Here is a 114,134-nt window from a genome sequence, read left to right as displayed (position 1 = left end):
CGACCTCTTCAGCCATGTGATCGCGCTGTCGGCGGGTTTCATGAACACCTTCGCGCGCCAAGGTTCGCCCCAGGTCTTCATCGCCCATGGTCGCTCCGACACGCAACTGCCCTTCGACACCAGTGCACGTCCGCACGCGCTGAAGTTGCTGGAAGAGGGCGTGGACCTGACCCTGCTGCCCTTCGATGGCGATCACCGCATCGTGCCCGAGGTGGTGGCTCGGGCGATGGCGTTTTTCATGGGGGAGGAGGGAGGCGATGCGCAATCAGCACGCGCGGTGACCCCAGGGGCGCTAGACGCTAATTCCTGACGCAAGGCGCCACGGCATCACGCAACAAAAAACCCGCAGAGCTAGGCGCTATGCGGGTTTTGAGGGGGTTTGCGGTTCCCTGATGCGGCGATTGGAGCGGGTGAAGGGAATCGAACCCTCGTATGAAGCTTGGGAAGCTGCCGTTCTACCATTGAACTACACCCGCGTTGCCGAAGCAGGCGCGCATTCTACCGTGCGCGGCCCGCTGTTTCTCATGCTTCTTATTTGAGGATGTCGCCCAGGCAGAGGTACTTCATCTCCACGTATTCGTCGATGCCGTGGCTGGAGCCTTCGCGGCCCAGGCCGGACTGCTTGACGCCGCCGAAGGGCACGTGTTCCGTGGCGATGATGCCCGCGTTGATGCCCACCATGCCGTATTCCAGCGCCTCGCTGACGCGGAAGATGCGGCCGATGTCGCGGCTGTAGAAGTAGCTGGCCAGTCCGAAGATGGTCGCGTTGGCGGCGGTGATGGCTTCCTGCTCGGTCTTGAAGCGGAACACGGGCGCGAAGGGGCCGAAGGTTTCCTCGGTGGCGCAGAGCATGTCGGCCGTCGCCTCGGACACGACCGTGGGCTCGAAGAACTGACCCTCCAGTTTCTTGCCGCCTGCGAGCAGCTTGCCGCCCTTGGCGACGGCGTCGGCGACGTGGCGGCGGACTTTCTCGACGGCGGCGTCTTCGATCAGCGGGCCTTGCACCACGCCATCCTCGAAGCCGTTGCCGACCTTGAACGTTTTCACCTTGGCCGCGAACTTCTGCACGAATTCGTCGTACACGCCGTCTTGCACGTAGATGCGGTTGGCGCAGACGCAGGTTTGGCCCGCGTTGCGGTACTTGCTCGCGATGGCCCCTTCCACGGCGCTGTCAATGTCGGCGTCGTCGAAGACGATGAAGGGCGCGTTGCCGCCCAGCTCCAGGCTGAGCTTCTTGACCGAGGGCGCGCTTTGTTGCATCAAGATGCGGCCCACCTCGGTCGAACCAGTGAAGCTGATGTGGCGCACGGTTTCGCTCGCGCAGAACACCTTGCCCACGGCGATGGAATTGGCGCCGTCGGCGGTGACCACGTTGAGCACGCCCGCGGGAATGCCCGCGCGCACCGCGAGTTCGGCGGCGGCCAACGCGGTCAGCGGCGTCAGCTCGGCCGGTTTGATCACCACCGGGCAGCCTGCGGCCAGGGCGGGCGCCACCTTGCGCGTGATCATGGCCAGGGGGAAGTTCCACGGCGTGATGGCCGCGCAGACGCCGATGGGCTGGCGCAGCACCAGCAGGCGACGGTTGTTGTCAAACTGCGGCAGGGTCTCGCCGTTGACGCGCTTGGCCTCTTCGGCGAACCATTCGACGAAGCTCGCTCCATAAGCGACTTCGCCCTTGGCCTCGGCGTAGGGCTTGCCCTGCTCCGCGGTCATCAGGCGGCCCAAGTCATCCTGGTTGGCCATCAGCAGGTCGAACCACTTGCGCAGGATGAGGCTGCGCTCCTTGCCCGTCTTGGCGCGCCATGCGGGCCAGGCCTTGTCGGCGGCGGTGATGGCGGCCTCGGCATCCTTGGGGCCGAGGTTCGCCACGTCGGCCAGTTTCTGCCCCGTCGCCGGGTCATGCACGTCGAAGCGCGCGGCCGCGGCGCCCTTGACCCATTGGCCATTGATGAGCGCGTCGGTCTTGAGCAGGGACGGGTCCTTGAGCAGGGAGAGAGGAGAGGCTTTCATGTCCATGGGATGATCTCCGGCTAACGAGTGCGTGGCATTCTCTCACTTCCCCTTTTCCGACTTCGCTGCATGACCTTGTCTTCCCTGTCGCAGGCCTTCCCCCTGATCACCAACCCGGCGTTCTATGCCGTGGCCATTCCCGCCGTGCTCCTGATGGGGGTCAGCAAAAGCGGCTTCGGCGCAGGTTTCGGCTCCCTGGCCGTGCCCCTGATGGCGCTGGCCGTGCCCGTGCCCCAGGCTGCGGCCATCTTCATGCCCATCTTGCTGGTGATGGACCTGCTCGGCCTCTGGGCCTTTCGCCGTTACGTCGATTGGCGCCTGCTGCGCTTCATGCTGCCTTGTGCCCTGGTGGGCGTGGCCGCGGGCACCTTGCTGTTCCGTCTGCTGGACGCGCGTTTGGTGGCCGGTTTGGTTGGGCTGTTCACCCTGCTGTTCCTGGCCCAGCGTCTGTTGTTTCCACCCCGTCCCGACAGCGCGCCGCCGCCGCGTTGGTTGGGTGCGGTGCTGACCGCCACGGGCGGCTTCACGAGCTTCGTGTCGCACGCGGGGGGCCCGCCGATCAACGCCTACGCCATTCCCTTGCGTCTCGCGCCCTTGGTCTTCACCGGCACCATGGCCTACCTGTTCTTCGTGGTGAACCTGAGCAAATGGGCGCCCTACGCCTGGCTGGGCCTGCTCGACATGCGCAACCTTGCCACGTCGCTGGCCTTGCTGCCCTTGGCGCCGCTGGGCGTGTGGGTCGGTGTGCGCATTGCCAAGCGCATCGATCAGAAGCTCTTCTATCGCCTGGTCTACTGGGGCATGGCACTCACCGGCTGCAAGCTGGTGTGGGACGGTTGGCTGGCCTGAGTGGCCGTCGCGCGGACGGTCAAGACCATGTGCCGCGCGCGCGTCGACCTGCCCGAAGGGTCATCCCCGTTGGCCCTGAATGTTGGGGCGTCCGGGCTTCAGAGCTTGACCATCACATGCCGCGGCACGGTGTAGTCCTCCAGTGCGTACATGGACATGTCCTTGCCGTAACCGCTGGACTTCAGTCCGCCGTGGGGCATTTCGTTGACCAGCATGAAGTGGGTGTTGATCCAAGTGCAGCCGTACTGCAGCTTGCGCGCCACTTTCATCGCTCGACCAATGTCCTGCGTCCAGACCGAGGAAGCCAGGCCATAGTCTGAATCGTTGGCCCAGGTGATGGCGTCGTCCGGATCGCTGAAGCGCGTCACCGAGACGACGGGGCCAAAGACTTCGCGTCGCACGATTTCGTCGTCTTGGCGCGCGCCCGCGATCACCGTGGGTTCGTAGAAGAAGCCTCCGCCACTGCCGACCTGGCCCACCTTGCCGCCCGTGGTGATCTCCATGTGGCCGACCATCTGGGCGCGTTCGACGAAGCTGGCCACGCGTTCGCGTTGCCGCTCGGAGATCACGGGCCCCAGTTCCACGCCGTCTTCGTCTTGCGTACCCATCTTGAGCGTCTTCACGGCGGCGCTGAGGTCTGCCACCAGTCGGTCGTACACCTTGGCTCCTGCATAGAGGCGGCAGGCGGCCGTGCAGTCCTGCCCGGCGTTGTAGTAGCCAAACGTGCGGATGCCTTCGACCACGGCGTCGATGTCGGCATCGTCGAAGACGATCACGGGCGCCTTGCCGCCGAGTTCCAGATGCGTGCGTTTGAGTGTTCCCGTGGCGGCCTGCAGGATCTTGCGGCCGGTGGCCACGTCCCCGGTCAGCGAGACCATGCGCACCAGCGGGTGCTCCACCAGGGGTTGGCCCACGCTCGCGCCACGCCCGCACACCACGTTGAACACGCCGGGCGGAAAGATCTCGGCCGCGACGCGCGCCAGCAGCAAGGTGGTCAGCGGCGTCTGCTCGCTGGGCTTGATGACCACGGTGTTGCCCGCGGCCAGCGCTGGGGCCGTCTTCCAGGCCGCCATCATGAGCGGGTAGTTCCAGGGCGCGATGGAGCCGATCACGCCGATGGGATCGCGCCGGATCATGCTGGTGTGCCCGGCCAGGTACTCGCCTGCCAGCGGGCCGTGCAGATTGCGCGCGGCCCCCGCGAAGTACCGGAAGCAGTCGGCGACGGCGGGAATCTCGTCCTCGAGCGCGCGCACATAAGGCTTGCCGGTGTTCAGGGACTCGAGCCGCGCGAATTGCTCGGCGCGTTGCTCGATGGCGTCCGCCAGTTTGAGCAGCAGGCGCGACCGTTCCTGCGGGGTGCTGTCGCTCCAGTGTTCGAAAGCACGCTGCGCGCCTTGCACCGCGCGGTTGACTTGTTCGTGCGAGGCCTCGGGCACCGTGACGATGAGCTCGCCCGTGGCGGGGTTGAGCACCTGTTCACTCTCGCCTTCGCCTGTGACGAACTGGCCGTCGATCAGCAGTTCGGTATGGATCAGGTTCTGGATGCCGGGGGTCTTGCTCATGGTTGCTCCTTAGCGGCCGGGTTGCTCATCAGACCGCGTGAGCCAGTACGCGGCCAGGATGGGGATGAAAGTCAGCGCGATGATCACCACTGCGACCACATTGGTCACCGGACGCTGGCGGGGTCGGATCAGCTCTTGCAGCATCCAGATGGGCAGGGTGGCTTGCTGCCCAGCGGTGAAGGTGGTGACGATCACTTCGTCGAAACTCAGCGCGAAGGCCAGCAGGCCGCCCGCGAGCAGGGCCGAGCCCAGTTGCGGCAGGATGACATAGCGCACGGTTTGCAGGCCATTGGCGCCCAGGTCCATGGACGCCTCGATCAGCGAGGGGCTGGTTCGGCGCAGGCGCGCCACCGCGTTGTTGTAGACCACGACCACGCAGAAGGTCGCATGGCCGATCACGATGGTCCAGAAGCTGTACGGAATCTCCAGCGTGCTGTAGGCCGAGCGCAGGGCGATTCCGGTGATGATGCCGGGGAGGGCCAGCGGCAGGATGAGCAGCAAGGAGATGGCGTCACGCCCGAAGAAGCGGCTGCGCGCGAGCGCGGCGGCGGCCAGGGTGCCCAGCACCAGCGCGATGGCCGTGGACAGGCTCGCTACCTTGAGCGAGAGGCCGATGGCGCGCCACACGTCCTCGCGTTCCCAGGCCACCGCGAACCAGTGGGTGGTCAGCGCAGGCGGTGGGAAGACGTAGCTTTTGTCCTCGGCGCTGAAGGCGTAGAGGATGATCAGTGCCAGCGGAATGTGCAGGAAGAACACAGCGCCCCAGGTCGCCGCGCGCAACCCCCATCCCGCGCGTGGTGTTCGGGTCTTCATGCTCTTGTTCCTGGTCGTTGGACGAGGTTTGGGTATGCCCGGGTGCGAACCGAGGGACGCCGTGGAACCGGCTTGGCCGGGCCGCTGGCGTCGCCCCCTTGCAGGGGGGAAGCGGCGGGAGCCGCTACGGGGGTGAGCCTATATGGCATCGAAGGCTCCCAAGCGTTTGGCGAACCACAAATAGACGCCGATCACCGCGATGGGCACCAGCGAGAACGCGGCCGCGAAGGGAATGTTGCCGGCCACGCCTTGCTGGCGGTACACCACTTGGCCGATGAAGAGCGTGGAGTCGCCAATCACCTGCGGAATGATGTAGTCGCCCAGCGTGAGCGAGAAAGTGAAGATCGAGCCCGCCGCGATGCCCGGCATGGCCAGCGGGAAGATCACTTTCCAGAACGTGGTGCGCGGCCGCGCGCCCAGGTCGTCCGAGGCTTCGAGCAGCGAGCCGGGGATGCGTTCGATCGCCGCCTGGATGGGCAAGACCATGAAGGGCAACCACATGTAGACGAAGACGATGAAAGTGCCCAAGCGCGAGAAGGACAGCGAATTGCCGCCGATGCCCGGCGTGGCCAGCAGAAGGTCGAGCAGCCAGCCCAGGTGCAGTTGGGCCAGCGTCCAGGAGATGGCGCCTTCCTTGGCCAGCAACAGTTTCCACGCATACAGCCGCACCAGGTAACTGGACCACAGCGGCAGCATCACCGCGACGTAGAGCAAGGCCTTGCGCGGACCCCGCGCGTAGCGCGCCATGTAGTAGGCCAGGGGGAAGGCCAGGACGATGCAGGCCAGCGTCACGGTCAGCGCCATGCCGATGGTGCGCACGGCGACGTCCACGTTGGTGGGGTTGAGCAGTTCACGGAAGTTGGCCAGCGTGAGCGCCGACCGATCGACCAATCCCGAAAACTCGTCCAGCGTGAAAAAGCTGTTGGCCAGCAGCGCGAACAACGCGCCCAGGTAAATCACTCCAAACCAAATCAAGGGCGGCCCCAGCAGGGCGAGCAGCAGCAGGCCGCGCCGTGTGTACAGCAGGTCCGACAGCCAGCGACCAAAGCCGCCGCGCGACACGGCAGCGCTGGCCGCGTGCATGGGCGCCGACGAAGCCGACGTGCTGTTCACGCAAGCTCTCCGAGCCGATGCACCGCATCGGCGTCCCAGTGCAGGTGGGCGGTGACGCCCGCGGCGGGTGGCGTGCACCCAGGCCCCAGGTCCACGGTCACGGGCGTGCCTCGCCAGTCGATGCGCAGGCGCGAAAACGCGCCGAAATACTGCGAGTCCATCACCGTGCCGCTCAGGCGTGCGGCCTCGGCCCCGCCGAGTCGGATGCGCTCGGGCCGCAGCATCACGCTGCCGGCCCCAGCCAGTTCCTGGGCGAGCGGGCCATCGAAGACATTGGCCGCGCCCACAAAGTCGGCGACGAAGCGCGTGCGGGGCTGGTCATAGATGGCGCGCGGCGTGCCCACCTGTTCCAGCCGGCCCTGGTTGAACACGCCGATGCGGTCGCTCATGGACAGCGCTTCATGCTGGTCGTGGGTGATGAAGAGGAAGGTGATGCCCAACTGGCGCTGCAGGGCCTTGAGCTCGGTCTGCATCTGCTCGCGCAGCTTCAGGTCCAGCGCGCCCAACGGTTCATCCAACAGCAGCACCTGGGGTTGCTTGATCAAGGCACGCGCCAGAGCAACCCGCTGGCGTTGCCCGCCCGAGAGTTGCGCGGGGCGGCGCGCGCCGACCTGGCCCAGTTGCACCAGCTCCAGCATCTCGTCGGCGCGCCGATGGCGCGTGGGCTTGTCCACCCCTTGGACCATCAGACCGTAGGCCACGTTGTCACGGATGCTCATGTGCGGGAACAGCGCGTAGTCCTGGAACACGGTGTTCACGGGCCGGGCGTAGGGCGGCAACTGGCTCACATCCTGCCCACCGATCAGGATGCGGCCCGAGGTGGGCAGCGTGAAGCCGCCGATCATGCGCAAGCAGGTGGTCTTGCCCGAGCCCGAAGGTCCGAGCAGGGTGAAAAATTCGCCGCCTTCGATGGTCAGATCGACCCGGTCCACCGCCCGCACGGCCTGCGCGCCATGGCCGAAGACACAGGAGACGGTTTCAAGCGTGACAGCGACGGTCATAGAAGACGATGGAGAGCAGAAAGCCAAAATGCGGGGGCACTCGCGGAACTGGCTTCGCCAGGCCGCTGAGTGCGTCCCCCCTGCCACCGAAGGTTGGCGTTCAGGGGGGAAGGCGCGCCGGGCGAGGTGCGACTCAGGGGGGATTTATTTACCTTCCGCCCAACACCGCGATGTAGTCCGATGCCCACTTGTGGTAGGGCACGCATTGGTTGTTTTGCGTCGCGCACTTGGTGGTCGGCGTCTTCCAGAAGGAGATGCGCTCGAAGTCGTTGTAGCCGTTGGTGGCGCAGCCCTTGTCGCCCAGCAGTGCGTTGCCCTTGCAGGCAGCGGGCACGGCGGGTACGGAGCCAAACCAGGCAGCAAGGTCGCCCTGCAACTTCGGGTTGATCGAGTGCTCAAGCCAGAGGTAGGCGCAGTTGGGGTGCGCCGCATCGGCGTGCAGCATGGTGGAGTCGGCCCAGCCGGTCGCGCCTTCCACCGGCACGACCGTGGCGATCGGTGCCTTCTTGGATGCGAGGATGTTGGCCATGAACTGCCAACTGGACGAGGCGGCCACACCTTCGTTGGTGAAGTCGTCGATCTGCACGAAGGCGTCATGCCAGTACTTGCCCACCAGCTTGCGCTGGCCGCGCAGCAGGTCGAGCGCGGCCTTGTACTGGGTCTCGTTGAGTTCGTAAGGGTCCTTGATGCCGAGCTCGGGCTTTTTCTTCATCAGGTAGAGCGCGGCGTCGGCGATGTAGATCGGGCCGTCGAAGGCCTGCACGCGGCCCTTGTTGCTCTTGCCGTCGGGCAGGGTCTGTTCCTCGAACACCACGCTCCAGCTCGTGGGTTTCTTGTTGCCAAACACCTTGGTGTTGTACATCAGCACGTTCCAGCCCCACTGATAGGGCACGCCGTAGTGGGTGTTGTTGACGTAGTGCCAAGGTGCCTTTTGAAGGCGTGGGTCGATGTTCTTGTAGCTGGGGATCAGGTTGACGTTGATGGGTTGCACGCGCTTGCCCGCGATCAGGCGCATGGAGGCGTCGCCCGAGGCAGTGACGAGGTCGAAGCCGCCTTCGTTCATGAGCGCCACCATTTCGTCCGAGGTGCCCGCGGTCTTCACGTTCACCTTGCAACCGGTGGCTTTTTCAAAGCCGGTGACCCAGTCGAAGGCCTTGTCGGTTTCGCCGCGTTCGATGTAGCCGGCCCAGGCCACGATGTCGACCTGGCCCTCGGGCTTGCCGATCTTGCTGAGCGCGCCCTGGGCAGAGGCACCCAGGGTGAAGGTGGTGGCGACCGCGCCAGCCAGGGCGCGGATCAGGATGCTGCGTGCGGAGGTCATCGGAATCACCTTTCCTGAAAAACAGATGAAGGGGAGGGAACGCCGAGCATCCTAGGCAGCCGACTTCTGCTTTCAAAGTTCAATATTCCTGCGTTAAGCTATCTCGAAAATAGAGATCAAGGGTTAACCCCTGCCGTTTTCTGCACCCCAACAGTGAAAACCCGGGGGCTTTGCACCAGGATGAATCGCCATCTCACGCTCAAGCAGTTCCGCTACTTTCTGACGGTGGCCGAGTCGGACTCGGTGGCCGCGGCGTCGCGCATGCTCAACATCGCGCAATCGGCCATCACCAAGAGCATCCTCGAACTGGAAGACGAACTGGGCTTGGTGTTGTTCGAGCGCAGTCCCAAGGGCATGCGCCTGACACCTGAAGGGCACCGTTTCCTGGTCAAGGCGCGGCGGGTGATCGGCGCGGTGGCCGACGCCACCCGCGGTGTGCGGCAGGACGTCGCACCCCAAGGCGGGAGCCTGACCGTGGGCGTGACCAGCTTGGTGGCTGGCTATTACCTCTCGGAGGTGTTCGCGCGCTTCGCGCGCACGAGCCCGGGCGTGGAACTGCGCATCGTCGAGGAGGCGCCGCCGTTCCTGGAGCACTTGCTGATCAATGGCGAGCTGGACATCGCCATCATGGTCAGCAACGCCCTGGAGGAGCCGCAGGCCCTGGTGGCCGAGACCTTGACGCGCTCGCCCAACCGGGTCTGGATGGCCGCCGACCACGCCCTCGCGGCCCAGGAAGAGGTCTCATTGGCCGAATGCGCGGACTACGACCAGGTGGTGCTGCTGGCCGACCGGGTGGAGCTGCTGATGCGCGGTCCTTGGGAGCAGGTGCATGCGCAGCACGGCCTCAAGCCTCGCGCCTTGCTGCGCACCACCTCGTTGGAGGCCGTGCGTTCCCTGGTGGGCGTGGGCGCGGGTGTGGCCGTGTTGCCGGATTTTCTTTACCGTCCCTGGACGCTCGATGCCGAGCATGTGGCCGTGCGCAAGCTGCGCGACGCCGTGCCCACGGTGGACGTGGGGCTGGTTTGGCGGCGCGGTTCGCCCTTGCGCGGCGAGGTGCAGGAATTCATCGAGGTCGCGCGCGACCAATCCCGCGGCCACCGGGGGTGGTGAGCCGGGGCCACCGAGTGTCGTGAACCCGGTACGCTAGGGTTGATGAGGTTCACCCTCGCGGGGCGAAACCTATAATCGCAGACCCTCGGCGTTCAGTAGAAGAATCAAGCCAGAACCGCCCCGTCTTGGGGTCGCGCCGGGTTTCCCATTCAGTCCTGCCCACCATGAGCCAACCCATTTCCGTCGCGGACATCCGCAAGTCTTTCCTCGACTTCTTCGCTTCCAAGGGCCACACCGTCGTGGCCTCCAGTCCGCTGGTGCCGGGCAACGACCCGACGCTGATGTTCACCAACTCGGGCATGGTGCAGTTCAAGGACGTGTTCCTCGGCACCGACAAGCGCAGCTATGTGCGCGCGGCCTCGGTTCAGGCCTGCCTGCGCGCCGGCGGCAAGCACAATGACCTGGAGAACGTGGGCTACACCGCGCGCCACCACACCTTCTTCGAGATGCTGGGCAACTGGTCCTTCGGCGACTACTTCAAGAAGGAAAGTCTGAACTGGGCTTGGGAGCTGCTGACCACGGTGTACAAGCTGCCCGCCGAGAAGCTGTACGCGACCGTGTACCTCGAAGACGACGAAGCCTATGCGATCTGGGAGGACATCTTCGTCAAGGCCGGGTGGACACCGGAGCGCATCCGACGAGAGAACCGCATCATCCGCATCGGTGACAACAAGGGCGGCCGCTACAAGTCCGACAACTTCTGGATGATGGCCGATACGGGGCCTTGCGGTCCCTGCAGCGAGATCTTTTACGACCACGGACCGCACATCGCCGGCGGCCCCCCGGGCAGTCCCGAGGAAGATGGTGACCGCTTCATCGAGATCTGGAACAACGTGTTCATGCAGTTCGAGATGCACGAGGACGGATCGGTCACGCCGCTGCCAGCGCCCTGCGTGGACACCGGCATGGGCCTGGAGCGCCTCGCCGCCATCCTGCAGCATGTGCACAGCAACTACGAGATCGACCTGTTCGACGCGTTGATCAAGGCCGCCGCGCGCGAGGTGGGCACGCAGGACCTGAAGAATCCCTCGCTGCGCGTGATCGCCGACCACATCCGCGCCACGGCCTTCCTGGTCAGCGATGGCGTGATTCCTTCCAACGAAGGCCGGGGTTATGTGCAGCGTCGCATCGTGCGCCGCGCGATTCGCCATGGCTACAAGCTGGGCCGCAAGACGCCCTTCTTCCACAAGCTGGTCGGCGAGTTGGTGCGCCTGATGGGCGACGCCTACCCGCGCCTGAAGGAACAGCAGCAACGCATCACCGAGGTGCTCAAGGCCGAGGAGGAGCGTTTTTACGAGACGCTGGCCAATGGCATGGAGATTCTGGACGCCGCCCTGGGCGGTGGCGCCAAGGTGCTGCCGGGCGACGTGGCCTTCAAGCTGCACGACACCTATGGCTTCCCGCTGGACCTGACCAATGACGTCTGCCGCGAGCGTGGCGTCACGGTGGACGAGGCGGGCTTCAAGTCCGCCATGGACAAGCAGAAGAACCAGGCCCGCGCCGCAGGGAAGTTCAAGATGGACAAGGCGCTGGACTACACCGGCGCTGGCAATCAGTTCGTGGGCTACGAGAAGCTGCAAGCCCAGGGCAAGATCGTCGCGCTCTACGTGGACGGCACGCCCACGACCCAGCTCAAGGCGGGCCAAGACGGCGTCGTGGTGCTGGACACCACGCCCTTCTATGCCGAGAGTGGCGGACAGGTCGGTGACGAGGGCGTGATCACTGTCGGTTCGGCCCGCTTCGAGGTCGCCGACACGCAAAAGATCAAGGCTGACGTGCACGGGCATCACGGCGCCCTGACCACCGGCACGCTGAACGTGGGCGACACGGTCACGGCTCAGGTCAATCTGAGCCGTCGCGCCGCGACCATGCGCAACCACAGCGTGACCCACCTGATGCACAAGGCCTTGCGCGAGGTGCTGGGCACGCACGTGCAGCAAAAGGGCTCGCTGGTGGACGCCGACAAGACGCGTTTTGACTTCACGCACAACGCGCCGGTGACTGGCGCCCAGATCGCCGAGATCGAGCGCCGTGTGAATGACGAAATCCTGGTCAACAGCGCCACCCAGGCGCGCGTGCTGGACATCGAGGCCGCCAAGGCCACGGGCGCCGTCATGCTCTTCGGCGAGAAGTACGGCGACACGGTGCGCGTGCTGGACATCGGCAGCAGCCGCGAGTTCTGTGGTGGCACCCACGTGGCGCGCACGGGCGACATCGGCCTGTTCAAGATCGTCAGCGAGTCGGGTGTGGCGGCAGGCATCCGCCGCGTCGAGGCCGTGACCGGTGCCAACGCGCTTGGCTATCTGCAAGAACTCGAAAGCACCGTGCATCAGGCAGCGGGCGCGCTCAAGGCGCCCGCAGCTGAACTGCAGGGCCGCATCACGCAAGTGTTGGATCAGGTCAAAGCGCTGGAAAAGGAAATCGCCGCCCTCAAAGGCAAGCTGGCTTCCAGCCAGGGCGATGAGCTGATGGCCCAGGCCGTGGACGTCAAGGGCATCAAGGTGCTCGCCGCCACCCTGCAGGGCGCGGATGCCAAGGTGCTGCGGGACACCCTGGACAAGCTCAAGGACAAGCTCAAGACCGCCGCCATCGTGCTGGCCACCGTGGAGGGCGGCAAGGTACAACTCGCTGCTGGCGTGACCGCCGACAGCGTGGGCAAGGTCAAGGCGGGCGAGTTGGTCAACTTCGTGGCCCAGCAGGTGGGGGGCAAGGGTGGCGGCAAGCCGGACATGGCCATGGCCGGCGGCACCGACCCCAGCGGCCTGCCGAAGGCGCTGCAGGCTGTGCAAGGCTGGGTGGCCGAGCGCCTTTGAGAGCGCAGCGCGCCGAGCATCCCGCTGGCGCGCGTGGTCAGGGTTCATCGGGACACACGGTCGGTGCCCAAGGCCTTGATGAGCGACGGTCACTGGGAGCAGCCTGGGCCCGCCGCTAGACTAGCCGGTACGAGAGAGACGCGGCGAGCGTCCGGAGATGGAGAACAGGGCGGACATACAGACGTCGAGGTCGTTGGGGCATGAGTCCAGGCACAGGCTTGTCAAGAGGAGCTTTTCGCGCCGCCGTGCTAGCGCTGCGTGCTTGCGCCTTGTTGGGTTTGGTCTGGGTCGGCGTTGACGCCCTCGCGCAGCGCGTGGCCTTCATCAATCCTGGCAAGGCCGATGAGTTCTACTGGGCAGGAGTCGCACGTTGCATGCAGTCCGCCGCGCAGGACCTGGGGCAGACGCTGGATGTCCATTACGCCGAGCGTGAACACCTGCAGGTCTTCCAGATCGCGCGCACCATCGTGGCGCTGCCACCGCCTCAGCGGCCGGATTACGTCGTGGTCACCAACGACTATGGCACTGGCCCCGAGTTGCTGAACATCTTCGAGGGCAGCGGCATCCGCGTCTTCATGGCTTATAGCAAGCCGACCACCGAGGAAATGGCGCACACGGGTTTGCCGCGCCGCAAGCACAAGCTGTGGATCGGCTCGCTCGAACCACGGGCCCAGGACGCCGGTTATCTGACGGCGCGCGCCTTGATCAACCAGGCCCGCACCGCTGGCCTGCAAGCACAGGACGGCAAGTTGCATATGCTGGTGATCGCCGGGGACCGCAGCACGCCATCGTCCATCGCGCGCAACGACGGAATGCGCCAGGCCGTGCGCGAGGCCGGTGACGTCGTCATCGACCAGGAGGTTTATGCCGCTTGGTCGCGCGAGAAGGCCACCGAACAGGCCTCGGTGCTGTATCAGCGTCACCCGCAGGCCCGCCTGCTCTGGGCCGGCAACGACCTGATGGCCCTGGGTGCGATGAGCGCCCTGGAGCAGCGCGGCGGCGAGCCGGGGCGCACGGTCCTCTTCAGCGGCATCAACACCTCCGCCGAGGCGCTGCGCGCGAAGGAAAGCGGGCGCCTCGCGGCCCTGGCGGGGGGGCACTTCATCACGGGGGCTTGGAGCCTGGTGATGATCCACGACCACTACAACGGCCACGATTTCGCCGACGAAGGCTTGATGCAGGAACGGCGCATGTTCGCCTTGTTCGACGGCAAACTGGCCCAGGCCTTGCGTGCGCGTCTGGGCCCGGGCTGTGACGACGTGGACTTCAAGCGCTTCAGCAAAACCCGCAATGCCAGCCTGCGCAGCTACGACTTCAGCATGGAGCGCTTGTTGAAGGACACGCCCAAGTCCAACGAAAGGTTCACCAATGAGCGTGCACTTCCTTGATCAACATACCTCCCGGCAGGCGGGTTCCGCGCCCTCAGACGTCGCCGACCCGAGCGCGACCGAACGGCATTGGGCTTGGCAGGTGCCGCGCGACTTCCGTCCCTTGGCAGGCTCGCTGATCCGCCGCATCGTCCTGCTCGCGGTGCTGTGCATGGCGCTCGTCTTGGCAGGGCAGACTTGGTATTTGCTGCGTCAGCACGAGGAGCGTTTCGCAACGCAGGTGGATGGCATCGTTCGCACCAGCGTGCCGCAGTTGGCCACGGCCTTGTGGGACATCGAACTGGAGTCCGTCCAACGGCAAGTGCAGGCGATTTCCACCTTGCCTGAGGTCGGGCATGTGCGCCTGCGCTCTGCCACTGGCCCGGTGTTCATGGCGGGTGACCCCGCCGCCCGTGAGGCCGCGACCGTGGTGCGGCGCGTGGACATCTTGCCCTTGCCAGGTCAGGGCAGCGCCAGTCTGCCGCTCGGACAACTGGAGATCGTTGGCAACCCCCGCTACGTGATGCGCGAGGTGCGTGCGACGGCCTGGCAGGTATTGCTGGGTTATGGGGTGTACACCGCTCTGGTATGCCTGCTTGTCACCTGGCTGCTGCGCCGCCGCCTACAGCGGCCCCTGGAGGCAATGGCGCGCTTCGCCGCTGAATTGACGCCCGACCATCTGATGACGCCGCCGCCGCGTCAACGTGCCACCCTGCGGCGTGGCAGGGATGAGATCGACCTGTTGGCCGATGGCTTCGTCAAGCTTCAAACCGGCTTGCGTGAGCACATCGATGGCCTGGATGAAAAAGTGGCGCAGCGCACCGATGAATTGCAGCGCCTGGTTGACGAGGTGTACCGCCTGTCGCGCACCGACGCGGTCACGGGCTGCTGGAACCGTCGCGCCGTAGAAGAACGGCTGCCCCAGGAAGTGGAGCGCGTGCAGCGGTATGGCCGCCCCTTGTCCGTGTTGGTGGCGAGCATTGACCATTTCCGAGAGCGTCGGCAGGAGCTGGGTCCGGCCCTCACCGATGACTTGCTGCGGGAGGTCGCGCGCATAGGACGGGCGGTGCTGCGCAACGACGTCGATTGGCTGGCGCGCGAGGACGGAGGGCAATTCCTCATTGTCCTGCCTGAGACGGACCTGAGCGCAGCCATGCGCCTGGCCGAGCGTCTTCGGCTCGAGGTCGCGGCGATCGAGATGGGGCGTGGGCAGTCAGGGGGGATCGCGGGGGCGGAGTCCTCCACGCGCCTGAGCGCCAGCGTGGGCGTGGCCCAGTACCGTTCGGGCGAGCCGGCACACCAGCTGCTGGGACGGGCCGCGGAGGGCGCCAGACACGCCCAGGCCGCTGGTGGTGACCGGCTGGCCAGCGTCTGAGTCCCTGAGTCCGACGCGTGACGCATACACTCAAGCCATGATGCAACGACGACATTGCTTGAGCGCTGTCATGGGCGCGGGCGTGGCTCCGCTCGCGCCCGCCGCTTTGCTGTCCTTGCTGCGCGTGGCGCCGCTGCATGCGGCGCCCGCAGATGGGAAGTCCGAGCTGGCCAACATCGAGAACGATGCCGTCGGTCACGCCTTGTCCCCATGGCCCGCCGGGCAGAAGACCCCACCCTTGCGGGCCTTGGACATGCAGGGCCGGACCTGGACCTTGGAAGCCTTGCGCGGGCGCGTGGTGCTGTTGAATTTTTGGGCTTCTTGGTGCGCGCCTTGCCGGGTCGAAATGCCGACCTTGCAGACTTTGGCCGGGTTCTATGGCGACGCGGTACGCGTGTTGGCCCTCAACGTCGGTGAAGGGCCGCGCGCCATTGCGCGTTTCTTGCAAAGCAGTGCCCTGGACACAAGCGCGCTGACCGTGCTACTCGACACCGAAAAAGAAGCGGCGCGAGCCTGGGGCGCGGCCACCGTGCTGCCCACGACGGTCTTGATCGATCCCAGCGGCCGGCCCCGCCACCGGGTTCAGGGCGAACTGGACTGGAGTGGCGACCGTGCACAGGCGCTCGTGGATGCCCTGCTGACCTGAGCGCTCCGAGCTGGTGATAATCCAGCCCAGCCGTTTCGGCGCACCTTCACCTGCGCCGTCGGCCCGTTCCTCATCTACCGGAGATCGCTTTATGACCACCGAACAACGCGCGTCCGAAGGACGTGCATCGCCGCGCCGTGCCTTCCTCAAACATGCGGCTGCGGCCGCTTCGTGTGCTGCAACGGTGTCCGCGCTCGGCACTTGGCCGATCCGCGCGGCCGCGCAAAGCGCCACGCCCGAGCGCCAGTTCAATCCCCAGCCGGGCGCTTGGCGCAGCTTCGACGTCAAGACCCGAGTGGACGTGCAACTCGCCGACGGTCAGACCCGTGTCTGGCTGCCCGTGCCTTCCATAGAAAGCGATTGGCAGCGCTCCTTGGACAACCGCTGGGACAGCAATGGCCGCGTCACCTTGAGCAAGGACATCGCGCAAGGCGGTGTGGCAGCCACCCAATGGCTGACCGTTGAATTCGCGCCCGGCGAAAAAACACCTTGGGTCGAGTTGACCAGCCGTGTGCAGACGCGCAGCCGCGCGGTGGACTGGTCGGCCAAGTCCAACCCGAAGCAAGACAAGGACCTTGAGTTCTGGACCCGTCCTACCGCGCTGCTGCCCACCGACGGCATCGTGCGTGAGACGGCGCTCAAAGCCACGCAAGGGGCGAAGACGGACTACGACAAGGTGCGCGCGGTCTACGACTGGGTGGTCACCAACGCCTACCGCGAGCCCAAGGTGCGCGGCTGCGGCGAAGGCGACATCAAGACCATGCTGGAGACCGGCAACCTGGGCGGCAAATGCGCGGACATCAACGCGCTCTTCGTGGGGTTGTGCCGCGCCGTGGGCCTGCCCGCCCGCGATGTGTACGGTCTGCGCCTTGCGCCCTCGGCCTTTGGCTACAAAGAGCTGGGCGGCAACAACATGGGCAACTTGTCGGGCGCCCAGCATTGCCGCGCCGAGGTCTTTCTGAAGGACCACGGTTGGGTGGCCATGGACCCGGCGGACGTGGCCAAGGTGATGCGTCAGGAAACTCCGGAATGGATCAAGACCACCCAGAACCCGCTGGTCGCGCCGGTGAACAAGGCGCTCTTCGGGCAATGGGAAGGCAACTGGGTGGGCTGGAACATGGCGCACGACCTGAAGCTGCCTGGCGCTCAGAAGGGTCCGCTGGGCTTCCTGATGTACCCTGTGTGCGAGACCGGGCCTGCGGGGCAAGTGGAACGTCTGGACTCCTACACCCCGGACGCCTTCAAGTACCGCATCACCGCGCAGGAGGTTTGAACGCCATCCGTCGGGTGCCATCGTCCTGACCCAACGGGGCAGGGACCTTGGAAATGAACAAGGGCGCTCGTGAGAGCGCCCTTGTCACATGCCCGCGCGCAGGCTCACCAACGCAAGCCCAGCTTGATGCCCCAGCTGGTGGTGTCGCCGGTGATGTCGGTTTCAAAGGCCAGATTCATCAGTCCCAAGCCCATGTTGATGCCAGCGTAGTACTTGTTGAGCTCAGGCGAGCTTTCTAGATGCTTGGCGGCCCTGCGGCCATCGCTGTCCACCCAGACATAACCCACGCCCGCATAGGGCGTCAGCATGGCGAATTCCTTCGAGATCGACACATCCAAGCTGCGCGTGTTGATGTAGAGGTCGTCGGAGTTGGTCGCGTAGGTGTAGCCACCGCGCAGGCTGATGCCCGGCTTGGCGAAGTCGCCATTCAGCAACGCGTAACGTGCCTCCAAGCCGCGCACATCGATGCCCAAACCCGGGACGTTGGCGAAATAAGCGCCGACGTCCAGGTCAAAGGGCAAGCCTTTGTGGATGTCCAAGCGGTAGCTCTGGATCGCGTCGTCGAGGTAAAGGTTCGCGTTGGCTTTTTCAAGCGCCGCCGCCCCCTTGTAGGAGGGCGAACTGCTGGTCACGGAAACGCCAACGTCAAAGCCCATCAAGCCCTGCGGTTGGGGCGGTGAGAGGGGTTTGTAGCTGATCGCCGCGCCGATGGCCTCGGAAGCGTATTTAAATTCTCTGTCGGTCAAGGCATCGAGATTGCCCAGACGGTCCGCCCAGGCCGGCAGCGCGGCCAAGCTCAGAACAAGGCCCAGCGTGGCGCAAGCCGTGGATGAGAAAGTTTTTTTCATGGTCATCTTGGTGTGGGTGCCGTGCAGGCGGATGAATTATCACCGAGCATGCAGGCCCTGCGCTTGCACGCCGCGGTCACAGCCCGAGCACTTACCAGCGCAGCGCGGCCTTCAGGCCGTAGGTGGTGACCTCGCCGGTCTTGTCCACTTCGATGTCCACCGCGAACAAGCCCAAGCCGATGTTCAGCCCTGCGTAGGTCTTGTTCAGGGTGGCGTCATCCACCGTGCTGTCCACCCAAACCCGACCGATACCGGCGTAGGGCGTGAGGAAGGCAAAGCCCTTAGAAATACCGAGGTCCAGGCTCTTGGTGCTGAGATCCAGGGCGTCGTTGTCCAGCTTGGTGTAAGCCCCGCGCAGGCCGATGGCCGGCATCACGGTGCTGCCTTCCAGCAAGGCGTAACGCAGCTCGTAGCCGCGCAGCGAGTGGCTCTCGCCGTCCCGATGGGCGTTGCCAAAGAAGCCGCCGATGTCAAAGCCGAAAGGCAGGCCCTTGTGCAGGTTCACCCGCGTCACGGAAACATCCTCGCCATCCTTGATGTCACTGAAACTGGTGCCCACGCCGACGTCGAACCCACTGATGCCTTGGGCCTCGACGGGCTGCTGGGGTTTGTAGCTGACCGCAGCTCCGAGATCGGCGATGGTGTCGGCGTGGGTCGGCGTGGACATCCCCGCCAGGGCGAGGGTCAGCGTTGCCAGCACGGCAGCCAGATGACGCGGGTGGGAGCGTGTCGCGAGGTAAGAGGTCATGGCGTTTCCAATGTCCAAATCTTGAATGCAAGGGTGTCTTGAGAAGGGGGACTCGACGATGATAGCGCCCTGGGGTAAAGCTTCCGAGGCACGTCCGTCAGTCGCTCGCTTCAAGGGGCCGTGCCCGGCCAGTCCAGCGTTCGCTGGCTTGTGAACGCGCGAGTTTGGCCTGTGATGGGGTCCATGAAGGTCAGTCCGCGTGCCAACAAGCGCAGGGGCTGAGTCCAGTCGTCCTGGCCCGCCTCGGGGCCGTGCACGACCTTCGGGTAGAAGAGATCACCCACGATCGGCCGACCCAAGGCGTTCATGTGCACCCGCAACTGATGGGTCTTGCCGCTGCGCGGATGAAGGCGATACAGCGCGTGCGGAGGCCGGGCCTCGGCCAATTCAAGCGCCGTCTCGCTGTTGGGCTCGCCCGCGGCTTCGTGCTGGCGAAAAAAATGCTCGGGGTCGACCTCGATGCGGCTGCGGTGGATGGCGGGCAGGGGCTGGTCCGAACCCCGGGCCTGCAGCGGCGCGATGGCTTCGTAAACCTTGCCCACGGCCTGCGTGCGAAACAGCGCCTGGTACGCGCCCCGGTCTTGCGGGCGCACGCTGAAAAGCACCAGACCCGCCGTCTCGCGGTCGATGCGGTGCACGGGGCTGAGCGTCTCAATCCCGGTTTCGGACTTCAGGCGCACCAGCAGGCTGTTGCGCACATAGCGGCCCGTGGGCGTGACGGGCATGAAGTGCGGCTTGTCGGCCACGAGCAGGTGCTCGTCTTGGAAGACGATCTGGGCATCGAAGGGCAGCTCGGGCTCCGCGTCCAGCTCGCGGTAGTAATAGACCCGCGCGCCGGGTGCGAACGAGGCGGTGGGGGTGTCGGGCGGCAGACTTTGTCCATGCTCGTTCAGCACACGTCCGGCTGCCATGCGCTGCCGCCATTGCGCGGCGCCCACCGCAGGCAGGCGTTCGGCCAGGAAATCGACCAGCAGCGGCCAAGGACCGCCACCGGGCAGGGCCACGCAACTGGCACTCACGCCCGCGATCATTGGCGGACGGTGGCGGTGCGCGGGGCGGGTCATGTCCCGAGTGGGCAGGGAAGGGGCTGGGGTCAGACCCGCTCGAACACCAGGTCCCAGACCCCGTGGCCCAGGCGCAGACCCCGGCGTTCGAACTTGGTCTCGGGGCGGTAGGCAGGGCGTGGGGCGTAGTCCGACGCGGTGTTGCGCAACGAGGGTTCGGCGGACAGCACGGCGAGCATTTGCTCGGCATAGGGCTGCCAGTCGGTCGCGCAGTGGAGGTAGCCGCCGCCCTCGCCGTTGGCGCCCGCTGGACGGAGGTAGGTGCTGAGCTTGCGCACGAAGTCAGCTTGAATCAGGCGTCGTTTGTGGTGGCGCTTCTTGTGCCAAGGGTCCGGAAAAAAGATGTGCACGCCCGCGAGCGAGCCGGGCCTCAGCATCTGGTTCAGCACCTCCACGGCGTCATGCTGGACGATGCGCAGATTGGTCAAGCCGCGTTCGCCGATGTGCTTGAGCAATGCACCGACGCCCGGCTCGTGCACTTCACAGCCGATGAAGTTCTTGTCCGGCATCAGCGCGGCGATGTGCGCGGTGGCGTCGCCCATGCCGAAGCCGATTTCCAGGATGGTCGGTGCGCCAAGCTGGGGATCGCGTTGGAACGTCGCGTCCAGGTCCAAAGGCGTGGCCTGGAAGGGCAACACGTAGCGAGGACCCCACTCCGACAAGGCCTTGGCCTGTCCCGTGGTCGTGCGGCCGGCACGTGTCACGTAGCTTTTGATGGCTTTGGGGTAGGCAACGCCCTGTGGCGGCGCGGCGGAGGGGTTCGATGGGGGCATGGCGGGCTGAACGTTCACGGGCCCGGATTGTAAGAAGGCAGGAAGACCATTTTGAATGGCCGTGCTGGAACCCTGGAACTCATCGTGGGCACCAATGAGCCTTCCACTCAGACACCCACGCCGCGAGTGCGTGGGCAGGGCGGTCCGCCCGGAGCGTGTCGATGGTCGATAGCCCCAGCACCTGAGCGGCCGCGTTGAGCGCGGCCATCACGGCGGTGGGCGTATCCAGATCCAGAGCCTCGGCGCCGTTTTGCTTGCTCAACTTTTCTCCGTTCGGGCCCAGCACCAGTGGGGTGTGCAAATAGTTTGGCGTGGGGTAGCCCAAGGCATGCAGCAGCACGATCTGTCGGGGGGTGTTTTCGGCCAGGTCCTCGCCGCGCACGATGTGGGTGACGCCCTGGGCCACGTCGTCCACCGTCACCGCCAATTGATAGGCCCAGTAGCCGTCGGCCCGTTTGAGCACGAAGTCTCCCACCTCCGTCGCCACGTCTTGGGCCTGCGCGCCCAGTCGCCGGTCTTCCCAGAGCAGCACGCCTGCGGGCACGCGCAGGCGCCAGGCGCAGGCGCGGGTGCCAAGCGCAGGATCGGTAGCGCGCGGGCTTGCGGGGGAGATCAGGGGGGCTGCATTGCGTTCAAGCGGAACGTCTGGATGGCATCCACTGACCGCGGGCTTGCCCGGGCCAGGCCTGCAGGTGCCTGGGTAGACCAGCTCCCCGTGCCGGCCACGCGAGCGGCCGAGTTGGTCCAGGGTCTGTTCGATCTTGCGTCGTGAGCAGGTGCAGGGGTAGGCGCGACCCCGTTGGGCGAGCGCGTCCAGGACACGCTCGTAGACGCGCTCTCGTCTTGATTGGTACAGGGGCTCGTCGTCCGAGCGCAGGCCGCACAGGGCCAGCTGCTGCAGGATCAACTCGTCGACGCCGGGCAGGCAGCGGGCCTGGTCCACGTCCTCGATGCGGACCAGCCAGCGGCCGCCGTGCGCGCGCGCGTCCAGCCAACTGGCCAGAGCGGCCACCAGCGAACCGGCATGCAGCAGTCCGGTGGGCGAGGGCGCGAAACGACCGATGTAGTCAGCGGACATGACAACGTTGAAGCTGTGTGCGGGTGGAACAGTCCGTGGATTCAACGCTGCAGTGGACCGAGCAAGGCGGCGCGGGTCGTCGGGCTCTCCAATTGCTGCAGCCACCATTGCAGCGCACGGCCCGTGCCCTGGCCCGGTGGCTGGCCGGGCGCGCTGTTGCCACGCCAGACGTAACTGGTTCGGACCAGCCGTTGCGAGCGCTCGGTTTGCTTGACCACGAGCCGGCCCGCTTCGATGTAGGGGCGGGCATTGCACTCGGGCAAGTATCCGCCGCCCAGGCCGCGCAGTTGTGCGTCCAGCTTGGCCTGCATGGTGCCGACGGTGAGCACGTCCTGCCCGGCCAACAGGCCCACGGTCAGGGCCTGGCCACGGCTCGACGAATCCGCAACCGCCACGGCGCGGTGCTGCAGCAACAGGGCATCGGTCAGAGGTTCGGGGGCGGTCGCCAGGGGATGGTGGGGGGCCACGGCGTAGATGAATTCCACCTGCCCGAGGGGTTTACTCTGCAGGCCCACATTGCCGCTGCTGATGTCACCCGCCTCCAGCACCACGCCGATGGCCAGATCGGCCTGACCGCTGGTCAGAGCCTCCAGCGTGCCCATCAGCGTTTCATCGCGCAGTTTCAGGCGAGTGGGCGCGCCGAGTGTGAAGAAGCTCTCGCACAGCTCCATGATGGTCGACCGATGAATGATGTTGTCGACCGCGATCGTGAATTGCGATTCCCAGCCCGTGGCCACCCGCTGAACTCGGCGCGCCACAGCGTCGATTTCGCCCAGCAGGCGTTGGCCCTCGCGCAACAGCTCCGCGCCCGCCGCCGTCAGCCGGGCCTGGCGTGAGCTGCGGTCGTAGAGCAGCACGTCCAGGGCGTCCTCGATCTGGCGCACGCGGTAGGTCAGGGCGCTGGGCACCAACCCGAGTGCACGCGCCGCCGCCGCGAAGCTGCCTGCGGCTTCGATGGCCTGAAGCATGGCCAGCGCGTCCGGCGTCAGGACGTCACGGGCGGAATGGGGCGTGGGAGGCGGGGTTTGCATGGGCCGGAATCGCCGAGAGATTTGCACGAAGAGTTGATCTTATTTCATTTATTTTGAATTCAATCCTCAAAGCGACTCGATCTCAAGCCGTCCGACCTTTTCTACAGTCACTCCATCGGCTTGCACCTTCGGCAGGCCTCACAGAAAGGAGCATTCCATGCTGACCATTCGCAAATCCGGGGACCGCGGTTACGCCGACCACGGCTGGCTCAAGTCCTTCCACAGCTTTTCCTTCGCGGGCTACTACGACCCGGAGTTCATGGGCTGGGGCAATCTGCGCGTCATCAATGAGGACCGCATCGCCCCGGGCACCGGCTTTGGCACCCACGGCCACCGCGACATGGAGATCATCAGCTACGTGCTGGAGGGCAACCTCGCGCACAAGGACAGCATGGGCAACGTCAAGGGCATTCCCCCTGGTGACGTGCAGCGCATGAGCGCAGGCACCGGCGTGCTGCACAGCGAGTTCAACCACGCGGCGGGCCAGCAGACGCACTTCCTGCAGATCTGGATCGAGCCCAATGTGCGGGGCATCGCGCCGAGCTACGAGCAGAAAACCTTCGAGTCTGGCGACAAGCGCGGCCGACTCCGCCTGGTGGCCTCGCCCACGGGCGAAGACGGATCGGTCACTGTCCATGCAGACGCGCGGCTTTATGCGGGCCTGTTCGACGGTGCCGAGCAGGCGAAGCTCAAGCTCGACGCGAATCGCAAGGCCTACGTGCACTTGGTCAAGGGCGAGCTGGAGGTCAACGGCCAGAAGCTCGCGGGTGGTGACGCGGCGATGATCACGGCCGAGTCGGAACTGAGTTTCGCGAACGGCAAGGACGCGGAGGTGCTGGTTTTCACCGACTTGGTCCACTGAAACGCACCACGCGGTCTGCCTGCGCGGACCGCGCCCAAAATGCCGCTACCATGCGTGCGAGTGTCCGGGCAGACCAGCGGACACCCAGGCACGGACAAAAACGCACTGGCCTGAACCCCAACAAACCAAAGAGGTAAAACCATGTTCAATCAACTCCAGGCACCGATCACCCTCATCGGCCGCATCCTGCTCGCGCTGTTGTTCGTGCCGGCTGGCATCAACAAGATCAGCGGCTTCTCGGGCGTGGCGGGTTATGTGTCTTCCACCATGCACCTGCCCCAGTTCATGGGCTACGCGGGCGCGGCCGTGGCCATCTTCGTCGAGGTGGTGCTGGGCCTGGCCCTGCTGGTGGGGTACAAGACGCGCTGGAGCGCCTTCATCCTGGCGATCTTCACCATCGTCGCGGGCTTCTTCTTCCACAACTTCTGGAACATGCTGGTGGATCCGGGCAATATGCAGCAGATTCACTTCTTCAAGAATCTGGCCATCGCGGGCGGCCTCCTGGCCTTCTCGGCCTTCGGCCCTGGCCGCTTGAGCTTCGACGGCAGCCGAGGCTGAGCCCTGGCACCTTGCTCGCGGAAAACGGCCGGTACATCCGGCCGTTTTTTTCCCTGGCGGTGGGTGTGAGCCAAGCTGGTTTCCCGCGCATCGCCGCGCCATTCAGGAGTGAAGACCATGAATTCATCCGTGCTGGTTCTGTCGGGCCATGAAAAAGACCTGGGCGGTGGTTTCACCGTGTCGCGCGTGTTGCCGGCCGCGCAACGCCAATCCGTCGGCCCCTTCTTGTTCTTCGATCACATGGGGCCGGTCATCGAAACGCCGGGGCGCGAGCACGACGTGCGTCCGCATCCGCACATCGGCCTGGCGACGGTGACCTATCTCTTCGAGGGTGCGCAGATGCACCGCGACAGCGTGGGGTCGCTGCAGCGCATCGAGCCGGGCGCCATCAACTGGATGACGGCGGGACGCGGCATCGTGCATTCCGAGCGCAAGCCCGACGACTTGCTGGAGGCGACCTATGGCGTGCATGGCCTGCAACTCTGGGCCGCCTTGCCGCGTGATTCTGAAGAGGTGGCCCCGAGCTTCGCGCACACGCACGCCAGCGCGATTCCCGAACTCAAGGCGGACGGACATTCCGTGCGCGTTTTGATTGGCGCGGCCTTTGGCCTGAAGTCGCCCGTGCAGGTCTACATGCCCACGCTGTACCTGGACGTGAAGCTGCCCGAGGGGGGCATCTTCGAGTTGCCAGCCCTTTACGAAGAGCGCGCCGTCTACGCCGTGGACCAGCCCCTGCTGCTGGACTGCCCCGACGGTGCCCAAGTCGAGGTGGGCCGTCGGCAGATGGCCGTGCTGCCCAACCAAGAGGTGAGCGCGGCGAGTGGCACCGTGCGCATCAAGGCGGGCGAGCGGCCCTCACGGTTCGTCGTGATCGGCGGCGCGCCCCTGGATGGCCGACGCTTCATGTACTGGAACTTCGTGTCCACGCGCAAGGAGCGCATCGTGCAGGCCTGCGAGGACTGGGAGGCTCAGCGCATGGGTCAGGTGCCGGGTGAGACGGAACACATTCCCTTGCCCCTGCGCAAATTCAATCCCGCCTGATCGGGCCTGGAGGCACCGGGCCGCGCGAGGCGCGGCCCCTGCGCTGTCTGCGCGTTTTTGGCGCGCAGAGAATTTCAGTCCACGCTGACGTCGCGATCAATCGACGGGTGGGGCGTGCCGGGCGGCAAGGGCGTCAAGTCCGGACTGAGGGAAATGCGTTCGTCGAAAACGAAGCAGTTGCCCTGGTAGTGCGCGCCGCCCGCTTCCTCGAAGTACTTGAGGATGCCGCCCTCGATCTGGTAGACGTGGCTCAGGCCGGCCTCCTGCATGTAGATGGCGGCTTTCTCGCAGCGGATGCCACCGGTGCAGTAGCTGATGACCGTCTTGCCCTCCAACTCGGCCTTGTGCGCTTGCACGGCGGCAGGGAACTCCGAGAATTTGCGGATGCGCCAATCGATGGCGCCCTCGAAGGCGCCGTGCTGGACCTCAAAGGCGTTGCGCGTGTCCAGCGTGACCACGGGGCGACCTTCGTCGTCGTGGCCCTGATCCAGCCACCGTTTCACCGTCAGCGGCGCGACAGCTGGAGCGCGGCCCTCGGCGGGACGGATGGTGGGGTGGTTCATGCGGATGATCTCGCGCTTGTGCTTGACCACCAGCTTGCGAAAAGGCTGGTGGTCCGACCAGCTTTCCTTGGGCGCCAGATCGGCCAGGCGCGCGTCCGCGTGCAGGGTCGCGACGAAGTCGCGCACGGCCGCTTCGGTGCCCGCGACGAAGAGGTTGATGCCTTCCTCGGCCAGCAGCACCGTGCCCTTGAGGCCCAAGGCCTCGGCCCGGGCCTTGAACCGTTCCCGCAGCTCGGCGGCGTCGGGCAGGGGCACGAACTTGTAGGTGGAGATGTTCAGGATGTTGGGCATGGGCGTTGAGTGCGTCGCCTGATTCGTCATCGTCACTCCATCGAGGCCGCATCGATGTTGCGGATGCCCTCGACTGGCTCGGGACAAAGGAAAAAGCCGGACAGATGATGCATCTGCCCGGCTTTTCGTTTTTTGGTGGGCCCTGAGTGACTCGAACACTCGACCTACGGATTAAGAGTCCGCTGCTCTACCAACTGAGCTAAGAGCCCGAAAGACCAAGATTATGCCATGAATTTTTTGCCTTGCTTGGCCTCGCGCTCAAGAAATTGTTTCGAGCGCGTTGCCCAACTCCAGCCAGCGCGCCTCCACCTGGTCCAGTTCGCCTTGCAGCGCGGCCATGCGCGCGCTCAGCGTTTGGATTTCTTCCAGCGGTGGGTTCGCGCCGAGGCGCGTTTCGATGACCTGCTTCTCCTCGCCCAGCGCAGCCATGCGCGCCTCGCATTGCTCCAGCTCCTTGCGCATCTGACGGGTGCGGTTGTTCTCGCGCGCGGCGGGCTTGGCGGCGACCGTGGCCATTACGGCCTGCGGCGCGGCGGCCGCGTTGGATGGCGCCGGGGCCGTCGCGGTGGCGCCAGGCGGATTCAAGGCGCCCGCCTTGATCGCCTCGCGTTGTCGCTTGGCTTCCTCCAGCAGGTAGCGCTGGTAGTCGTCCAGGTCGCCATCGAAAGGCAGCACACCGCCGCGCGTCACCAGCCAAAACTCGTCGCAGACCGCGCGCAGCAGGGCGCGGTCATGGCTCACGAGCATCAGCGCCCCCTCGAATTCGTTGAGCGCGACCGACAGGGCCTCGCGCGTGGCCAGGTCCAGGTGGTTGGTCGGCTCGTCCAGCAGCAGCAAATTGGGCCGTTGCCAGACCAACAGGGCCAGCACCAGGCGCGCCTTTTCGCCACCGCTCATGCTGCCCACGGCCTGCTTGACCTGATCGCCGGTGAAATTGAAGCCGCCCAGGTAACTGCGCAAGTCCTGCTCGCGCGTGCTCTGGCCGCTCAGGCGCCCGGCCTGCGTGGTGTCGCGGGCGAGGCGAATCATGTGGTCCAGCGGGGTGTCGTCCAGCTGCAGGACGTCCAGTTCTTGCTGAGCGAAATAGCCGATGGACAGGCCCTTGCCCTGGACGATCTCGCCGGCGATCGGCTGCAGATCGCCCGCGATGGTCTTGACCAGGGTGGACTTGCCCTGGCCGTTGGCGCCCAGGATGCCGATGCGCTGGCCCGCCAGCACGGACTTGCCGACGTTGCGCACGATGGTGATGGGCGCATCGGCCGCCTCCGCGCCCGGGTAGCCGCAACTCACGCCCTGCAGCGTCAGCATGGGGTTGGGCAGGTTGGCGGGTTCCTTGAACTCGAAGGTGAAGTCGGCTTCGGCCAGCACCGGGCCGATCTTCTCCATGCGCTCTAGCGCCTTGACGCGACTCTGCGCCTGCTTGGCCTTGCTGGCCTTGGCCTTGAAGCGGTCGATGAATTTCTGCAGGTGCGCGATCTTCTCTTGCTGCTTGGCGTAGCTGGCCTGTTGCAGCGCCAGTTGCTCGGCGCGCATGTCCTCGAAGCGGCTGTAGTTGCCGCCGTAGCGCTTGAGCTGCGCGCCCTCGATGTGCAGGGTCACGGTCGTCACGGCATCCAGGAACTCGCGGTCGTGGCTGATGACCAACAAAGTGCCCGCGTAGCGTTGTAGCCAAGCTTCGAGCCAAACCAGGGCGTCCAGGTCCAAGTGGTTGGTGGGTTCGTCGAGCAACAGCAGGTCGCTGGGTGCCATCAGCGCGCGGGCGAGCTGCAGGCGCATGCGCCAGCCGCCGGAGAAGCTGTTCACGGGCCGGTCCAGCTCGGTGGTCTGGAAACCCAGGCCGAGGATGAGGGCTTGCGCGCGCGCGGGCGCATCGTGCGCGCCCACGTCCTGCAGCGCCATGTAGGCATGCGCCATGCGCTCGCCGTCTTCGCTGGCCTCGGCGGCGGCGGCTTCCGCGTGGGCGGCGGCCAGGGCCGTGTCGCCCGCGAGCACAAAGTCCGTGGCGCTCTCGGCGGTTTCGGGCATGTCCTGCGCGACCTGAGCCATGCGCCATTGGGTGGGGATGCTGAAGTCCCCGCTGTCTTCGTGCAAGCCGCCGTTGAGCAGCGCGAACAGGGTGGACTTGCCCGCGCCATTGCGGCCTACCAGTCCCACTTTTTCGCCGGGGTTGATGGTGGCCGAGGCGCCGTCGAGGATGACTTTGGCGCCGCGGCGCAGGGTGATGTTCTTGAGGGTGATCATGGAGTCAGGCGTTGGGGGCGAGCAGCTCCTTGCCCATCAACGCGGTTCGGGGCACCGGGAGAAGAGTTCGGGATCATCGCGGCGGGTTCGTCTCTGGCGCAGCCGCATCGAGCGCCTCGCGCGTCAACAGCAACACCTGGTCCGCGCCCGCGCTGGTATCGAGCCAGAAGGTCTGCGCGGCCAATTCGGGGAAGGCCGCTTCGTAGTTGTCGCGCTCGTTGCCGATTTCAAGCACCAGCACGGCGTGCGCGCTCATGCGCGCGGGAGCATCGCGCAGCAGGCGGCGGATGAAGTCCATGCCGTCCGCGCCCCCGGCGAGGGCCAGCTCCGGTTCGGCGCGGTACTCGGCGGGCAGGGCGGTCATGCTCTGCTGGTTGACGTAGGGTGGGTTGCAGAGAATGAGGTCGTAGGTCCCCGGCACCTGGGCCAGGCCGTCGGACTGCCACAGCCGCACACGCTCGTGCAAGCCATGGCGCTCGACGTTGATGCGCGCCACAGCCAGGGCGTCGGCCGAGATGTCCGCGCCATCCACCTGCACCTCGGGCCAAGCCAGCGCGGCCAGCACGGCCAGGCTGCCGTTGCCAGTGCAGAGGTCGAGCACATGGCGCGTGTTCTCACCCAGCCAAGCGTCCAAGGTGCCTTGTCCGTCGGCATCGGCGATCAGCTCGGCAATGAAGCTGCGCGGCACGATGCTGCGCTCGTCCACGTAGAACGAAACGCCCTGCAACCAGGCCTCGTGCGTGAGGTAGGCGGCAGGCTTGCGGGTGGCGATGCGCTCGTCGATCAGCGCCAGAGCATCGCCGGTTTCGGTCGCCGAGACTTCGCGCGCGCCTTCGGCGTCGAAGTCACAGTCCAGCGGCAAGCCCAGCTTCCAGAGCACCAACCAAGCGGCCTCGTCCTGCGCGTTGGTGGTGCCGTGACCAAAAGCCAGGCGGCCAGCCTGCTCTGCGGCGGTGAGCCGAGTCGCGGCTTGCGCGATGAGTTCGGCCAGCGTCATCGCGCGGCCAGCGGTTCGTGCGCCAGTTTTTCCATCGTGCGCCGGTAGATGTTCTTCAATGGCTCGATGTCGGCCACGGGGATGTGTTCGTCGATCTTGTGGATGGTCGCGTTGGTGGGGCCCAGCTCGATCACTTGGGGGCAGACCTTGGCGATGAAGCGCCCGTCGCTGGTGCCGCCGGTGGTGGAGAGCTCGGTGGTGAGGCCGGTTTCTTCGCGGATCGCCGCCTGCACCGCGCCCACCAGCGTGCCCACGGGCGTGAGGAAGGGCAGGCCACCGATGGTCCAGAGCAGCTCGTATTCGAGGCCGTGCTTGTTGAGCACGCCCGTCAAGCGCTGCTGCAGGTTCTCGGGCGTGGATTCGGTGCTGAAGCGGAAGTTGAAATCCACCACCAGCGCGCCGGGGATCACATTGGTGGCGCCGGTGCCCCCGTGGATGTTGCTCACCTGCCAGCTCGTGGGCTGGAAGTAGTCATTGCCCCGGTCCCATTCCATCGCGGCCAACTCGGCCAGCGCGGGCGCGAAGAGGTGGATGGGGTTGCGCGCCAGTTGCGGGTAGGCGATGTGGCCCTGCACGCCCTTGATGGTCAGCTTGCCGCTCATGGTGCCGCGCCGACCGTTCTTGATCATGTCGCCCGTCTGCTTGACGGAGGTGGGCTCGCCGACGATGCAGTAATCGAGCCGCGTGCCACGCGCCTGCAGCGTTTCACACACCCTGACCGTGCCATCTACCGAGGGGCCTTCCTCGTCGCTGGTCAACAGCAGCGCGAGGTTCAGCGGGGCCTTCGGATGCGCCGCGACGAACTCTTCCGCCGCCACCACGAAGGCCGCGATGGAAGTCTTCATGTCGGCCGCGCCGCGTCCGTACAACTTGCCATCGCGGTGCGTGGGGGTGAAAGGATCCTGGCTCCACATCGCCACCGGGCCGGTGGGCACCACGTCGGTGTGGCCTGCGAAGACCAGGGTGGGCAGCGAGGTGAGCGCGTCGGACCTGGCGGGTGAAGCGCGCACCGACCAAAGATTGGTGACGCGGAATTCCTCCGGCCCGAAGGTCAGCGTCTCGCTCTGGAAGCCCAGCGGAGCCAGGCGCTCGGCGATCAAGGCCTGGCAGCCGCCGTCCTCCGGGGTGACGGAGGGGCGGGCGATCAGTTGCTCGGCGAGCTGCAGCGTCGTGGTCATCGGCGAAGGGTGGGCTCAGTCACGCAGCAAGTCGTTCAGGCTGGTCGTGGATCGGGTCTTGGCGTCCACCTTCTTGACGATGATGGCTGCGTACAGGCTGTACTTGCCGTCGGCGCTGGGCAGATTGCCCGCCACCACGACGGAACCGGCGGGCACGCGGCCCTGGTGGATTTGGCCCGTGGCACGGTCGTAGATCTTGGTGCTCTGGCCGATGTACACGCCCATGCTGATGACGGAGTTCTCTTCGACGATCACGCCCTCGACGATTTCGCTGCGCGCGCCGATGAAGCAGTTGTCCTCGATGATGGTCGGGTTCGCCTGGAGCGGCTCCAGCACGCCGCCCAGGCCCACGCCGCCCGACAAGTGCACGTTCTTGCCGACCTGGGCGCAGCTGCCCACGGTGGCCCAGGTGTCCACCATCGTGCCCTCGTCGACGTAGGCGCCGATGTTCACGTAGCTGGGCATCAGGATGGCGCCCTTGGCGATGTAGCTGCCACGTCGCGCCACGGCCGGGGGCACGACCCGCACGCCGGTGGCAGCCATTTCCTGGGCCGACAGGTCGGAGAACTTGGTGGGCACCTTGTCGTAGAAGCCCAGGTCACCGGCGCGCACGAGTTCATTGTCCTTGAGACGGAAGGACAGCAGCACCGCCTTCTTGACCCACTGGTGCACCGTCCATTGGCCGACCGATTCCCGCGTGGCCACGCGCAACGTGCCGTTGTTGAGTTGGGCGATGACGGAATCCACCGCGTCGGTGATGTCCTGGGGGGCGGACTTGGGCGAGAACTTGGCGCGGTCTTCCCAGGCGGCTTCGATGATTTGTTGGAGTTGTTGGCTCATGGTGTCGGTGCTGTGCGGGTTACTGATGGGATTGGACGAACTGGACGATGCGCCGCGCGGCTTCCTCGCACTCCGCCGTTTCGGCGACCAGGGCCATGCGGATGCGGCCGCGACCCGGGTTGTGCCCCGGGTCTTGTGCCATCGCGGGTGTGAGGCCCGGCGTGCTCGGGGCGCCGCGCGAATTCGATTCGCGGGCCAAGTAGCTGCCAGGCAAAACCGTCACATTGTATTGAGCCAGCAGTTCCCGGGCGAAGGCCGCGTCATCTCCGCCACAGACGCCGCGCACGCCAGCCCAGAGGTAGAAGCCTGCGTCGGGCAGGGCCACGTCCAGCACCTCGGCCAGGATGGGCGTGACCCGCGCGAACTTGGCGCGGTACTGCTCGCGGTTGGCGATGACATGGGCTTCATCGTTCCAGGCCGCGATGCTGGCCGCCTGCGTGGGCGGCGCCATCGCGCTGCCGTGGTAGGTGCGGTAAAGCAAGAAGGCTTTCAGCAGCGCCGCGTCGCCCATGACGAAGCCACTGCGCAGGCCCGGCACATTGCTGCGCTTGGACAGGCTGGTGAAGGCCACCAGGCGCTCGAAGCCTCGGCCCAGCTTGGCGGCGGCTTCCAGCCCACCCAGCGGGGGTTCATCACGGAAATAGATCTCGCTGTAGCACTCGTCCGAGGCGATCACGAAGCCGTGCCGGTCGCTCAGTTCAAACAGTTTTTTCCACTCGTCCAGCGGCATCACCGCGCCCGTGGGGTTGCCCGGCGAGCAAACGAACAGCAGCTGCGTGCGTTGCCACACGGCCTCGGGCACGCTGTCCCAATCCACCGCGAAGTTGCGCTTGGGGTCACTGGGTGCGAAGTAGGGCGTGGCGCCCGCGAGCAGGGCCGCGCCTTCATAGATTTGGTAGAAGGGGTTGGGGCACACGACGGTTGCACCCGGCTGGCCCGGGTCCACCACGGTTTGTGCGAAGGCAAACAGTGCCTCGCGCGAGCCATTGACCGGCAGCACCTGCGTGGCCGGGTCCAGCTCCAGCCCATAGCGCTTCTTCAGCCAGTCCGTGAAGGCGGCGCGCAGCTTGGGCGTGCCCGCCGTGGGCGGGTAGGCCGCCAGGTCATTGGACGGGTCGTACAGCGCGCTGTTCAGCGTCTGCTTGATGAAGTCCGGCGTGGGGTGCTTAGGTTCGCCAATGCCCAGGCTGATGGGCCGGTAGGCGGGGTTGGGCGTGACGCCTTCAAAGAGCTTGCGCAGCCGTTCGAAAGGGTAGGGCTGCAGCTTCTGGAGCAGGGGGTTCATGGGGCCGAATTATCCCGCAGCCCCTTCTGCGCTTTTCTACAGCAGGGCCTCCTCGCGCCCGCAACTGCATCCGTATGCTGGTTCGCGGGGAAGATCCGACGGACTTGCAGGCTTATTCATGCTGACGCTTGCCGCGATGTGTGCAGGTGTAGGGCCAGATCAGCCGAGTGTTGGCCGGTTGGGTCGTGCCGTCGGTGTACATCACGGGGATGAGCACGAACTTCTCTGTCTCAGGCAGGGCTTTGAGCGAGGCTGAGTCGAATGGCGGGCCACCACGGTAGAGGCCGTTCGGGTCGAGCCAAACGCCGCGTTCGGGCACGATCGCAGCGCCTGTGTCAGCGTAACGCCGCGAGTGGCTGAACCACGCTGCGTAGTGGATGGCTGGGCGCCGCCCCGTGGTGGGCCGATCCCCCTGGGCCGACAAGCCCGAGTTGCCAGTCAGCCCGACGACATCTCCCATGCGAACTCTCTGACCGAGTTTGAGCGTGGGGGGCTGGTTCAGGTGAGCGTACTGGGTGTAAATCCAAACCGGAAGTCCGGTGTCTTCGGGCGCGTGGCGCAGCACGATCTCGCGCCCTCGCTGAGAGTTGTCCGCGCCATAAATGCCAACGACCGTGCCGTCGGCCGCAGCCAGGATCGGGGTATCCCATGCGGCGGGCATGTCCATCCCGCCATGCCGTGCGCCACTGCTGGAGCGTTTGTAGTTGTAGGGAAGGGCAAAGTAATCGTCGATTCCGAGGCAATTGGCATCCTGCGGAAACCGCGGTCCCAGGCCTGTCTCGAAGAGCCCGACTCGCTGGAACTGGGCTTCGCTGTCCTGCATCTTGCAACTTTCCCGGCTAATGCCGCACAAAGTCACATGATCGAGCGCGCTGCTTGCGATCTTGTCGGTTTCGTAGCTTGCATCCATCGGTGGTGGGTCCACCAGCGTGGGGACAAGCTCCAAAGTGCCGCGGTGGCCAGGTCGGTAAAGAGCCGCCATCTCCTCCTTGCTGAGAAATCCGTCGCCGTCTTGATCCAGCGCTTCGAAATTGCCCCGGCGTTTCCACTCTTGCGGGCTGATCAGGTCGTTGTCATCGGTGTCGATGCGTGAAAAGTCTTCATCCACCCGCTTCTTCAGCTTGCCTTGAGCGTTTAGCGTTGTCGGCGCGAGAGCCAGTATCACGATCAAAAACGCGCTGGCGCACAAGGCTGAAATGCGCAGAATGGGTGAGCTGTGATCCATGTTGCGGTGTTGGTGGAAACCTGGTTACAAGGTCCCTAATCTAGCGGTTTGTGGTGCACCGGTCCGACTCTGGCCAGACGGTATGATTTCGCGTTCAGGCAGGCGTCTCCTTGTCTGTTTTTGCCTTCCACAGAACACTCAAAGCATCCCGCCCGTGCGCCTCAACTCCATCAAGCTTTCCGGTTTCAAGTCCTTCGCCGAGCCGACCAATTTCATGCTGCCGGGGCAGTTGGTGGGCGTGGTGGGCCCCAACGGCTGTGGCAAATCCAACATCATGGACGCCGTGCGCTGGGTGCTGGGTGAGAGCCGCGCTTCGGAACTGCGCGGCGAGTCCATGCAGGACGTGATCTTCAACGGCACCACCAGCCGCAAGGCGGCCAGCCGTGCCAGCGTGGAGCTGGTGTTCGACAACGCGGACCACCGCGCCGGCGGGCAATGGGGCCAGTACGCCGAGGTCGCCGTCAAGCGCGTGCTGACGCGCGACGGCACCAGCAGTTACTACATCAACAACCAGCCGGTGCGCCGCCGCGACGTGCAGGACGTGTTCCTGGGCACGGGCCTGGGGCCGCGCGCCTACGCCATCATCGGCCAGGGCACGATCAGCCGCATCATCGAGTCCAAGCCGGAGGAACTGCGCCTGTTCCTCGAAGAGGCCGCGGGCGTGTCCAAGTACAAGGAGCGCCGCCGCGAGACCGAGAACCGCCTGTCCGACACGCGCGAGAACCTGACCCGGGTGGAAGACATCCTGCGCGAGCTGAACGCCAACCTCGACAAGCTGGAGCACCAAGCCGAGGTGGCGCAGAAGTACAAAACCTTGCAGGCCGAGGCCAGCCTCAAGCAGCACCAGCTCTGGTTCCTGCGCCGCGCCGAGGCCGAGGCCGAGCAAAAGCGCATTCACGCCGAGGGCGAGCGTGCCGTGATCGACCTGGAGGCGCGGGTGGCCGATCTGCGTCACATCGAGGCCGAGCTGGAAACCATCCGCCAGGCGCATTACGCGGCGGGTGATCAGGTCAACCAGGCGCAGGGCAAGGTGTACGAGGCGGGCGCCGAGGTGGGGCGCTTGGAGGCCGAGATCCGTTTCGTGGTGGAAGGCCGTCAGCGCGCGCAAGAGCGGCTGAAGGCCTTGAAGGAACAGAACAGCCAGTGGGGCGAGCGCAAGGGCGAGGCCTTGGCCGAGATCGAGCGCCTGGCCGAGTTGGCTTCGACCGGCGAGGAAAAGAACGTCGAGCTGGCCGCGCAGCTGGAAGAACAATCCGCCGCGCTGCCGGAGTTGGAAGACGCGCTGCGCCAGGCGCAGCAGCGCGCCAACGAACAAAAGAGCAGCGTGCACGAGGTGCAGCAGCAGATCCAGGTGCTGGCCGCCGAGCAGCGCGGCATCGAAGAGCAGACGCGTCAGTTGCAGCAGCGCCGCGAACGCCTGGATACCGACAAGAAAGCCCTGGCCGCGCCCGACGAGGCCAAGCTGCAGGCTCTGCAAACCCAGAACGCCCAGACCCGCGAAGCCGCCGAAGAAGCCCAGGCCCGCCTGCAGGAACTGCAGGAGCGCGCGCCTCAGCTGGACAGCGAGCGCCAGGACAAGCAGCGCGCCGCCAACACCGAAAGCGCCCGTCAGGCGGATTTGTCGGCGCGGCTGGAAGCACTCAAGGCCTTGCAGGACAAGGTCAAGACCGACGGCAAGCTGCAGCCTTGGCTGGCCAAGCATGGCCTGGACGGCTTGCAGGCTCTGTGGACGCAACTGCACATCGAGCAGGGCTGGGAGCACGCCCTGGAAGCTGCCTTGCGCGAGCGCATGGCGGCGCTGCCCATCAGCCGCTTGGAGATGCTCAAGTCCTTCGCGGCCGACGCCCCGCCCACCAAGCTGGCTTTCTACAGCGCGCCTGCGGCCGCTGCCGAGGCGCCCAGTCAGGGCAAGGTGAACCTGTCGCCCCTGGCCAGCCTGCTGCGGGTGGGCGACGCAGGCCTCAAGGCCGTGCTGAGCGACTGGCTGCAAGGCTGCTACGTGGCGCAGAGCTGGGAAGAAGCCCAGGGCCAGCGTGAACAGCTCGCGGCGGGCGAGGCCATCTACGTCAAGAGCGGCCATGCCCTGGGCCGCCACAGCGTCAGCTTTTACGCGCAAGACAACGAACAGGCCGGCCTGCTGGCCCGCGCCCAAGAAATCGAGAGCCTGGACAAGCAGGTGCGTGCTCAGGCGCTGATCAGCGAGGAGGCCAAGAGTGCGCTGGTGCGCGCCGAGGCCGCCTATGCCGATGCCGCGCAGCGCCTGGTCGCTGTGCGCCGAGAAGCCGACGAGGCCCAGGCCCGCGCCCACGAGGTGCAAGTCGAAACCTTGCGCCTGACCCAGCTGGCCGAGCAGACCCGTGCCCGCAGCGAGCAGCTGCAAGGCGACATGGCCGAGGTGGACGCCTTGCTGGAAGATCTGCAGGAGCGGCGCATGGCCGCCGAGGCGCGCTTCGAGGAGCTGGACATGCGCCTGGCCGACAGCCAGGAACGCCAGGCCCAGCTGGACGAACGCGCGCTGGAAGCCGAGCGCAAACTGGCTGCGAGCCGCGAGCAGTTGCGCGCGCTGGAGCGCCAGGCCCAGGAAGCCACCTTCGCCCTGCGCTCGCTGGACGCACGCAAGGCCGAGCTGGCCCGCGCCATTGAGACCGCCGAGCAGCAGTCCGCCGCCATCGCCAGCGAGGAGCAGCGCCTCAACGAAGAGCTGACCCGCGCCACCGACGCCGCCGCCCAGGCGGGCCTGCAAGGCGCGCTGGCGCTCAAGACCGAGCGCGAGCAGCAACTGGCCGCCAAGCGCAGCGAGTACGACGACCTCACGCTCAAGCTGCGCGCCAGCGACGAACGCCGCATCAAGCTCGAGCGTGAGCTGGAGCCGCTGCGCGCGCGCATCACCGATTTGCAGCTCAAGGAACAGGCCGCGCGTCTGGGCCTGGAGCAGTACACCCAGCAACTGGCCGAGGCCCAGGCCGACCTGGACGCCGTGGCGCGCTCCATCGAGGAAGGCAAAGTGCGGCTGCGTGGCGGCGAAGGCGGCTTGCAGGGTGAGATCGAGCGCCTGAACCGCGAGATCGCGGCGCTGGGCGCCGTCAACCTCGCCGCGCTGGAGGAACTGGCCACGGCGCGCGAACGCAAGCAGTTCCTGGATGCCCAGTCGGCCGACCTGAACGACGCCATGAACACGTTGGAATCCGCCATCCGCAAGATCGACGCCGAGACGCGCGACCTGCTGGGCGACACCTTCAAGACCGTCAACGAGCACTTCGGCAAGATGTTCCCCGAGCTGTTTGGCGGCGGCCAGGCCAAGCTGATCATGACGGGCGAGGAAATCCTCGACTCGGGCGTCCAGGTCATGGCCCAGCCGCCAGGCAAGAAGAACCAGACCATCCACCTGCTCTCGGGCGGTGAGAAGGCGCTGACGGCCATCGCGCTCGTCTTCGCCATCTTCCAGCTCAACCCCGCGCCTTTCTGCCTGCTGGACGAGGTGGACGCGCCGCTGGACGACGCCAACACCGAGCGTTATGCGCGCCTGGTGGGCAGCATGAGCAAAGGCACCCAGTTCCTGTTCATCAGCCACAACAAGATCGCGATGGAAATGGCCGAGCAACTCATCGGCGTGACCATGCAAGAGCAGGGCGTGTCGCGCATCGTCGCCGTGGACATGGAAGCGGCCGTGTCGATGGCCGAGGCATGAGCGCGTTGCAGCTGGGTCTGTTGATCGCCGGTCTGTTGGTGCTGGCGGGGGTGCTCGCGCATGGCTGGTGGGTCGCAAGGCGTGGTCGTCCGCGTTTGGCCGAGCCTGAGCCCCGAGTCTGGCCTTATGTCGAACCGTCTCCTGGGCATCCGACATCCGCGCCGTCCTTGACGCCGCACGCCCCTCGGGTGCACGTGCCGCACCCTGGCATCGATGCTGAGCCCTCCTGGCCTGCTCCCGCGCAAGACGCCGCCGCCGTGACGGAGCGACGCTTGCAGCCCAACCACCTGGACCCGTTGGTCGACGTGCTCGCGACCATTGAATTGGAGTTGCCCATCTCAGGCGACGCCGTGCTGCACAACCTGCCCGCGACACGCCGCGTGGGCAGCAAACCCTTCGCCGTCGAGGCCCAGGCCGATGACGGTACGTGGGAGCAACCCCAGCCGGGTCAGCAATACAGCCTGTTGCAGACCGGTGTGCAGCTCGCCAACCGCGCGGGGGCCTTGAACGAATTGGAGTATTCCGAGTTCGTGCTCAAGACCCAGGCCTTGGCCGATACCTTGGGGGGCGCGGTCGACCTGCCCGACATGCTGGATGCCATGGCCCGCGCGCGCGAGCTGGACGGATTTGCCCAGGCGCATGACGCGCAACTCAACATCACGTTGCGCGCCAGCCGTACCGCCTGGAGCGCCGGGTATGTGCAGCAGCTGGCCAGCCGTCTGGGCTTCGTCGATGGCGTTCTGCCTGGGCGCATGGTCCTGCCCCGCGTGGCCGTGCACTCCCCCGTGCTGGCGGGCCTCCCCCAGCAAGCGGTGCTGACCTTGCACCACGATCCGCAGGCCGCGACCTCGGCCGACCCCGCCATGACCGCGATCCGCGAAGTCATGCTCAGTCTGGACGTGCCCCAGGTCCCGCGCACCGAGCGTCCCTACGAACGCCTGCGCGCCGTGGCCACCCAGCTGGCCCAGCAGATGGACGGTCGCCTGGGTGACGACGCGGGCCGGCTGCTGGTGGTGGAAGACCTCGACCGCATCGGCGTCGAGTTGGAATCCTTGTACGACGCGTTGGAGGCACATGGCTTGCCTGCGGGCTCGTCCGCCGCCCGCCGTTTGTTCAGCTGAGAGACAGGGGAGCCCACGATGACGCCGGACCTTTTCAGCGGGGCCTCTGACAACCGTGGGGCGTCAGACCTCACACCCGCCGCCACGCGCGCCGCCGAGTTGCGCGCGCAGTTGCATCATCACGCGCACCGTTACTACGTGCTGGACGCGCCCGAGATTCCCGATGCGGAGTACGACCGCCTGTTCCAGGAGTTGCAGGCCATCGAGGCCACGCATCCTGAGTTGCGCACCCCCGATTCGCCCACGCAGCGTGTGATCGGCCAAGTGCTGGACGGCTTGCTGCCCGTGCGGCATGCCGTGCCCATGCTCAGCATCGACACCGAGACCGACACCACGCCCGAGGGCGCGCGCGCCTTCGACGTTCGCGTGCGCAAGGCCTTGGCCTTGCCCGAGGGCGCGGCGCCGGTGGAGTACGCGGCCGAGCTGAAGTTCGATGGTCTGGCCATCAACCTGCGCTACGAGCGTGGTGTGCTCGTGCAAGCCGCCACGCGCGGCGATGGTGAGACGGGCGAGGACGTGACGCAGAACATCCGCACCATCAACCAGATTCCTCTGCGCTTGTTGGCCCCCACACTTCCCGCTGCACACGGCGAAGCAAGCCCGTGGCCTCCAGAAGTGCTGGAAGTGCGCGGCGAGGTTTACATGCGACGCGACGATTTCGAGGCGTTGAACGAACGCCAGCGCGAGAAGATCGCCGCGGGCGCCAAGGGCGAAAAGACCTTCATCAACCCCCGCAACACAGCCGCAGGCGCCGTGCGCCAGCTGGACCCGGCCATGGCGGCCCAGCGCCCGCTGAGTTTTTACGCCTATGGCCTGGGCGAGGTGCGTGGCTGGACACTGCCCCCCACGCATGGCCAGGTGATGGACGCGTTCGTGGCCATGGGCCTTCCGGTGTGCGAGCACCGCGCCCTCGGCCTGGGCGCCGAGGCCCTGGTGGATTTCCATGCGCGCATGGGCGCGCTGCGCGACAGCCTGCCCTTCGACATTGATGGTGTGGTCTACAAGGTCAACAACCTGGCCTTGCAGCAGCAGCTCGGCTTCAAGAGCCGTGAACCGCGCTGGGCCGTGGCCCACAAGTACCCGGCGCAGGAGATGCTGACCACGGTGCAGGCCATCGAGGTGCAGGTGGGCCGCACCGGCAAGCTCACGCCGGTGGCCAAGCTGGCGCCGGTGTTCGTGGGGGGCGTGACCGTGACCAACGCCACCTTGCACAACGAGCTGGAGGCTCGGCGCAAGGACGTGCGCGTGGGCGACACGGTCATCGTGCGGCGCGCGGGGGACGTGATTCCGGAAGTGGTGGCTGTGCTGCCTGAGAAGCGCCCCGCGGGCGCGGAAGTGTTCACCATGCTCACGCACTGCCCCGTCTGTGGCAGCGCCGCCGTGCGCGAGGAGGGCGAAGCCGACCACCGCTGCACTGGTGGGCTGTTCTGCAGCGCCCAGCGCAAGCAGGCCCTGCTGCATTTCGCGCAGCGCCGCGCCCTGGACATCGAGGGCCTGGGCGACAAGCTGGTCGATCAATTGGTGGACGGCGAGGTGGTCAAGACCTTGCCCGACTTGTACCGCCTGGGTCTGACCTCGCTCGCCGCGCTGGAGCGCATGGCCGAGAAGTCGGCGCAAAACATCGTGGATGCGCTACAGAAATCGAAGCAAACCACCTTGCCGCGTTTTCTTTACGGCTTGGGCATACGGCATGTGGGCGAATCCACGGCCAAGGACTTGGCACGCCATTTCGGCCAGCTGGACGCCATCATGGACGCCAGCGTGGAGCAGTTGATGGAAGCCCCGGACGTGGGCCCCGTGGTCGCGCAAAGCATTCGCACCTTCTTCGACCAGGCCCACAACCGCGAGGTGGTGGAGCAACTGCGTGCCTGTGGCCTGCAGTGGGCCGAAGGCGCGCCCGCGCCGCGTGCCCTGCTGCCGTTGGCAGGGCAGACCTTTGTGTTGACCGGAACCCTGCCCACCTTGAGTCGTGACGAGGCCAAGGAGATGCTGGAGGCCGCAGGTGCCAAGGTGGCCGGCTCCGTCAGCAAGAAGACCAGCTACGTGGTCGCGGGCGAGGAAGCCGGCAGCAAACTGGACAAGGCGCGGGAACTGGGCGTGCCCGTGATCGATGAAGCCCACATGCTGACCTTGCTCAAGGGCGAGGCGGCCTGATCCAGACCCCTAGACAGGAAATTCCATGAATCCCCCCCTGACTCGTTGGCAGTCGCTATCGTGGTTGAGCCGCTTCACGCTGCTCAACGCCCTGATTGCCGTGGTGATCGTGCTGAGCAACGCGCCGCTGCGCGACAACCCTGGTGGTACCTTGGGGGTGACGTACCTGGCCTTGGCGTCCCTGGGACATTTCCCCTTCTTCGCTGCCCTGGTGTCCTTGCTGCCTCTGTTGCTTGTGCTGCTGATGCGGCAAAAGCAGCGGCCCCAGGTGTTGGCGGTCGTGGCCGTGGTATTGCACGGCGCGTTCATCGTGCTGCTGTTGCTGGATGCACGGCTGTTCGCCTTGTACCGCTTCCACATCAACAGCCTGCTGGTTCAGTTGGTGCTCAGTGGCGCTTTGTACGACCAAGTGCAACTGTCCTGGCTCGACTGGGCTCTGGCCGCAACGGTGGTGGTGGTGGTGTTCACCGCTCAGGCGGCCTTGGCCTGGGCTTGCTGGCGGCGGCTGCCCGCGCGGCCTCGGCGTGCCGTGCTCTCGCACTGGGCCATCGCCGCTGTGTTCATGGTGACGGGGCAGGCCGCCACCGTGTATTTCGATGCCAGGGCCTTGCGCGCGGCCGTGAGTCAGTGGTCCTACTTGCCTTGGGCCTTGCCCATCACCGCCAAGCGCATGATGTTGAGTCAGTTCGGCGTGGGCTTGGACGAATCAACGCCCGGAGAGATGGGGGCCATGCGTCCGGGGGCGAAGCAGGGGGTCTTGCGCTACCCACTGCAGCCCATGCAATGCACAAAGAACCAAGCCGCGCCCAACGTCTTGATGATCGTGCTGGACTCCCTGCGGCGTGATGCCCTGGACGCGACCATCATGCCCAACACCTGGAAGTTGGCCCAGCAGTCCATGGTGTTTCCGCGGCACTACAGCAGCGGCAATTCAACGCGGCCGGGCTTTTTTGGCCTGCTCTACGGTGTGCCGCCCAGTTATTTCGATGACATGCTCAGGGAGCAGCATGGGTCTGTTTTATTCCAGGTCTTGCAGCAGCAAGGGTATGGATTGCATCTGTACATGAGTGCGCCATTGGACGGCACGGAGTTCGATCGCACCATCTTCGCGAATGTGCGTCAGCATCTGGAAGTGGCACCCATCAAGCTGCCGATCTACGAGCGCGATCGGCACATCATGAACGCCTTGAAACAGGACATCGCGCAAGAGCTGCAAACCAAGCCACGCCGTCCCTGGTTTGGTCTGGCCTTCCTGGACTCATCGCATGCCCCCTACCACTTCCCCAAGGGCTACCCACCGCTGGCCCAGCCGATGGCGGAGTCGATCAGTTATTCGCAGCTGGACGGCAAGCAGGAAGCCCTGCCTTACATCAACCGCTACCACACGGGCGTGCACTACGCCGACAGCATGGTCGGCGAGATCTTGTCTCAACTGCGTGCCTCGGGCGCGGATAAGAACACGATCGTTGTCATCACGGGTGACCACGGCGAGGAGTTCAACGACTTGAAGCAAGGCTACTGGGGCCACAACGGCAATTTCGCTGATCACCAGGTGGTCGTGCCCTTCGTGTTGCATTGGCCCGGACGGGGCACCGCCGTGCCCACCGGCATCAGCGCGCACCAGGACTTCGTGCCGACCCTGATGCACCATGCCCTGGGCTGCGGCAATCCCATGGGTGACTACAGCACGGGACGGGATTTGTTTGTTCAGCATCCACCAGAGCCTCCTGTGCTCTTGGTGGACAGCTGGGTGGTGCGTGGCATACGCCACGGGGACGACATCTATGCGATGGACCACTACGGCAACCTCAACTTGATGGATGCACAAAACCGCCCCAAGACGGATGCGAAACCTGACCCCGTGGTGATGCGCAGCGCGTTTGAGATGATGACGCGGTTCAGGAGGTAGAGTCCTCCGGGGGGAGGCATGCAGTGTCAGCCTGAAAGTATGTCAGCCTGAACGCCCTGGCTGCCACCCCTGGTGCAGCGCCCCTCGGCCCCTCGGCCCATCGCCTGTTCAGGGTGGGGGCGTTTCACTCGCGGGGTTGTGGGCCGCGCCCCTCGCACCTGGGTTTCGATCCCCGCCGAGCTGGCTTTCCAGCCAAGCCACCCATCGATCCCTGACCTGCGGCTGTTCCAAAGCTTGGATGTGGGCAGCGCCCTCGATGACCCACAGGGTCTTGGGTTCGCGCGCGGCTTCGTACAGTTGCCGGGCATGGTGCAGGGGGATCACGTCATCGCGATCTCCGTGCACGAGCAGCAGGGGCACGGGGCTGATCCGCGGTGCCGCATCGAGGGGGTTGTAGTCTCCCGTGACCAGCCAGGGTAGGAACCCGCTGAAAGGCCAGGTGACCCAAGTGCTGCGCAGCTTTTCCCGGGCGATGTCCCGATAACCGGTGAAGGCGCTGTCGATCACCGCGGCCCGCAAGTGCTGGCGGTGGCTGCCATGCGCGGCATAGTGCATGCCGAGCGCGCCCCCCAGGCTTTGGCCAAGCAAGACAATGCGTCGGCGATCTACATCGGGACGGGCCAGCAAATGGCGCAGGGCGGTGTCAATGTCCAGTTGCGCACCTTCGACCGAGGGCGCGCCTTGTGATGCGCCGTAGCCTCGGTAGTCCAGCAAGAGAACGTTGTAGCCACGCTCTGGCAGCCAGTACACGCTGGCCAGATGCGTGCTGATGTTCTGCGCATTGCCGTGCAGAAACAGGATCGTGCCCCGCGCCGAGTTGGGCGCCGTGCTTGACGTGGAATCGCGGGCGGGCAAGAACCATGCGTTCACGGTCGTGCCGTCGGCGCTCTGCAGATTCAGGTTTTCATAGTCCAACCCCACCGTGGCGGGCGTGCGGACCCAGGGTCGCATGGGTTGGAAGAAGACGCTGGTGCATCCCGATAGCACCAGACACAGCAACAGCGCCATCGTCCAGAGCAGCAGGCGGCGTCGCATCCCCTGGGCCTTCAGAAATGGACATCGAGGTAGAGCCCGACCGCGCCAGCGTCTTGCCTTGGATCAGCGCCGCCTGACCGGTTCCCGTCATACCGGTTCTCGTGCCAAGAGGTTTCGAGGCGCAACGCCAAGTCCCGGCTCAGGGTGTAACGCTGGTTCAGGCTGATTTCAACGCGGTCGTGGCGCTCGCCGCTGAAGTAACGCAGTCCGCGGCTTTGCACTTGGATGCGCCAACGCGGTGTCAGGTCCGCCAACAGGCCCGCGCTGGCCCCGGCGCCCAGGGCGTGGTCGTCCTCCAGCGTCCCCGACGCCAGCAGCGAGCCCTCTCCCATCACGTAGCCCCGTACTGCTGCGTGCGGTTGGACGGTTAAGCCCGCGCCGAGATCCAGATGGGCGAGCAATGGTCGCGTCCCATCGCGGATGTCCATCCGCCGGGCGCCGGCGTCCAACCTCCAGGACATTGGTTTCAGCAGATCGTCGCGTGGCGCCAGGGAGACAATGCTCGCGAAGGTCAGCTGTTCCAGCCTTACGTCTTGGCTGGCATCGTCTCGCCGCAATTCGAGCTTCATGAACTCGATTTGCGCGCCAGGCAGATAACCTGCTTCGGGGTCCAGCAGGTCGTGGTAAGCCGCGCGCAGCCGCACCGATTGGTAGCCCTGACCATCGTCCTGTCCGGCGCCGACGCTGATCCGGCTGGAACCATGGCCATGTTCGGGGCGCAAGGTGGGCACGGGCGCGGCGGGTAGGTCAGGCGCGTCGACCTTGCTGCGCGCGACCAAGAGGCGGTGCAACTGCGGGCTGGCCTCGGCGTTGCTCAGGTCTGCGCGCAGGCGTCGGTATTCAAGGTACTCGAACGCGAGATCCAGCACTTGGGCTTGATCGGTCGCGACCAGCGAGACCAGGCGAGGTTCATCCAGCGACGTGCCCGGCGTGGCCAGGTCTTTCGCCAACTGGACTTGTGCGGGCGTGAGCAGCGAAGCACGATGCTGGATTTGCGTGCTGCGCGCGGGCCGGTAAGACACTTGTCGCACCAAGCCGGGTTGGGCCACGATGGCCTGCACCGTGTCGCCCGGGATGACCCAGAGCGGGAAACGGTCGGTCAGGCGCAGACCGGGTCGGGCCGTGTCCAGCAGAGCGAGCAGGTGGTAAGAACAGTTTTCGTCAAGGAAGTAGTAGTCGAATCGCACACTCCCGAGTTCCCAGGCATGCATCAGGAGCCGGTCAGTCTCTTCCTCATTGAGGTTCAGCTCGTATTCCCAGATGTCGCGGTTTTCCAGGTCGTTGTATTCGCCCACCTTGGCGTAATACGGCGAGACACTGAAGTTGCCCGCGTAACCTCCCGTCAGGCCCCGTATGGCGAACACCAGACCACTGGTTTCGTTCGTGTCCGCGGCGTAGTTGATCGCGTGCCCCAGCAATTGCGAGTTGCCACCGCGCTGGTCGACCCGCAGCAAGGTGTGGCCGTACATCGAAGCCGGGTTGTTCAGGTAAGCCGCGGGAAAGACCAGCGTCACGCCGCGTGGGTCCAGCGCGCGGTGCCAGGCCTCAAAGCGGGGGCAAGGTTGTGGCGGCAGGCGCGCAGGGTCGAAGTTCAGCGCCTTCTTCAGCCAGTGGTAACGCGCGATGAAGCGGCATTGGGGATGCTGGCGCTGGTCGGTCTCCACGATGGCGCTAGAAAAAAACGCCGTCAACGTCGCCGCGAGTTCGGCACGACTGTCGGTTGCGCCTTGCTGGGAAAAAAAGAAATCAGGACTGTCGGCGAGACTGCGTGGCGCGAGCAGTCTCAGGCGCGGCTGGTAGTGCAACAGGGTTCGCCATTCTTCGCGCGTGTGCAAGCCCTGTTGATCGGCCTTCGCGATCAATTCGGCCAAGTAGGCCCGGTCGACGTGGGTTGCATCGACTGCATCGGCTGTATCGGCTGCATTGGCTGTCGCAGGAAGCAGGGCCAGGATCAGGAGGGGAGTCAGCCACAGAAGCAGCGGCAGGCGTGCAATCAGGGAGAGCGCTGGCGGCAATGTGCGTCGGGCCGGCGTCAATGGCAAATACGGCATCGGGACTCAGGCAAAAAAACACCCAGTGGGCATGCCACTGGGTGTCGCGGTGACGGGCTGGGCCGGCGCTCAGATGACGGCGCTGCTGTAGCCAGCCAGCGTGGCGTCAGACGCCAGTGCGGCGCGCAAGCCAGCCATCACGTCTTGCACGGTGGCTTTGTCGCTGGCGTAGATCTGGCCGAAGTTGACCTTGGCGACTTGGAAGAAGCGAGCCTTGTCTTCTTGCTTCACGTTGATCAACTGAGCCAGCGAGTCCATCGACTCACCGCTGCCGCGCGACATGTCGCGCGCGAGGCGTTCCATGTTGCCGTCGATGAACATGGAGAGCTTGACGGAAGAGCGGACCGTGCCGTCTTGCGTGCAGCCCAGCGTGCCGGAAGTGATGCCGAAGGTCTGATTGCCGGAGGTGCCGTTGGTGGTGGCCGCCAGCACTTGGGGCACGACGCCGCTCTGGCCATTGAAGATGCTGGAGCCCAGGCCGCAGCCGACGTTGTTTTCACCGGCGGCGAAAGACGCGACGGGCAGGGCGGCAATGGCCAAAGCCAGCACGGAAGTCTTGAAGTTCATGTTCAGTGTTCCTTTCATTTCAGAGCAAGGCCGTTGAATTCGACCTTGCGGCTTTATACAGGGAAGTTCTGGCCGTTCGCAAGTCGGCATCGAAACGAGTGGCAGTTTGTGTGACAGATTGCTGCCACGCCGTTGCCCTGGCTGATTTGCGCCAGCCCTCAAAGTCCCGGCAACCAACGCTGCCACCATGCGGGGCGCGTGGCATGCTGCGGCTGGGCTCCGTGTTGCCGCAACACCGACTCCAAGGCCGCATGCCCACTTTGACGGGCGGCTTGCAGGGGTGTCGTGGGACCCAATTCGGCGGGCAGATTGGGGTCGGCGCCATGCTCCAGCAGCAAGCGCACCACGGGCTCGTGCCCGTTCATGCAGGCAACCACCAAGGCCGACACCATGGCTTCGGGATGCTGGTAGTCCACGTCCACGCCCGAGGCCAGGTGATAGCGCACGCAATCCACGTCACCACGCTCCGCCGCGTAGTACATGTCTTTCCAGTCGCCTCCGCCGCCCGCCATTCACTGCTCCTTGCAAAAGTTTGCGTTCGTTTGCGTTCATCACTTTCTCGGGCGCGTCTCCCAAACCAGCGCTCCGAGGAAAAGTGTCGCCAGCATCGCCAGCGCGTGCATCAGCCCGTCAGGACTGAAATAGTCGATGGTCAGGCCGCCGATGCTGGGCCCCAAGAGGCTGCCGACGCCCCAGAGGAGACCCACCGAGGCGTTGGCCATCACCAGGTCTGGCCCTTGGAAGCGGTCGCCGATGCGGATGATGCCCAAGGTGTAGATGCCGCCTGCCGAAGCACCGAACAGCACCAGCCAGGGCCACAACGCGTGACCGGTCTGCATCATGAAGGGCATGCCCAAGGCGGTGACCAGCAGCACCAGTCCGCACCCGACCTGCACGGGAATCCGGCCCACGCGGTCAGAGAGCGCGCCCAGCGGGACCTGCAGGCAGGCGTCACCCACCAGCACCACAGTGACCATCAGCAGGGCGACGCGCTCCGTGTGGCCGTAGTGCATGCCGTAGAGCGACATCAAGGACAGCAGGCCCACGTCGAAAAAGGCAAACAGACCCACCGCCACGGCCACGGCGGGCGCGCGTTTCAGAAAACCGATCAGACCAAAGTTTTTCTCGCCGGAGAACTTCACGCCGGCCGGAAAGCCCGCGTACAACACGCCGCCTGCAAGCAGGTGGCTGGCCACGGCCAGCGCGATGGGCAGCAGGCTGGCCGAGCCGACCCAGGACAGCACGGCCGGCCCTGACACCTGGCACACGGTGAAGGCCGTGGCGTAGGCCGCCACCAGCCGCCCTCGTGAACCGGAGCCCGCCATCTGGTTGATCCAGGCCTCGCCGAGGATGAAGAGCACGCTACAGGCCGCGCCCATCAGCAGCCGCAGGCACAGCAGGGCGGGGAAGAGGGTCAGTGGCACCACGGCCAGGAGCGCCATGCTCAGGGCCGCCATCAAGGCGGAACCCGCCATGAGGGCGCGGGTGGTGTATCGCTCGGACCAAGGCGTGATGAAGGGCACGACCAGCAGGGTGCCGATGGCCGGCGCCGCGGCGGCCAGGCCGATGCGCGTGGGGTTGACGCCCTCGGCGTGCAGGGCCAGAGACACCCAGGGCACGGTGATGCCGGTGGCGAAGCCCACGATGCAGACGCTGGCGATCACGGCCATCAGCTGCACGGCGTGCCTGGATTCGGATGCAGGGCGGTCGTGTGACGAAGGCAGGGCGGCGGTTTCGTTAGGCATTCCCGTCCGATTGTGCCGCAGGGCGTCTTGCACCAGCGCCTTCGGGGGGGCGGACGTCCGGTTGGCTTTTTTTCGCTGCTCACACAATATTGCTCGCACTGGATCGTCTAACTCCCCTATATGGATGTGCCAACGCAAGACCTGAGCCGCGAATCCGAGCAGGACAGCCACATCGCGGCGACGGTCCAGCGCGAGCGTGGGCGGCTGCGCAGCTTCATTCGTCGCCGGGTGTCGGATGCCGCCGAGGCGGAGGACATCCTGCAGGAGGTGCTGTACGAACTGGTCTCCGCCTATCGCCTAATGCATCCGATCGAGCAGGTGGGGGCCTGGCTGATGCGCGTGGCACGCAACCGCGTGGTTGACCACTTCCGCAGGAAGAAGTCCCGTCCGACCGAGGCTTGGGCGGGAGAGTTGACGGACGACGAGCAGGGGCCATCGTTGGAGGAGTTGTTGCCGTCGCTGGCGCCCGGACCGGAGGGCGAGGTGGTGCGGCAAATGTTGTTGGCGCAAATCGAAGAGGCTCTGGATGAACTGCCGCGCGAGCAGCGCGAGGTGTTCGTGGCCCACGAGCTGGAGGGTCTGAGTTTCAAGGAGATGTCTGAGCGGTGGGGGGTCGGGGTCAACACCCTGCTGTCGCGCAAACGTTATGCCGTGCTGGCGCTTCGAGAGCGCCTGCAAATGGCCTATGAGGATTGGCTCGCCGCCGCGTGAGCATGTTTTTCAGGAGTGAGTGTCATGAAACCGCAATTTTTGAAGATGAAGTTCGCTTTCCTTGTGCTGGGGGTTGCCTTTGTCGCGGCCTTCGGGGCGTTGGTGATGTGGTTGTGGAACGCCCTGGTGCCGGACTTGTTCGGAGGACCGGTCATCGGCTTCTGGCAGGCCGCTGGGCTTTTGGTGCTGTGTCGCATCCTGTTGGGTGGCTTCGGAGGGCATGGCGGTCACCGCGGGCGCTGGCACCAGATGACGCCCGAGGAGCGCGAGCGATTTCGCGATGGCATGCGCCAATGGAGGGCGATGAGCCGCGACGAGCGGCGTGAGTTCCGCCGCGGGTTCCGAGGTGGCTGCACACAGGGGGCCGAAACTGTCCGCGAAGCGAATGACTCCCCGGCGAAGTGACATTGTTTTCGGGTCTAATAGTGCGTCCTTCCTTGGCGTGGACCCGGTGACATCAACGGGTCGCCCAAGCCAGGTTCCCCCCAACGTTTCCCCGGGTTTGAGAGACAGGGCCTGCGCTCACGCCCTGTGCCTCTTGGCCCCGGCGCCGCGCGCAAGCCCGGCACCTGACGATTTCCTAGCAAAAATCAAAACGCTTCATGAAAGACGTTTCCTCTTCCGCTCTCCTGTCCCAACACCGAGGTGTCGGCCTCGCCGCGCTCGGCCCCTTGGCACTGTCCCTGCTCCTGCTGTCTGGCTGTGGAGGGCCTTCGGACGAGGCCGCCAAGCCTGAAGCAGCGGCCAACGCCCAAGCCGCCGCTGCGACCGACTTGCGGCCCGCACTGACGGTGACCGTGGCCCGACCCCAAAGCACCCAACTGGCCGGAGCCTTGCTGGCCAATGGCAATGTCATGGCGTGGCAAGAGGCCGTCATTGGTGCCGAGGTCAATGGCTTGCGTCTGGCCGCCGTGCACGTCAACGTGGGCGACAAAGTGAGCCGCGGCGATGAATTGGCCCGTTTCGCGAGTGAAATTCCCTACGCTGCGGCGCTGCAGGCCCAAGCGAACTACGAGAACGCCAAGTCCGAGGCCGATCGCGTGCGTGCCCTGGGCGAGGAGGGCATCTATTCGCGCTCACAGCTGACGCAGATCTACACCACGGAGAAGGTGGCCAAGGCCCAGTGGGAGGCCGCCCAGGTGACCCTTGCGGCGACGCGGGTGCTGGCCCCGGACGATGGCGTCATCTCGGCGCGCAGCGCGACGGTGGGTGCGGTGGTCGGTTCGGGCAACGAGCTCTTCCGCATGGTGCGCCAGAGTCGCATGGAATGGCGCGCCGAAGTCACCCCCGCCGAGATTGGCCGCGTCAAGATCGGCCAGCAGGTCGAGGTCACCACCGTCAGCGGCCTGGAAGTGCAAGGCACCGTGCGCGCCATCGCGCCGACGGCCGATCCTCAGACGCGCAACATCCTGGTGTACGTGGACCTGCCACGCAATGAAGCGCTCAAGGCCAACACCTTCGCGCGCGGCAATTTCGTGCTGCCAGGCAGCGCGGCCTTGACGGTGCCCGCCCAGGCCGTGGTGCCACGCGATGGCCACAGCTACGTTTTCGTGGTGGATGGGCAGGCCCGCGTGAGCCAGCGCAAGGTCGAGGTGGGCCGGCGCGTCGGCGAGCGCGTGGAAGTGCTGCAAGGCCTGGCTGCTCAGGATGCGGTGGCCGTGCAAGGCGCGGGCTTCCTCAATGAAGGCGACCTGGTGAAGGTCGTTCAGTGATTCGACATCGGACAGTAGACAGAGAAAGGCACACCGCGCCATGAATGTTTCCGCGTGGTCCATCCGCAATCCCATTCCCGCCGCCATGCTCTTCGTCATGCTGACGTTGATGGGCTTGTTTTCCTTCAGCGCCATGAAGGTCCAGAATTTTCCGGACCTGGATTTGCCGACCATCACCGTGGTCGCGACTTTGCCCGGCGCCTCGCCCAACCAGCTCGAGAACGACGTCGCACGCAAGATCGAGAACAGCTTGGCCACCTTGCAGGGGCTCAAGCACATCTACACCAAGGTCCAGGACGGCGTGGTGTCGATGACTGTTGAGTTCCGACTTGAAAAAGGCACGCAGGAGGCGCTTGACGACGTGCGCTCCGCCGTCAGCAAGGTGCGGGGTGATTTGCCGACCGACCTCCAAGAGCCCATCGTCAACAAGGTCGAACTCGCCGGGGGCGCCGTGCTGGCTTACACCGTCTCGTCCGACCGCATGGACGAGGAAGCCTTGTCCTGGTTCGTGGACAACGATGTCTCCAAGCTGCTCCTCTCGGTGCGGGGCGTGGGCGCCATCAACCGCGTGGGCGGGGTCAACCGTGAGGTGCAGGTCCTGCTGGACCCGCTACGTCTGCAGTCGCTGGGCGCCACCGCGGCTGATGTGTCGCGACAGCTCGCCCGCGTCCAGATCGAAAGCGCGGGTGGAAAGGCGGAGATCGGCGGCAGCCAGCAGCCGGTTCGCACCATCTCCGCGCTGGGCAGCGCTCAAGAGATCGCGGGCATGCAGATCGCCTTGTCCGACGGCCGCAGCGTGCGCCTGGACCAATTGGCCACCGTGCGCGACACCATCGCTGACCGCACGGCCGCCGCCTTCCTGGACGGCAAGCCCGTGGTCGGCTTCGAGGTGGCGCGCAGCCGTGGCGCGAGCGAAGTCGAGGTGGGACAGGGCGTGCGAGAGCGTCTGACCGAGCTGCGCGCCGCGAGGCCTGACTTGCAGATCACCGAGTCCTTCGATTTCGTGACGCCGGTGGAGGAGGAGTTTGATGCCTCCATGAAGCTGCTCTACGAAGGCGCGGTGCTCGCCGTGCTGGTGGTCTGGCTCTTCCTGCGGGACTTCCGCGCCACCGTGGTGTCGGCCGTGGCCTTGCCGCTGTCGGCCATCCCCGCCTTCATCGGCATGCATTACCTCGGCTTCACCATCAACGTGGTGACCTTGCTGGCGCTGTCGCTGGTCATCGGCATCTTGGTTGACGATGCCATCGTGGAGGTGGAAAACATCGTGCGCCACATGCGCATGGGCAAGTCGCCGTACCAAGCCGCCATGGAGGCGGCCGACGAAATTGGCATGGCCGTGATCGCGACCACCTTCACGCTGATCGCCGTGTTCCTGCCGACGGCGTTCATGGCGGGCGTGCCCGGCAAGTTCTTCAAGCAGTTCGGCTGGACGGCTTCGCTGGCGGTCTTTGCCTCGCTGGTGGTGGCGCGCGTGCTCACGCCCATGATGGCGGCCTACCTGCTCAAGCCCGTGGTCATGGCCCAGGACCGTCCTCGCTGGGCGCGTGACAACGCCCTGCTGGGCAAGGTCTGGACCTGGATGAACCAACACGAAGACCCGGCTTGGCTCACGATTTACCAGCGCTGGGCGGCCTGGTGCATCCGCCATCGCTGGATCACCATGGTCGGCGCGGGGGTGTTCTTCGTCGCGTCCGTGATGCTGATTCCCTTGCTGCCGCAGGGCTTCATTCCGCCCGACGACAACTCACAGACCCAGGTCTACCTGGAACTGCCGCCAGGCGCGACCCTGGAGCAAACCGTGTCGACGGCCGAACGCGCGCGCCAGCTGGTCGCGGCTGTCGCGCATGTCAAGTCCATCTACACCACCATAGGCTCGGGCTCGGCGGGCTCCGACCCCTTCGCGCCGCAGGGTGCGGCCGAGTCGCGCAAGGCCGCCTTGACCATCCAGCTGGACCCGCGTGGCACGCGCCCACGCAAGCAGGTGATCGAGAACCAGATCCGCGACGCCATGTCCAATCTGCCGGGCGTGCGCAGCAAGGTGGGGCTGGGCGGCTCGGGTGAGAAATACGTGTTGACCTTGACCGGCAACGACCCGAACGCCCTCGCCACGGCGGCGCGGCAGATCGAGCGGGATCTGCGCACCATCCCCGGCACGGGCAGTGTCCAGTCCACCGCGGCCCTGGTGCGCACTGAAATCCTCGTGACGCCGGACCTCGCCCGCGCGGCCGACCTGGGCGTGACCAGCAGCGCGATCGCCGAGACCTTACGCATCGCCACCGTCGGAGATTACGACAGCGCCTTGCCCAAGCTCAACCTAGCGCAACGGCAAGTGCCCATCGTCGTCAAGCTGGACGGCTCGGCGCGCCATGACCTCTCCGTGTTGGGGCGCTTGGCCGTGCCCGGTGCCAAGGGCCCGGTCATGCTGGAGCAGGTGGCCGACCTGAGTTTCGGCGGTGGTCCCGCGGTGATCGATCGGTATGACCGCGAGCGCAACATCAACTTCGAGGTTGAACTGGCGGGCATTGCCCTGGGCGACATGCAAACCGCCGTGGACAAGTTGCCCATCATGAGCAACTTGCCCCCTGGCGTGCGCGTGGTGCCCATCGGTGACGCCGAGATGCAGGGTGAACTGTTCGCCAGCTTCGGCCTGGCCATGCTCACCGGGGTGCTGTGCATCTACATCGTGCTGGTGCTGCTGTTCAAGGCCTTCCTGCATCCCTTCACCATCCTGGCGGCCTTGCCGCTGTCCCTGGGTGGTGCCTTCGTGGCCCTGCTGATCACGAACAAGAGCTTCTCCATGCCTTCGCTGATTGGCCTGATCATGCTGATGGGGGTCGCGACCAAGAACTCGATCCTGCTGGTCGAGTACGCCATCGAGGCGCGTCGCGGGCACGACGGAAGCGACGGCCGGCCAGCCGTCGCCGGCATGAGCCGCCTGGACGCCATCCTGGACGCCTGCCACAAGCGCGCGCGGCCCATCGTGATGACCACCATCGCGATGAGCATGGGCATGTTGCCCATCGCGGTAGGTTGGGGCGCTGCGGACGCCAGCTTTCGCTCGCCCATGGCGGTCGCGGTGATCGGCGGCCTCATCACTTCCACCTTCCTGAGCTTGCTGGTGATCCCGGCCTTGTACACGCTGATCGACGACATTTCGATCTGGCTGCGGCGCGTGCTCTGGCGTGGGGAGACGTCGTCCGGTGCCCCAGGGGTAAGCCATGCGGCCCCAGTCATCGCGCAAATCAAGCATTGATGGAGAGACAGCATGGCGGTGCGAGACATCCTGAAGATGGGGGACCCGCGCCTGCTGCGCGTCGCGCAGCCGGTGCAGGCCTTCGACACCGACGAACTGCACTTGCTGGTGAGTGACTTGCTCGACACCATGCACGCCGCCCACGGCGCGGGCCTGGCGGCGCCGCAGATCGGGGTGGACTTGCGCGTGGTGATCTTCGGCAGCGGCCAGCCCAACCCGCGCTACCCGGATGCGCCGGTGGTGCCGCGCACCGTGCTGTGCAACCCGGTGATCACGCCCCTGTCGGACGAGGAGCAGCACGACTGGGAAGGTTGTCTTTCCGTGCCCGGCCTGCGGGGTGTCGTGCCGCGCTGGCAGCGCATCCGCTACCAAGGCTTCGATCAATACGGCGACCCGGTCGACCGCACCGTGGACGGTTTCCATGCCCGCGTGGTGCAGCACGAGTGTGACCACCTGGATGGCAAGCTCTACCCCATGCGGGTGCGGGACTTCACGCGCTTCGGATTCACAGAGGTGTTGTTCCCGGGGCTCGACCCGAAGGCCGACGACTGAGGCTGAAATTGCGTCGGAAGATTCACAGGGTGCGGGACTGGCATCCCGCCTGAACCCAAGCCCCGGCCCTCAAGGCCAGCGACTCAGGCCCTGCGCAGCCTGGGCAAGTCTTTGGCCTGGCGCACCACGTGCACGTTGAGACCGCCATCGCGCCCGCGGATGGTGATGTTCTGTTTCTCGAAGGCGGAAAGGTCCAGCCGGCCGCGTTGAGCGACTTCGGCGGAGATCAGCAGTTCGCAGCCCACCTCCTTGGTGGCCGATTCCAGGCGGCTGGCCACGTTGACCGAATCCCCGATGGCCGTGAGCGAGGTGGCGCGCCCATAGCCCATCTCGCCCACGATCACAGGGCCGGCGTGGATGCCCAGGCCCAGGCGCAGCGGCGTTGCAAGATCTTGCGACAGGCGCGCATTCAGCACCACCAGCCGTTCGCCCATCGCGCGGGCTGCGGCCACCGCTTGCCGAGCGCCAGCCTCCACCCCCGATCCTTTGCCGCCTTGCAAGCCGAACAGAGCCATGATGCCGTCGCCGATGAACTTGTCCAGATAACCTCCCGCGGACTCGATGGCTTCGCCCATCTCGGTGAAGTACTGGTTCAGGATGTGCACCACGTCAAAGGGCAGCTTGGTCTCCGACATCTGCGTGAAGCCGCGCAGGTCAGCGAACAGGATGACGATTTCCTGTTCCGCGCCGAATTTCATGGGGTCGTAGGGCAGGGCGTCTTGAGGTTGCGCGTCGGCGGGCAGCAAGGGCGTCACGGCCACGTCGTGGCGCGGGCAGAGTTGGCAGGCCAAGCGCACGCGCGAGGGCGCGTGGATGCGTTGCAGCACTTTCTGCTCGCCTTCCAGCGGTGGGGGCAGTGCCTCCCAACCCGCATCTACGTGCACGCGGCACGTGGAGCAGCGTCCGCGTCCGCCGCAGACCGAGGCATGGGGCACACCGCCCATGCGACTGATGTCCAGCACCGAGGCCCCGCGCACCGCCTTCACCTCGCGACCGCTCGCATAGCGCACGGTCACTCGCCCTCGGCGGTGCTTCCAGGTCTGCACGCCGATTCGCAGGGCGATGAGGAGCAACAGCAAGCCGAGCACGCCATAGGCGGCGATCACCGACTGCGCCGCATGGAGGTCAGCGGGTAGGAGCTTGCTCAGCCACGGCGCTCGGCCTGCGCCCAGGAGGGGCGCAGACACACCTTGCGCGTTGGCGCCATAGGGAAGGGCATCTGGAAGGACATGTGGAAGGGTATTTGCCCCGTAGCCTGATCTCTCACTGCCGTAGTTGCCGCCGCCACCATCGCTGCTTGCGTACCCACTTCCGTAGCCCACCCCATCACCGCTGCTGCCGTAAACACCCGGGCTGTTGCCATCAACGCGTCTATCTGCGTTTCCATAGTCGTCGCCATACGCGTTGCCATACGCGTCATCGGCGCCGCCATAGCCCGGCGCACTGGGCGACGCGTATCCACCATCGCCTTGCGGCAGCGCGCGTGCCGCCGCCAGCACGCCCAGCAGGGCGAGCAGGGGCAGCAGCACCGCGATGATCGCCAGCACGATCTGACGCTGTCGGTACCAACCCCGCAGACGCAACCACAGGTGCACGCCGATGCAGCCGTGCGTCCAGGCCGCGATCACCAGGATCAATTGGTTCCACAACATGGGGTCGCCGCTGGCCAACAAGCCGATGAAGTCGGGGTAAGACACCGGATGACCGGAGCCCGTCCAACGCAGCCTCTCCAACACCATCGGCGTCGCGTGCAAGGCCAGACCCAGCAGCGTCACGATGCCCAGCAGGATGCGCACGCCCTCGATCCAAGGCATGCGCAAGGTGGGGCGAACCACCTGTTTGTAGAGCACCAGGCTCAGGTGCGTGAGTGCCGCCAAGGTCAGCAAGAGCGATCCGGGCAAGCTGTGCCACACCGCGAAGAACATGGCCTGCCCGGACCGCATCACGTCCAGTGAGATCAGCCCCAGCGCATGGTTGCTCAAGTGGGTGACGACGAAGGTGAACAGGGTCAGGCCGGAGACCAGCCGCAAGCGGGTCAGCACAAAACCCATGTTGCTGGGCCCGTGCGAGGGAACGGTGTCGCTGGGCCCCTGGTCCTTGGGCGCGAGGGAGGTCGGATGCATGCGGCGCATTCTCTTCCACGAGCAAGCCTGGCCACAAGGGTTCTTTGCGAAATAAATCCGGAAACGATGACAGAGTGTTCATGGAGCGCGGCGTGGGTCGCTGAAATTTTTTTGACATCGCGTGCATCCAAACGCGGGTTTCATCCGTTCTATGAGGGAGGCGCAATGTCGCGACTCCACGTTCAACCTGAAAGGCTGTCTACATCATGAAAAAAATCGTCTTTGCCGCCGCGTGCACCCTCTTCGCCGTTTTCACGAGCGTGGCTCACGCACAGCCGGTCGCGCGTGATGGCGTGCTGACCGGCGCCGGCGGGCGCACCGTTTACACCTTCGACAAGGATCAACCTGGCAAGAGCAATTGCAGCGGTGGCTGTCTCGCCGCCTGGCCAGCATTCATTGCCAAGCCCGAAGCGGTTGCCAAGGGTGAGTTCGGTCTGATCGACGCGGGTGGGGGCAACCGCCAGTGGACCGTGAACGGCAAGCCGCTGTATTACTACGTGGGCGACACCCAGTCTGGCGATCGCAAGGGCGACGGCCAAGGTGGCGTTTGGCATGTGGTCAAGCCTTGAAGCACGTTTGAACCGATACGGCCCATCTCCGATGTCGCGGCCGGCCTGGCGCGGATGTCACCGGCCGTGCCTTATGCTCGGCCTCACTTGTACCTTTGGGGTCCCGCCGTATGGATGACCGTGACGAAGTAAGCCGCTTGTTGGCGCGGGTGGCGCTGCGCGATGCCCCGTCGTTTGAGGCCCTGTATCGCTTGGCCGCGCCTCGGCTGTTGGCGGTTGCCCTGCGCGTGACGCAGGACCGCGCCATGGCCGAGGACGTCTTGCAAGACGTCTTCGTCACGCTGTGGAACCAATCGCTCGTGGCCGCGCCGGGGCAGCACCGGACGCTGGCTTGGCTGTGCGTGGTGACGCGCCACCGGGCTATTGATCTGCTGCGCAAGCGCGAACCTGAAGAGCCGCTACAAGCGCGTGGTGAGTTTGGCGAAGAGTCGACCCACGATGTTCCCGCCGAGGGCGCGTCGCCCATGGATCAATTGCTGGCGAACGAGGACGACGCCCAGTTGGGGCGCTGCATGGGCCGTCTGGAGGACGAGCCCAAGCGTGCCCTCTTGCTCGCCTTTTACGATGGCCTGACCCATATGGAAATCGCCGCACGCATGCAGAAGCCTTTGGGCACCATCAAAGCCTGGACTCGGCGCAGCTTGATGCGACTCAAGGGCTGCATGGAGGCCATGGCATGAACTGGTACCACAACCCCTCCGTGATCGACTCGCTGGCCGCCGCGTACGTGGCGGGCACCTTGCAGGGTCGCGCGCGCAGGCGCTTCGACAACGTCATGCAAGGTCAACCCGCATTGGCGGCGGCGGTGAACGTTTGGACGGAGCGCCTGTCGCCCCTGCATGAACGTTTGCCACCTCAATCGCCCAGCGCTCGTCTTTGGCGCCGCATCGCCTCCGTGACGCTGGCACCTCAGAGGGCCGCGCTGTCATGGTGGCATCGCCTGCTCGCGCCCGTGCCGGCGGGCGCTCTGGCTTTGGGGCTGATGATGGGCGTGCTCGCGCCCAGGGTGTGGCAGGCGCAGGTCCTGGGAGACGGCGACTTGCAAGACAGTGGCACGCAGTTGCCTGCGAGTTACGTGGGCGTGCTGGGAACGCCCCAGGGGCAACCCGGCTTGGTCATTTCCAGTCTGCGGCACAGCCGGGTGGTGGATGTGAAACAGCTCAGTCCGGTGGCTGTGCCTGATGGACGGACCTTGTACTTGTGGCGCATCGACAAGGCAGGCACCGTCACGGCGATCGGACCCTTGCCCAACTCAGCGTGGACGCACGTGTCACTGGCCGAGTCTGCGGAGCAGGTGTTCTTCCCCGCGGTGGAACTCGCCGTCTCGCTGGAGTCCTTGGGCACCCGACCTGAGGCCCCGACGCAAGCCTTTGTGTACCGAGGGCTGTGCGGAAAGCTGTGGCGATAGTGCCGTGTAGTAGGGGTGTGCAGTGGGCCGGTGCGGCCAGTTCCGGCTCAGGAAGCCAACACGTCCAGCAACTCGGTCTCGATCTCGATCTGAGCGCGGTTGTTCTGCAGCTCCGGGCCGTCGATCAGGAAGGTGTCGTCCACCCGTTCACCCAGGGTGTTGACCTTGGCCAGTTGCAGGTTGATTCGGTGTTGAGCGAGCACGCGGGCGATCTTGTAGAGCAAACCGGTCTGGTCACTCGCCGTGATGCTCAGCAGCCAGCGCTGCGCCTTTTCGTCGGGCTTGAGGCTCACGCGCGGCATCACGGGGAAATGTTTGACGCGCCGTGACAGGCGGCCTTTGCTAGGCGCGGGCAAGGGGCCTGCCTCGGTGATGGTGCGGCGCAACTGGTTTTCCACCTGGGAAAGAATCGCTGGTGAAGGCTCGGCATCCCGCGCCTGCTGCGCGCCGGGTGCGACCACTTGGAAGGTGTCCAGCGCATAGCCGTTGCGGGCGGTGTGGATGCGCGCATCGAGGATGCTGAACTCGCTCTGGTCGAAGTAGCCGCAGATGCGGGCGAACAGGTCGGGCGCGTCCGGTGTGTAGACCAGCACTTGAAATCCTTCGCCCGCGGGCGAGGGGCGTGTGCGCACCAGGGTCTCGCCCGACCCCACATGCCGCCAGAGCTGTTGCGTGTGCCAGGCGATGTCGTCGGCATCGTGGCGCATGAAGTAGCTGACGTCCAGCGTTTTCCACAGGGCGTCGTGGGCCTCGGCCGGCGCCTGCGTTTCATCGGCGCGGAACTGCGCGAGCGCCGCGTGGCGGTGGGCCTCGATTTCCGCGTGGGGTGCCGGGGCGGGGCCGTCCTGGCCGCTGCGCAGCACGCGCAGGGTGTAGCGGTACAGGTCCTCCAGCAGCTTGCCTTTCCAGGCGTTCCAGACCTTGGGCGACGTACCGCGGATGTCGGCCACCGTCAGCAGGTAGAGCGCGGTCAGGTGGCGCTCGTCACCCACGTGGCGCGCGAAATCGGCGATCACCTGCGGGTCGCTGAGGTCACTTTTCTGCGCGATGCGGCTCATCGACAGGTGTTCGCGCACCAGGAATTCGATCAGCGCCGCGTCCTCGCGTGAGATGCCGTGGTCTCGCGCGAAGTGACGCACCTCCTCGGCCCCCAAATCCGAGTGGTCGCCGCCTCGGCCTTTGGCGATGTCGTGAAAGAGCGCGGCGGTGTAGAGGATCCAGGGTTGGTCCCAGGCGGCGGCCAACTGCGAGCAAAAGGGGTACTCGTGCGCATGCTCGGCCATGAAGAAGCGGCGCATGTTGCGCAGCACCATCAGGATGTGCTGGTCCACCGTGTAGACATGGAACAGGTCATGCTGCATTTGCCCGACGGTGCGGCGGAAGGGCCACAGGTAGCGACCCAGCACCGAGGTCTGGTTCATCAGCCGCATCGCATGCGTGATGCCTTGCGGTTGTTGAAGGATTTGCAGGAAGGTCGCGCGGTTCACCGGGTCCTTGCGGAACTTCGCGGTCATCAGGTTGCGCGCGTTGTAAAGCGCGCGCAGCGTGCGCGCCGACAAGCCCTTGAGGCCGGGCGTGGTCTGGTAGACCAGGAAGGTTTCGAGGATGGCGTGCGGGTGATTCAGGTAGAGCCGGTCGTCGGCCACCTCGATCAGTCCGCCCCGGTCCAGGAAGCGCTCGTTGATGGGCACGGGCGCCTGGGTCTTGGGATTGAGCTGCGCCTCGATGTTGAGCAGCAGGATTTGCCGCAGCTGGGTCACGGCCTTCGCGGCCCAGTAGTAGTGGCGCATCAAGGCCTCGCTGGCGCGTACCTTGGTCTTGACTTCCGATGAGTCTGACCCGTAGCCAAAGCGTGCGGCGACGGCCGTTTGCAGGTCGAAGACCAGCCGGTCTTCGCGTCGGCCTGCCGTCAGATGCAGGCGCAGGCGGATGAGCGCCAGCATGGACTCGTTGCGCTTGATTTGGCGGACCTCGAAAGGCGTGGCCAAGCCCTTGCGCGCGAGTTCATCCCAGCTCTTGCCATAACCGGCCGCGCGTGCGACCCAGAGGATGGTTTGCAGATCACGCAGGCCGCCGGGGCTTTCCTTGCAGTTCGGCTCCAGGGCGTAGGGCGTGTCCTCGAACTTGTTGTGTCGCTGCTCCAATTCGAGTGTCTTGGCGACGAAGAAGGCTTGCGGGTCCAGCGCGGCCTTGAAGCGGCGCTGGAAGTTGCGGTAGAGCGTGGCGTTGCCGCAGATGGCGCGCGACTCCAGCAGCGCGGTCTGAACGGTCACGTCCTTCTCGGCTTCGGCCAGGCATTCGTCGATGGTGCGCACCGAGGAGCCGATTTCCAGTCCCGCATCCCAGCAGCCGCTGATGAAGGTCTCGATGCGCTGGCGCAGCGCCTCGTCAGCGCCCGGGCCATCCACCACCCAGCCCGTGGGCAGCAGCAGCAGCACGTCGATGTCCGAGGCCGGGTACAGCTCCCCACGGCCGAAGCCACCCACGGCGACCAAGGTGGGGCGAGGACCGAAACCGGCTTGCTCCCACAGGGTCTGCAGTGTGTCGTCAGCCAGTCGTGCCAGGTGGCGCAACACCCCATGCACGCCTCGCGTGGAGGTGCCACCCTCGCCAATCGCGGCGAGGGCCTCGGCCTTGCGGGCCTGAAACTGCTGGCGCAATGCCTGGGGCGTGGCCGCTTTCATGGCGACGGTTCCTGCGAGGACGGGACGGGAGGGGAGGAGTGAGACGCGGGTTGCACGCGCAGCCCGGGTCAGGCAGGCACCTTGTCCTGCTGGGCAGGGGTGAGGTTCTTCACGAAGGCGGGCGGGGGCGGGCTGCCTGCCGACAGCGTGAGCACTTCATAGCCCGTGGGCGTGACCAACACCGTGTGTTCCCACTGCGCGGAGAGGGAATGGTCCTTGGTGACGATGGTCCAGCCATCGTTGAGTTCCTTCACCTCGCGGCGGCCCGCGTTGATCATGGGTTCGATGGTAAAGGTCATGCCGGGCTTGAGTTCCTCGCCCGTGCCCGGACGGCCGTAATGCAGCACTTGCGGGTCCTCGTGGAAGACCTTGCCGATGCCATGGCCGCAGTACTCGCGCACGATGGAAAAGCCGTGACCCTCGGCGAACTTCTGGATGGCGTGTCCGATGTCGCCCAGCCGCGCCCCGGGGCGGACCTGCTCGATGCCCATCCACATGGCCTCGTAGGTCAGCGCGCACAAGCGCTTGGCGGCGATGGACACTTCGCCGATCAGGTACATGCGGCTGTTGTCACCGTACCAGCCGTCCTTGGTGATCACCGTCACGTCCACGTTCATGATGTCGCCCTTCTTGAGCGGCTTGTCATTCGGGATGCCATGGCACACCACATGGTTGACCGAGGTGCACAGGTGCGCGGGATAGGGCGGGTAGCCCGGCGGTTGGTAGCCGATGGTGGCCGACACCGTGCCTTGCGCCTTCATGCATTCCAGCGCCAGACGATCGACTTCCTTGGTGGTGATGCCGGGCTGGATGTGCGGGGTGATGTAGTCCAGCACTTCAGAGGCCAGGCGGCAGGCCTCGCGCATTCCGGCGATGCCGGCCTCGTCTTTGTAGGTGATGCTCATGGGGCGAATTATCCTCCTTCGCCATCGGGGGCGCGTATCCCGCCCTGGGTGGCGCGCCGGGCCGGCCGCGGAGGGGGCGGGAGGGTAAAATCGCAGGCTTTCCTCCCTGCTTGAGTGCCGCCAGAACCTGGCGGCGGCGGCTCGCACACTCTCCTCTCCACAGGCCACGACGGTGACCCTCCACATCACTTCCTTCGAAGGCGGCAGCGCCCTCAGCCCCTACCGTGCCCAGCAGCTGTTGCCCCGTCTGCAGGCCATTCACGACAAGATCAGCGGCGTCGCCGCGCGGTACGTGCACCTGGTGGCGACCGAATCCCCGCTGGCCGCGGCCGACCGGCAGCGCTGGGCCGCTCTGCTCGACTATGGCGAGCCTTACGGAGGCACGCAGGAAGGTGCCCTGGTGGTCGTGGCCCCGCGCCTGGGGACCGTGTCGCCGTGGGCCTCCAAGGCCACCGACATTGCGCGCAACTGTGGCTTGGGCGGCAGCGGATTGCACCGTGTGGAGCGCATCGTGGAGTTCCGCTTCACGCTCAAGTCGGGCCTGCTGGGCCAGGCCCCCGCGCCGAGCGCCGAGCAACTGGGGCGCCTCGCGGCCCTCTTGCATGACCGCATGACCGAAAGCGCCCTGGCCAGTCGCGAGCAGGCCCAGGCTTTGTTCACGGCCTTGCAAGCCGCGCCCATGGACCACGTGGATGTGCTGGGCGGCGGCAAGGCCGCGCTGCAGCGCGCCAACACCGACTGGGGACTGGCCCTGGCGGAAGACGAAATCGATTACCTCGAAGCCGCCTTCAAGGGTTTGAAGCGCAATCCCACCGACGTGGAGTTGATGATGTTCGCGCAGGCCAACAGCGAGCACTGCCGCCACAAGATCTTCAACGCCGAGTTCACCGTCGACGGCGAGAAGCAGGCCAAGAGCCTGTTCGGCATGATTCGCCACACCCACCAGACCAGCCCGCAGCACACGGTGGTGGCGTATTCGGACAACGCCTCCATCATGGAAGGCACGGCCATCGAGCGCTTCGTGGCGCGCTTCGACGCGGGCAAGGGCGAGGATGGAAAAGGCCCACTGCGCGTGCCGGCCTATCAGAAGTCGGCTGCCCACAGCCACGTGCTGATGAAGGTGGAGACCCATAACCACCCGACGGCGATTTCACCCTTCCCTGGAGCCTCCACCGGCGCGGGCGGTGAAATCCGCGATGAGGGCGCGACCGGGCGCGGCTCGCGTCCCAAGGCGGGTCTGACGGGCTTCACGGTCTCCAAGCTCTGGGGTGGCTGGTCGGATCAACCGGGCGGCAAGCCCGAGCACATCGCCAGCCCCCTTCAGATCATGATCGAGGGTCCGCTGGGCGGTGCCGCCTTCAACAACGAGTTCGGCCGCCCCAACCTCGCAGGCTATTTCCGCGAGTACGAGCAGACGGTCACGAGCGATGTCGACGCGGTGCAACGCGGTTACCACAAGCCCATCATGATCGCGGGCGGCGTGGGTGCCATCGACGCGACGCAGACGAAGAAAATTCTGTTTCCCGCTGGCACGCTGCTGATTCAACTGGGCGGCCCCGGCATGAAGATTGGCATGGGCGGCGGTGCGGCCAGTTCCATGGCCACGGGCGCGAACGCGGCCGAGCTGGATTTCGACTCCGTGCAGCGCGGCAACCCCGAGATCGAGCGCCGCGCGCAAGAGGTCATCAACCACTGCTGGGCGCAAGGGGATCGGAACCCCATCCTCGCCATCCACGACGTGGGCGCGGGAGGACTGTCCAACGCCTTCCCCGAGATCACCAACGACGCGGGCCGTGGCGCGCGCTTTGATCTGCGTGCCGTACCTCTGGAAGAGTCCGGCCTGGCCCCCAAGGAAATCTGGTGCAACGAAAGCCAGGAGCGTTATGTGCTGGCCATTGCGCCGGAATCGCTCGAACAGTTCAAGTCTTTCTGCGAGCGTGAGCGCTGCCCGTACGCGGTGGTGGGCGTGGCGACCGAGGAGCGGCAATTGGTCTTGTCGGATGAAGTTGGCGTGAGCGGCGCCGGGCCGTCCCAAGGCCTGCGCGGCCCCACCCCAAGCGAAGCGCAGGGCAAGCCTGCGGTTGGGGGCAGCGAACCACACGCAGTGGGGAGCGTGGGGGCTGCGGTCAACATGCCCATGGACGTGCTGCTAGGCAAGCCGCCCAAGATGCACCGTGACGTCAAAAGCATCGCGCGCCAGTTCAAGCCGCTCGACCTGAGCGGCGTCACCCTGCAGCGTGCCGTGATCGACGTGCTGGCGCACCCGACCGTCGCCTCCAAGCGCTTCCTCATCACCATCGGCGACCGCACCGTGGGCGGTTTGACCCACCGTGACCAAATGGTCGGTCCTTGGCAGATCCCGGTGGCGGATTGCGCGGTCACGCTGGCCGACTACGCGGGCTTCGCGGGCGAGGCCATGAGCATGGGCGAGCGCACGCCGCTGGCCGCGCTGGACGCGCCCGCCTCGGGTCGCATGGCCGTGGCCGAGGCCATCACCAACCTGTTGGCCGCGCCCATTGAGCTGCCCCGCGTCAAGCTGTCCGCCAACTGGATGGCCGCCTGCGGCGAACCGGGCGAGGATGCCGACCTCTACGCCACGGTGCGCGCCGTCGGCATGGAGCTGTGCCCCGCGTTGGGCATCAGCATTCCCGTGGGCAAGGACAGCCTGTCCATGCGCACGCAGTGGAAGGATGAAACTGGCGCTGCGAAGAAAGTCACGTCGCCGGTCTCCCTCATCGTCTCGGCTTTCGCCACCCTGCCCGACGTGCGGGGTACCCTCACGCCGCAGCTGGCGCGCGAGGGCGACACGACTCTGCTGCTCATCGACCTCGGCCGGGGCCGCAAGCGCATGGGCGGCAGCATCTTGGCTCAGACCCTGGATCAGACCGGCGACGACGTGCCCGACCTGGATGATGCGCAGGACCTGGTCCGACTCGTGCAGGCCGTCAACGCCCTGCGCGCGCAGGGCCGCATCCTGGCCTACCACGACCGCAGCGATGGCGGTCTGTTGGCTGCCGTGGCCGAGATGGCTTTCGCCGGTCAGGTTGGCGTCGCGCTGAACGTGGACCTGCTGGTCACCGAGGGCGATGGCATCAGCGACAGCCGCATGGATTCGGGCGACGCCAAGAACTGGGCGCAGCAGGTCAGCGCGCGGCGCGATGAGTTGACGCTGCAGGCTCTGTTCAACGAGGAGCTGGGCGTGGTGCTGCAGGTGCGCAGCGCAGACCGCGATGCCGTGCTGTCCGTGCTGCGCGAGCATGGGTTGTCCCGTCACAGCCACGTGATCGGCAAGACCCGTCCCAGCGGCGGCGAAATCCAGGCCGGTGTCGGCGAGCTGCAAGTCTGGCGCGATGCCAAGGCCGTGTTCACGGCCAAACTCGCCGATCTGCAGCAGGTCTGGGACAGCGTGAGTTGGAAGATCAGCCAGTTGCGCGACAACCCGGCCGGTGCCGATGCCGAGCATGCCATCGCGGGTGCGGGCGTCGCCGAGGGCGACCCGGGCCTGCACGTGCACCTGAGCTTCGATCCGGCCGAGGGCCTGGCGCCCGCCTTGCTCCAGGCCCGGCCCAAGGTCGCCATCCTGCGCGAGCAGGGCGTGAACTCGCATGTCGAGATGGCCTACTGCTTCAACGAGGCGGGCTTCGAGGCCTACGATGTGCACATGACCGACCTCCAGTCGGGCCGTGCGCGGCTGGCGGACTTCAAGGGCTTCGTGGCCTGCGGCGGCTTCAGCTACGGCGACACTCTGGGCGCGGGCATCGGCTGGGCGCGCAGCATCCTGTTCAACGAGCGTCTGGTGCAGGAATTCCAGGCATTCTTTGGGCGCGCTGACACCTTCGCCCTGGGTGTGTGCAACGGCTGCCAGATGCTGGCCGAGCTGGCCGACATCATTCCGGGCGCCGAGGCCTGGCCCCGCTTCACCCACAACCCCAGCGGATTCCAGGCGAGGCTGTCCCAGGTGGAGGTGCTGGATTCGCCCAGCATCTTCTTCGCCGGCATGGCTGGCAGCCGTTTGCCGATCGCGGTGGCGCATGGTGAGGGGCACGCCAATTTTTCTCGGCGCGGTGACGCGGCGAAGGCCATCCCCGCGATGCGCTTCGTGGACCACCAGGGTCGCGCGACCGAGGCGTTTCCCGCCAACCCGAACGGCAGCCCCGGCGGCCTCACGGCGGTGACCACGGCCGATGGGCGCTTCACGGCCATGATGCCCCACCCCGAGCGGGTGTTCCGCAACATCCAGTTCAGCTGGACGCCCCTGGATCCCAGCCTGGCCAGCCCCTGGGCGCGGCTGTGGCGCAACGCGCGGCGCTGGGTCGGCTGAACTGAACCGAAAGCGGGAACCCGATCATGCCCATGCGCCAGCTCCGTGTTCCCCTCTTTTGGCTGGTCTCGGGGTATGCCGGGCTGGTGCTGATCTTGGCTTGGCAGCTGGTGCGAGGCCATGACTTGGCCTTGGAGCGTGCCAGCGACCATGCCGACCATTTGGTGCAGACGCTGGATGCCCAGCTTTCCGGCGGACTGCGCCGGGTGGAAAGCAGCCTGCACCAGATCGCGCAACGCCTGCCGCGCGCAGCCTTGAACCAGGATGCCCGCGGCGCACACGCCAGCGATGTCTTGAACCTGCTGCGCTCCTATCAGGAGAGCTTTCCCGAGTTGGGGCAATTCTTCGTTTGGGACCGCGCGGGCCGGCTGCTCTACGGGACATCTTCGCAGCCCGGCAGCGCGACCTTGTCCGAGATGGGGGCTCAGACGGCATTGCGGGTCCTGCGCACGCAAACCAAGGCCAACATCCTGTACGCGGACGCGCTGGACATGGCCAGCATGTCTGCGGACCGTCTCGCGGTCGATGTCTACGCGCCGGTTCGCGATGGCTCGGGCCGCCTGGTCGGCTTGGTCAACGCCACTTTGAATCTGGCGCATTTCCGGCGTTGGTTCATGGAGATGGACTTGCCGCCCGACAGTCTGCTGGGCGTCTTTGGCAGCCGGACCCACAAGCCCTTGATGCAGCACCCCTTGGACCCCGGCTTCAGTTTTGGCCTGTCGGCGGGCGAGGCGGTGCAGCGTCGCGTCAACGCGGGTGAAGTGGCTGGGCGGGCGCACCATACCCCGGCGTTCGACGGTCTGCCCCGCCTTTACGCCTTCCGCAAGCTGGAGGAGCACCCCTTCTACGCCGTGGTCGGGATGTCCGAGCGGGATGCCTTGAAAGGCTGGCACGGGGAACTGCTGTTCATCACAGCCGCAGTGGTGCTGCTGGCGGCGTTGTTCAGTTTCGTGCTGGTGCGCATGCGCGCCATTCAGGTGCAGCGCATGGCGGCGCGCCGGCAAGCCGACGAGGCCTCGGCCCTGCTGCGCGATGCGCTGGAAAGCATCTCGGTGGGCATCGTGATCTACGACGCGCAGGACCGTCTGGTCATGAGCAACCAGGCGATGAAGGATCTTTACCAAGAGATTCGCCACCTGCTGGACCAGCCCGGCATTCAGTTCGAGGACCTGATGCGGGCGGCGCTGGCCAGCGGCCTGTTTCCGCAAGCGCAGGGCCACGAGGAAGCATGGCTGGCCGATCGCATGCTCGCGCGTCGCTCCGCAAGCGGTCTGCCTTATGAGCAGGCCCTGAGGGACGGGCGCTGGGTGCAGTACAGCGAACACCGCACCAGTCGCGGCTATCTGGTGGGCAGCCGCATCGACATCACCGAGCGCAAGCAGCTCGAAGCCGAGCTGCGCGAGCAAGCCAGCACCGATGCCCTGACTGGACTGGCCAACCGTCGGCATTTCATGCAGAGCCTGGAAAGCGAGCTGGAACGCGTGCGCCGCCGCAACACCCTGCGCGCTTGCGTGTTGATGCTGGACCTGGACCACTTCAAGCGCGTCAACGACCAGTATGGCCATGCGGCGGGCGACAGCCTGCTGCGCCACTTCGCCGATCTGCTGCGCGACGAGCTGCGAGGCACCGACACGGCAGGCCGCCTGGGGGGCGAAGAATTCGCCGTCATCCTGCCGGGCAGCGGCATGGACGATGCGCGCGTCTGGGCACAGCGTCTGTGCGACGCCGTGTCCGCTCGTCCCCTGGCTTGGGGGGCGCGGCACATCCGCGCGACGGTCAGTGTCGGGGTCGCCATTCTGAGTCCGGACGACGGGGCCGCGGATGCCGCCCTGTCGCGCGCCGACGCGGCGCTCTACCGCGCCAAGCAAGCCGGACGCAACCGGGTGGAGCTGTCGTCCCCCTTGAGCGGCTAACGCTGCGTCTCCCCTGACTGCCAAGTTGCGGTCGCTGGAGGGCGCACTCGGCGTCTAAGGCATTGTCAGCTTCGCGAGTGCCCTGACCTTTGAAGTTCGGGGGGCGTCTTTGTTATGCGTCCCAGGCTGCCATCAATTGGGCCGCCGCCTCTTCCGGGTTCGCCTCGGCCGTGATGGCGCGCACCACGGCCAGGGAGCCGACGCCGGTGGCACGGATCACTGGCAACTCTGCGGCCGAGATGCCGCCGATCGCCACGCCGGGGTAGCCCGCCTTGTGCAGCAGTCGCGCGTAGACGGCCAGCCGGCCTGGGCCTTGCGGCGCCGTGGCCATTTGCTTGAGCGTGGTCGGGTAGACCGCGCCCATGGCGATGTAGCTGGGACGCAGCGCGGCGGCGCGCTTCATTTCGGCGTAGCCGTGGGTGGACAGGCCCAGGCGCAGGCCCGAGGCCCGCAGGGTATCGAAGGCCGATGCCATGGCTGCGGCGTCCATGTCTTCCTGGCCCAGGTGCACGCCCAGGAATTCGAGGTGGCTGGCGTCGCCCGACAGTACCTCCAAGGTTTCACGCCAATGGTCATTGATGAAGAGCAGGCTGCGTGCGCCGCGCTGCCGGTTGGCCGCGCTCACCGCCTCGATGGCCACGCGCACTTCACGCCGCACGGCCTGCGGGTCCTTGGATTTGAATCGCAATTGCAACGTGGGCACGCCGGCTTGGGCCATGCGGCCGACCCACTGCGCATCGGGCAGCACAGCGTAGACGCCCAGCCGCGCAGGGCATGCCGCGAAGGCCTGCGCACCGTCACCACGCGTTTGCAGGCCGAAGTCCACCGCTTCGACGGGCCAGACATCCGGGTCGAAACGACCGGTGCGCCGTGACTGCGCGAGCCACGCCAGGGCCAGGCATTGGGCGTCGATCTCGATGAAGCCCAGCGCCAGCGCCGCTTGCAGTGCGGCACGGTAGATGGGGTCATCGCTGCTGTAGCGCGGCTGCGGCTGACCCACGACGGGTATGGCCTTGTCCGGGTGCGCCGCGACGATGGCGCGTGCGTTGGTGGTCAGAGTTGTCACGTCGATGGCGCTTTCACGTTGAGCAAAGCTTGTACCGCAAGAAGCGATTGAAACGGGGAACGCCGTGGAACCGGCAAAGCCTTAGCCACTGGCGTTGCCCCCTGCAAGGGGCTGAGGGCTGCGGCTCCAAGCCTGCCTGTGCAGGCTTGGACAGTCCGAAGAGCCTGTGCCTCTGGCGCTGGCGCGTGGGGCGTAGCGCCCAACGAGGCGCGTAGCCTGGGGGTGTTCGTCATGCATGCCAAAAGGGCGTGCCCAACACCGGCGTGGAGGGTTGGGCGGCTTCTTGTTCGTCCATCGCGCCGCCCAAGTAAGCGGCGCGCCCTGCCTGCACGGCGTTGGCGAAGGCGCCCGCCATCGCCACCGGGTCACGCGCCAGGGCCACGGCGGTGTTGAGCAGCACGGCGTCGTAGCCCCACTCCATGACCGTGCAGGCGTGCGAGGGACGGCCCAGGCCCGCGTCCACGATCAGGGGGACTTCCAGACGTTCGCGCAACTGGCGCATGGCGTAAGGGTTCACCGGTCCCTTGCCGGTGCCGATGGGCGCGGCCCAGGGCATCACGGCTTGGCAGCCCACGTCCACGAGGCGTTGGCACAGCACCAGGTCTTCCGTGCAGTAGGGCAGCACCTTGAAGCCGTCCTTCAGCAGTTGATCTGCCGTGTCGACCAGCTTGAGCGTGTCGGGTTGCAAGGTGTAGTCGTCACCGATCAGCTCCAACTTGATCCAGTCGGTCTCGAAGACTTCGCGCGCCATCTGCGCCGTGGCGATGACTTCTCGCGGGCTGTGGCAGCCCGCCGTGTTGGGCAGCACGGGCACCCCCAGCTTGCGCAGCATTTGCCAGAAAGCCTGGCCGCTTTCCGGCGACACCGAGCCCGCGCCCTGGCGGCGCAAGGACGCGGTCAGCATGGCGGGTTGTGCGGTTTGAACGGCCGTTTCCAGCACGGCGGGCGAGGGATAGCGCGAGGTTCCCAGCAGGAGACGGCTAGGGAAGGCCTCGCCGTAGAGGACCAGTGGGTCGTCATGGATCATGTCGTTCTTCATACGGCCTCCGTTCATCCGCCGGTGACGGGAGAAATGATTTCAACCTGGTCGCCGTCGCGCAGCGCGTGGTGCGTGTACTGCGTCTTGGGCACGAACTGCGTGTTGACCGCGGCCGCGAAAGGCGGCTTGGCCTCGATGGCCGCGACGGCGTCGGCCAGCGTGGCGTCGCCGTCCAGTTCATGGGTTTGTTGGTTGATGAGCACTTTCATGCCGCGATCCTGAGTTCAAGTTGCTCGGCGAGCGTGTGGTGGTCCTGCTCGACGATCTCCAGCGCCGCGTCCAGCAGAGCGGGTGAGATCATGAAGCCATGGCGGTAGAGGCCATTGATGCGCATGACCGGCGCGCCGGGGCCACGCGTCACACGGATTTCGGGCAGATTGTCCGGCAGGGCCGGTCGGCAGTGCGCTGCGATCTCGATGATGCGTCCCTCGGCGAAACCCGGGTGCACGGCATAGGCCGCGCTCAGCAGCTCCAACGTCGACCGCACGCTCGGCGGCGACATGTCATCGCTCTCGATCTCGGTCGCGCCGATCACGTAGAGGTGATCCTGCTTGGGCGCGATGTAGATCGGATAGCGCGGGTGGATCAGCCGCGTGGGCCGCGTCAGCTGCACCTCGGGCGCGTAGACCCGCGCGACCTCGCCCCGCACGCCGCGTAAAGCGGCGTGCGCTCCAACTCCGTCGCCGCGTAAAGCGGCGCGCGTGACATGTCCACCGCCACCGGAAGCAGGTGGCGTCGGCGCACGGGCGCCCAAACCTCGGCAGTCGAAGACCCAGTCCACCGGGCCGTCTTCTGGGCGAGGCCCTTCATCCGGCGCGCGCCGGCTGTTCCAGTGCAGCGTCACGCCCAGGGCCTGCAGCTCGTGCAGCAAGGCGGCCAACAGTTGCCGGTTGTCGAGCTGGCCCTCGCCCGGCAGGTACAGCCCCTGCGTGAAGCGCCGCTCCAGACCCGGTTCGAGCGCGTGCACGCCGTCCGCGTCCAAGGTCTGCAAGGTTGGTAGCCGCGGGTTCTGCTCGTTCGTGGTCCGCAGCAGTTGCGCGAAGCGCCGGGCTTCAGCCGCGTCCTGCCGGTGCCACAGGATGAGCGTGCCCTCCTGCTGGAAGAAAACGGGCCGACTCAGTTGGGCCAGCAACTCGGGCCAGCGGGTCAGCGCATAGCGTCCCATCTCGACGACATTGCGTTCGGTGATGGCCGACTCCGCGAGTGGCGCCAGCATGGCCGCCGCCACACGGGCGGCCGCGCCTGAGGCCACGCCTGCGGGGTCGGTGGCCGCGTCGGCGGGCGCGGCCTCGTGCACCGTCACGCGCCAGCCGCGGCGCGCGAGCTGCCAGGCCAGCAATCGGCCCATGAGGCCGGCGCCGAGCACCAGGGCCGAGGAAGAAGCGCGCGCTGTTGGCATGGTCTCTTTGCGTTTCTGTGTTGCTGGTTTTCTGCGTTTGTGGGTTGGTGCGGTGAAGCGAGAAGGCGTTGATCGGTCGGCGTTCGTCGCCCGTTCAGCCCAGCACCTGCATGACCACCGGCGCGTAACCGTGGTTCAGAGGACCATGGCCCGCGCCGCCGTTCAGACCGCCGGTGCGCACGTCCTTGCCCGCCTGGATGGCGCCCAGTATCCAGGTGCGGGCGTGCCGCACGGCATCTTGCAGCCCATGGCCGTGCGCGAGGTAGGACGCGATGGCCGACGACAGCGTGCAACCCGTGCCATGCACGTTGGTGCTAGCAATGCGCGCGGCCTTGAGGTGCAGCGGTGCGCCGTCGCACGTCAGCAGCAGGTCCACCACCTCGTCGCCGGGCAGATGGCCGCCCTTGAGCAGCACATTGTTGGCGCCCAAGGCCAGCAGTTCGCGCGCCGCGCCTTCCAGCGCCGGTACGCCATCGATCTTGTGGCCCAGCAGCAGTTCCGCCTCGTCCAGATTCGGGGTGATCACGGTGGCGAGCGGGAAGAGTTGCTCAACCAGCACGCTCACTGTCGCCTCAGCGATCAGCCGGTCGCCGCTGGTGGCCACCATCACCGGGTCCAGCACCACGCGTTCGATCCCGTAGTGGCGGATGGCCCAGGCCACGACTTCGACGATCTCGGGCGCGTGCAGCATGCCGATCTTGAGCGCGTCCACGCCGATGTCTTCGACCACCGCCTGAATCTGGGCCTTGAGGAACTCCGGTGGCACCGCGTGAATGCCGGTGACGCCCTGCGTGTTCTGCGCGGTCAGCGCGGTGATGGCCGTCATGCCATAGGCGCCCAGCGCCGAGATGGTCTTGAGGTCTGCCTGAATGCCTGCGCCGCCGCCGCTGTCCGAGCCAGCGATCGACAGCACGCGCGCATAGCGTTTCATGGTCGTCATGCCTTGCCGCGGCTGAGGTAGGCGAGCGCGAAGCTGAACGCCAGCGCGGGCAGGGCCGAGCCGGTCTGGAAGCCGACCACAGGCGTCAGCATCGGCGCGCCATGGTAGACCGCGATGCCAGAGAGCCAGATCAGCAGGGGCCCCACGTGCACGGCCCGCGCGCCTGCGAGCAACTGGACGGTGTTCGCGCCGAAGGCCAGGCGCCCCAGGATCACGCCGAACAGCGGGACGAAGACCGAGCTCAGCATCAACAGGAACGGCTCCAGCGCGTGCATGGGCAGCACCAGGGCGCAGGCCGTGCAGGCGGCGGTGATGATGAAACCCCAGAAACGGATGCTCTTGTTCGGCCGCAGGCTGTGGCTGGACACCGCGCCCGAATAGGCGTCGCCATAGGCGTTGTCCACCTCGTCGATCAGGATGAGCGAGAGCGCGATCAAGCCGCCTTGGGCCAGCAGCAGCGCGTTGACGAGGTTGGCGCTGGGCAGCGTCAGCACCACCAGCACGCCCAGGCCGTAGCACCACATGTTCGCCAACGCATACCCCAGCCAAGTGCCGCGCAGCGCCGATTTGCCGTCGCGCCCATGGCGCGCGTAGTCGGCCACCAGGGGCAGCCAGGAGATGGGCATGGCGATCACCAGGTCCAGCGCCGACAGCACACCCATGCCGCCTTCGCCCGGACGATTCCACAGGGCCGCCAAACCTTGCGCATTCGCCATCGACAGGAACTGCCAACTCAGCCACAGCAGCGAGAGCACCACCAGCGGCAGCGCGAAACGTGCGATCAGTTTGCGCACCAGGGTCACCATGGAGCCGCTGATCAGCAGGGCGACGATCGCGCCCCAGAACAGCGTAGCGATCCAGGGCGCCCAGCTGGCCGAGGCCCCGGTGATCGCCACGCTGGCGTCTCGCATCACCACCAGCTCAAAGCTGCCCCAACCGATCAGTTGAACGATGTTGAGCACGATGGGCAGCATGGCGAAGCGTCGGCCGTAGACCGCGTGCATCAGGCCCGCGCTGGCCAGACCGCTGTCCGCGCCCAGCTTGGCCACCGAGCCCAGCAGGAAGGCACCCAGGAGGGAACCCGCGACGATGGCGATCAGTGCCTCGCGCGTGCCCAGCGCGGGCATCAGGTAGGCGCCGACCTGCATGACCAGCAGGCCCACGCCCAGGCTGAACCAGAGCGAGGCGTGGTCTTGGAAGCCGAAGGCGCGGCGGTCGGCTGAAATGGGGGTGATGGCGTCGTTGACGCTCTTGTTCGATGCGAATGCCATGCGTTAATTCCGAAATAACGTAGGCAGGTGGGCTGGGCTCCAGCGTGCGGTGTCTTGAGAGGACAACTGGAGCGGCTTCCCTGCGCGAGGATTACCTCAATCAGGTTCAAAGGGACTTTCTCAGTCACCGCGTGTCTTGCGACGCGCGGCAACACCCCTAGCGGTTGCGCCCCACCACGATGAGCGGAGCGCGAGCGGGATTTTACGGCGCCTTGGTAACCCCCCGCCGGCTTGTTTTTTCGATTCTTGACGGCGGTCAGTCCCGCGCCGTCGGATTCCCGCCATTCATGCCTTGCGCCATGCCTTGCGGGCCCGCGGGGCATGGCCCACACTGCCCGCCACAACCGGACTCCAGGAGAGGGCGATGAAATTGAGCTTGAAGCTGGCCTTGTCGGCCCTGAGCGCGCTGGCCTGCGCGGGCTCGCTGGTGGTGGGCGCCGTTGGCTGGATCGCCGCCGAGCAAATGACCGACCAGCTCAACACCGCGACGTCCATGGGCGATGCGATGCAGAACGCGGCGCTGGCGGACATGATGCATGACGCCATCCGTTCCAGCGTTTTGCAGGGTCTCCTGGCGGCCCAGGCCCAGGACGCGGCTGGTTTGGCCGAGGCGGTCAAGGAACTGGACGAGAGCGCGGCCACCTTCAACCAGCACCTGACGGCCCTGCAAGCGATCGATCTGCCCCCGGAGATCCGCGCCAAGGTCACGGCCGTTCTCCCCCAGGCACGTGCCTATGCGGAGATGGGTGCCCGACTGCTGCGCCAGATGGGGACCGATCTCCCGGGAGCGCAGGCTGGCATGGAGAAATTCCACGACTCCTTTGAACTTCTGGAAAAGACACTGGCTGAACCCAGCGACATGCTGGAAGCCCATAACAAGGTCGTGCGCAGCGAAGGAGAGCAAGTGGCACGCCAGGCCCACCTCTGGGTGTTGGTGACCATGGTGTGCGCCGCCGTCGCGGTGTTGTTGCTCTGCGCTCGCATCATTCGCCGCGTGCTCGGCGGACTGGCCGTGGCGGGCCGACTGGCTGAAGCCGTGGCGCAAGGGGACCTGAGCCGCGAGGTGGACCCCGATCGCGGCTACACCGAAGTGCGCGTGTTGCTCACGCACCTGACGAACATGAACGAAAGCCTGCGCCGCTTGGTGCGCAGCGTGCAGCAGGCTGCCGAATCGGTCGCCTCGGCGGGGATTCAGATCGCTTCGGGCAACAACGACTTGTCCTCTCGCACCGAAACCCAGGCCAGTGCCTTGCAGCAGACTGCCTCGGCCATCCAAGAGATGACGGTCTCGGTGCGCGAAAACACGGCGCAGGTGATGCGGGCCAACGAGCAATCCACCCGCGCGCGCCAGGTGGCGGGGCAAGGTGGCGAAGCGGTGGGGGCTTCGGTGGAGACCATGCGGCGCATCGAGGACTCATCGCGCAAGATCGTGGACATCATCGCCGTCATCGACGGCATCGCCTTCCAGACCAACATCCTGGCGTTGAACGCGGCGGTGGAGGCCGCGCGCGCGGGCGAGCAGGGGCGGGGCTTCGCGGTCGTGGCCGGTGAAGTGCGCAGGCTGGCCCAGCGTTCCGCCACGGCGGCCAAGGAAATCAAGGAGCTGATTCTGGGCAGCGTGCAGGAGATCAGCGCTGGCGCGAGCCAGGTCGGTGGCGCGGGCGAGACCGTCAGCGAGGCGGCCGTGGCCATCGGGGACGTGGCCTCCCACATGCAGCAGATCGCCCATGCCATGGAGGAACAATCCCGTGGGGTGGCCCAAATCAGCGAGGCTGTTGCCCAGATCGACCAGGCCACGCAGAAGAACGCGGCGTTGGTGGAGGAATGTGCCGCCGCCGCGCAAAGCCTGCGCGATCAGGCGCAGAGCTTGGTGAGCAGCGTGGCGTCCTTCCGCTTGGCTTAGACCGGACGTTGCACGGCGTTGGTGGGCAGAGGCAGCGCCGTCTTGTAGCGCACCTGCTTGAGCGCGAAGCTGGAGCGGATCTTGTCGATGCCGCTGATGGGGCTGAGCTGTTCCAGGATGAATCTCTCCAGCGCGCCGATGTCGGGCAAGGCCACGCGGATGAGGTAGTCGGAATCCCCCGTCATCAGGTAACACTCCATCACCTCGTCGTGCTCGGCGATGCGGCGCTCGAAATCAGCCAGGTCCTCCTTGCTTTGCGATTTGAGGCTGATGGAGATGAAGACGTTCAAGCCCAAGCCCAACTTGTTGGCGCTGGCAATCGCCACGTAGCGCTCGATCACGCCGGAGGCTTCCAAGGCCTTGACCCGCGCAAGGCAGGGCGAGGGGCTCAGATGCACGCGCCGGGCCAGTTCCACGTTGGACAGTGCGCCGTCGCGTTGCAACTCGTCCAGAATCCGAAGATCGGTGGTATCGAGGTTCATTGGGCCGTTAATGATGATTATTGAAGCATTTTATGCTGCTGATGTAGATTGGGTAAGCACATTTCGGCAGCCAATTTTGCTCGTCTCTCCCTACATTCAAGGGCATGAACATGTCCGACACCGACCCGCAAGAAACCGCCGAATGGCATGACGCGTTTGCCGCGTTGATCGCTAGCCAGGGCGCCGAGCGCGCCCGTCATATCCTGAACAGCTTGGCCGAGCAGGCCCGCGCGCAGCGCATCGGCTGGCAGCCCGAGCTGGCCACGCCGTATGTGAACACCATTGCCGTGGACGTGCAGCCCCCGTTCCCGGGTGATCTGGCGATGGAGGAGCGCTTGGCCTCGCTGATCCGTTGGAACGCGCTGGCCATGGTGGTGCGTGCCAACCAAGCGTATGGCGAACTGGGTGGCCACATCGCGAGCTATGCGAGCGCGGCCGATTTGTTCGAGACGGGCTACAACCATTTCTTCCGGGCCCGTGGCGAGGCCTCGGCGCAGGCCTGCGACCCGGCGAGCCTGGGTGACCTCGTGTTTTTCCAGCCCCATAGCGCGCCGGGTGTGTACGCACGGGCCTACCTGGAAGGTCGTTTGACCGAAGACGATCTCGCCCACTATCGGCAAGAGCTGACCTCGCCGCTGGCGCGCACTGGCCAGGGCGCGCGCGGCCTCTGCAGTTACCCGCATCCGACATTGATGCCGGACTTCTGGCAGTTTCCCACCGGTTCCATGGGCATCGGCCCCATCAGCTCCATCTACCACGCACGCTTCATGCGCTACCTCACGCACCGCCGTCTGCTGGACTGCACGGGCCGCAAAGTCTGGGGCGTGTTTGGTGATGGCGAGATGGACGAACCCGAGAGCATGAGCGCGCTAACCCTCGCGGCTCGGGAAGGCCTGGACAACCTGGTGTGGGTCGTGAACTGCAATCTGCAGCGGCTGGACGGACCCGTGCGTGGCAATGGACGCATCATCGACGAGCTGGAAAAGCTGTTCGCGGGCGCGGGCTGGAACGTCATCAAGCTGCTGTGGGGCAGTGACTGGGATGGCTTGTTTGCGCGCGACACCACGGGCGCCCTGGCGCGTGCCTTCGCGAACACCGTGGACGGTCAGATGCAGACCTTCGCCGCCAAGGACGGCCGCTACAACCGCGACACCTTCTTCGGTCAGAGCCCAGAGCTGGCCCGCTTGGCCCAAGGCATGACGGACGAGCAGATCGACCGCCTCAAGCGCGGCGGGCACGACATCGTGAAGATCCACGCCGCCTACGCAGCCGCGGCGGCGCACCGGGGCCAGCCCACGGTCATCCTGGCGCACACCAAGAAAGGCTACGGCATGGGCAGCGCCGGCCAGGGCAAGATGACCACGCACAGCCACAAGAAGTTCGACGAGACCGATCTCATCGCTTTTCGCAACCGCTTCAGCCTGCCGCTGAGCGATGAGCAGGTCACCTCCCTTTGCTTCTACAAGCCCGCCGACGACAGCCCCGAGCTGCGGTACCTGCACGCGCAGCGCCAGCGACTGGGCGGCTACCTGCCTCGGCGCTTCAGCGACTGCGCCCCGGTGAACGTGCCATCGCTGGACAGCTACGCGCCCTGGGCGCTGCAGGCGGATGGCAAGGAGATGAGCACCACCATGGCTTTCGTGCGCATGCTGGGCAATCTGCTCAAGGACGGAGAACTGGGGCCGCGCGTGGTGCCCATTGTGGCGGACGAGGCCCGCACCTTTGGCATGGCCAATCTGTTCAAGCAGGTCGGCATCTACTCCAGCGTGGGGCAACGCTATGCGCCGGAGGACATCGGCTCGGTGCTCAGCTACCGCGAGGCGCAGGATGGCCAGATCCTGGAAGAAGGCATCAGCGAAGCCGGCGCCATCGCCAGCTGGACGGCTGCCGCCACCAGCTACAGCGTGCACGGCCTGGCCATGCTGCCCTTCTACATCTACTACAGCATGTTTGGCTTTCAGCGTGTCGGGGACGCGATCTGGGCCGCGGCGGACCAGCGGGCACGCGGCTTCCTGCTCGGGGCCACCTCGGGCCGCACCACGCTGGGCGGCGAAGGCCTGCAGCACCAGGACGGCAGCAGCCACCTGGTGGCGGCCACCATCCCCAACTGCAAGGCCTACGACCCGGCGTTCTCGGGTGAACTGGCCGTCATCCTCGACCACGGCATGCACGAGATGCTCGTGGACCAGAAAGACGTTTTCTATTACGTCACCCTGATGAACGAGAACTACGCGCAGCCGGATTTTCCAATGGGGTCGGCATCGGATGCCGTGCGTGGATGCTACAAATTCAGGAGCTACTCATGCGACGGCGACGGCGATGGCAACGATGCTGGCGATGCCGGAGACAAAACGCGTGCACGCGACCGGCCCAGGGCGACGTCAGCGGCCACGGCAAAACCGCAGGTCACGCTGATGGGTTCAGGCGCGATCCTGACCGAGGTCATCCAAGCCTCGCAACAGCTGGCGGAGCAAGGGTTCCACGTGGACGTGTACAGCGTCACGAGCTGGAGTGAATTGGCCCGCGACGGTCTGGCCTCTGTGTCCGAAGGCGCCACGCCTTTCGTGGCTGACCAACTGCGAGCGAGCCACGGCCCCATCATCGCCGCCACCGACTATGTGCGTGCCGTGCCGGAGAGCGTGCGGGCCTATCTGCCGATGGGTCGCAGCTACACCACCTTGGGCACTGACGGCTTTGGCCGCAGCGACACGCGAGCCGCCTTGCGTGAACACTTTGGTGTGGATGCGGCGAGCATCGTGCAAGCGGCCCGAAAGGCCTGCGCGATCGACCCACTGGGCGCCTGAAGCTGCTCGTTCCAGGGCAGCGTGCTTTCGGTCTGCGTGCCGATGCGAGAGCTGTGTGTCGACGGCTCAGCCGCCGTTCTGGTGCTGCTCCAGCGCGAGCAGCAGGCTAGTTCGGTGCTCTCGAGCCACGGTTTGCCACGGCAAGGACGACAACGCGCCTTCCAGCGCCCACAATAGGTTGAGCGTGGCCTGGGGCGTGTGCTGCTTCACCCTGGCATAGGCCGCGACAGAGCCCAGGCTGCGCAGATCGGCGAGGGACGTGATGCCCGCCGCGATCAGCGCTTGCGCTGATTTCGGGCCCAAGTTGAGTTGCGCTGCAAGCTCTGTCGCGACCGAGTCGGCAACCGAGTCGGCAACCGAATCGGCAAGCGAGGGCGCAGACTTGCGCGCGGGAGTCGAGCGGCGCTTGCCCACCCGCTGTCGCGGCGAGCCTCGGGAGGAGGGCGTTGCTGGTGTGCTCAAGCGAGGCTTTCTTTGGGATTGGATGGGGGAGTTGTGAACACTCCCTGTGTCGGGCGTGATGCAAATTTTCAAACCGGAACACCCTTCCCAGTGTTTTAACCCAATCCGAGAATGAATCGGCACAGGATTTCCGCCAGCGGGCAGGAGTCTGTTCTGTCGATTCAACAAGGAGGCACCATGAAAAGCTGGACGATGAAACGGCGCTTGGTTTGGGGTTTTGGTTTCATCTTGACCATCAGCGTCGTGATCGGCATCAACACCATCGTTACCCTCGCAAACCTCAACAGAACTTTGGATGAACTGACTCGAGACCGCATGGTCACGGTCAAACTTCTGAATTCGATCAAGGTCAACATGCTGGATACATCGCGGCATTTGCGTGACTACGTGATTGCCGACGATGCCGCTCAAAAAGAAAATTTCAAGAAAAAGCTAGACGACAACGGCAAGGAAACCAACAGTTTTCTTGATCAGTTGGATAAATCCATATCAGATCCTGCGGGGCGTGAATCACTCGATCGCGTGAAGAAAGCGCGTGAGATTTATCGCAGCAACCGGGTCGCTGCATTGAAGGCGGCCGATGAGGGTAACAAAGAAAAGGCCTTCTCCTTGCTGCTCAACGAGCTAACGGCCCAACAAGGAGAGATGCTCAAGGCCCTGGGGGAAATGACATCGGGTCAGGAAAAATTGATGCAAGATGCCGCTGACAAGGCGGGCTCTTCGGCTTCCATCGCCACCACCTTGATGTCCGGTGGGGTGCTGATTTTGGTCGTCCTGGGTCTATGGACCGCGCACAGCGTCATTCGTGCATTGGTTGGACCGATGGAACACGCACTGCACATCGCGAGCAAGATTTCCGAAGGCGATTTAACGCAGCGCGTGCAGGTTCAGCGCGAAGACGAGGTTGGCAAGGTGCTCAATGCCATGTCTCGCATGCAAGAGTCTCTCATTCGTGTCGTGGGCAAGGTCCGCAACAGCTCCGATTCCGTGTCAAACGCCAGCGCCGAAATCGCCAGCGGCAATCAAGACCTGTCGAGCCGAACCGAGAGCCAAGCCAGTTCGCTGCAACAAACAGCTGCGAGCATGGAAGAACTGGGATCGACGGTGCGCCAAACCGCCGAAAGCTGCGCCGAGGCAAACCAGCTCGCCAAGAGCGCCAGTGGTGTCGCCACGCAAGGCGGTGAAATGGTGGGCAAGGTGGTGGAGACCATGAAGGATATCCACCACAGTAGCCAGCGCATCGCCGACATCATCGGCGTCATCGACGCGATTGCCTTCCAGACCAATATCTTGGCCCTCAATGCGGCGGTGGAAGCCGCGCGCGCCGGTGAACAAGGTCGAGGTTTCGCGGTGGTGGCTAGCGAAGTGCGTGCGCTGGCGGGGCGTAGTGCCGCAGCCGCCAAGGAAATCAAGGAACTCATCACCACCAGCGTGGCGAAAGTGGAGCAAGGCAGCACCCAAGTTGACCAAGCCGGACAGATCATGCAGGAAGTGGTGAACAGCATACGCCGCGTCACCGACATCGTGGCAGAGGTCAGCGCAGCCAGCGCGGAGCAAAGCGCGGGGGTCAACCAAGTCGGTGAAGCGATCGGCAACCTGGATCAGACCACGCAGCAAAACGCGGCGCTGGTTGAAGAAATGGCGGCAGCCGCAGCCAGCCTCGAAGTTCAAGCGAAGGATTTGGTTGAAACCGTCGGGGTCTTCAAAATCTCCGCGCAAGACACCGGCGGGGTGAGCCATCGTGCCTCTGTTCAAGAGTCGGCGATGGTGAACGCTCCTCCACAGACGCATTGGAAGCCGTCAACCTTGAAGAGGAGTCCCACGGCAAAGATCGAGCCCGCGCGGACGGCGTTGCCGAGCCAGCGCGTCGCGGTCGCCAAGGCTGAAGCCACCGCAGAAGCCGATGCGGATTGGGCGTCCTATTAGTGCCCGGGGGCAGGAGCGCGCCGGCGGTGCGCTCGGTGAAGCGGAAATTGTGCGCGGGCAGTCCGCATGCACGAAAGCTCCCAAGTCGTCCAGGAGCAATCGCCGCGCGTATCGCAGATCAGCGAAGCCATCGAAAGGGGCCTCGATGCCCGTGCGAATCGCGCCCTCGCTAGACTCACGGGCATGAACCTGAAAATCACTGTCTATTCAAAATCCGCCTGCCAGCAATGCGACACAGCCAAGATGCTGCTCAAGAGCCGCTCGCTGCCTTTCGAAGAAATCCGCATCGATGACGAGGCCGAGCGCCTCGCGTTCTACGAGAAGTGCGGCCCGTCCGTGCGCCAGATGCCGCAAATCTTCATCAACGACCAGCGCGTGGGTGGGGTGGCGGGTCTGCAGGCGGCGTTGGCGCAGTTGAAGTGAGGTAGGTAGCTCACTTTGATATAGCGCCTCCTTCTTTCAGAGAGCTTGAAGGTCATACTGATCGTCTTTGACCTGGCGGGGTAACCAAGTGGCTCAAGAAAAATCCGCCCGGGGGGCGCTTGATTCGAAAATGTCGAAAGAGAAATCGGAAAACTTGTCGCAGGGTCGCAGTCTTCAGACCAGAGTCGAGATTGTTATGGTGCTTGTTGGCCTCTTAATCATGTTTTGGGTTTCTTTTCTTGGAAATCGAAAATACGATCAGGCCGTGGAGCGCGCCCAAAGTTGCTTGCAACGCAATGGAGAACAAAAGACAGTTCAAGGAGTTGTCAAGAAGGCAGGACAGGATTTTTTTGCTCATGGCAGCCATTGGCACTATCTAGAGCATGTCAAATCGCGGAGCCTTGGAAAGGCCGTTTTGAGCGAGAACATTGGACAGCCAGTTTCGGTTGAGCTGTGCAAAAACGACGTAATTGCTTATACGGTTGACCGTAAGCGATTTGTGAAAATTTTCGTCGACGATAACGGCAAATAACTCCGGCGGCGCAGGTAGAGAAGTGGCTGCTGCCCGTCTGAAGCGCGAAGCCGAAGGCCATCCCCGTATGAGCGCGCTGGGGGCAGGCACGGTGCGGCTCTCGCACGAAGCCACAAAAAAGCCCGCACGAAGCGGGCTTGGTTCTTCTGGTTCAGCCCTTCGACCCTTCGACGAGCTCAGGGCGAACGGGCTTGAGGATCAGTCAAACACCGGCGACTCCACCCCCAGCACCTTGTGCAGCTTCGGGCTGGTCGTCGTGTACTGCAGGTGCACCTTCTTGTCCGGGTTGATGAAGGGCATGGCACCGAAAGCCGCCAAGGCGCATTCGTGGAAGCCGCTGAGAATCAGCTTCTTCTTCCCCGGATAGGTGTTGATGTCACCCACTGCGAAGATGCCTGGCACGCTGGTGCTGAACTTTTCGGTGTCGACCACCAGCTGCTTGCGCTCGATGTCCAGCCCCCAGTCGGCGATGGGCCCGAGCTTCGGCGACAAGCCGAAGAAGACCAGCAGCACGTCCAGCGGCACCACGCGCGTCACGCCATCGCCGCCCGTCACTTTCACGGCCGCCAGCTTGCCGTCCTTCTCTTCGAAGTCCGTCACTTGGCCCACCACGAACTGCATTTCGTAGGCGTCGCACAGCTCCTTCATCTTGGCCACGCTCGCGGGAGCGGCCTTGAAACCGTCTCGGCGGTGCACAAGGATGACGCTCTCGGCCTTGTTCGGGCCTTCCGCCGTGAAGTTCAGCGTCCAGTCCAACGCGGAGTCACCGCCACCGACGATCAGCAGGTTCTTGCCCGCGAAATCAGCCGGGTTCTTGACGCGGTAGTGGAGTTGCGTGCCGGTGAACTTGTCCAGCCCATCCACCTTCAGCGTGCGCGGCTCGAAGGCACCCACGCCCGCGGCGATGAAGATGGTCTTGGTGATGAAACGCGTGCCCTTGTCGGTCTCGACGTCAAAGCGGCCGTCCTCGCGCTTGTGCACCACGGTCACGGTTTGACCCAGGTGGAAGGTGGCGCCAAAGGGTTCAATCTGCTTGAGCAGCGATTCCGTCAGTTCCAGGCCCGTGCAGACCGGCACGGCCGGGATGTCATAGATGGGCTTGTCGGGATACAGCTCGATGGGCTGGCCACCGGGGTAGGCGAGCGAGTCGATCACATGGGCCTTGACTTCGAGCAGGCCGAGTTCGAAGACCTGGAACAGGCCCACGGGGCCCGCGCCGATGATGACGGCGTCGGTCTCGATCACGGGGGCGTCGGGGCCGCCCGCATGGGTTTGGAACGGGGTTTGAAACTGCACGGTAGCGTTGAGGACGAGCCGGGTCGGCTCAGTGTTGAAAAATCAGCGTCAAAGCGTCAGGCTGGCGCCGAGGGTCAGCGTTGCAGCTCGGACAGCTTGCCAGTCTTGTCCTTCCACTCGTCGGCGTCGGGGAGGGCGGCCTTGCGCTTGGTGATGCTCTTCCAGCCCGGCGCGCGCGCCAGCTCGGCATTGAGCTTGATCATGTGCATCTGGCCGGACGGCACGTCTTCCTCGGCGTAGATGGCATTGACCGGGCATTCGGGGATGCAGACCGCGCAGTCGATGCACTCGTCCGGGTCGATGGTCAGGAAGTTCGGACCTTCGCGGAAGCAGTCGACGGGGCAGACATCGACGCAATCGGTGTATTTGCAGCGGATGCAGGCTTCAGTGACGACGTGAGTCATTTGTAGTTCTGGCTGGGTGGAAACCCGCGATTTTAAAGGATGGGGCTCGGGAGGGACTCAGGCTGCGGCTGGCCTCACCAGAACCGCCCCGGCGGTCTTGTGGCTGGCGGTGTCGACCAGGATCAGCGAGCCCAGCACACGTGCCTGGGCAAAGGGCAGGACGGTCAGCGGGGCTTGCAGCGCCAGTTCCACATGGCCGATGCTGTTGGCTTCGAGTTGCTGGGCTTCTTCCTCGGCCAAGGTCTGGATGTTCAGGCGGTGCGCGATGCGCGCCACCTTGGCCTTGACCCAGCGGTGACCGTGCAGGGCCCAGTAGACCCGGCCCGGCACCAGCGGTTCATCGTCCAGCCAGGCGACGGTGGCCTGCAGCGTCTGGGTGGCGGGAGCATGGGCAGTCGAGAGCAGCCAGTCGCCCCGCGACACATCGACTTCGCGGTCGAGCACGATGCCAGCGCTGTGGCCCGCGCCCACGGCCCCAGGTTGGCGGACATGGTCCAGCACCTGGGCCACCTTCGCGGCTTGGCCACTCGGAAAGACCTTGATCTCGTCGCCTGCTTGCACCGCGCCTGCGGCCACGCGGCCCCAAAACACGCGGCGCCCTTGCGAGGTGTCGGCGGAGGAAGAGAACTTTTCAACCCACTGCACGGGGAAGGCAAAAGGCAGGGCATGGTCAGCGGCGGTCGTGGGCAGCGCCTCGAGGATCTGCAGCAGGGTGGGGCCGTCATAACCGCACCAGGCGGCCTGTTCGGCCGCGTCCACCACGTTCCAGCCCTTGAGCGCGGAGACGGGCACGGTCGCGTGCACATTCAACCCTGCGTTGCGCGCGAAGGCGGTCAGTTGGGCGCTGATGTGCTGGAACGCCAGTGCCGCGTCTTCCACCGCGTCCAGCTTGTTCACCGCGAACACGATGCCCGGCACGCGCAGCAGTTGCAGCAGCAGGCTGTGGCGGCGGGTCTGGGGCAGCAGGGCAAGGGACGGGTTCTTCCAGTCCAGCTTGGTCGCGTCAATCAGCACCACGGCCGCGTCGGCGCTGGAGGCGGCGGTGACCATGTTGCGCGTGTACTGCTCATGGCCCGGCGCGTCGCCGATGATGAATTTGCGGGTTTCGGTGCTGAAGTAGCGGTAAGCCACGTCGATCGTGATGCCCTGTTCGCGCTCGGCCGTCAGGCCATCGGTCAGCAGGGCCAGGTCGGTCTGGCCCTGGCGCTGCACGCCTGCCAGGTGGTCTTGCAGCACGGCCCGGGTGTCGACCAGCAGGCGTCCGATCAGGGTGCTTTTGCCGTCATCCACCGAGCCGCAGGTGATGAAGCGCAGGGCCGATGCGGTGCTGAGATTTGAGAGGGTCGTTGCGGTCATAAGTTTCCTTTTCGAGGCCTCCCGTGGAACCGGCTTCGCCGGGCCACCGGGAGCGCCCCCTGCAAGGGGGGTGGCGGAGCGCACACCGTGCGCGCAGCCTGGGGGTGTTTCAAAAATACCCGTCCTTCTTGCGCTTCTCCATCGAAGCCTCACTGGTTTGATCGTCCATGCGGGTCGCGCCGCGTTCGCTGACTTCGGCGGCCAGGGTCTCGATCACGATGTCGTTGGCATTCGCGGCGGTGCTGGCCACGGGGCAGGTGCAGGTGATGTCGCCCACGGTGCGGAAGCGCACGTCGCGCGTGACCACGGTTTCGCCGGCCTTGGGGGGGGTGAGTTCGGTCACGGGCACCAACAGGCCCTTGCGTTCCACCACCTGACGCTGGTGCGTGTAGTACAGGCTGGGCAGGGCCACGTTTTCGCGGGCGATGTATTGCCACACGTCCAACTCGGTCCAGTTGCTGATGGGGAAGACGCGGAAATGCTCTCCCGGCGCCAGGCGGGTGTTGAACAGGGTCCAGAGTTCGGGACGTTGGGCCTTGGGTTGCCATTGGCCGAAGCTGTCGCGGTGCGAGAAGATGCGCTCCTTGGCGCGGGCCTTTTCCTCGTCGCGCCGGGCACCGCCGATCAGCGCGTCAAAGCGGAATTCCTCGATGGCTTCCAGCAGGGTGACCGACTGGTGCACGTTGCGGCTTTCGCCAGGGTGGGCCAGGCGCACGGTGCCGCGCTTCATGGAGTCTTCCACGCTGCGCACGATCAGCTCGGCGCCGAGCTCCTGGGCGCGCTGGTCACGAAAGTCGGTCACCTCGGGAAAGTTATGACCCGTGTCGATCATCAACAGCGGGTAGGGCAGGCCGCCACCAGAGGGGCCTTCGCCTTTCTTGCCAAAGGCCTTCTCCGCGCACTTGAGCATCACCAACGAATCCTTGCCGCCCGAGAACAGCAGAGCCGGACGTTCGAAGGTGGCGGCCACCTCGCGCAGGATGAAGATGGTTTCCTCCTCAAGCGCGTCGAGGTGGGAATTGCTGAGCTGGTGCCCCGCAGGGGCCAGGAGTTCCGGCCGAATGTCGAGGGGTGGGCGTGCGTTCATGACCTTGGTCGTCTCCATTCAATGCGCGATGTGCAGGCCGCATTCGCGCTGCGCTTCACCCTTGGTCGGGTCCACGTAGTCGAAGTTGTTCGGTAGGCCATGGGTTTGGCAGTACTGGTGCAAGTCCTTGGACGACCAGTGCAACAGCGGCGCGACCTTGATCAGGCCATCGGGGTTGATGCTCACCGGCTCCATCTGCGCGCGCACGGCGGAATCGGTCGCGCGCAGCGCGGTGAACCAGACCTGGGGTGCAGTCTCGCGCAGGGCGCGGGCGAAGGGCTCCAGCTTCACTTCTTCCGTGAAGGCGGCGTGACGCGGATCGTCGAGCGCGGGCACGGGGCCTTCCACGGCCTCGCGGTGGGCACGCGTGCGACGCGGCAGGTAGATGCGCAGGTTCAGCCCGAGCAGGCGTGTGACTTCGTCGGCGTAGCGGTAGGTGGCTTCGGTGTTGTAGCCGTTGTCCATCCAGACCACGGGCACGTCCGGTTGCACGCGGGTGACCAGATGCAGGATCACCGCCTCGAAGGGGCGGAAATTCGTGGTGACGATCGCGGTCTTGTTCAGGCCCAGCGCCCAGGCCACCAGGGCGGGCGCATCGTGGCCGTGTTGGGCGTTGACTCGCGCGAGATCGGCAGCGCTGATGCCACTGTCCGCCTTGACCACGCTGGCGGGGTTCAGGCGGCTGTTCATGCGGTCTCCCGCGCGAAACGTGGTTGTGGCAACACGGCGTCGCCCTGGTAGTAGGACGGGAAGCGTGCGAGTTGGCGTTGGGCGGTGACCAAGTCCTGGCCTTCCTTCAGCACGGCCTGCGTGAAACCGTTGCGCGCTATCAGCGGCAACTGGTCGGCCAGCACGTCGCCGGTGGCGCGGATGTCGCCCTGGAAGCCCAGGCGGCGGCGCAGCAGGAAGGCCTGGCTGTGCGCGCGGCCATCGGTGAAGGCGGGAAAGTGCAGGTCGACCCGTTTCACGCCGTCGAGTTGCGCGGTGCGCGGGTCGGCGTCGTTGGGCAGCACCAGCACCTCGGGGGAGCTGGCGTCGCTGGCCTGAGCCTCGTGGGCGGTGATCAGTTGCAAGGGCATGGTGGTCTTGGGTCTCAGGCGGTGGCGGTTTCTTCGGTGTCCGCGTTCGGGTGGCGGGCCTGTTGGCCCGCTTGCTTGAAGGGATCAATGCCGACGCGCCGCAAGGTGTCGATGAACAGCTCTTGGCGGCCGTCGGCGCCGGTGGCGCGCAGCTCGCGGTAGGTGTCGAGCAGGGCTTCGATCACGTCCGGCACTTCGTGCGAGGAGAAGGATGGGCCAATCACCTTGCCCGGCACGGCCGCGCCGGACAGGTCTTTCCCATCCGATCCACCGACCGTCACCTGGTACCACTCCTTGCCGTCCTTGTCGACGCCGAGAATGCCGATATGGCCGCTGTGGTGGTGGCCGCAGGAGTTGATGCAACCACTGATGTGCAGGTCGATCTCACCCAGGTCTTCCAGTTCGTCCAGGTCTTGATAGCGCACCGTGACGGCTTCGGCCAACGGCAGCGAGCGAGCGTTGGCCAGGTCGCAGAAGTCGCCGCCGGGGCAGGCGATCATGTCGGACAGCAGGCCAATGTTGGCCTTGGCCAGGCCCAGGCGCTTGGCCTCGCGCCACAGCGCGGGTAATTGCGTGGCCTGCACCCAGGGCAGCAGCAGGTTCTGCTGGTGCGTCACCCGGGCTTCGCCAGCGCTGTAGCGCTCGGCCAACTCTGCCACGGCGTCGAGTTGCGCGGCGGTGGCATCACCGGGGGACTGACCAGGACGCTTGAAGGAAAGCGTGACGGCGCGCAGGGCCGGGTTCTGGTGCGCGTGCACGTTGCGCTGCAACCAACGCTGGTATTCGGCCTGTTCGGCGGCGGTCACGGGGGCCGCAGCTGCGCCGTCCACCTTCAGTGCCGGCGGCACGAAACCGGCGCTCACGCGCTTCAGCTCCGCGGCACTCACCGTGTGCGGGGCGCCATCGTGGCTGAGGATCTGTTGGTACTCGGCCTCGACTTCGTCCACGTAGCGCTGGCCTTCGGCCTTCACCAGGATCTTGATGCGCGCCTTGTACTTGTTGTCGCGGCGGCCCCAGCGGTTGTAGACGCGCACCACGGCTTCGAGGTAGTTGAGGATCTGATCCGCGGGCAGGAACTCGCGGATGACCGTGGCGATGGTCGGTGTGCGGCCCATGCCGCCGCCCACCAGCACCTTGAAGCCCAGCTCACCCGCGGCGTTCTTGACCAAGTGCAGGCCCACGTCATGCCAGGGCGTGGCGGCGCGGTCTTCGCGCGCGCCCGTGATGGCGATCTTGAACTTGCGCGGCAGGAAGGCGAATTCGGGGTGCAACGTGCTCCACTGGCGCATGATCTCGGCCCAGGGGCGCGGATCGGCGATTTCATCCACGGCCACGCCCGCGAGGGCGTCGGTGGTGATGTTGCGGATGCAATTGCCACTGGTCTGGATGCCGTGCATGTCCACGGTGGCCAGCAGGTCCATCACGTCCGCGCTTTGGTCCAGCGGAATCCAGTTGAACTGCACGTTCTGGCGGGTGGTGAAGTGGCCGTAGCCCGTCACCAGCTTGCTGCCGATGGCCTGGCCGTCGCGCAATTGCACGTCGCCCAGCTTGTTCTGCGCGGCCACGGCGCCTTGGAAGACTTCGTGACTGGGTTGGTCGTACTCCCGGGCGATGCGGGCCAGTACACGCAGCTGCGGCGCGGAAATCTCGCCATAGGGCACGGCCACGCGCAGCATGGGCGCGTGCCGCTGCACGTACCAGCCGTTTTGCAGGCGCAAGGGCCGGAATTCGTCTTCGCTGAGCTGGCCACCGAGGCGGCGTTGCAACTGGTCGCGGTACTGCTGGGCGCGCAGCCGGATGAACTGACGGTCGAAATCGGTGTACTGGTACATGGGCGCGAACTGTAAAAGCCGCGCTTCCAATTCCAAACTACATTTTGCTTAGGAGTCCATGACTCCCGGTAATAAGCAAATGCGCCCGGAGACCCGCTGGCCAGGAGGTCAGCCCAGCCGCGCCAGCGTTTGCTGGATGGAGTCCATGCAGGCCGCTGCATCCAAATGCACGATCGCTTGCACGGGAACTTGCTTGGCACTCCAGCCTGGGTGCGGGTAGGGGGGCAGGCCCAGGTCGGCATGCCGGTCCAACATCAATTGGCCCTCGGCCAAGCCGTCAGGCACCACGCGGGCGGGGCCGCGGACGCCGTGGAAACTGTCAGGAGACAACAGCCATACCAAGGCCAGAGCACCAGGCACAGCGATGGCTGGGGAGGTGTCTTGATGAGCTGGACGGCCAGATTCTTGAGCCTGCACCTCCGATTGACGGCGCGCGGCGTGCCACAGAAGCTGCCGCAGCGTGCTCGCAGGGCCCTGCGCCGCCCAATGCTCGACCCAGGCCAGCGGCAGGGGCGCGACGCGACTGGCGTTCAGCCCCAGCAGCGTCAGATTGAAACCTGCCCCGAGCACCACGTCCGCCGCGTGCGGGTCGGACCACAGGTTGATCTCGGCGCAGGGGGACACATCACCGGGCGCGTCCAGGCTGCCACCCGCCACCACCACCTGCTTCAGGAATTGAGGTAGCCGAGGTTCCAAGCGCAGCGCCTGGGCCAGGTTGCTCAGGGGGCCGCTGCACAGCAAGGAGATTTCACCCGGATGGGCCATGGCCATCTGGACGATGCAGCGCGCGGCGGAACGGTCGTCCACGCCTCGGCTGAGCGGCGCTTCGGCCAAGGGGGTGCCGTCAGGAGCCTGCGCACCCGTCCAATCGCCCAGGCCATCCTGGCCGTGCAGGCCGGGATCAGGCAGCCATTCGCCCTTGCGCGTGGGCGTGACGACACCTTCACAGACGGGCAGATCCTCCCGACCCAACAGCACGCTCAAGCGCAGGGCATTGCGGGTGGCTTGGGGCAGCGCCACCCGCCCGAAACTGGTCGTGATGGCTTGCAACTCCAAGCTCGGGTGGGCGTGTGCGAACGACAGGGCCAGCGCGTCGTCCAAACCGGGGTCGATGTCGAGGATGAGCTTGTGGGACATCGGCGTATTTTGCGCCAAGCCGCCCGCCAAGAGGACTGGGCCTGAAGGTCTCAGTCTGCGAGAAATTGACGAATTCGCCCGGTGATTTCCGCGCTGGACATTTGCTGCGCAGCGTCCATGCGCAGCCAGCCCAGCGCCCCCAAGTTCAGGGCGGCGGGCATCCGCGTCTCTGCGGTGGCCGGCGTCGCCAAGGCCAGAACCTTGCAGCTTGCGAGACGTCGACGCGCGTGCCGTATGAGGATGGGGCCGCCCTCTTCGGGCAGGTCCAAGTCGGCCAACAGCAGGTCCACCATGCCGCCGTCGATCGCCACCAGACCGGGCTCCAGCGTGTGGGCGCCGCGTACCGCGCCCACTTCCGTCATGGCAGCCAGGACCTGGACCAGTCGCTGCTTCAAGGCGGGGTCGTGCACGACCACAAGGGCGCTCAAGGGCTTGCGCTCGTCGGACAGGCGGGGAGGTGCCTTGGCGGGTTCAGACACCGGAGTGGAGGTGATCGGAGCGGTCGAAGCCATGGCGTGTGGGGCGGGTGATGGGGGTTGGGCGGTGGGCCATTGTGGAGGCCCCGGCTTTGTGTCGGTGGCGCTACCTTGCAACGCGATGTAAGGAGTGCAATCGACCCCAAGGCGCGCGCAAGCTCTCAACCGTCATGGAAGCGGGCAAGCATGCCGACACCTGTCGCTCAAAGTCGCTTGCCAGGGTCTGTTCAGCCACCGTCTGTTCTGGGCAAGACCCGCCGTGCGTCCAGCGCCTGAGCCAGTCGGCGAGGCAGCGGCAAGGGTTCGGCATGCAGTTGCGCGGCCAGCAACTCGGCGCACAGCGCGGCAAAGCTCAGGCCGCGCGAGCCCAATGCCGTCAGCACGGCCAGACGGCAGGGCCGCTGCGAGATGGGCGCGGAGGAAGAGCGATCGGTGTGCTTTGCGTCCCGATCCAGGAAACCGACCAAGGGGCGCCGGTCCCGCGAGGTGCAGCGGATTTGGCTCCAAGCCCGCACCGAGCCCGCTTCGAAGTCGGGCGCGAGTCGCTGCGCCATGTCGGGCAGCAGCACCCTGAGTTTCTCGAGGTTGGCGGCATGCCCCGCCGCCACGGCGGCCTCGCTGGGCTGCGGGTCCGTTTCGCCGCGTTCGTAGGTCGAGCCGCACAGCCAGGCCAGGCCCGAGTCCATGGGCGCGCTGGGAATGAAGTGCCCGTTGCCATTGACGGGCGTGGGAGGCCAGTTTGCGTCGAACGCCTCGGGTGAGGTGCTGGGGTGCAGGCCCCAACTGATTTGTCCGCGCACTGGGTTCAGAGGCAGGGCCGTGCCTGACAGCAAAGGGTCGTTCAACAGGGTCGCGCTGGCGTGGGCTGCCGCAACCACCACCAACTCTGCCCGCGCCATTTCCTGGCCTTGCGCGTCCAGCAGCTGCCAGAACGCGCCCGCATCTGCTCTCGCGTCGGCACGCCGCAGGGCCGCGACGCGGGCTTGTCCTCGCACTTGCACCCCCGGTTCGCTGAGCCAGGCCGCGACCAGTCGCGCCGGTTTGAACCACCCTGCCAGTGCATGGTCGACCGGTGCTGCATGGCCCTGATCGCGCACCCCGCTGAGTGCCCAGTCCTGCCCCTCACACAGCCGACCTCGCCCGCTCAAGTCCTCGGCAGCCTGCAAGGTGTGCCGTATGCCCGCGCGCGTCAAACGCGACAGCAGATTGTCGTCTGGAGAGACATGGGGGGCGAACAGGCCCACGGGCAGATCCGACGCCCGTGCGGCGGAGCTGCCCTCGAACGAATCCCGCAGATCCGACGCCCGTGCGGCGTTGACCCCGATGTCAATCGGAAGCGAAGGCTGGCCCGCATCCAGCACCGTCACCTGCCAGCCCCGGCGCGCGAGGCTCGCGGCGGCGGCCGCGCCGGCCAGGCCTGCGCCGATGACGACGCAGCGTGCAGGCTCGTGGTCCACCGGGGGCCGAGCGCGGGTCGGCTCCCAGTGTGGCGCGAACACGGCGCGGATGCTCTCGCGCTTGGGGGGCAAGCCCGGAACTTTCTCTACCTGCCAACCGTTTTGCGCCAAGGCGCGCCGCACCGCGCCGTTGGCCGTCCAACTGGCCAGTGTGGCGCCACGCCGGGCCAAGGTGCTGAGTTCGCGCAAGGTGTCCGGCGACCACATGTCCGGGTTGGCGTGCGGAGAGAATCCATCGAGGAACACGCTGTCCACGCGGTGCGGCAGGGTGGGGCGCAACTCACGCAGCATCTCACGCACATCGCCCAGGCACAGGGTGAGCAGCACGCGGCCCTGCTCGAAGCTCAGCCGCTGCACGGCACAGGAGTTGCCGGGCTCCAGCTGCCTCCATTGCGCGGCAAGTTCCTGGGCTTGTGCCGACAGTTCCGGCCAGGCCTGAGCGCCGCGCACCAGATCCTCGGCCCCGACCGGGAACGCCTCGATGGAGACGAAATGCAGCAGACCGGGGCGTCGCGCATCGTTGCGCCAGGCTTGCCATGCGGCCAGAAAGTTCAGCCCCAGCCCGAAGCCGGTTTCCAGAATGCGCCACTGGCGCTGATCTGCCCAGGCACTGGCCTGTGTTTGGGGGCACTGCGTCTGTGCGTGGGGAGGTTCCGCCACTTCATTGCCGGGACTTACCAGACCACAGCCCGCGAGAAAAATGCGCCGCGCCTGGGCCAGGCCATCCGCCGTAGTGCGGTAGAGATCGTCGAAACGCGTGCTGTACGGCGTGCCCTCGCGCCAGGTGACAGGTTCGCTCATCGGGGTGCGGGGACGTCTTGTTCGGCCCGTGCCTTGGCCGATGCCGTGGTGTCAGGCGTTGAAGTGACGCCGTGAGGTGGGACCGCGCTCAGGCACTGGGAGGAACGTAACCCTGGGCCTGCTCGGCGCCGGCGCCGAAGAAATGGTTCTCCATCTGCCGGGCCAGGTATTGGCGCGCGCGCGCGTCGGCCAGGTTGAGGCGGTTCTCGTTGACCAGCATGGTCTGGTGCTTGAGCCAGGCGGCCCAGGCTTCCTTGCTCACGCTTTCCCAGATGCGCTTGCCCAGTTCACCCGGGTAGGGCGGGAAGTCCAGGCCTTCGGCTTCCTTGCCGAGCTTGATGCAGTTGACGGTGCGTGCCATGGCGTGAATCTCTTGGGGGGTTATCGATGTTTAAGTAATAAGCAACTGAAATCTTATTCGTTCCAGTTTGAGTCATGTCTCTCCAGAATGCCTTGCATCGCTTTTTTTCGATTGCAGCGATTCCAACTTCGAACCAAGGAACCCGACATGACGCAACGCCGCGACTTTATCAAGTTTCCCCTGCTGGCCGGTCTGCTGACCGCCTTCAGCCTTGCTGGTACCCCGGCCTTGGCGCAGGACGTGACCCTGCTCAACGTGAGCTACGACCCGACGCGCGAGCTTTATGTGGAATTCAACGCCGCCTTCACCAAGTACTGGAAGGAAAAGACCGGTCAGAACGTCACCATCAAGCAAAGCCACGGCGGTTCGGGCAAGCAGGCCCGCTCCATCATCGATGGGTTGGATGCCGACGTCGCCACCCTGGCGCTGGCCGGTGACACCGATGCGCTGGTCAAGAACGGCAACTGGCTGGCTGCGGACTGGCAGAAGAAGCTGCCGCACAACTCTTCACCCTACACCTCGACCATTGTGTTGGTGACGCGCCAAGGCAACCCCAAGGGCATCAAGGACTGGGACGACCTGATCAAGCCGGGCGTGAGCGTGATCACCCCGAACCCCAAGACCTCGGGTGGCGCGCGCTGGAACTACCTCGCCGCTTGGGAATTCGCCAAGCGCAAGTACGGCAGCGATGCGAAAGCCAAGGAATTCGTGCAGAAGCTGTACACCAACGTGCCCGTGCTCGACACCGGCGCGCGCGGCTCCACCATCACCTTCGCTCAGCGCAACCAGGGTGACGTGCTGATCGCCTGGGAGAACGAAGCCTACCTGCTGGAGAAGGAGTTCGGCACCAAGTTCGACGTGGTGCCACCGTCGATCTCCATCTTGGCTGAACCGGCCGTCGCGGTGGTGGACAAGAACGTGGACAAGAAGGGCACGCGCAAGGTGGCGCAGGCCTACCTGGAGTACCTGTACACCGAGGAAGGTCAGGACATTGCTGGCAAGCATTTCTACCGTCCCGCGGTGTCGAAGAAGGCCATCGACAAGTACGCCAAGCAGTTTCCCAAGTTGAACCTGTTCACCATCGACCAAGCCTTTGGCGGTTGGGCCAAGGCGGACAAGGACCACTTCGCCGACGGCGCCAGCTTCGACCAAATCTACGCCAAGAAGTGAGCTTGAGCCCGCCTAGGGCGAGCCAAAATATCGATATCCGCGCCAGACTTTTCGATACTCTAAGCAGCCGGTTCTGGAGACTCGCACATGAAACACAAACAGTTTTTCGGCTTGACTTTGCTGCTGACCGCCGGCCTGAGCCCCATCTCTCATGCGCAAGGCGTGGACATGCAGGCCCGCGTCTGGGCTGCCAGTTGCGCCGCCTGTCATGGCACCAACGGTGCGGGCGGGGCCACGCCGGGAGCGATTCCGGTCATTGCGGGCCAAGACCGTGCGGTGTTGCTGCAAAAGCTGTTGGCGTACAAGAAGGGTGAGTTGCAGGCCACGGTCATGCACCAGCACGCCAAGGGCTACAGCGACGCCGAACTTGAACGCCTGGCGGCCTTCTTCGCCGCCCAGAAGCCTTGACCTGACCCGGAACCCGGAGACACACACCATGAATCCCATCCAACGCAGAACTTTCTTGCGCACCGTCGCGGCCGGCGCGGGTGCGGGCGCCTTGACCACCCTGGCCGGTTGTGCGACGCCCATCGGCACGGCGCGCCAGCGCGTGGTGGTGATCGGCGGGGGCTACGGCGGCGCGACCGCGGCGAAGTACCTCCGTCTCTGGGCGCCAGACATCGAGGTGGTGCTGGTCGAGCGCGAGGCCGCGTTCATCTCCTGCCCGCTGTCCAACCTCGTGCTGGGCGGCTACGAGACCATCGAGAACTTGACCACGAGCTACGACACCCTGCAACGCAAGCACGGCGTGCGGGTGGTGCGCGACGAGGCCTCGGCCATCGACGTGGCCAAGAAGGAAGTGCGGCTGGCGCGTGGCGACACGCTCAAGTACGACCGCCTCATCGTCTCGCCGGGCATCGACTTCCTCTACAACCAGACCCCTGGGCTGGAAAGCGCCGAGGCGCAGGCCAAGGTGTTGCACGCCTGGAAGGCAGGGGCTCAGACGGTCGCCTTGCGCAAGCAGCTTGAGGCGCTGGACAACGGCGGTACCTACGTGCTGCACATCCCCAAGGCGCCTTACCGCTGCCCCCCCGGGCCTTATGAACGTGTTTCTCAGGTTGCGTCTTACTTCAAGGCGCACAAGCCGCGCTCCAAGGTCATCGTGCTGGACGCCAACCCCGACATCGTCTCCAAGAAGGGCCTGTTCCTCAAGGCCTGGAACGAGCTGTATCCGGGCCTGGTCGAATATCGCGCGAGCAATGAATTGGTGCGCGTGGATGCCAATAAGCTGTCCATCGAAACCAGCTTTGACACCGTGCGCGCAGGCGTCCTCAACGTGGTGCCGCCCCAGCAAGCGGGTCGCATCGCGCAGCAAGCCCAGCTGCTCAACGTGAGCAACCGCTGGGCGGGGGTGGACTTCCGCAGCTTCGAGTCCGCCGTCGCGCCGGGTGTCCATGTGCTGGGCGATGCCACGGCCTCGGCCCCCGGAATGCCCAAGTCCGGCTTCATGGCCAACAACCACGGCAAGGTCGCCGCAGACGCGGTGATCGCGCTGCTGCAGGGCCGCGAGGTCAATCCCGAGCCCATCCTGGCCAACACCTGCTACAGCTTTGTCTCCGCCACCGAGGTGGTGCACGTGGCCTCTGTCCACAAATGGAGCGCCGAGCAGAAGACCGTGGTGGCGGTGCAGGGCGCCGGTGGGCTGTCGCCGGCCGCCAACGCGCTGGAGGGTCAGTACGCCAAGTCCTGGGCGCGCAACATCTGGGCCGACGCGCTGCTCTGAGCCGCGGGCGTCTGCTGCCCGCTGCGTGCCACCGGCTGATTGGTCTTATGCCGATTCAGTCATATGCATCTGATGATCTTTTCTTTCCGTTTCCGGGCACTTGATTCCACAATTCGAGCACCACACCAAGGATGCACATGGCTCAAGGCGCGCTACAGCAGCAGGACGACCCCACGGCCTTCGATGTGCCGGCATCGACCTGGTTACGCGCTTTGCTGGGTCTGGCGCTGGCCGCACTGCTGCTGGCGGCGCATGCCTTGCCGCGCCTCACCTGAGCTGAACGGCTGAGCGGAACTGGCCCGGGGTGATCGCGTAGGCATCGCGGAACACGCGCGACAGGTGGCTGGCGTTGCCGAAACCTGACGCCTGTGCGACCTCGGCCAGATCCGCCCGGCCGGTGGCCAGCAGGCCGCGCGCGTGGGCCAGGCGTCGCATCCGCACCCAGGCGTGCGGTGATTCACCGAACGAGGCGTGGAACATGCACGCGAAATGGTAGGTGGACAGCGCGGCCACGCCGGCCAACTCGTCCAGGCTCAGCGGATCGGCGAGGTGGGCGTCGATGTAGTCCCGGACCCGCCGTCGCACCGCGGGGGCAAGGCCGCCACGCGCCGGTGGGGCGGCCTTGCGCCTCACCTCCGCGTGCAGCAGGTGGTGCAGCACGGTCTCCGCGGCACTGCTGGCCGCTAGGCGGTCGGCGGGAGCGCCCCAGTCGGTGTTCATCAAACCGCCGCATAAGGCGGTCAGTGTGTCGTCGTGGATGTAGGTGCGGTCGCGCAACTCAAGCGCGCGTGGTTCGCAGTCGAGTCGCAGCACGGCTTCGCGTGCCAGCCGCTCGGGCGCGATGTACAGATGCAAAAAATGCACGGTGTCGTTCATGCACCAGAGCGAGTGGTGTTCGGCAGGCAGCACGCAGAATTTGCCCGCGCCGCCATGCAGGGCGCTGCCGACGCGGAACGAAGTTTCACCCCCTTGTAGGTAGAGCGACACTGTGTGGTGCCCGGGCAGGTCGTAGCCCAGCGTTTCGTGGCCGCTGCGCTGCCATTGCGAGATGGCGATGCCCTCGCCCAGCGATGTGGCGCGCGTCAGCGTAGCGGTGGACGTGGACAGCGTGCGGAAAGCGGAGAAGTCGGACGGTGCCGTAGCGGTGGTGCCCATGGAAGCGCAATGCTAGTGCGATAGGGTCATGCGCGTCAGACCCAGGTCGGGAAAACCGCAAGAACCGGCAATCGGAGGGGGCCCGCCGGGGGCACACTGGGCGCAGGAGCCCATGGTTGTCATGGCCCTGGTTTTCAAGTCCTGCTTTGACTCTGCCGAGCATCTCAACGTGAATCTTTTCCTATATTTCCTGACCGTCTTCATCTGGGGCACGACCTGGATCGCCATCAAATTGCAATTGGGGGTGGTGGCCATTCCCGTGTCCATTTTCTACCGCTTCGCTCTGGCCGGCCTGGTGCTGTTCGCCGCGCTGCTGTTGACCCGCAAATTGCAGCCTATGGACCGACGTGGGCATGCGTTGTGCCTGGGGCAGGGCCTGTGCCTGTTCTGCCTGAACTTCCTGTGTTTCTACACGGCCACCCAATGGATACCGAGCGGCTTGGTGTCGGTTGTGTTCTCCATCGCGACGCTGTGGAATGCCTTGAACGCGCGCCTGTGGTTTGGCACACGGATCGCGCCGCGCGTCATGCTGGCGGGCTTGGTCGGTTTTTCCGGTCTTTTGCTCTTGTTCTGGCCGGAACTGGTGGGGCAGCAGGCCAGCCGCGAAACGCTCTTGGGCCTCGGGTTCGCGCTGCTCGGCACATTCTTTTTTTCGACCGGCAACATGCTGTCGTCGCTGCAGCAACGTGCCGGCGTCCGACCACTGACGGGCAACGCTTACAGCATGCTGTATGGCGCTGCGGTGCTGCTGGCGGGTTGCGTGGTGTTTGGCGTGCCCTTTGCCTTCGATACCTCGACGGCCTATGTGGGGGCCTTGCTCTACCTGGCGATCCCCGGGTCGGTGATCGGTTTCACCGCGTACCTCACATTGGTGGGTCGCATGGGGCCAGCGCGCGCCGCCTACTGCACCGTGCTGTTCCCGGTGGTGGTGCTCAGCGTGTCCACTTTGGCCGAAGGCTACCAGTGGACGCCGGCCGCGTTCGTCGGGCTCGCGCTCGTGATGTTCGGCAATCTGCTGGTCTTTACTCAGTGGTCGCCCTTCAGGCGTGCGGCGGCGTGAGCCAGATCGGCCCGCACCGATGGAGCGGGCCGGCCATGCGGGGCTAGGCGCCCATGGCCGATCGTCTAGACTGCATGCGAACCAGGCCTGGGCGCGGCGCGTGAGCGTCGGGAGGCCATGCTGGAATCTGAGAGGCGGGCAGCGTTTCATGGATCAATCACCTTCGCGAGACACCGAAATCGACATGTCGCAGCGACGTGCCTGGCTGCGCATGGCCATCGCTCAGCGCGATGACCGGGAGGCTGCCAAAGTGCTGCGCGGCGAGGCGCCCGAACTCACCAGCGCGCTCTTGTTGGAATTGCATCCTGGCCGATCCACGGCCATCCTGGATCTGTTTCCTGATGACTACGCCGAGCGAGTCCGCGCGGAGTCGCCTCCGATACAAGTGCGCCAGTGGACGCGCAATCGCACTTACTCCGAGGGCAGCGTGGGGCGCTTCATGGACCCGGTGTATGCCGTCTTCCCACCGCAGCTCACCGTCGGCGAGACCATCGAACACCTGCGCGAGTTGATCAAGCAGGCCTTCATCACCTACGGCTTCATCGTGGACGAAGCCGGCCGCTTGCGCGGCGTGATCACCATGCGTGATCTGCTGTTCGCCGACCATGGCCGCACCCTGGAGGCGGTGATGATCCCCTCACCCTTCAGCCTGGACGCGCGCATGCCCTTGGCCGAGGCCATGAAGGCCGTGCTCAGCCGGCACTACCCGGTGTACCCGGTCTGCGATGGGGACGGCAGGTTGGTGGGGCTGGTGCGTGGCCAGGTACTGTTCGAAGAGCAGAACTTCGAAATCAGCGCCCAGCCCGCCAGCATGGTGGGGGTCGAGGAAGAGCGCCTGACCACGCCTTGGCAGCGTTGCCTGAAGTTGCGCCATCCCTGGTTGCAGTTCAATCTGCTGACGGCCTTCCTGGCCGCGGCCGTGGTCGGAGTCTTCCAGGAGACCCTGAATCAGTTGGTCATCCTGGCCCTGTTCCTGCCCGTGCTGGCGGGTCAGAGTGGCAACACGGGTTGTCAGGCACTGGCCGTGACTTTGCGCGGACTGACCTTGGGCGAGGTGCGGCCGGGGCGTGAGCGGGCCTTGGTCGCCAAGGAGGCCTGGCTCGGACTCTTGAACGGTCTCTTGGTCGGCCTGGTCAGCGCGGTGGGCATGTACGTCACCGCCGCCTCGCAGCACAACCCTGCAGCACCCTGGCTGGCCGTGGCCATCTTGCTGGCGATGGTCGGCAGCTGCGTGGTCAGTGGCATTTCGGGGGCGATGATTCCGCTGACCTTGAAGCGCCTGGGCGCGGACCCGGCCACCGCGTCGAGCATCTTCCTCACCACGGCCACCGATGTCGCCAGCATGGGTCTTTTCCTCGGCCTGGCGACGGTGCTGATCCTCTGGTGAGGCTGCGGGCCGGGCGTAGAATCCACCCGGCCTTGCGATCACTTCGCTACGCTTTCTTTTCTCCGTACTTTCCGTGAGCAGGCCGCGTTGCCGGCCGTGTTCGCTGGGGTCGTCGTGTTCGGCCTGTACTCCATGATTCGCCTATTTGGGCCGCCGGATCGTGAACCGGTGTGAGTTGCCTTGCCTATGAACATCACCCTCTTGGTCCTGCTCGTTCTCGCGCTCCTGGTCGTGAACCTGGTTGTGCTGCTCATGCTGCTCGTTCGCCGTGGCGATGGCGGCGCGAGCCAGCAGCTCGCGCGTGAGTTGCGGCAAGACATCGGCGACTCCGCGCGCGGCACGCGCCAGGAGTTGCAGCAGACGCTGGCGACTTTCCAGCAAAGCCTGGTGCAGCAGGCCGCCACCGCCACCCGAACGCAAGACGCGCGACTGGACGACTTCAGCCAGAAGATCGCCTTGTTCCAGAAAGAGGTGCGCGACACGCTGACGACGCAGCTCTCCAACCTGAGCGAGATGAACGCGCGGCGCATCGGTGAGATGAACGCGACGATGGAGGCCAAGCTGGCTCAACTGCAGCAGAGCAACGCGGTCAAGCTCGACGAAATGCGCGCCACCGTCGACGAGAAGCTGCACGCCACGCTGGAGCAGCGCTTGGGCGAGAGCTTCAAGCAGGTGGCCGAGCGCTTGGAGTTGGTGCACAAGGGTCTGGGCGAGATGCAGAGCCTGGCTGCGGGCGTGGGCGACCTCAAGCACCTGTTGACCAACGTGAAGACACGTGGCATGTTCGGCGAAGCCCAGCTCGCGGCCTTGCTGGAGCAGGTATTCACCGCCGAGCAGTACGCCGCGCAGATCGCCACCGTCCCGGGCAGCCGCAACGTGGTGGACTTCGCGATCCGACTTCCCGGCAAAGGCGGTGCAGGCGATGACAACACTCCCTGCTGGCTGCCCATCGACGCCAAGTTCCCGAACGAGGACTATGAGCGTCTGCTCGATGCCCAGCAGCGTGCCGATGCCGTGAGTGCTGAAAGCGCGGCCAAGGCGCTCGAAGCGCGCATCCGGCTCGAAGCCAAGAGCATTGCCGAGAAGTACCTGGCGCCGCCGCACACGACGGATTTCGCCATCCTCTTCCTGCCCACCGAAGGCCTGTACGCCGAGGTGCTGCGCCGCCCGGGCCTGATGCAGGCGCTGCAGCGCGAGCACCGCGTCACGCTGGCCGGACCGACGACCCTGCTCGCCATGCTGAGCTCCCTGCAGATGGGCTTTCGCACCCTGGCGCTGGAAAAACGCAGCAGCGAGGTGTGGCAGGTGCTGGGCGCGGTCAAGACCGAGTTCAACAAGTTCGGTGAGGTGCTGGCGCGGGTCAAGACGCAGACCCAGACCGTGCTCAACACCCTGGACAGCGCCGAGGTGCGCAGCCGCGCCATGAACCGCGCGCTCAAGGCCGTGGAGGCCTTGCCCGAGACTCAGGCGCAGAACCTGCTGCCGTTGGACAAGGGTGCGGATGAGGAGTGAGCGCCGCCGCATGAGCGCAGGACCGAGGAGGGCGGTGCGGATGGCCGCGCGGAAAGTGGGCGCCTGAATGAACAGGCTGCTGCCGCGTCTGATCCTGGGCCACATCTGCCTGCACGCCTGCATGGCGGGCTTGCGCATGGCCGCGCCCTTGCTGGCTCTGACCCAGGGGTACAGCCCCTTGGCCGTGGGGGTGTTGATGGCCTTGTTCGCCCTCACGCAAGTGTTCCTGGCCCTGCCGGCGGGACGTTATGCCGATCGCCATGGACTGCGTCGGCCTGTGGGCCTGGCCGTGACGGCCGCCGTCAGCGGGACCTTGCTGGCTGCCGTGTTCCCCCTCTTTCCGGTGCTGTGTCTCGCGGCCTTGTGCGCGGGCGGTGCCACGGGTGCGGCGTCGATCGCCCTGCAGCGCCAAGTCGGGCGCAGCGCGCGCGACGCGGCCGAGCTCAAGCGCATGTTCAGCTGGTTGTCCATCGGCCCGGCGTTTTCCAACTTCCTCGGTCCTTTGCTCGCCGGCTTGCTGATCGACCATGCGGGCGTCTGGCTGGGTGGACGGCCCGGGGATCTGCAGGGGTACCGCGCGGCTTTTCTGTTCGCTGCCCTGCTTCCGCTGGTGACTTGGCTGTGCGTGCGCCGGGCCCCGCAACGGCGCTCGACTGCGGCCCCGGTGACAGGATCGCGCAGGGCCTGGGATTTGCTGCGCGATCCTCAGATGCGCCGCTTGATGCTGGTCAACTGGCTGCTTTCGGCGTGCTGGGACGTGCACACCTTCGTCATGCCCGTGCTGGGGCACGAGCGTGGGTTCAGCGCCTCGACCATCGGCACGCTGCTGGGCGCATTCGCCATCTCGGCGGCGGCGGTGCGCCTGCTCATGCCCTGGGTGGCCGCCCGACTGCGCGAATGGATGGTAATGGGCGGCGCCATGCTGGCCACGGCCGCGCTGTTCGTTGCCTATCCTTTCATGCCAGGGGCTTGGAGCATGGGGGCATGCTCGGTGCTTCTCGGCTTGGTGCTGGGCTCGGTGCAGCCCTTGATCATGAGCACGCTGCACCAGATCACCCCGCATGACCGGCACGGCGAAGCCTTGGGGCTGCGCCTGCTCACGCTCAATGCGTCGAGTGTCGCGATGCCGCTGATGTTCGGCAGCGTGGGTGCCGTGGTGGGGGTGTCCTTGGTGTTCTGGACTGTGGGGGTGGCGGTGGGCTGGGGCAGCCGCGCCGCCTGGGGACTGAAGTCCGTCGCTCAGCCTCGCTCGGTGTCGAGCTTGTAGTACCCCTGGATGGTTTCCCAGGCCGCCTCCGGCGTGTCGACGATGCGGAACAAATCCACGTCCTGCGGCGAGATCAGACCTTCGTCGATCAGGAGGTCAAAATCGATCACGCGTTTCCAGAACTCGCGCCCATGCAGCACGATGGGCACCCGTTCTGACTTGCCCGTCTGCACCAGCGTCATCACCTCGAACAATTCGTCCAGCGTTCCGAATCCGCCGGGAAAGACCACCAGCGCTTTGGCACGCATCATGAAGTGCATCTTGCGCAGCGCAAAGTAGTGGAACTTGAAACTCAGCGAGGGTGAGATGTAGCGGTTGCCGCTCTGTTCGTGCGGCAGCGTGATGTTCAGGCCCACGTTGAGGGCGCCCGCTTCATGGGCGCCACGGTTGGCCGCTTCCATGATGCCGGGCCCGCCACCGGTGCAGATGTAGAACCGCTCGTGCTCCGGCATCCGCGCGCCGTGCTCTGCGACCAGCTTGCCGAAGCGCCGGGCGGCGTCGTAGTTGCGGGAATTGCGCAGGTCGCGTTCGGCGCGTTTGAGCGCCTGGGCGTCACCGCTGGCGCGAGCGGCGTCCAGATTGTTTTGGGCCTGTTCGGGGGAGGGCGTGCGCGCGCTGCCATAAACCACGACCGTGTGGTGGATGCCTTGCTCCTGTTGCTCCAGATCTGGCTTCATCAGCTCGAGCTGAAAGCGGATGCCCCGAGTCTCGCGGCGCAGCAGGAATTCCGGGTCGGCAAAGGCCAGGCGGTAGGCGGCCGCCTCCAGAGGCAGGCCTGCGTCGGAGTGGGCTTTGAGCGCGTCCCAGGCCTCGGCCAGGGTATGCAGGTTGAGGTCGCGGGTGTGGTGTTTCAGCATGTCAGCATCCCAAGAAAAAGGCTCCTGCCAGGAGGAGCCTTGCGGTGCATTGTCGCCGATGACGCCGCTGTCCACCGGCGGCAGGCGCCTGAGGGGGAAACCCGCTCAGACCCGCTTGCGGTATTCGCCCGTGCGGGTGTCGATTTCGATCTTGTCGCCCTGGTCCACGAACAGCGGCACGGCGACTTCAAAGCCCGTGGCGATCTTGGCGGGCTTGAGCACCTTGCCCGAGGTATCGCCCTTGACGGCGGGTTCGGTCCAGGTGATTTCACGCACGACGCTGGTGGGCAGCTCGACCGAGATGGCCTTGCCGTCGTAGAACACCACTTCCACGGCCATGCCGTCTTCCAAGTAGTGCAGGGCGTCGCCCATGTTCTCGGCTTCCACTTCGTACTGGTTGTACTCGGTGTCCATGCAGACGTACATCGGGTCGGCGAAGTAGGAATAGGTGCATTCCTTCTTTTCCAGAATGATCTGGTCCATCTTGTCGTCGGCCTTGAACACGACTTCGGTGCCGAAGTTGGCGATCAGGCTTTTGAGCTTCATGCGCACGGTGGCGGCGTTGCGGCCACCGCGGGCGTATTCGGTCTTGAGCACGACCATCGGATCCTTGCCGTGCATGATCACGTTGCCGGCGCGGATTTCTTGAGCGATTTTCATGATGTGTTGTCCAGTGATGGAGAAAAAGACTGGCCGCTCCCGATGACTTCCGGCGGCGTTCTGCAAAGCCCCTGATTTTAGCGGCTTTTGGTTTCGGCCCGGCCAGCAGGTTGCTGGTTCCGCAATGTGCCGCCCAGCGTGGTTGAGCGCCAACTGCCGACGTGCCGCATTGCTGCTGGCCGGGTTCTGGGCGTCCTGCTTAGGGGTAGGGGAAGGCCCAGTACGAAAACGTCCCAGGTGCTAGGAGCGGTGGGCTAGAGACGCCATCGACACGGCCATGGCGCTCAGCTGGGTGAGCAGATCCGCTTGATCCCGTGCCCGGGACTGCGCTCGCTGGGCTTGCACCCCCCAATTGGGGATGTCCAAACCGGGCAGTGGCGATCCGCTCAGCCCGTTCCAGATCTCATGGAAGGCACGGGACGATGGTGATGCTTGCACCCAGTTCAGGAACGCTCTCAATTTGTCGTGGTGCGCGTCATCGTGTTGAGGGTACAGCTGCCAAACGAACGGGATGGCCTGCAGCGTCATGTCTGGGCTGGGCCGGGCGGCCCAAAGAGCGCGCACCAACGAGTCCTCGCCACGCACGAAGTTCAGGTCACAAGCCCACAGCAAATGGTCATAGTCGTCCTGGCTGAGGCGGGGCAGATAGTGCACCTGCAAGAGGGACGCGCCTGGCCTGTGTCGTTCATGCGTCTGCAGCAAATTCTGCACAGCCCCTGTGGCACGGCCCGCCGTGACGAGCAGGTGCGTGACAGAGGGTGTGCTTGAGCCGCCAATTTGGGGCAGTTCCTGCGGCCGTGCCAGCTGTTCGAGCAGAGCGGATAGGGCTGCAGGCTCGTAACAAAACAAGGAGATCAGTTTCGCTCCGGGCTCTGGCTGGATGCCCTGGGCCGCCACCCAGGATGCGCGGTCAAATCGCCGTTGTCGCTCTTGCAGATCGGGTTCGCGCAGCAGGCCCCCTGTTCCTGGCGTGAAGCCGGGATAAAAGAAGCGCTTGTGCCATCCCGCGAGGGGGCCGCTGAGCACCGGCGAGGGCAGGCCGTGCATGCGTTCCACATAAGGTTCCGCGCTCAGGTATTCGAGGTTGATCCAGGCCGTGTCTGGGGTGGCGACAGCCTGAACCCAATCCGGCGTGATGTCGCAGCCAAAAGCCTCGACCAGCACGTCGCCCGGCGGGATGCCTTCAGGCGCGAGGCCGTGCCAGGGGCGCACCTCAACGCCGTCTGTGCCACCTGGCGCCATCCACGTGAGTGCCGAGTCGTCGTCCACCCACAATCTGGCTCGCTGTCCGCTGTTGGCGATTTGGCGCGCAAGCCGCCAACACACCCCAATGTCACCGAAGTTGTCGATGACTTTGCAGAAGATGTCCCAACGCATGGCCGTGTCAGTCGCGCCAACACCCGTCAACGGATCTGCGTCTCGTCGCTGCGCCGCATGCCCATGTTGTCAACCCATTGCAGGACCACCTTGTCCCCCGGCACGCCCCCCTTGAACTGGAAGAAGAGCACAGGATTCTGCGCGATGGCCGTGCTCCATTGAGCGTGCAAGACCAGTCGTGGCGAGCCTTGCGTCCCCACATGATGCGCGAGGACCTCGGTGATGTAGTGGGCTGGAATGACCCGGCCGTCCGCATCATGGCGCTGGCCGGACTCCATGATGTGCTTGACCAGCACCCGCACCTCGGTCACGCCGTTGGCATGGTCGGCGCGCAGGCGCATGGGCTCGGGCTTGGGAAAATCGGTGCTCATGCGCTTCAGCTACCGCAGCCGCCCAGGGTGACCCGTGTGTCTTTCGAGGTCGTGAAGTAGCGGCTGTCCTTGCCCAGCGAGGCTGATACGAGGACACGAACGCGACTGCTCTCGGCCATCTTGACGCGTGTTTGGAAGCTGGGCTCGGTGCCTTCGGGAAAGTAGAAGCTTGCGACGAGAGGGTATGGATTCTTGTCGATCAACAGCATGATTTGCCGCGTGTCGGGGATTCGGCTACTGACGGTCACTGGCACCATGGCACCGTTCTCAGCCAGCTCCGGGACTTGCAACTGGATTTGCGATTCGCCGACCTCGGTCACCGACGCGTTGCCAACGATCAGACGCAGAGCATCTCCAGGAGTCTGTGCCTTGAAGGCCTGTGAGCGATTCGTGGAGGGAAGCGGGATGGTCTGCGCAAGCAGGGCGGATGCTTGGCCCAACAAACCCAGCGCAGTGAAGGTCCGTATCGCATGGCCATTCCACGCGCCCATGAACATCCCGGCACTTGCAAGCGTCTTGAACAGGGATCGTCGGTGCTCGATCATGAGTGGATTTCGTGCGGCGAATGCAGCGGACAGGCCGCCATCAAACGAAAACGCCAAAACAAAACGCCAGCAAGGGCTGACCCTATGCTGGCGTCTTTCAAAGTCTGGGGTGGCTGATGGGACTCGAACCCACGACGACCAGAATCACAATCTGGGACTCTACCAACTGAGCTACAGCCACCGCAAGGCCAAGATTATAGCGCCAAGCTTTAGCCTTTCGGAGCAGGCGCGGGCAGATCAATGCGTGTTTTCAGGCGTTGACGCAGCAATTGGTAGTAGGCCTCGTTCTCGGCTTGGGTCCACCATTGCAGGTACTGGAGGCGCTGCTGGTTTTGCTGAGCCAAATCGCTTGCGGGAGCGCGCTCAACACGGCGGTTCACCCGAGCCAGCACATAGCCCTGATCGCCAAGATCGGTGCCTACCCAGACAGGACCGGTTGCCGCAGACTGCAGGTCGGCGCGCAGAACGGCGTCGAGCAGAGCGCGCGGCAGATTCCGGGCCTGATCCCGCGATACCACTTCAGCGGCCCCGAGCTTGGCCTGCGCCGGCGTGGCTTTCCAGGCAGCCAATTTGGCCAGTCCATCTTCACGAGCCAGTTGTGCAGCGCGGGAGCTGACGACCCGCTCCCGCACGGCCGCTTGGACTTCAGCCAGCGGCAGAGTCCGAGCAGGCAGATGCTGCACGACGCGTGCCGCGGCCAAACGGCTGGGACTGATTTCCACGGCCTCGGTGTTGCGTTTGGCCTGTATGGCGTCCTCGCTGAAGACGGCAGCCAGCAAGCGGGCGTTGGTCAGCACGCCCTGGCTGTCAGCGTTAGCCTGTGCGGGTTCGCGGCTGACAGTGGCAGTCTGAATCGTCAAACGCAGCTGATCGGCCACGGGCTTGAGGCTGTCGGGCTGCTCATAAACACCATTGGTGAAGGCTTCGGCGGCTTCGGCGTAACGAGCTTGGGCCTGTTGATTGCGAATCTCGGCTTCCAAGCTGGGGCGTAGTTCGGCGTAGCTCTTGGCCTTGGGCTTCTTGATGCCGGTTACGGTAATGAGGTGGTAGCCGAAGTCGGTTTCCACCACGTCACTGAGCTCGCCCTGCTTGAGGGCGAAGACCGCCTGCTCAAAGGGCGGTGTCATGGCCTGGCGGCCAAAGTAGCCCAGATCGCCACCGCGCGAGGCCGATCCAGGGTCTTGCGAATGTTTGCGCGCCAGATCGGCGAACAGCTTGGCCTGTGCGTTGGACGGTGCCTTGCGCAACTCAGCCAGCAGCGCCTGGGCCTGCTCGCGCGCCTTTTGGCGCTCAGCGGCCGGGACATCCTTGGCCGCGGTGATCAGGATGTGACTGGCGCGGCGCTCTTCCGGCCCGCTGAGACGGTCCACGTTTTGCTCGTAATAGCTGCGCAGGTCCTGCTCATTCACGCGTGCTTCCTTGCGCAGGGCCTCAATGTCCAGCATGATGTACTCGATGCGGGCTTGTTCCTGAGCCTGGAACAGGCCTTGGTTGGCTTGCCAGTAGGCTTGCAGATCGGCTTCCGATACCTGCACACGAGCCGCATAGTCGGTGGGCGTGAACCGCGCCACTTGCACCTCACGTCGCTCCAGCCAAGCGTCCAGGGCCAGGTCAGCAGACGTGTTGGTCTGCACCGCAGTGCCCGTCACGCTCGCTTGTATCTGATTGACGGCGAGGTCCGAGCGCAGTTGGGCTTCGAAACCCGCAGGGGTTAGGCCCTGACGCGCCAGGAGTTCGCGGTAGGTTTCCACGTCCATGGTGCCGTCGGCGCGACGCAACTGGGCGATGGCGGGAATGGTTTGCAGTTCCTGGAACAAGCGGGCATCGCTCACGCTGAGCTGTGCGTCTCGCGCGGCTTGTTGCAGCACGCGTTCGCGAACCATGCGTTCAAGCACACCCCGGCGCGCGGCATCGGAGTCGAGCAGCCGCGCATCAAGATTGGGCATCATCTGGCGCAGGCGGTCGGTTTCCGAGCGGTGCGCGGCATCCCATTCACCCTGCGTGATCTCGATCTTGCCCACGTGGGCCACGACGCGGTCCTTCTGCGTCATGCGGGTGTAGCCATCAATGCCCACCAGCACGAAGGACGGGACGATGAGCAGCACCAGCACCGCCATCAGGATCTTGTTGTGCTTGCGCAGGTTTTCAAACATGGGCGCGGGTCTCCGGGCAAGAGAAAGTTAAAAGCCGTTTACGTTCACAAGAAAAAAGGCGAACGCAATGTTCGCCTTCGCTTCGGTGGTGGGTGCTGACGGTCTCGAACCGCCGACCTACGCCTTGTAAGGGCGCCGCTCTACCAACTGAGCTAAGCACCCCACCGGTTGAAACCCGCAAATGCGGACCTCAACTCTAGATCATCAATTGTCAGTTCAAGGCGTCCTTCAACGCCTTGCCCGGACGGAACTTCGGGAGCTTGGCAGCCTTGATTTTAATCGTGTCGCCGGTGCGCGGATTGCGGCCCGTGCGAGCAGCGCGCTTGGTCACGGCGAACGTGCCGAATCCGACGAGAGACACCGAACCGCCTTTTTTCAGCGTGGTTTTGACTGCACCGATCACGGACTCCAGAGCCCGAGTGGCTGCTGCCTTGGAAATGTCTGCGTTCTTGGCGATGTGCTCGATCAGTTCGGTTTTGTTCACAAAAATCCCCTTGTACGTGGAACTAGGTTAATCGGTCTGCCTTATTGCATCCTGTTCGCACCGGACCGGTGACCGGTGAGGCATGCGGGGCAATCTGCAATTGGGCACCCGCTTATTTGGGTGCAGCAATTAGAGCGATGGACTTGGGCCATGTCAATCAAGGCTTGCAGCCACCTTGGCGGCGTGGGACGCGAATTCTAGACGCATTTCCCGTGCCAGCCGCGCGACGAAAGCATGCGGGGTATTTCATGCGTGACGAATCGTTTCCCCATCGCGGGCCTGGGTGTGGCCGCGCATCACACCTTGGCCCGGATCTCAGGCAAGGCCTTGCGAAGGTAATAGACCATGGACCAGACTGTCAGCACTGCGGCGATCCAGATCAGCACCGTGCCCCAGAGGTGCGTGTTGATCAAGCCAAGCACCGTACCGTCGTAGAGCAGGAAGGGGATTGCCACCATCTGCGCCGTGGTCTTGAGCTTGCCCAACATATGCACCGCGACGCTGCGCGAAGCACCGATTTGAGCCATCCATTCGCGCAGCGCTGAAATGGCGATCTCCCGGCCAATGATGATGAGGGCGACGAACACATCGGCACGGTCGAGGTGCACTAGCACCAAGAGGCTGGCGCAGACCAGGAACTTGTCCGCCACCGGATCCAGGAAGGCACCGAAAGCCGAGACTTGGTTTAGCTTGCGCGCGAGGTAGCCGTCCAGCCAGTCCGTCAGCGCGAACAGCACGAACATGGCGGTCGCGATCAGGTTGCGAATCTGCGGTTCCAAGGGCAGGTAGAACACGCCGACGATGAGCGGGATGGCGACAATGCGCGCCCAGGTCATCAAGGTGGGGATGGTGAAGAACATGGGTGGCATTGTGGCACGGTCGTGTTGTGAATTTGTTCACGTGATGCGCCGCTCTTGGGCCGCCCCCAAAACGTCCCGGTCAGTGCAATGCGCGGTAGATGATTTCGGCCAGTTCGTGCGACACCCCCTCGACGGCAGCTAGGTCCTCCACGCTCGCAGCTTCCACGCCACGGGCTCCGCCAAAGCGCTGCAACAACCTCGCGCGCCGTTTGGGGCCGACGCCTGGAATGTCCTCAAGTCGGCTGCCGCCCGTGCGCACCTTGGCGCGCGCCGCTCGCATTCCGGTGATGGCGAATCGATGCGCCTCGTCGCGGATTTGCGCGACCAGCATCAGCGCCGCGGAGTCCTTGCCCAAGTAGACCTTGTCGCGGCCATCGGCAAAAACCAGCTCTTCCAGGCCGACCTTGCGCCCGGCTCCTTTTTCAACCCCGACGATGATTGAGAGGTCCAGGCCGAGCTGTTCGAAGACCTCGCGTGCCATCGACACCTGGCCTTTGCCACCGTCGACCAGCACCAAGTCCGGCATCACGGCCTGCGCGGGGATGGCGCTGTCCAGGCTGCCCTCGCGCCGTGCTTCGGACAAGCGCGCGGCAATGCGCTCGTAGCGTCGGGTCAGCACTTGGCGCATGGCGGCGTAGTCGTCTCCCGGCGTGATGTTGTCGATCTTGTAGCGTCGGTACTCGCTGCTTTGCATCTTGTGGTGATGGAAGACCACGCAGGACGCTTGGGTGGCTTCCCCCGCAGTGTGCGAGATGTCGAAGCACTCGATGCGCAGTTCATCCAGCCCAGCGGAGTCGCTGACCTGAGGCAAGTCCAGCGCCTCGGCCAGCGCGCGCGTGCGCGCCTGTTGAGAGCCTTCCTCGGCCAGCAGGCGGGCCAACTGCAGGTCAGCGTTGGTCTGCGCCATGTCCAGCCAAATGCGGCGTTGACCCCGAGGCTGGTGGACCGTGCGCATGCGCATTCCGGTTTGCTCGGTCAACGCTTCCATCAACTCGGCGCTGACCGGCGCGCCGGTGATCAGCGTGGGCACCGCCGGGACCTGCACATAGTGCTGGGCAATGAAGGCTTCGAGCACCTGGGTGTCGATGGAGGGGCCAGCCGCGGGCGCTTCGTCGCTCTCTGCCTCCGCGAAATGCAGCGCGGCGGCGTCTTCGACATGGGTTGGGAAGTAGGCCCGGTCGCCCAAGTGCCGGCCGCCGCGCACCATGGCCAAGTTCACGCAAGCGCGACCGCCCTGGATCTTGACGGCGAGGATGTCCACATCTCGGTCGTCCACGCTTTCCACCGCTTGCTGGTGCAGCACGCTGGACAGCGCGGAAATCTGATCTCGCAATTCCGCCGCCTGTTCAAACTCCAGTTTTTCAGAATGGCCCAGCATGCGAGCTTCCAGCTGTTTCAGCACCTGCTGGGTCTCGCCGTCGAGGAAGGCCTGGGCATGCGCGACATCCAGCGCGTAGGCTTCTGGGCTGACCAAGCCCACGCAGGGGCCCGAGCAACGCTTGATCTGGTAGAGCAGGCAGGGCCGAGTGCGGTTGCTGAACACCGTGTCTTCGCAGGTCCGCAAGCGAAAGACTTTCTGCAGCAAGACGATGGCTTCCTTCACCGCCCATGCGCTCGGATAGGGGCCGTAGTAATGGTGCTTTTTCTCGACCGCGCCTCGGTAGTACGCCATGCGGGTCCAGGCGCTGGCTTCACTGGCGGCTGCCGAAGCCGAGGCTGCGGTCATTTTGAGGTAGGGGTAGCTCTTGTCGTCGCGAAAGAGGATGTTGTAGCGCGGTTGCTGGGTCTTGATGAGGTTGTTTTCCAGCAGCAGGGCCTCGGCCTCGGAGCGTACGACCGTCGTCTCCATGCGCACGATCTTGCCCACCATGTGGCCGATGCGCGTGCCGTCGTGGCGCTTCTGGAAGTAGCTGGAGACGCGCTTCTTCAGGTTGCGCGCCTTGCCCACGTAGAGCAGGCCACCTGCGTCGTCGAAATAGCGGTAGACGCCCGGCAGCGAGGGCAGGGCGGCAACCTGGTTCAGCAGTTCCTCGGAGTGGGCGGTCGGCGTGTCATCGGTGTCGGCGGACATGGGCGTATTGTCGCTGGCTCGTGGTGCGACGTAAGCGGAGAGGGCGGAGCAGGCTGCGCCGCCGATTTCGATTTGCACAGCAAATCATATGAGGCGGTCAGCCTGCCCCGCCCTCTCCGCGTTCAACCCAGCAGGGTCAATTCACCAACACCAGCTTGCCCTTGACCTGGCGCGTGCCCATCAGGGCGTAGGCCTGCTTGAGTTCTTTCATGGGCAGCACGCGATCAATCACCGGCTTGACCTTGCCATGGGCATACCACTGCGCCAGCGTTTGCATCATGGCCGCGTTTGCTTGCGGCTCACGGCGAGCGAAGTCGCCCCAGAACACGCCGACCAGGGACGCGCCCTTAAGCAGGGGCAGGTTCATGGGCAGAGTAGGGACGGTCGGACTGGCGGCGAAACCCACCACCAGGTAGCGGCCGCGCCAGGCGATGGAGCGGAAAGCTGGTTCTGCAAGGTCACCGCCCACCGGGTCGTAGATCACCTCCGGACCCTTGCCGTCTGTCGCGGCTTTGATCGCTTCACGCAGGTCCTGCGTGGCGTAGTTGATGCCGACGTCCGCGCCGATCTTTTTGCACAGCGCCAGCTTGTCCTCGCTGGACGCCGCGGCGATCACCCGCGCGCCCTGTGCCTTGGCGATTTGGATGGCCGCGGTGCCTACGCCGCCGGCTGCGCCCAGCACCAGCACGGTCTCGCCGGCCTTGAGCTGGGCCCGGTCGATCAGCGCGTGGTGGGAAGTGGCGTAGGTCATGATGAAGGCGGCTGCGTCTTCAAATGCAAAACCGCTGGGCAGAGGCATGCAGCGCTCCGCCGGTGCCAGGACGTGAGTTGCGAAGCCGCCGGTGCCGGTGAGGCAGGCGACGGCCTGACCGACTTGCAACTGCTTTACACCCTCGCCCAAGGCCCGCACCACGCCCGCGTACTCCGACCCCGGCACGAAGGGCAAGGGCGGTTTCATCTGGTACTTGTTTTGCACGATCAGCAGATCGGGGAAATTCAGGCTGGCTGCCTTGATCTCCAGCAGCACCTGGCCGGGGCCAGGTGCGGGCGTGGTTTGTTCATTCCATTCCAGTGCGTCAACGCCGCTGGGGTCGCTGCAAAGCCAGGCATGCATGGGTGTCTCCTCGCGCTTGTGTCGTTGCGTCGTTCTTGCGTGAACGCTCTTGCTGATGGCGCGCGCCGATCTTACGGGCAGCCATGGCGCTCTGGCTGTCTCTGGTGCGACCGGAGTTCGCCGCGCATGCGCACGACGCGTGCGGAACCGGTGCAGCGGGTGCGGCAGCGGCCTTGAAGGGCAAACCGGCCCGGGCACCTACAATTTCACCAACATGAAAATCCTGATCTCCAACGACGATGGCTACCAGGCGCCTGGCATCGTGGCGCTGTACGAGGCACTCAAGGACGTGGCCGAGGTCGAGGTCATCGCGCCGGAGCACAACAACAGCGCTAAGTCGAACGCACTCACACTCAACGCGCCGCTGTATGTTCATCACGCGCCGAATGGCTTTCGTTACGTCAATGGCACGCCCGCCGATTGCGTGCACATCGCGCTGACCGGGCTGCTGGGGTACCGGCCTGACCTGGTGGTTTCGGGCATCAACAACGGTGCGAACATGGGGGATGACACCATCTACTCGGGCACTGTGGGTGCA

At 65.4% G+C, this 114,134-nt stretch carries 96 protein-coding genes, 4 tRNA genes, 1 pseudogene and 1 riboswitch (2 of these 102 cut by a window edge); of the genes and pseudogenes, 39 read left to right on the top strand and 62 right to left on the bottom strand.

Going from position 1 to position 114,134, the window contains the following annotated elements; genetic code table 11:
• Positions 1–310 carry the 3' portion of an alpha/beta hydrolase gene (locus ACLBKS_RS05450; RefSeq protein ID WP_410191773.1) on the top strand. 467 nt of this gene lie to the left of the window's left edge, so the window shows 310 of its 777 coding nt (coding positions 468–777); the start codon falls outside the window, past its left edge; its stop codon occupies positions 308–310.
• A gap of 92 nt (positions 311–402) precedes the next feature.
• Here the strand turns inward: ACLBKS_RS05450 and ACLBKS_RS05445 are convergent.
• Positions 403–476 (bottom strand) — tRNA-Gly (locus ACLBKS_RS05445).
• Between the two features lie 55 nt (positions 477–531).
• Positions 532–2,016, bottom strand: coding sequence for an NAD-dependent succinate-semialdehyde dehydrogenase (locus tag ACLBKS_RS05440; RefSeq protein WP_410191772.1), 1,485 nt, complete (start codon positions 2,014–2,016; stop codon positions 532–534).
• A 63-nt stretch (positions 2,017–2,079) separates the two neighbouring features.
• On the opposite strand from ACLBKS_RS05440, the gene ACLBKS_RS05435 reads away from it, so the two are divergent.
• Positions 2,080–2,859: a sulfite exporter TauE/SafE family protein gene (locus ACLBKS_RS05435; protein WP_410191771.1), complete on the top strand. Its 780-nt coding sequence runs from the start codon at positions 2,080–2,082 to the stop codon at positions 2,857–2,859.
• A gap of 98 nt (positions 2,860–2,957) precedes the next feature.
• Here ACLBKS_RS05435 and ACLBKS_RS05430 read toward each other — a convergent pair whose 3' ends face one another.
• The 5 genes from ACLBKS_RS05430 to ACLBKS_RS05410 form a co-directional block, all read right to left on the bottom strand.
• Positions 2,958–4,379 (bottom strand): gamma-aminobutyraldehyde dehydrogenase, encoded by a 1,422-nt coding sequence (locus ACLBKS_RS05430; RefSeq protein ID WP_410191932.1) that lies wholly within the window; start codon positions 4,377–4,379, stop codon positions 2,958–2,960.
• Positions 4,380–4,430: 51 nt separating this feature from the next.
• A complete protein-coding gene (locus ACLBKS_RS05425) occupies positions 4,431–5,234 on the bottom strand; it encodes an ABC transporter permease (RefSeq protein ID WP_410191770.1) in 804 nt (267 codons plus the stop codon).
• Between the two features lie 138 nt (positions 5,235–5,372).
• Positions 5,373–6,347, bottom strand: coding sequence for an ABC transporter permease (locus ACLBKS_RS05420; protein ID WP_410191769.1), 975 nt, complete (start codon positions 6,345–6,347; stop codon positions 5,373–5,375).
• Positions 6,344–7,348 carry an ABC transporter ATP-binding protein gene (locus ACLBKS_RS05415; protein WP_410191768.1) on the bottom strand — a complete coding sequence of 335 codons (1,005 nt, stop codon included), beginning with the start codon at positions 7,346–7,348 and terminating at the stop codon, positions 6,344–6,346. Before ACLBKS_RS05415 ends, ACLBKS_RS05420 begins: the two co-directional genes overlap by 4 nt.
• A gap of 148 nt (positions 7,349–7,496) precedes the next feature.
• Entirely contained in the window at positions 7,497–8,669 is a 1,173-nt protein-coding gene (locus tag ACLBKS_RS05410; protein WP_410191767.1) for an ABC transporter substrate-binding protein, read from the bottom strand.
• Positions 8,670–8,849: 180 nt separating this feature from the next.
• Here ACLBKS_RS05410 and ACLBKS_RS05405 point away from each other — a divergent pair, with 180 nt between their 5' ends.
• The 6 genes from ACLBKS_RS05405 to ACLBKS_RS05380 all read left to right on the top strand — a co-directional run bounded on the left by ACLBKS_RS05405 (position 8,850) and on the right by ACLBKS_RS05380 (position 17,253).
• Complete coding sequence (locus tag ACLBKS_RS05405; protein ID WP_410191766.1) at positions 8,850–9,779, top strand: LysR family transcriptional regulator; 930 nt, start codon at positions 8,850–8,852, stop codon at positions 9,777–9,779.
• A 164-nt stretch (positions 9,780–9,943) separates the two neighbouring features.
• Positions 9,944–12,592: an alanine--tRNA ligase gene (alaS, locus tag ACLBKS_RS05400; RefSeq protein ID WP_410191765.1), complete on the top strand. Its 2,649-nt coding sequence runs from the start codon at positions 9,944–9,946 to the stop codon at positions 12,590–12,592.
• A 245-nt stretch (positions 12,593–12,837) separates the two neighbouring features.
• The gene (locus tag ACLBKS_RS05395) at positions 12,838–13,980 is read left to right on the top strand and encodes an ABC transporter substrate-binding protein (protein WP_410191764.1); all 1,143 of its coding nucleotides are present in this window, start codon (positions 12,838–12,840) and stop codon (positions 13,978–13,980) included.
• Positions 13,961–15,334 carry a diguanylate cyclase domain-containing protein gene (locus tag ACLBKS_RS05390; RefSeq protein WP_410191763.1) on the top strand — a complete coding sequence of 458 codons (1,374 nt, stop codon included), beginning with the start codon at positions 13,961–13,963 and terminating at the stop codon, positions 15,332–15,334. Before ACLBKS_RS05395 ends, ACLBKS_RS05390 begins: the two co-directional genes overlap by 20 nt.
• 37 nt (positions 15,335–15,371) lie before the next feature.
• Complete coding sequence (locus tag ACLBKS_RS05385; protein ID WP_410191762.1) at positions 15,372–15,980, top strand: TlpA family protein disulfide reductase; 609 nt, start codon at positions 15,372–15,374, stop codon at positions 15,978–15,980.
• 91 nt (positions 15,981–16,071) lie between these two features.
• On the top strand, positions 16,072–17,253 hold the full coding sequence (locus ACLBKS_RS05380; protein ID WP_410191761.1) for a transglutaminase-like domain-containing protein: 1,182 nt from the start codon (positions 16,072–16,074) through the stop codon (positions 17,251–17,253).
• Between the two features lie 104 nt (positions 17,254–17,357).
• On the opposite strand, the gene ACLBKS_RS05375 is transcribed toward ACLBKS_RS05380, so the two are convergent.
• From ACLBKS_RS05375 to ACLBKS_RS05350, 6 genes are all read right to left on the bottom strand, one after another.
• The gene (locus ACLBKS_RS05375; RefSeq protein ID WP_410191760.1) at positions 17,358–18,101 is read right to left on the bottom strand and encodes a hypothetical protein; all 744 of its coding nucleotides are present in this window, start codon (positions 18,099–18,101) and stop codon (positions 17,358–17,360) included.
• 91 nt (positions 18,102–18,192) lie between these two features.
• On the bottom strand, positions 18,193–18,849 hold the full coding sequence (locus ACLBKS_RS05370) for a hypothetical protein (protein ID WP_410191759.1): 657 nt from the start codon (positions 18,847–18,849) through the stop codon (positions 18,193–18,195).
• A 110-nt stretch (positions 18,850–18,959) separates the two neighbouring features.
• Positions 18,960–19,913 (bottom strand): pseudouridine synthase, encoded by a 954-nt coding sequence (locus tag ACLBKS_RS05365; protein ID WP_410191758.1) that lies wholly within the window; start codon positions 19,911–19,913, stop codon positions 18,960–18,962.
• Positions 19,914–19,942: 29 nt separating this feature from the next.
• The gene (gene trmB / locus ACLBKS_RS05360) at positions 19,943–20,686 is read right to left on the bottom strand and encodes a tRNA (guanosine(46)-N7)-methyltransferase TrmB (protein ID WP_410191931.1); all 744 of its coding nucleotides are present in this window, start codon (positions 20,684–20,686) and stop codon (positions 19,943–19,945) included.
• 79 nt (positions 20,687–20,765) lie between these two features.
• Complete coding sequence (gene gluQRS, locus ACLBKS_RS05355; protein ID WP_410191757.1) at positions 20,766–21,764, bottom strand: tRNA glutamyl-Q(34) synthetase GluQRS; 999 nt, start codon at positions 21,762–21,764, stop codon at positions 20,766–20,768.
• A 41-nt stretch (positions 21,765–21,805) separates the two neighbouring features.
• Positions 21,806–22,795 carry a LysR family transcriptional regulator gene (locus ACLBKS_RS05350; RefSeq protein WP_410191756.1) on the bottom strand — a complete coding sequence of 330 codons (990 nt, stop codon included), beginning with the start codon at positions 22,793–22,795 and terminating at the stop codon, positions 21,806–21,808.
• 157 nt (positions 22,796–22,952) lie between these two features.
• On the opposite strand from ACLBKS_RS05350, the gene ACLBKS_RS05345 reads away from it, so the two are divergent.
• The 3 genes from ACLBKS_RS05345 to ACLBKS_RS05335 all read left to right on the top strand — a co-directional run bounded on the left by ACLBKS_RS05345 (position 22,953) and on the right by ACLBKS_RS05335 (position 25,256).
• Positions 22,953–23,657, top strand: a complete 705-nt coding sequence (locus ACLBKS_RS05345; RefSeq protein WP_410191755.1) for a pirin family protein — start codon at positions 22,953–22,955, stop codon at positions 23,655–23,657.
• 141 nt (positions 23,658–23,798) lie between these two features.
• Positions 23,799–24,215 (top strand): DoxX family protein, encoded by a 417-nt coding sequence (locus ACLBKS_RS05340; RefSeq protein WP_410191754.1) that lies wholly within the window; start codon positions 23,799–23,801, stop codon positions 24,213–24,215.
• 117 nt (positions 24,216–24,332) lie between these two features.
• The gene (locus ACLBKS_RS05335; RefSeq protein ID WP_410191753.1) at positions 24,333–25,256 is read left to right on the top strand and encodes a pirin family protein; all 924 of its coding nucleotides are present in this window, start codon (positions 24,333–24,335) and stop codon (positions 25,254–25,256) included.
• A 74-nt stretch (positions 25,257–25,330) separates the two neighbouring features.
• On the opposite strand, the gene ACLBKS_RS05330 is transcribed toward ACLBKS_RS05335, so the two are convergent.
• The 9 genes and pseudogenes from ACLBKS_RS05330 to ACLBKS_RS05290 all read right to left on the bottom strand — a co-directional run bounded on the left by ACLBKS_RS05330 (position 25,331) and on the right by ACLBKS_RS05290 (position 33,876).
• Positions 25,331–26,110 carry a sulfurtransferase gene (locus tag ACLBKS_RS05330; RefSeq protein ID WP_410191752.1) on the bottom strand — a complete coding sequence of 260 codons (780 nt, stop codon included), beginning with the start codon at positions 26,108–26,110 and terminating at the stop codon, positions 25,331–25,333.
• A 133-nt stretch (positions 26,111–26,243) separates the two neighbouring features.
• Positions 26,244–26,319, bottom strand: a tRNA-Lys gene (locus ACLBKS_RS05325).
• 49 nt (positions 26,320–26,368) lie between these two features.
• Positions 26,369–27,643: an ABC-F family ATP-binding cassette domain-containing protein gene (locus ACLBKS_RS05320; RefSeq protein WP_410191930.1), complete on the bottom strand. Its 1,275-nt coding sequence runs from the start codon at positions 27,641–27,643 to the stop codon at positions 26,369–26,371.
• A 234-nt stretch (positions 27,644–27,877) separates the two neighbouring features.
• Positions 27,878–28,303 (bottom strand): annotated as a pseudogene (locus tag ACLBKS_RS05315) (ATP-binding cassette domain-containing protein); the annotation flags it as partial.
• A gap of 121 nt (positions 28,304–28,424) precedes the next feature.
• Positions 28,425–29,348, bottom strand: a complete 924-nt coding sequence (gene prmB / locus ACLBKS_RS05310) for a 50S ribosomal protein L3 N(5)-glutamine methyltransferase (RefSeq protein ID WP_410191751.1) — start codon at positions 29,346–29,348, stop codon at positions 28,425–28,427.
• Entirely contained in the window at positions 29,345–30,526 is a 1,182-nt protein-coding gene (gene dapE / locus ACLBKS_RS05305; RefSeq protein ID WP_410191750.1) for a succinyl-diaminopimelate desuccinylase, read from the bottom strand. Before dapE ends, prmB begins: the two co-directional genes overlap by 4 nt.
• A gap of 15 nt (positions 30,527–30,541) precedes the next feature.
• Complete coding sequence (dapD, locus tag ACLBKS_RS05300) at positions 30,542–31,366, bottom strand: 2,3,4,5-tetrahydropyridine-2,6-dicarboxylate N-succinyltransferase (protein ID WP_410191749.1); 825 nt, start codon at positions 31,364–31,366, stop codon at positions 30,542–30,544.
• 19 nt (positions 31,367–31,385) lie between these two features.
• Entirely contained in the window at positions 31,386–32,651 is a 1,266-nt protein-coding gene (gene dapC, locus ACLBKS_RS05295; RefSeq protein WP_410191748.1) for a succinyldiaminopimelate transaminase, read from the bottom strand.
• A 112-nt stretch (positions 32,652–32,763) separates the two neighbouring features.
• Positions 32,764–33,876 carry a peptidoglycan DD-metalloendopeptidase family protein gene (locus ACLBKS_RS05290; RefSeq protein WP_410191747.1) on the bottom strand — a complete coding sequence of 371 codons (1,113 nt, stop codon included), beginning with the start codon at positions 33,874–33,876 and terminating at the stop codon, positions 32,764–32,766.
• A 154-nt stretch (positions 33,877–34,030) separates the two neighbouring features.
• Between ACLBKS_RS05290 and smc the strand changes: the two genes are divergently transcribed.
• The 4 genes from smc to ACLBKS_RS05270 are packed head-to-tail and all read left to right on the top strand — an operon-like array spanning position 34,031 to position 42,748.
• Positions 34,031–37,564 (top strand): chromosome segregation protein SMC, encoded by a 3,534-nt coding sequence (gene smc, locus ACLBKS_RS05285; RefSeq protein ID WP_410191746.1) that lies wholly within the window; start codon positions 34,031–34,033, stop codon positions 37,562–37,564.
• Positions 37,561–38,685 carry a cell division protein FtsZ gene (locus tag ACLBKS_RS05280; RefSeq protein WP_410191745.1) on the top strand — a complete coding sequence of 375 codons (1,125 nt, stop codon included), beginning with the start codon at positions 37,561–37,563 and terminating at the stop codon, positions 38,683–38,685. Before smc ends, ACLBKS_RS05280 begins: the two co-directional genes overlap by 4 nt.
• 18 nt (positions 38,686–38,703) lie before the next feature.
• Positions 38,704–40,839 (top strand): NAD-dependent DNA ligase LigA, encoded by a 2,136-nt coding sequence (gene ligA, locus ACLBKS_RS05275; protein ID WP_410191744.1) that lies wholly within the window; start codon positions 38,704–38,706, stop codon positions 40,837–40,839.
• Positions 40,840–40,864: 25 nt separating this feature from the next.
• The gene (locus tag ACLBKS_RS05270) at positions 40,865–42,748 is read left to right on the top strand and encodes a sulfatase-like hydrolase/transferase (protein ID WP_410191743.1); all 1,884 of its coding nucleotides are present in this window, start codon (positions 40,865–40,867) and stop codon (positions 42,746–42,748) included.
• Between the two features lie 108 nt (positions 42,749–42,856).
• Here ACLBKS_RS05270 and ACLBKS_RS05265 read toward each other — a convergent pair whose 3' ends face one another.
• The 5 genes from ACLBKS_RS05265 to ACLBKS_RS05245 form a co-directional block, all read right to left on the bottom strand.
• The gene (locus tag ACLBKS_RS05265) at positions 42,857–43,783 is read right to left on the bottom strand and encodes an alpha/beta hydrolase (protein ID WP_410191742.1); all 927 of its coding nucleotides are present in this window, start codon (positions 43,781–43,783) and stop codon (positions 42,857–42,859) included.
• Between the two features lie 11 nt (positions 43,784–43,794).
• Entirely contained in the window at positions 43,795–45,834 is a 2,040-nt protein-coding gene (locus ACLBKS_RS05260; RefSeq protein ID WP_410191741.1) for a DUF4105 domain-containing protein, read from the bottom strand.
• A 69-nt stretch (positions 45,835–45,903) separates the two neighbouring features.
• The gene (locus ACLBKS_RS05255; RefSeq protein WP_410191740.1) at positions 45,904–46,401 is read right to left on the bottom strand and encodes a DUF3015 domain-containing protein; all 498 of its coding nucleotides are present in this window, start codon (positions 46,399–46,401) and stop codon (positions 45,904–45,906) included.
• Positions 46,402–46,559: 158 nt separating this feature from the next.
• Entirely contained in the window at positions 46,560–46,913 is a 354-nt protein-coding gene (locus ACLBKS_RS05250) for an ankyrin repeat domain-containing protein (RefSeq protein WP_410191739.1), read from the bottom strand.
• Between the two features lie 39 nt (positions 46,914–46,952).
• Positions 46,953–48,146, bottom strand: coding sequence for an MFS transporter (locus ACLBKS_RS05245; RefSeq protein WP_410191738.1), 1,194 nt, complete (start codon positions 48,144–48,146; stop codon positions 46,953–46,955).
• A gap of 120 nt (positions 48,147–48,266) precedes the next feature.
• Between ACLBKS_RS05245 and ACLBKS_RS05240 the strand changes: the two genes are divergently transcribed.
• The 5 genes from ACLBKS_RS05240 to def all read left to right on the top strand — a co-directional run bounded on the left by ACLBKS_RS05240 (position 48,267) and on the right by def (position 54,374).
• Positions 48,267–48,857, top strand: a complete 591-nt coding sequence (locus tag ACLBKS_RS05240; protein WP_410191737.1) for an RNA polymerase sigma factor — start codon at positions 48,267–48,269, stop codon at positions 48,855–48,857.
• A gap of 24 nt (positions 48,858–48,881) precedes the next feature.
• Positions 48,882–49,262: a DUF3106 domain-containing protein gene (locus ACLBKS_RS05235; protein WP_410191736.1), complete on the top strand. Its 381-nt coding sequence runs from the start codon at positions 48,882–48,884 to the stop codon at positions 49,260–49,262.
• A 197-nt stretch (positions 49,263–49,459) separates the two neighbouring features.
• Positions 49,460–50,569 carry an efflux RND transporter periplasmic adaptor subunit gene (locus ACLBKS_RS05230; protein ID WP_410191735.1) on the top strand — a complete coding sequence of 370 codons (1,110 nt, stop codon included), beginning with the start codon at positions 49,460–49,462 and terminating at the stop codon, positions 50,567–50,569.
• Positions 50,570–50,609: 40 nt separating this feature from the next.
• Positions 50,610–53,822 (top strand): efflux RND transporter permease subunit, encoded by a 3,213-nt coding sequence (locus ACLBKS_RS05225; protein WP_410191734.1) that lies wholly within the window; start codon positions 50,610–50,612, stop codon positions 53,820–53,822.
• A gap of 12 nt (positions 53,823–53,834) precedes the next feature.
• Positions 53,835–54,374: a peptide deformylase gene (def, locus tag ACLBKS_RS05220; RefSeq protein ID WP_410191733.1), complete on the top strand. Its 540-nt coding sequence runs from the start codon at positions 53,835–53,837 to the stop codon at positions 54,372–54,374.
• Positions 54,375–54,457: 83 nt separating this feature from the next.
• Here def and ACLBKS_RS05215 read toward each other — a convergent pair whose 3' ends face one another.
• Positions 54,458–56,497, bottom strand: coding sequence for an adenylate/guanylate cyclase domain-containing protein (locus tag ACLBKS_RS05215; protein WP_410191732.1), 2,040 nt, complete (start codon positions 56,495–56,497; stop codon positions 54,458–54,460).
• Between the two features lie 206 nt (positions 56,498–56,703).
• Here ACLBKS_RS05215 and ACLBKS_RS05210 point away from each other — a divergent pair, with 206 nt between their 5' ends.
• The 3 genes from ACLBKS_RS05210 to ACLBKS_RS05200 all read left to right on the top strand — a co-directional run bounded on the left by ACLBKS_RS05210 (position 56,704) and on the right by ACLBKS_RS05200 (position 58,474).
• Positions 56,704–57,066, top strand: coding sequence for a hypothetical protein (locus tag ACLBKS_RS05210; RefSeq protein WP_410191731.1), 363 nt, complete (start codon positions 56,704–56,706; stop codon positions 57,064–57,066).
• Positions 57,067–57,176: 110 nt separating this feature from the next.
• On the top strand, positions 57,177–57,746 hold the full coding sequence (locus ACLBKS_RS05205; protein ID WP_410191730.1) for a sigma-70 family RNA polymerase sigma factor: 570 nt from the start codon (positions 57,177–57,179) through the stop codon (positions 57,744–57,746).
• Positions 57,743–58,474, top strand: a complete 732-nt coding sequence (locus ACLBKS_RS05200) for an anti-sigma factor domain-containing protein (protein WP_410191729.1) — start codon at positions 57,743–57,745, stop codon at positions 58,472–58,474. The genes ACLBKS_RS05205 and ACLBKS_RS05200 overlap by 4 nt, the downstream gene beginning before the upstream one ends.
• 47 nt (positions 58,475–58,521) lie before the next feature.
• Here ACLBKS_RS05200 and ACLBKS_RS05195 read toward each other — a convergent pair whose 3' ends face one another.
• Together ACLBKS_RS05195 and map are read right to left on the bottom strand one after the other, a co-directional pair.
• A complete protein-coding gene (locus ACLBKS_RS05195) occupies positions 58,522–61,158 on the bottom strand; it encodes a [protein-PII] uridylyltransferase (protein ID WP_410191728.1) in 2,637 nt (878 codons plus the stop codon).
• 68 nt (positions 61,159–61,226) lie between these two features.
• The gene (gene map, locus ACLBKS_RS05190; RefSeq protein WP_410191727.1) at positions 61,227–62,249 is read right to left on the bottom strand and encodes a type I methionyl aminopeptidase; all 1,023 of its coding nucleotides are present in this window, start codon (positions 62,247–62,249) and stop codon (positions 61,227–61,229) included.
• Here map and purL point away from each other — a divergent pair.
• On the top strand, positions 62,236–66,384 hold the full coding sequence (gene purL, locus ACLBKS_RS05185; protein WP_410191726.1) for a phosphoribosylformylglycinamidine synthase: 4,149 nt from the start codon (positions 62,236–62,238) through the stop codon (positions 66,382–66,384). The genes map and purL overlap by 14 nt on opposite strands.
• A 32-nt stretch (positions 66,385–66,416) precedes the next feature.
• Positions 66,417–68,297, top strand: a complete 1,881-nt coding sequence (locus ACLBKS_RS05180; RefSeq protein ID WP_410191725.1) for a diguanylate cyclase — start codon at positions 66,417–66,419, stop codon at positions 68,295–68,297.
• A gap of 112 nt (positions 68,298–68,409) precedes the next feature.
• Here ACLBKS_RS05180 and ACLBKS_RS05175 read toward each other — a convergent pair whose 3' ends face one another.
• The 6 genes from ACLBKS_RS05175 to ACLBKS_RS05150 form a co-directional block, all read right to left on the bottom strand.
• On the bottom strand, positions 68,410–69,363 hold the full coding sequence (locus tag ACLBKS_RS05175) for a thiamine phosphate synthase (protein WP_410191724.1): 954 nt from the start codon (positions 69,361–69,363) through the stop codon (positions 68,410–68,412).
• Between the two features lie 229 nt (positions 69,364–69,592).
• Positions 69,593–70,390 (bottom strand): thiazole synthase, encoded by a 798-nt coding sequence (locus ACLBKS_RS05170; protein ID WP_410191723.1) that lies wholly within the window; start codon positions 70,388–70,390, stop codon positions 69,593–69,595.
• Between the two features lie 23 nt (positions 70,391–70,413).
• A complete protein-coding gene (thiS, locus tag ACLBKS_RS05165) occupies positions 70,414–70,611 on the bottom strand; it encodes a sulfur carrier protein ThiS (protein WP_410191722.1) in 198 nt (65 codons plus the stop codon).
• Positions 70,608–71,801: an FAD-dependent oxidoreductase gene (locus ACLBKS_RS05160; RefSeq protein WP_410191721.1), complete on the bottom strand. Its 1,194-nt coding sequence runs from the start codon at positions 71,799–71,801 to the stop codon at positions 70,608–70,610. The genes thiS and ACLBKS_RS05160 overlap by 4 nt, the downstream gene beginning before the upstream one ends.
• A 94-nt stretch (positions 71,802–71,895) precedes the next feature.
• Entirely contained in the window at positions 71,896–72,732 is an 837-nt protein-coding gene (thiD, locus tag ACLBKS_RS05155) for a bifunctional hydroxymethylpyrimidine kinase/phosphomethylpyrimidine kinase (RefSeq protein ID WP_410191720.1), read from the bottom strand.
• Positions 72,733–72,737: 5 nt separating this feature from the next.
• Entirely contained in the window at positions 72,738–74,012 is a 1,275-nt protein-coding gene (locus tag ACLBKS_RS05150) for a purine-cytosine permease family protein (protein ID WP_410191719.1), read from the bottom strand.
• Between the two features lie 60 nt (positions 74,013–74,072).
• Positions 74,073–74,181: riboswitch (TPP riboswitch) on the bottom strand.
• A gap of 195 nt (positions 74,182–74,376) precedes the next feature.
• On the opposite strand from ACLBKS_RS05150, the gene ACLBKS_RS05145 reads away from it, so the two are divergent.
• A complete protein-coding gene (locus tag ACLBKS_RS05145; RefSeq protein ID WP_410191718.1) occupies positions 74,377–75,915 on the top strand; it encodes a methyl-accepting chemotaxis protein in 1,539 nt (512 codons plus the stop codon).
• Here the strand turns inward: ACLBKS_RS05145 and ACLBKS_RS05140 are convergent.
• Complete coding sequence (locus ACLBKS_RS05140) at positions 75,912–76,397, bottom strand: Lrp/AsnC family transcriptional regulator (protein WP_410191717.1); 486 nt, start codon at positions 76,395–76,397, stop codon at positions 75,912–75,914. The two genes, ACLBKS_RS05145 and ACLBKS_RS05140, sit on opposite strands and share 4 nt — an antisense overlap.
• A gap of 104 nt (positions 76,398–76,501) precedes the next feature.
• Here ACLBKS_RS05140 and aceE point away from each other — a divergent pair, with 104 nt between their 5' ends.
• Positions 76,502–79,201: a pyruvate dehydrogenase (acetyl-transferring), homodimeric type gene (aceE, locus tag ACLBKS_RS05135; protein WP_410191716.1), complete on the top strand. Its 2,700-nt coding sequence runs from the start codon at positions 76,502–76,504 to the stop codon at positions 79,199–79,201.
• Between the two features lie 66 nt (positions 79,202–79,267).
• Here the strand turns inward: aceE and ACLBKS_RS05130 are convergent, their stop codons facing one another.
• Positions 79,268–79,663, bottom strand: a complete 396-nt coding sequence (locus ACLBKS_RS05130) for a TfoX/Sxy family protein (RefSeq protein WP_410191715.1) — start codon at positions 79,661–79,663, stop codon at positions 79,268–79,270.
• 177 nt (positions 79,664–79,840) lie between these two features.
• Here ACLBKS_RS05130 and ACLBKS_RS05125 point away from each other — a divergent pair, with 177 nt between their 5' ends.
• From ACLBKS_RS05125 to ACLBKS_RS05115, 3 genes are all read left to right on the top strand, one after another.
• A complete protein-coding gene (locus tag ACLBKS_RS05125; protein WP_410191714.1) occupies positions 79,841–81,589 on the top strand; it encodes a methyl-accepting chemotaxis protein in 1,749 nt (582 codons plus the stop codon).
• A gap of 183 nt (positions 81,590–81,772) precedes the next feature.
• On the top strand, positions 81,773–82,012 hold the full coding sequence (locus tag ACLBKS_RS05120; protein WP_035611270.1) for a glutaredoxin family protein: 240 nt from the start codon (positions 81,773–81,775) through the stop codon (positions 82,010–82,012).
• An 88-nt stretch (positions 82,013–82,100) separates the two neighbouring features.
• The gene (locus ACLBKS_RS05115; RefSeq protein ID WP_410191713.1) at positions 82,101–82,544 is read left to right on the top strand and encodes a hypothetical protein; all 444 of its coding nucleotides are present in this window, start codon (positions 82,101–82,103) and stop codon (positions 82,542–82,544) included.
• Between the two features lie 198 nt (positions 82,545–82,742).
• On the opposite strand, the gene ACLBKS_RS05110 is transcribed toward ACLBKS_RS05115, so the two are convergent.
• From ACLBKS_RS05110 to ACLBKS_RS05060, 11 genes are all read right to left on the bottom strand, one after another.
• On the bottom strand, positions 82,743–83,840 hold the full coding sequence (locus tag ACLBKS_RS05110; RefSeq protein ID WP_410191712.1) for an NAD(P)/FAD-dependent oxidoreductase: 1,098 nt from the start codon (positions 83,838–83,840) through the stop codon (positions 82,743–82,745).
• A gap of 74 nt (positions 83,841–83,914) precedes the next feature.
• Positions 83,915–84,244 carry a ferredoxin FdxA gene (gene fdxA / locus ACLBKS_RS05105; RefSeq protein ID WP_410191711.1) on the bottom strand — a complete coding sequence of 110 codons (330 nt, stop codon included), beginning with the start codon at positions 84,242–84,244 and terminating at the stop codon, positions 83,915–83,917.
• 57 nt (positions 84,245–84,301) lie between these two features.
• Complete coding sequence (locus tag ACLBKS_RS05100; protein ID WP_410191710.1) at positions 84,302–85,600, bottom strand: sulfate adenylyltransferase subunit 1; 1,299 nt, start codon at positions 85,598–85,600, stop codon at positions 84,302–84,304.
• Positions 85,601–85,709: 109 nt separating this feature from the next.
• A complete protein-coding gene (gene cysD / locus ACLBKS_RS05095; protein ID WP_410191709.1) occupies positions 85,710–86,687 on the bottom strand; it encodes a sulfate adenylyltransferase subunit CysD in 978 nt (325 codons plus the stop codon).
• An 18-nt stretch (positions 86,688–86,705) separates the two neighbouring features.
• Positions 86,706–87,377: a phosphoadenosine phosphosulfate reductase family protein gene (locus tag ACLBKS_RS05090; RefSeq protein WP_410191708.1), complete on the bottom strand. Its 672-nt coding sequence runs from the start codon at positions 87,375–87,377 to the stop codon at positions 86,706–86,708.
• On the bottom strand, positions 87,374–87,766 hold the full coding sequence (locus tag ACLBKS_RS05085; protein WP_410191707.1) for a DUF934 domain-containing protein: 393 nt from the start codon (positions 87,764–87,766) through the stop codon (positions 87,374–87,376). The genes ACLBKS_RS05090 and ACLBKS_RS05085 overlap by 4 nt, the downstream gene beginning before the upstream one ends.
• A 14-nt stretch (positions 87,767–87,780) precedes the next feature.
• Positions 87,781–89,598 (bottom strand): nitrite/sulfite reductase, encoded by a 1,818-nt coding sequence (locus ACLBKS_RS05080; RefSeq protein WP_410191706.1) that lies wholly within the window; start codon positions 89,596–89,598, stop codon positions 87,781–87,783.
• Between the two features lie 108 nt (positions 89,599–89,706).
• The gene (locus ACLBKS_RS05075) at positions 89,707–90,735 is read right to left on the bottom strand and encodes a nucleoside hydrolase (protein ID WP_410191705.1); all 1,029 of its coding nucleotides are present in this window, start codon (positions 90,733–90,735) and stop codon (positions 89,707–89,709) included.
• A gap of 50 nt (positions 90,736–90,785) precedes the next feature.
• The gene (locus tag ACLBKS_RS05070; protein WP_410191704.1) at positions 90,786–91,247 is read right to left on the bottom strand and encodes a hypothetical protein; all 462 of its coding nucleotides are present in this window, start codon (positions 91,245–91,247) and stop codon (positions 90,786–90,788) included.
• A 191-nt stretch (positions 91,248–91,438) separates the two neighbouring features.
• A complete protein-coding gene (gene mnmD, locus ACLBKS_RS05065; RefSeq protein WP_410191703.1) occupies positions 91,439–93,469 on the bottom strand; it encodes a tRNA (5-methylaminomethyl-2-thiouridine)(34)-methyltransferase MnmD in 2,031 nt (676 codons plus the stop codon).
• Between the two features lie 88 nt (positions 93,470–93,557).
• Positions 93,558–93,830, bottom strand: a complete 273-nt coding sequence (locus tag ACLBKS_RS05060) for an oxidative damage protection protein (protein WP_410191702.1) — start codon at positions 93,828–93,830, stop codon at positions 93,558–93,560.
• A 147-nt stretch (positions 93,831–93,977) separates the two neighbouring features.
• Here ACLBKS_RS05060 and ACLBKS_RS05055 point away from each other — a divergent pair, with 147 nt between their 5' ends.
• The 4 genes from ACLBKS_RS05055 to ACLBKS_RS05040 all read left to right on the top strand — a co-directional run bounded on the left by ACLBKS_RS05055 (position 93,978) and on the right by ACLBKS_RS05040 (position 96,998).
• A complete protein-coding gene (locus tag ACLBKS_RS05055) occupies positions 93,978–95,000 on the top strand; it encodes a sulfate ABC transporter substrate-binding protein (RefSeq protein ID WP_410191701.1) in 1,023 nt (340 codons plus the stop codon).
• Positions 95,001–95,087: 87 nt separating this feature from the next.
• Positions 95,088–95,408 (top strand): c-type cytochrome, encoded by a 321-nt coding sequence (locus tag ACLBKS_RS05050; protein ID WP_410191700.1) that lies wholly within the window; start codon positions 95,088–95,090, stop codon positions 95,406–95,408.
• 28 nt (positions 95,409–95,436) lie between these two features.
• Positions 95,437–96,723 carry an NAD(P)/FAD-dependent oxidoreductase gene (locus ACLBKS_RS05045; RefSeq protein WP_410191699.1) on the top strand — a complete coding sequence of 429 codons (1,287 nt, stop codon included), beginning with the start codon at positions 95,437–95,439 and terminating at the stop codon, positions 96,721–96,723.
• A 131-nt stretch (positions 96,724–96,854) separates the two neighbouring features.
• Positions 96,855–96,998, top strand: a complete 144-nt coding sequence (locus ACLBKS_RS05040; protein WP_410191698.1) for a hypothetical protein — start codon at positions 96,855–96,857, stop codon at positions 96,996–96,998.
• Here the strand turns inward: ACLBKS_RS05040 and ACLBKS_RS05035 are convergent.
• On the bottom strand, positions 96,991–97,878 hold the full coding sequence (locus tag ACLBKS_RS05035) for a helix-turn-helix domain-containing protein (protein ID WP_410191697.1): 888 nt from the start codon (positions 97,876–97,878) through the stop codon (positions 96,991–96,993). The genes ACLBKS_RS05040 and ACLBKS_RS05035 overlap by 8 nt on opposite strands.
• Positions 97,879–98,047: 169 nt before the next feature.
• Between ACLBKS_RS05035 and ACLBKS_RS05030 the strand changes: the two genes are divergently transcribed.
• From ACLBKS_RS05030 to ACLBKS_RS05015, 4 genes are all read left to right on the top strand, one after another.
• Positions 98,048–98,938 (top strand): DMT family transporter, encoded by an 891-nt coding sequence (locus ACLBKS_RS05030; RefSeq protein WP_410191929.1) that lies wholly within the window; start codon positions 98,048–98,050, stop codon positions 98,936–98,938.
• 184 nt (positions 98,939–99,122) lie between these two features.
• Positions 99,123–100,325, top strand: a complete 1,203-nt coding sequence (locus ACLBKS_RS05025) for a magnesium transporter (protein ID WP_410191696.1) — start codon at positions 99,123–99,125, stop codon at positions 100,323–100,325.
• A 186-nt stretch (positions 100,326–100,511) separates the two neighbouring features.
• Entirely contained in the window at positions 100,512–101,837 is a 1,326-nt protein-coding gene (locus ACLBKS_RS05020; RefSeq protein WP_410191695.1) for a DNA recombination protein RmuC, read from the top strand.
• A gap of 67 nt (positions 101,838–101,904) precedes the next feature.
• Positions 101,905–103,104, top strand: coding sequence for an MFS transporter (locus ACLBKS_RS05015; RefSeq protein WP_410191694.1), 1,200 nt, complete (start codon positions 101,905–101,907; stop codon positions 103,102–103,104).
• Here ACLBKS_RS05015 and ACLBKS_RS05010 read toward each other — a convergent pair.
• The 12 genes from ACLBKS_RS05010 to ACLBKS_RS04955 form a co-directional block, all read right to left on the bottom strand.
• Complete coding sequence (locus ACLBKS_RS05010) at positions 103,077–103,961, bottom strand: TIGR00730 family Rossman fold protein (RefSeq protein ID WP_410191693.1); 885 nt, start codon at positions 103,959–103,961, stop codon at positions 103,077–103,079. The genes ACLBKS_RS05015 and ACLBKS_RS05010 overlap by 28 nt on opposite strands.
• Positions 103,962–104,066: 105 nt before the next feature.
• Complete coding sequence (gene efp, locus ACLBKS_RS05005; RefSeq protein ID WP_006296854.1) at positions 104,067–104,621, bottom strand: elongation factor P; 555 nt, start codon at positions 104,619–104,621, stop codon at positions 104,067–104,069.
• A gap of 240 nt (positions 104,622–104,861) precedes the next feature.
• On the bottom strand, positions 104,862–105,998 hold the full coding sequence (earP, locus tag ACLBKS_RS05000; protein ID WP_410191692.1) for an elongation factor P maturation arginine rhamnosyltransferase EarP: 1,137 nt from the start codon (positions 105,996–105,998) through the stop codon (positions 104,862–104,864).
• 26 nt (positions 105,999–106,024) lie between these two features.
• Positions 106,025–106,369, bottom strand: a complete 345-nt coding sequence (gene soxZ / locus ACLBKS_RS04995; RefSeq protein WP_410191691.1) for a thiosulfate oxidation carrier complex protein SoxZ — start codon at positions 106,367–106,369, stop codon at positions 106,025–106,027.
• Between the two features lie 5 nt (positions 106,370–106,374).
• Entirely contained in the window at positions 106,375–106,914 is a 540-nt protein-coding gene (gene soxY / locus ACLBKS_RS04990) for a thiosulfate oxidation carrier protein SoxY (protein WP_410191690.1), read from the bottom strand.
• A gap of 105 nt (positions 106,915–107,019) precedes the next feature.
• Positions 107,020–107,095 (bottom strand) — tRNA-His (locus ACLBKS_RS04985).
• Positions 107,096–107,123: 28 nt separating this feature from the next.
• Entirely contained in the window at positions 107,124–109,067 is a 1,944-nt protein-coding gene (locus ACLBKS_RS04980; protein WP_410191689.1) for a SurA N-terminal domain-containing protein, read from the bottom strand.
• Positions 109,068–109,153: 86 nt separating this feature from the next.
• Positions 109,154–109,229 (bottom strand) — tRNA-Val (locus tag ACLBKS_RS04975).
• 49 nt (positions 109,230–109,278) lie between these two features.
• Positions 109,279–109,551 carry an HU family DNA-binding protein gene (locus ACLBKS_RS04970; protein WP_006296845.1) on the bottom strand — a complete coding sequence of 91 codons (273 nt, stop codon included), beginning with the start codon at positions 109,549–109,551 and terminating at the stop codon, positions 109,279–109,281.
• Between the two features lie 296 nt (positions 109,552–109,847).
• Complete coding sequence (gene pgsA, locus ACLBKS_RS04965) at positions 109,848–110,411, bottom strand: CDP-diacylglycerol--glycerol-3-phosphate 3-phosphatidyltransferase (RefSeq protein ID WP_410191688.1); 564 nt, start codon at positions 110,409–110,411, stop codon at positions 109,848–109,850.
• 79 nt (positions 110,412–110,490) lie between these two features.
• Complete coding sequence (gene uvrC, locus ACLBKS_RS04960; RefSeq protein WP_410191687.1) at positions 110,491–112,482, bottom strand: excinuclease ABC subunit UvrC; 1,992 nt, start codon at positions 112,480–112,482, stop codon at positions 110,491–110,493.
• Between the two features lie 136 nt (positions 112,483–112,618).
• Positions 112,619–113,596: an NADPH:quinone oxidoreductase family protein gene (locus ACLBKS_RS04955; protein ID WP_410191686.1), complete on the bottom strand. Its 978-nt coding sequence runs from the start codon at positions 113,594–113,596 to the stop codon at positions 112,619–112,621.
• A 214-nt stretch (positions 113,597–113,810) separates the two neighbouring features.
• Between ACLBKS_RS04955 and surE the strand changes: the two genes are divergently transcribed.
• Positions 113,811–114,134: the 5' end (the start) of a 5'/3'-nucleotidase SurE gene (gene surE, locus ACLBKS_RS04950; protein WP_410191685.1), read on the top strand. It continues 477 nt past the right edge of the window; the window shows 324 of its 801 coding nt (coding positions 1–324); the start codon lies at positions 113,811–113,813; the stop codon falls past the right edge of the window.

The organism is Hylemonella sp. W303a, from assembly GCF_046452315.1.
In the GTDB taxonomy this organism is placed as follows: Bacteria; Pseudomonadota; Gammaproteobacteria; order Burkholderiales; family Burkholderiaceae_C; genus Hylemonella.
This window is presented reverse-complemented; position numbering and strand designations above follow the sequence as displayed.

Coding starts and splice junctions, on each gene's coding strand:
- ACLBKS_RS05015 (WP_410191694.1), top strand. CDS start 101,905: ATGAACAGGCTGCTGCCGCGTCTGATCCTGGGCCACATCTGCCTGCAC.
- aceE (WP_410191716.1), top strand. CDS start 76,502: ATGAACATGTCCGACACCGACCCGCAAGAAACCGCCGAATGGCATGAC.
- ACLBKS_RS05210 (WP_410191731.1), top strand. CDS start 56,704: ATGAAAAAAATCGTCTTTGCCGCCGCGTGCACCCTCTTCGCCGTTTTC.
- ACLBKS_RS05150 (WP_410191719.1), bottom strand. CDS start 74,012: ATGGCATTCGCATCGAACAAGAGCGTCAACGACGCCATCACCCCCATT.
- ACLBKS_RS05425 (WP_410191770.1), bottom strand. CDS start 5,234: ATGAAGACCCGAACACCACGCGCGGGATGGGGGTTGCGCGCGGCGACC.
- ACLBKS_RS05290 (WP_410191747.1), bottom strand. CDS start 33,876: ATGGATCACAGCTCACCCATTCTGCGCATTTCAGCCTTGTGCGCCAGC.
- cysD (WP_410191709.1), bottom strand. CDS start 86,687: ATGAACGCACGCCCACCCCTCGACATTCGGCCGGAACTCCTGGCCCCT.
- alaS (WP_410191765.1), top strand. CDS start 9,944: ATGAGCCAACCCATTTCCGTCGCGGACATCCGCAAGTCTTTCCTCGAC.
- ACLBKS_RS05035 (WP_410191697.1), bottom strand. CDS start 97,878: ATGGGCACCACCGCTACGGCACCGTCCGACTTCTCCGCTTTCCGCACG.
- map (WP_410191727.1), bottom strand. CDS start 62,249: ATGTGGAGGGTCACCGTCGTGGCCTGTGGAGAGGAGAGTGTGCGAGCC.
- ACLBKS_RS05405 (WP_410191766.1), top strand. CDS start 8,850: ATGAATCGCCATCTCACGCTCAAGCAGTTCCGCTACTTTCTGACGGTG.
- ACLBKS_RS05350 (WP_410191756.1), bottom strand. CDS start 22,795: ATGCAAACCCCGCCTCCCACGCCCCATTCCGCCCGTGACGTCCTGACG.
- ACLBKS_RS05280 (WP_410191745.1), top strand. CDS start 37,561: ATGAGCGCGTTGCAGCTGGGTCTGTTGATCGCCGGTCTGTTGGTGCTG.
- prmB (WP_410191751.1), bottom strand. CDS start 29,348: ATGACGCTGGCCGAACTCATCGCGCAAGCCGCGACTCGGCTCACCGCC.
- ACLBKS_RS05160 (WP_410191721.1), bottom strand. CDS start 71,801: ATGCCAACAGCGCGCGCTTCTTCCTCGGCCCTGGTGCTCGGCGCCGGC.
- ACLBKS_RS05270 (WP_410191743.1), top strand. CDS start 40,865: ATGAATCCCCCCCTGACTCGTTGGCAGTCGCTATCGTGGTTGAGCCGC.
- ACLBKS_RS05230 (WP_410191735.1), top strand. CDS start 49,460: ATGAAAGACGTTTCCTCTTCCGCTCTCCTGTCCCAACACCGAGGTGTC.
- ACLBKS_RS05075 (WP_410191705.1), bottom strand. CDS start 90,735: ATGTCCCACAAGCTCATCCTCGACATCGACCCCGGTTTGGACGACGCG.
- ACLBKS_RS05010 (WP_410191693.1), bottom strand. CDS start 103,961: ATGCTGAAACACCACACCCGCGACCTCAACCTGCATACCCTGGCCGAG.
- ACLBKS_RS05320 (WP_410191930.1), bottom strand. CDS start 27,643: ATGCGCGCCGAGCAACTGGCGCTGCAACAGGCCAGCTACGCCAAGCAG.
- ACLBKS_RS05120 (WP_035611270.1), top strand. CDS start 81,773: ATGAACCTGAAAATCACTGTCTATTCAAAATCCGCCTGCCAGCAATGC.
- thiD (WP_410191720.1), bottom strand. CDS start 72,732: ATGAAACGCTATGCGCGCGTGCTGTCGATCGCTGGCTCGGACAGCGGC.
- ACLBKS_RS05090 (WP_410191708.1), bottom strand. CDS start 87,377: ATGAACAGCCGCCTGAACCCCGCCAGCGTGGTCAAGGCGGACAGTGGC.
- ACLBKS_RS05200 (WP_410191729.1), top strand. CDS start 57,743: ATGAACTGGTACCACAACCCCTCCGTGATCGACTCGCTGGCCGCCGCG.
- ACLBKS_RS05045 (WP_410191699.1), top strand. CDS start 95,437: ATGAATCCCATCCAACGCAGAACTTTCTTGCGCACCGTCGCGGCCGGC.
- ACLBKS_RS05180 (WP_410191725.1), top strand. CDS start 66,417: ATGCGCCAGCTCCGTGTTCCCCTCTTTTGGCTGGTCTCGGGGTATGCC.
- ACLBKS_RS05225 (WP_410191734.1), top strand. CDS start 50,610: ATGAATGTTTCCGCGTGGTCCATCCGCAATCCCATTCCCGCCGCCATG.
- ACLBKS_RS05060 (WP_410191702.1), bottom strand. CDS start 93,830: ATGGCACGCACCGTCAACTGCATCAAGCTCGGCAAGGAAGCCGAAGGC.
- ACLBKS_RS05390 (WP_410191763.1), top strand. CDS start 13,961: ATGAGCGTGCACTTCCTTGATCAACATACCTCCCGGCAGGCGGGTTCC.
- ACLBKS_RS05330 (WP_410191752.1), bottom strand. CDS start 26,110: ATGCCCAACATCCTGAACATCTCCACCTACAAGTTCGTGCCCCTGCCC.
- dapE (WP_410191750.1), bottom strand. CDS start 30,526: ATGACCACGACGCTGCAGCTCGCCGAGCAACTGATCGCCCGCCCCTCC.
- ACLBKS_RS04955 (WP_410191686.1), bottom strand. CDS start 113,596: ATGCATGCCTGGCTTTGCAGCGACCCCAGCGGCGTTGACGCACTGGAA.
- dapD (WP_410191749.1), bottom strand. CDS start 31,366: ATGAGCCAACAACTCCAACAAATCATCGAAGCCGCCTGGGAAGACCGC.
- ACLBKS_RS05040 (WP_410191698.1), top strand. CDS start 96,855: ATGCACATGGCTCAAGGCGCGCTACAGCAGCAGGACGACCCCACGGCC.
- ACLBKS_RS05170 (WP_410191723.1), bottom strand. CDS start 70,390: ATGATCCATGACGACCCACTGGTCCTCTACGGCGAGGCCTTCCCTAGC.
- mnmD (WP_410191703.1), bottom strand. CDS start 93,469: ATGAGCGAACCTGTCACCTGGCGCGAGGGCACGCCGTACAGCACGCGT.
- ACLBKS_RS05235 (WP_410191736.1), top strand. CDS start 48,882: ATGAAACCGCAATTTTTGAAGATGAAGTTCGCTTTCCTTGTGCTGGGG.
- ACLBKS_RS05415 (WP_410191768.1), bottom strand. CDS start 7,348: ATGACCGTCGCTGTCACGCTTGAAACCGTCTCCTGTGTCTTCGGCCAT.
- ACLBKS_RS05365 (WP_410191758.1), bottom strand. CDS start 19,913: ATGACCCGCCCCGCGCACCGCCACCGTCCGCCAATGATCGCGGGCGTG.
- ACLBKS_RS05410 (WP_410191767.1), bottom strand. CDS start 8,669: ATGACCTCCGCACGCAGCATCCTGATCCGCGCCCTGGCTGGCGCGGTC.
- ACLBKS_RS05250 (WP_410191739.1), bottom strand. CDS start 46,913: ATGGCGGGCGGCGGAGGCGACTGGAAAGACATGTACTACGCGGCGGAG.
- ACLBKS_RS05100 (WP_410191710.1), bottom strand. CDS start 85,600: ATGACCGCAACGACCCTCTCAAATCTCAGCACCGCATCGGCCCTGCGC.
- ACLBKS_RS05345 (WP_410191755.1), top strand. CDS start 22,953: ATGCTGACCATTCGCAAATCCGGGGACCGCGGTTACGCCGACCACGGC.
- ACLBKS_RS05435 (WP_410191771.1), top strand. CDS start 2,080: ATGACCTTGTCTTCCCTGTCGCAGGCCTTCCCCCTGATCACCAACCCG.
- uvrC (WP_410191687.1), bottom strand. CDS start 112,482: ATGTCCGCCGACACCGATGACACGCCGACCGCCCACTCCGAGGAACTG.
- ACLBKS_RS05265 (WP_410191742.1), bottom strand. CDS start 43,783: ATGCGACGCCGCCTGCTGCTCTGGACGATGGCGCTGTTGCTGTGTCTG.
- ACLBKS_RS05125 (WP_410191714.1), top strand. CDS start 79,841: ATGAAAAGCTGGACGATGAAACGGCGCTTGGTTTGGGGTTTTGGTTTC.
- ACLBKS_RS05020 (WP_410191695.1), top strand. CDS start 100,512: ATGAACATCACCCTCTTGGTCCTGCTCGTTCTCGCGCTCCTGGTCGTG.
- ACLBKS_RS05380 (WP_410191761.1), top strand. CDS start 16,072: ATGACCACCGAACAACGCGCGTCCGAAGGACGTGCATCGCCGCGCCGT.
- ACLBKS_RS05070 (WP_410191704.1), bottom strand. CDS start 91,247: ATGGCTTCGACCGCTCCGATCACCTCCACTCCGGTGTCTGAACCCGCC.
- ACLBKS_RS05025 (WP_410191696.1), top strand. CDS start 99,123: ATGTCGCAGCGACGTGCCTGGCTGCGCATGGCCATCGCTCAGCGCGAT.
- ACLBKS_RS05195 (WP_410191728.1), bottom strand. CDS start 61,158: ATGAAAGCGGCCACGCCCCAGGCATTGCGCCAGCAGTTTCAGGCCCGC.
- gluQRS (WP_410191757.1), bottom strand. CDS start 21,764: ATGTCCGCTGACTACATCGGTCGTTTCGCGCCCTCGCCCACCGGACTG.
- ACLBKS_RS05205 (WP_410191730.1), top strand. CDS start 57,177: ATGGATGACCGTGACGAAGTAAGCCGCTTGTTGGCGCGGGTGGCGCTG.
- ACLBKS_RS05340 (WP_410191754.1), top strand. CDS start 23,799: ATGTTCAATCAACTCCAGGCACCGATCACCCTCATCGGCCGCATCCTG.
- thiS (WP_410191722.1), bottom strand. CDS start 70,611: ATGAAAGTGCTCATCAACCAACAAACCCATGAACTGGACGGCGACGCC.
- ACLBKS_RS05215 (WP_410191732.1), bottom strand. CDS start 56,497: ATGCATCCGACCTCCCTCGCGCCCAAGGACCAGGGGCCCAGCGACACC.
- soxZ (WP_410191691.1), bottom strand. CDS start 106,369: ATGAGCACCGATTTTCCCAAGCCCGAGCCCATGCGCCTGCGCGCCGAC.
- ACLBKS_RS05385 (WP_410191762.1), top strand. CDS start 15,372: ATGATGCAACGACGACATTGCTTGAGCGCTGTCATGGGCGCGGGCGTG.
- soxY (WP_410191690.1), bottom strand. CDS start 106,914: ATGATCGAGCACCGACGATCCCTGTTCAAGACGCTTGCAAGTGCCGGG.
- ACLBKS_RS05145 (WP_410191718.1), top strand. CDS start 74,377: ATGAAATTGAGCTTGAAGCTGGCCTTGTCGGCCCTGAGCGCGCTGGCC.
- earP (WP_410191692.1), bottom strand. CDS start 105,998: ATGCGTTGGGACATCTTCTGCAAAGTCATCGACAACTTCGGTGACATT.
- ACLBKS_RS05440 (WP_410191772.1), bottom strand. CDS start 2,016: ATGGACATGAAAGCCTCTCCTCTCTCCCTGCTCAAGGACCCGTCCCTG.
- dapC (WP_410191748.1), bottom strand. CDS start 32,651: ATGAACCCCCTGCTCCAGAAGCTGCAGCCCTACCCTTTCGAACGGCTG.
- ACLBKS_RS05370 (WP_410191759.1), bottom strand. CDS start 18,849: ATGACCTCTTACCTCGCGACACGCTCCCACCCGCGTCATCTGGCTGCC.
- ACLBKS_RS05055 (WP_410191701.1), top strand. CDS start 93,978: ATGACGCAACGCCGCGACTTTATCAAGTTTCCCCTGCTGGCCGGTCTG.
- fdxA (WP_410191711.1), bottom strand. CDS start 84,244: ATGACTCACGTCGTCACTGAAGCCTGCATCCGCTGCAAATACACCGAT.
- ACLBKS_RS05255 (WP_410191740.1), bottom strand. CDS start 46,401: ATGAACTTCAAGACTTCCGTGCTGGCTTTGGCCATTGCCGCCCTGCCC.
- def (WP_410191733.1), top strand. CDS start 53,835: ATGGCGGTGCGAGACATCCTGAAGATGGGGGACCCGCGCCTGCTGCGC.
- ACLBKS_RS05240 (WP_410191737.1), top strand. CDS start 48,267: ATGGATGTGCCAACGCAAGACCTGAGCCGCGAATCCGAGCAGGACAGC.
- ACLBKS_RS05245 (WP_410191738.1), bottom strand. CDS start 48,146: ATGCCTAACGAAACCGCCGCCCTGCCTTCGTCACACGACCGCCCTGCA.
- efp (WP_006296854.1), bottom strand. CDS start 104,621: ATGAAAATCGCTCAAGAAATCCGCGCCGGCAACGTGATCATGCACGGC.
- ligA (WP_410191744.1), top strand. CDS start 38,704: ATGACGCCGGACCTTTTCAGCGGGGCCTCTGACAACCGTGGGGCGTCA.
- ACLBKS_RS05085 (WP_410191707.1), bottom strand. CDS start 87,766: ATGCCCTTGCAACTGATCACCGCCCACGAGGCTCAGGCCAGCGACGCC.
- ACLBKS_RS05080 (WP_410191706.1), bottom strand. CDS start 89,598: ATGTACCAGTACACCGATTTCGACCGTCAGTTCATCCGGCTGCGCGCC.
- pgsA (WP_410191688.1), bottom strand. CDS start 110,411: ATGTTCTTCACCATCCCCACCTTGATGACCTGGGCGCGCATTGTCGCC.
- ACLBKS_RS05140 (WP_410191717.1), bottom strand. CDS start 76,397: ATGAACCTCGATACCACCGATCTTCGGATTCTGGACGAGTTGCAACGC.
- trmB (WP_410191931.1), bottom strand. CDS start 20,686: ATGCCCCCATCGAACCCCTCCGCCGCGCCGCCACAGGGCGTTGCCTAC.
- ACLBKS_RS05260 (WP_410191741.1), bottom strand. CDS start 45,834: ATGCCGTATTTGCCATTGACGCCGGCCCGACGCACATTGCCGCCAGCG.
- ACLBKS_RS05375 (WP_410191760.1), bottom strand. CDS start 18,101: ATGAAAAAAACTTTCTCATCCACGGCTTGCGCCACGCTGGGCCTTGTT.
- ACLBKS_RS04980 (WP_410191689.1), bottom strand. CDS start 109,067: ATGTTTGAAAACCTGCGCAAGCACAACAAGATCCTGATGGCGGTGCTG.
- ACLBKS_RS05335 (WP_410191753.1), top strand. CDS start 24,333: ATGAATTCATCCGTGCTGGTTCTGTCGGGCCATGAAAAAGACCTGGGC.
- ACLBKS_RS05050 (WP_410191700.1), top strand. CDS start 95,088: ATGAAACACAAACAGTTTTTCGGCTTGACTTTGCTGCTGACCGCCGGC.